Below are 115,343 nucleotides of genomic sequence, written 5' to 3'. Positions count from 1 at the left end.
AATGCCAAAGTTACCGACAATATGTCTGCGCAGGCTTCAAAACAGGCTAACGAAGGCGGGATTGCGGTTAAAGAAACTGTACAGGCAATGAAACAAATTGCTGCCAAAATCAGCATTATTGACGACATTGCCTACCAGACCAACTTACTGGCGTTAAACGCCGCGATTGAAGCAGCCCGTGCCGGTGAGCATGGTAAAGGTTTTGCCGTGGTAGCCGCTGAAGTACGTAAACTGGCTGAACGTAGTCAGGTTGCCGCACAGGAAATAGGCAAAGTGGCTGGCAGCAGTGTCGATTTAGCCGAGCGCGCCGGTAGTTTACTGGACGAAATGCTGCCTGCCATTAATAAAACCTCTGATCTGGTACAGGAAATTGCTGCAGCATCAAATGAGCAATCTACCGGCTTGTCGCAGGTAAATGTTGCCATGACACAAATGAACCAGATCACTCAGCAAAACGCGTCTGCTTCAGAAGAGCTGGCAGCGACTGCCGAAGAGATGAGCGGGCAGGCGGAGCAGCTGCAGCAACTGGTGGCGTTCTTCCGGGTTAATGCTGACAGTTTAACGGCGGCCAGACGGCCGAATAATGCCGCACCTGCTGCAGCGAAAAAATTATCAACTCATGCAAAGTCCGGTATAGCTGGCGCCAGTGAAGCTGAATTTGTCCGCTTCTGAGGGAGAGTGTTATGACTAATCTGGTAAAGGCAGAGCCGGCATCGGTAAAACATGCCCTGGTAAAACAGAAAGTTCGTGAGGAGGAAAGCCAGTACCTGACTTTCCTGCTGGACAAGGAAATGTTTGCCATAGGTATTTTAAGTATTAAAGAAATTATTGAATACGGTCAGGTAACCACAGTACCGATGATGCCCAACTTTGTCCGCGGGGTAATTAACCTGCGCGGCCAGGTTGTGCCGGTAATTGATTTGCAGGCCCGTTTTGGCCGCCCCAGTTCAGTGGTGGGCAAACGCAGTTGCGTGGTGATTATTGAAATTCAGCTATCGGCAGAGCAAGAGCAACATGTGATTGGCGTTATTGTTGACTCCGTTTCTGAAGTGCTGGCTATTCCACCGGCACAAATTGAACGGGCGCCGCAATTTGGCGCTAAAATACGGCCCGATTTTATTTCCGGTATGGGAAAAGTAGACGACAAGTTTGTCATTATTCTTAATGTCGACAAGGTGCTGTCGGTAGATGAATTATCAGCCCTGACCGAACGGGTTGACGAAGAGCGGCATGATTAACAGCTTAATTATGCCTGAGTAGCAAAAGGATTGTTTGTGAATGCTTCAGAGTTAAGTGATCGTGAATTTGCCCGGTTTCAGACAATGTTGTACGACATTGCCGGGATCAGCTTATCCGACACTAAAAAGCCGCTGGTGGCCGGGCGGTTATCAAAGCGCTTACGTGAGTACCAACTGAGCAATTTTGGCCAGTATCTTGCGCTGCTGGCGCAAAAAGAATACCGGCACGAAGTTCAGACTGCGATAGATTTACTGACGACAAATGAAACTTACTTTTTCCGTGAGCCGAATCATTTTTCGTTTTTAAAAAAACAGCTGGAGTCGCAAAGCCGCGGCTCCGGTAGTTTTCGGGTCTGGAGCGCAGCCTGCTCGTCTGGTCAGGAGCCATACAGTATTGCTATGGTAATGCAAGATTGCCTGGACGGGCGGAACTGGGAAGTACTGGCATCGGATATCAGCACCCGCGTGTTGGACAAAGCCAGAATCGGCCAGTACCCGATTGCACAGGCAGACAATATCGCCCGGCCTTATTTAACCCGTTATTGTCTCAAAGGCATTGGTAGCCAGGCGGGTACCTTTATGGTGGATAAAGTGCTGCGTGATAAAGTGCAGTTTTTTCACAGCAACCTCAATGCCAAACTACCTGACGTTGGCCTGTTTGATATTATTTTTTTGCGCAACGTAATGATTTACTTTGACATAGATACCAAACGGCAAGTGGTAAACCGGCTGCAGGCTGCGCTTAAGCCGGGAGGGTTCTTATTTATTGGCCACAGCGAAAGCCTGCAGGGCATTAACAGTGAACTGAAAATGATTGTACCGGCCGTATTTCAGAAACCGAAAACGTGACAACAGTGAGCAATAGCATTCCGGTAAAGGTGTTGATGCCCGGTGAATATCAATTCTCTGCAAAGCCGTTACGTATTCAAACCTTGCTGGGCTCTTGCGTGGCAATGGTGTTCTGGCATCCGAAAAAGCGTATTGGTGGCATGTGCCACTACGTGCTGCCAACCCGAAAGAGCAATATTGATAATGATGCCCGTTATGCTGATGAATTTATGCGTATATTGCTAAAAGAAATAGACAAACATGGTACCAAACCACGCGAGTATCAGGTGCGTTTGTTTGGTGCAGCCAATATGTTCAGACAGTTAAAAACTACCTGTGCAGATACTGTACCTGAGCACAGCCATAACACAGAGTTGTGCCATAACTGCGTGAATGTGTCTTGCCGTAATCGTATGGCTGCAATTAATGAGTCGCGCAAATACGGTTTTACCGTGGTCGAAACTGATTTAGGCGGTACGGTATACCGTTACGTTGATTTTATGGTGGGTACCGGCACCACTGTGGTTCGAAAAGCGCAATTGGCTGCGTTGTTATGAGAGCCTTACCATGAAAAAAATTAATGTGCTTATTGTTGATGACTCTGCTGTTGTGCGCCAGGTGTTAAGTGCAAAGCTGGCTGAAAATGCCAGAATAAATGTGCTTGATGTGGCGGCAGATCCTATTTATGCACTGGAAAAAATGCAGAAGCACTGGCCGGATGTTATTGTACTGGATGTAGAAATGCCACGGATGGACGGCATTAGTTTTTTGCGCAAGATTATGGCAGAACGGCCAACACCGGTAGTAATTTGCTCTACGCTGACCGAAAAAGGCGCTGAAACCTCTTTGCAGGCACTGGCCGCCGGCGCCGTAAGTATTGTTACCAAACCTAAGATGGGTTTAAAAAAGTTTTTAGAAGACTCAGGCTCTGACATTGTCTCCGCGGTTATTGGCGCTTCACAGGCGCGTTTAAGCCGGCTTACTACCGCAGGAGCCGCACCGGTAAAAGCCAAACCAAAACATACTGCAGATGCGGTGTTGACAGCCTCGGGTAGCGCTATGACGCAAACTACCGAGCAACTGGTAGCAATGGGCACGTCTACCGGTGGTACTCAGGCACTGGAGGCGGTGTTATCGCAATTGCCAAGAGTTTGCCCTGGCATTGTGATTGTGCAGCATATGCCGGAGAAATTCACCGCAGCCTTTGCCCAGCGGCTGAATAATATTTGTGAAATAGAAGTGCTGGAAGCTACGCATGGTATGCGGGTAATACCGGGGCGGGCATTAATTGCTCCGGGCGGCAAACATATGCTGCTAAAACGCAGCGGCGCACAGTATTACGTGGAGGTGATTGCCGGGCCTTTGGTTAACCGGCATATACCGTCGGTAGACGTATTGTTTCGCTCGGTAGCTAAAACCGCCGGAAAAAATGCTCTGGGTATCATTATGACCGGTATGGGAGATGACGGTGCTGCCGGTTTGCTGGAAATGCGCCAGGCCAATGCTTATACCATTGCTCAGGACGAAGCCTCCTGCGTAGTATTTGGTATGCCCAAAGAAGCGATAAAACGCGATGCTGTTGAACAGGTAATGCCGTTATCAGAGATAGCAAAAGCCATAATGAAGTGGTGATAAAACAACATGGGGCTGCTATGAGTTTGTCGGGAATATCGCAATTTAAGTTGCCGTTACTGGAAAAAGCCTTTGCGGTTAGCCCCAGTGCGATTTTGATCACCAACATAGATGACGCCATTTTGGCGGTTAACCCGGCGTTTTGTCATTTAACCGGTTATCAGCAAAGTGAAGTGGTTGGTAAGTCGTCGCAGCTGCTGCGCTCAGATAAACATGAACCGGCATTTTTCAGTGCAATTAAGCGCCAGTTAACCGAGTCAGGCTGCTGGAGTGGCGAGGTATGGAACCGCGTTAAAGACGCCAATGTTATTCCGATGACAGAGACTATTTATACCTTTTGTGAACATGGGAACCAGATCTCTCATTTTATTACCACCCTGGTTGATAAATCAGAAGCGCATGATGCCCAGGTGCTGATTAACTATCTGGCCAGCCGCGACAGCCTGACCGGCCTGGCAAACAGATTATCGGCCCAAAGTTATTTTCACGCTGTAACCTGTGAGCAAGAGCAGACACTCCAGAAAATTGCCGTGATATGTCTGGGTTTAGATCGGTTTAAAGACGTAAACGATGCATTGGGGCGGGGCGCTGGCGATCAACTGCTGATAAGCGTTGCCGGTTATCTTACACAGATGGTGGCTGACAATGGTATTGTTTCACGCAGCAGTGGCGATGAGTTTTTAGTTATTTTGCGTAATATCAGTGATTGCATGCAGTTATTGGCACTAATGCAGCAGATGGTAGCGGGTATTAATGCTGTGCAAATGGTTGAGCATAATAATGTATCTGTTACTACCAGCATTGGGGCTGCGCTATCGCCAGACGATGCAGTTAACTTCGATACGCTGCTTAAATACGCTGATATCGCACTACACACCAGTAAAAATGCAGGGGGAAATCAGTATTGTGTGTTTAGCCCTGAGCTGGAAACTAAAGTGCAGCAACGGTTACAAATGGAATCCTGTTTACGCACAGCAGTGCAACAGGAAGAGTTTGCTTTGGTTTACCAGCCCAAACTGTGTTTACAAACAGGGAAAATTACCGGTTTGGAAGCGCTGGTACGTTGGCATAGCCCGGTACTGGGCCTGGTGTCTCCGGCAGATTTTATTCCTTTGGCCGAGCGCAGTGGCTTAATCTTGCTGGTAGACGAATGGGTGGTAACCAATGTTGGCCGGCAGATCCGCCAGTGGCTGGATAACGGCCTGACTGTACCTGCGGTGTCGGTTAATTTATCCACCCTGCAGTTTCATCGTGGCGACTTGCAAAGCCTGATCCTGAATGTGCTATCAGAAAATAATATTGCTGCATCTTATCTGGATCTGGAAATTACAGAAGGTGTGCTGATGGAAACCATGCACAGCGCCGTAGCTATTTTGCAGGGCTTACGCGATATAGGCGTGTCAGTATCGTTAGACGACTTTGGTACCGGCTATTCCAGCTTAAGTTATTTAAAGAACCTGCCTATTAATACGCTGAAAATTGATAAATCTTTTATTGATGATATTTACCAGACTACAGGCGAAGCAGTTATTGTGCAGGCGATTATCTCGCTTGGGCAGAGTATGGGGCTCAAGCTGGTAGCTGAAGGCGTTGAGTATCAGCGGCAGGTAGATTACCTGAAGAAAAATGGCTGCGACGAAATGCAGGGATACTTTTTCAGTAAACCTTTACCTGCTACTGAACTGGAGAAAATGCTGGCTGATTATACCCTGGCAGCAGAGTGTTAGAGCGTCACCTTTATATTGTTCCTGCCCGGTTCTTACGGAAAAAATGTGAAGCAAACATCAGGGTTAGTTTTTTCCGCAGTGAAAAACCCGGTGTTAACCACAATTGTTTAAGCAGTGTTCTGGACTGGAGTTCTAAGGCTACTGGCAGGGCTTTAACTGCCGGGTTGTTAAGTTGTAAGCTGTAAAACAAATAAGCCAGATTTAACAGTAAAATATTACGCCAAGGTGTTGGTATGGCCGGGTAAAAGCTGCCTTGCTGCAAGCCGGTAAAAAACTGCTGCAGTTGCTGTTGTTGCTCTGGTTTAACATTAAAGGATGCGCTTGAGCTGTGTTCACGGTAGCCATAAAGCGGTAAACGTAAATGATACAGTTGAAACGCTTGTTGATACAACGTGGGTATTGCCATAACGTCTTCGCAAAATGCGATGCCGGAGGGGAAGTTAAAACCCGGCGCTATAGCTTTCCGGTATATTCTTAGCCAGGGAAACCAGCGGTTTGACTGAAATACAGCGGTAGCAACACTGCTAACCTTGTGCTTACCGGCTTTGTGGCGCATGTAGTGCGGCCTGGCAGATGGCAGGGCTGATATATCGCTAAAACGCTTATAGCCTATTTCAATCAAATCAGGCTGATGTTGCGCGATAACGTGCAGTAACTGAGGCATATAGCCGGGTAAGATCACATCATCAGCATCAAGAAAGCCAATATAGCAACCTGTACTATGGGCAATACCCAGATTTCTGGCCGCGCTCACACCACTATTGGCTTGTGTCAGCAGCAGATAACAGCCGGGCTTAGCCGATGCTGCAATATGTTGTTGCGCTAACGTCAGGCTGTTATCTGTTGCCCCGTCACACACTAATACTATCTGTACCGCATCTGTCAGTTGTGTTTCGACCGACGCTAATAATTGCCCAAAATAATCTGCAGCATTGTAAAAAGGTACAACAAGAGACAACAAAACCTGCGATTGCATATATACCACCTGGCAACTTAGCGCGAAACAGCTAGTTTATCAGGGGCTATAACAGATAAAGTAGATATTTTACAGTTAGTTACCAATAATCACAAAGTGGTTTTTTTAGTTTAAACGTTATACGGTATGGCATCCGGGGCATCTTTTTTACCAAATTCACTGCAGCCTGGCAGATCTGGTTAATACTGTTAGTTGTATTGCTAAGCTAAACCGCAACCTTGCAGGAGAGAATATGATTAACGCTTACGCCGCACTTGAGGCCAACAGTAAACTGGTACCCTGGCAATATGAACCTGGTACGCTTGGCCGCGATGATGTAGAAATTGAGGTAGATTACTGTGGGATCTGCCATTCTGATGTGTCGATGTTAAATAATGAATGGGGTATGTCGGCTTATCCGCTGGTTGCCGGCCATGAAGTAGTGGGTCGCATCAGTGCTGTGGGTGAAGCGGTAGACCATCTTAAAACTGGGCAAGTTGTGGGGCTGGGCTGGCATTCCGATTACTGTAAAGTATGCAGCAGCTGCGGTAGCGGCGACCATAACCTGTGCAATAAGGCACAAGGTACCATAGTGGGCCGCCATGGCGGTTTTGCTGACAAAGTACGTGCTAACGCCGCCAGCGTGGTACCGCTGCCAAAAGGTATGGATGCGAAAACAGCCGGCCCGCTATTTTGTGGTGGCATTACCGTATTTAACCCATTGGTACAGTTTGATATAAAACCCACTGATAAAGTGGCGGTAATAGGTATTGGCGGCCTGGGCCATATTGCGCTGCAGTTTTTACGGGCCTGGGGCTGTGAAGTAACGGCTTTCACCTCCAGTGACAGCAAAGCAGAAGAAGCCAAAACACTCGGCGCACATCAGTGTATTAATTCACGCAATCATATTGAAATAGAGCAGGCGGCAGGACGCTTTGATTTGATTATCTCTACCGTGAATGTAGCGCTGGACTGGAATTTATACCTGACAACATTAAAGCCAAAAGGCCGGCTGCACTTTGTTGGTGCTACGCTGGAGCCTCTGAATATTGGCGTATTTAGCCTGATTATGGCGCAACGTTCTGTGTCTGGCTCGCCGGTAGGCAGCCCGGCAACGATTGCCAAGATGTTGCAGTTTGCCGTGCAACACAAGATTGAGCCGGTCGTGGAAATATTTAAGTTTGCTCAGATAAATGAAGCGCTGGCACATTTAAAAAGCGGCAAAGCCCGTTATCGTATTGTGTTGGAACGCTAAGCTTCGCAGATATAAACGCCGGGTTTAATGCCCGGCGTTTTACACTACGCGTTAAACTTTATACGGCATGGCACCCAGATAATCTTTTTTACCTACATCGACACCATTGTGACGCAAAATGGCGTAGGCGGTGGTGATATGGAAGTACAAATTAGGGATGACATGCTGGATCAAGAATTCGTAACCCGTTAGATATTTACCTTCCCAGCGTGGCTGAGTGATTTTTTGCGTGGCGGACTGGCTGAAATCAGCCTCGGTAAAGCTGGCCAGATAGGCTACCGTATCACTGATGCGCTGCTGTAATTGCGCTAAGGTGGTTTCGTCATCGGCATGCTTGGGGGCACTGTCAGTTTTACCGGTTAGGCGTGCTACGCCTAATTTGGCTGTGTCGCAGGCAATTTGCACCTGGCGGATAAGATGAAACTGATCCGGCGCTAAACGCGCATTCAGTAAAACGGCAACATCCACTTTTTTTGTTTCGGCAAAACTGGCGCCTTTGTTAAGGATGGCGCTTAAATTTTGCAGCATTTTGCTAAATTGCACTACGGTAATATCGTAAAACATAGTCTGTCCTCCGGGGTAATAAAACGCATACAAACACAGATTTGGGGGGCAGCTGCTATTTTCGCAATGGCGGCACCAAAAAATATAGCGCTGCCATGGCAAAATATTAATGCTGCTTGTTGTGTGCCAACGTGTACAGAACGGGCAGTAACTGCCCGTTTGGTATGATTACCGCTATTATGCCGCCTGTAATTATTTTTTGGGGATGATATTTATGCTTCTGGCGCTATATTTTTGGCTGGAGTATAAGCCAGCAGGCGTAGGGCATTAAACACGACAATCAGTGTTGAACCTTCATGTACCGCCACCGCCGCACCAATGCCAAGCCCCATTATGGTTGCAGGCACCAGCAATGCAACGACACCCAAGCTGACAAACACATTTTGTAAAATAATTCTGCGGGTTCGGCGGCTTAAATCAACGGCAAAGGGCAGATGGCTTAAGTCGTCTGCCATCAGGGCAACATCTGCGGTTTCCAGTGCTACATCAGAGCCTGCTGCGCCCATGGCAATGCCGACACTGGCATTCGCCATAGCCGGTGCATCATTAACACCATCACCAACCATGGCAACCTGGGTTGTTTCGCGTAATTTACGGATAGCAGTGACTTTATCCTGTGGCATTAAGTCACCCCAAGCTTCATCCAGGCCAACTTCTTTTGCCACGGCTGCTGCAACCTGCTGGTTATCACCGGAGATCATAATCATTCTTGAGATGCCCAACTGCCGTAAGGTCGCTAACGCAGCTTTAGCGGCAGGGCGGGGAGTATCCATCAGGCCGATAGCGCCTAAATCGCGATCTCCGTGACGTATTGCCATAACTGTACGCCCATTGTTACGCAAAGTGCTGATGGCTTCTGTTGTCTGCGGGTTTAGTGGCGCGATAGGTTTACCGGTTTCTTCATTGCCAAACATCTTGGCTTTGCCAATCCAGACGGTTTTTCCATCCAATTGGGCGCTGACCCCCAAACCGGCATAGCTTTGCAGGTTTTCTGCCTGGGCTGGTTCTTTACCGGCCAGCCGTTTGCGACCATCACGGGTGATTGCTGCGGCCAGCGGGTGGTCACTCAGTGCTTCTACTGCAACGGCTACACGCAGCAGCTCTTCTTCTGATACACCTTGTGCCACAACAAGAGCGGTAATATGCGGGCGGCCTTCAGTCAGCGTGCCGGTTTTATCAAATGCTATTGCAGTAAGCGAACCAAGCTCCTCCAATGGTGCGCCGCCTTTAATTAATACGCCGCCACGGGCTGCTCTGGCAATACCGGATAATACGGCACTGGGGGTGGCAATGGCCAGTGCACAGGGGCTGGCGGCAACCAGTACCGCCATGGCACGGTAAAAACTATCGCGAAAAGGCTCGTCAATAACGACCCAGGCAAACAGCAATATCACGACCAGTCCCAGTACGGCGGGCACAAAAATACGCTCGAATTTATCGGTAAAGCGTTGAGTAGGGGACTTGCGGATTTCCGCTTCGCTCACCATCTTGACCACACGGGCCAGAGCGGAATCGCTGGAGCGGCTGGTCACTTCTATCTCAATGGCTCCGCCACCATTTATGGTACCGGCGAACACTTTGCTGGCAGCGTCTACAGAATCCGGGCGCTTGCGGGCAAACTCCGGATCATCAACCGGGTGTTTATCAACCGGAATACTTTCCCCGGTAACAGGCGCTTGGTTAACGCTGCTGGTGCCTTTAATCAAAAAGCCGTCGGCCGGCAGGCGTTCATTAGGGCGAACCACCACAATATCGCCCACTTCCAGTGCTTCTACCGGAATTTCCAGTAGTTGCTCATTACGGCGAACCATCGCTGTTTTAGGGGCCAGCTCCGCCAGTGCTTCTATAGCCCGTTTGGCTCTGCCCATGGCGTAGTGTTCCAGCGCATGTCCCAGACTAAACAAGAACAATAACAAGGCACCTTCAGCCCAGGCACCTAAAGCAGCCGCACCAGCCGCCGCAACCAGCATCAGTGTGTCAATTTCAAAACGCTTGTGGCGAAGGTTTTCAATGGCTTCACGCAGGGTAAAAAAGCCACCGAAAAAATAGGCGCTAAGGTAACAGATAAAGGGTAGCCAGGCAGGCGCACTTGCTGACACTTTACCGATAATAAAACCAGCCGCCAGCATAAAACCACTGGCAAGTGCGAACAAAAGCTCTGTATTAGCGCCTAAAAAACCGGCATGTGAATGGGGTTCTGTTTCAGAATGGGAGTGATCTTTATGTTTATCGCTCATATCGGCTCCTTACATCTCACCTTTATACTATACCCCAGTATAGTAGTTGCTGTTTTGAGCTGGATCAATTGCTGAGCAAATTTTATTTATACTCTGATAGAGCATTCTGGCAGAGCCTTAACAAACTCTCGCTTCTTACACCTATAGTAGAAAGCCCTTCAAGGGCTTTCACAAGGCATATCATCGTTGTACTTACGTTCACGATACAGGTAAGAAGGAAGTTGTACTTGTGCTAAAGCCTGCTGTTGTTGCAAGGGGCTTACCGCTTCTGCAGAAAGCGTTAATTGCTGGTGTTCACGGTTATAGTTGGCACTAACCGCCTTACCATCGGGTTTCAGAATGGTAAGTTTATCCTCTGTCATCAGTGCAAACAGATTGTCAAACTGTATCAGGGCCCGCCCCGAGCTGGTACTGTCCAGCAGCAGATCACGCCCTGTCATCGGGTGACAAGACGATATCCCTGCCATGCTAAGTAGAGTGGGGGCCAGATCAATCTGGCTGCTTAAGGTTGTGAGTATTTCAGGCTGAGTGTCTGCGCCTAGAATTAAACCTGGAATGCGAAACTTTTCCACCGGGATCAGGTTACTGCCATAGACCCTGTTATCATGATCGGCTACCACCAGAAACAGCGTATCCTGCCAATAAGGGCTTTTCATTGCTTGCTCAAAAAAGCGGCCCATTGACCAGTCAGCATATTTCACTGCATTGTAAGCAGTGTTTTTAGGCTCTTGGTATAGTGAAATCCGGCCGTCCGGGAATTCGAAAGGTTCATGATTGCTAGAGGTGAAGATCAGGCTGAAAAACGGTTGCTGCTGTTGATGCAAAGCTAATAATTGTTGATGTGCTGTTCTGAACAAATCTTCATCGCTGGCTCCCCAGCTACCTACCAGCACAGGATTACTGATTTTAGGTAAATCAACAATCTCCTGAAAACCATTGCCGGTAAAAAAGCTACGCATATTATCAAAGTGCGCTTCGCCACCATAAATAAACTGAGTGTGGTAGCCCTGTTTTTTTAAGATGGATGCCAGAGTGGTAAAACCTTGCTGACTGTTTGACAGCTTTACCGTGCTTTGGGCCGGTGTCGGCATAAAGCCGGCAACAACCGCTTCAATACCGCGTACAGAACGGGTACCGGTAGCGTAGAGATTGTCAAACCAGATACCTTGCTGTTTCAGTTGTTCCAGCTCTGGAGTGACCGGTGCGCCGCCAAGTGATTCAACAAAGGTGGCGCCCTGGCTTTCCATCAATACTATTACTATGTTCAGCGGTTTATTACGCTGTTTTACGGCTTGTTGCCAGTGTAAGGTTGGGTATTCTGCATTATTAAAATTATATTGCTGCAGCCAGGGCCAGTTAAGGCTTAAATCCAGCATTTGTGTCTCTGGCAGTTTACCGTACATTTCGCTGGAGCGTGCTTCATGTTTGAGGTTATACAAGGCAAATAAAACTGAATAACCCGAGTTGATGACCAGAGAATTCACCATAGCATCAGAGGTAATTGCAAACAGCGCCGGGTTAGCTGGGCGGTGTGCTGTAGTGGAACGGATGCCAGCAAATACCATAAAAACCACCAGAGGCCACAGTAGTAAATGCTGACGCAGTGGCCATACCTGCAATGTGTGCTTCGGTAACCTTAGTACCCGGTGTAGCAGTAGAGCGGCTGCGACAGTTAACACGGTTCCTGCCACCAGTGGCAATCGGAAGCCATGCCATAAGGTAGAGAAAACTTCTTTCGGGTATTTCAGATACTCAATGTACAAGCGGTTTGGCCGTATATCGTACTGCTGAATAAAGGCGGGGGTGGATAGTTCGATAAATGCAATAAGGATTAAACCCGCCAGGCACCACCAATAGCTAAAACGAAACCAGCTGTGCTGTAATCCGGGACGCGCCCAGCACAGCGACAACAGAACGGGTATTACAGACCAGATACAAAGTAGAATCAGGTCGGCCCGGATCCCCTGCAGGAATATCATGCCCAATTGGACCGTAGGCGCTACCCTGTTATATAGCCATAGCACCAAACCGAGCCGGGCCACACTCAATAGCACCAGCCCAATCAACGTCATACGTATTAAGTAGGTATAGGGGCCGCATGTTACTTGCGGTAATACTGGGAATATTGTTACTGAACGTTTGGTCATTGCTCGTTGTACTGCCAAATAAAGTTGCACTGAGGCTAACGAACAATGCTTAAGGCTTTCTTAAGACTGGGCTATTATGCTGTCGCCAACAATACAGGGGGGCATATGAAATCAGAGGCTAAAGGGCTTAAACGGATCATGCTGGCTGGAGTCAATTCGTGGCAAGGGCTGGCCAGTAGCTGGAGATCAGAAGCGGCAATAAGGCAGGAAATTATCTTATTACTGGTATTGCTACCTGTAGCCTTGTGGGTTGATGTATCCGCTGCCGAGCGTGCGCTATTGTTATTGAGTGCATTACTGATTCTGATCGTGGAGCTATTAAATACCGGCATTGAAGTGGTGGTGGATCGAATTGGCAGTGAATATCACGAATTAAGTGGTAAAGCGAAAGATATCGGGTCGGCAGCTGTATTAATAACGCTTGTTGCCAGTGCAGCCGTCTGGTTATGTATTTTACTCTAAGCTAGCTGGAAAAAGCCTTTATGAGATTGTTGCTGGTTGAAGGTGACAGCCTGCTTGCGCAGGGGTTAATAACCGCATTACCTGCTCAAAGTGAGGTCAGTATCAATGCCCGTACAGAACAGCAAGCCGTAGTGATAAGTGTGAGTAATGCAATTAATGGCGATAAAATAAAAGACAGTTTTTCTTATCTCAAACTTGAGAATGGTTAAAACTATCTATACTATAGGGGAGTATAGCTTTGGAGTAACAAATGACCCATACCATAGCCAATAAACCCAAATTACTAACACGGGTGCGGCGGATTAAAGGCCAGGTAGACGGGCTGGAAAAACAGCTGCTGGCCGAAGGCGATTGCAGTAAAGTACTGCAACAAATCGCAGCTGTGCGCGGTGCTATTAATGGCCTAATGACCGAGGTATTAGAACATCATATCCGTGATCATCTGGCGGGCGATAACCTGGAGCCTTTGCAGCGCGACGCGGATGTAGAACAGGTTATTAGCGTGCTGCGCTCTTACCTTAAAAATTAACTGACGATAAGATACCCAAACTGTGATAAGCAACTATGCACTCGCTAAAACACCACTAAGTAGAATGCTGATGGCATTACTGCTGGTTGTGCAATTGCTATGTATAGTTTCCAGCGCTTTTGCCACTGAACACTCGGCTGATGATATTCACCATCAAATATTATGGTCGGATACCGCAGAGGCTGTAGCAGCAGAACAATCATCATTAACCGACGCTTCACTTCATGCCGGTTGCGATCATTGCAGTCATTGCCATGCCGCACATATTGGCCTGTTTAAGCCTGCCCCAGCTTTGCCGGTAATAGGTAACGAACTGGCTGTGTCTTATCTTAATCATGCTCCGTCATCCCCTAAACGAAGTATTTACCGCCCGCCTATCGCTTGATTCTGTTTTTCTGGTTTTTACATTACCAATAACAGGATTTTGCTATGTTTTTAAAATTAAACTATACGCGCTTTGCTGCGTTTGGTTTGCTGGCGGCTAGTAGCATTTTGCTGCATCAGGCGGTAGCAGCTGAACCTGCAACAGCAGATTTAACGCTGCAACAGGCAGCAAAACGGGTATTACAACAACATCCGCAATTACAGGTATTTGACTGGCGCTTGAAAGCGGCGTTGGGTCAGCAGCAATTGGCGGAGCTTACACCTGGTTATGAGCTGGGCGTGCAGGCTGATAATGCCTTTGGTACTGGTGATATGTCGGGAATTAAAAGCCTCGAAGTCACAGTGTCGTTGTCTTCCGTTATTGAGCTTGGCGATAAGCGCCAGGCCCGGATGGCGGTGTCCAGTGCTTCTCAAGCATTATTACTGGCAGAGCGCCAGGCCGCAAGCCTGGATTTACTGGGCGAGCTGACCCAGCGCTTTGTAACCGTGCTGACATTACAGCAAAAAGCGGCGCTGGCGGCACAAACCGTCAGTATGACTGAGCAGGCTTTAACGCTGGTGACGCAGCGGGTGCAGCGTGGTGCAGCACCGGAGGCCGAGCAACTAAGGGCGAAAGTGGCCTTTAAGCAAGCACAGTTGCAGCATGGCTTACTGCAAACCGAGCTGGATAGCAGCAAGTTGGCGCTGGTCAATTTGTGGGGGGCGGAACAAGCCGATTTTAATCAGGTTAGTGGTGATTTATTTCAGTTGGCGCAAAGCCCCTCCTTTCAAACACTTTATCAACAAGTGCTGGCAACCCCCACCATAGAGGTTTTTGCAGCCCGTCAACGCTTGCGTGATGCTGAGCTGACACTGGCGCAAAGTCAGTCGGCCGGTGATGTACGCTGGCAGATTGGCGCCATGCGCTCACAGGAAAGCCGTGATTTTGGCTTGGTTGCCGGCGTGTCGGTGCCCTTGTTTAGTAAACAGCGTAATCAGGGGGCGATAACTGCGGCGCAGGCAGAGTCTCAGGCGGAACAGTTTGAAAAAGAAACCGCCTTGCTGGATTTACGCGCCCGCTTATATCAGGCCTGGCAAACCCACCGTTACAGCAGTATGGCGGTAAAAGATATGCAGCGCGATATTCTGCCGGTGCTGGAGCAGGCACTACAACAAACTGAAGATGCATACCGCCGTGGCCGTTATGGCTATGCAGAGTGGATTTCTGCCCGTCAGGCACTACAGGATGCTCAGCTTGAGTTGGTTAATGCGGCCAGTACTGCACTGAGTAATCAGGTGCTGATTGAACAGCTTGCCGGTGTTGCGCTTGCAGCATCGCCGCTGGCGATAAAGGCACCCACTCAGCTTATTACTACTGAATCAGGATCTTCCAAATGAAATATTCCGCGTTATTCCTTGCATTACTGATCGCTCAGGGTATGGCTGTTGCACCTGCTCAGGCCGGGCCGGGCCACAGCCATGATGAAAAGCCGAAAACGGCGCAAACAAACAGTGCTCATGCCCACGATGATAGCGGGCACAATCATGGCAGCGATCATGATGATGATCACGATGAAGCTGCAACGATTGATGCCGACATGGCAAAAAGGGTAGGGATTGAGGTGGCGACTGCCGGTGCCGGTACCATTGAACGCCATATTCCGTTATACGGTGAGCTGGTAATTCCACCTAACCGGCAGGCACAGGTTCGTGCCCGTTTTCCCGGCATGATTACTCAGATAAAGCCTGCTGTTGGCGACACAGTGAAAAAGGGTGAGGTGCTGGCGCTGGTTGAATCCAATGACAGCCTGCGCACTTATCCGGTAACGGCACCGATAGCTGGGGTGTTATTACAGCAATATGCCAGTCAGGGCGAATACACAGCCGGTGAAACGTTATTTTCACTGGCAGACAGCAGCATACTGTGGGCTGAGCTGAAAGTATTCCCGGCCGCAATGGATGAGATAAAAACCGGTTTGCCGGTGCATATCGAAGCTCGCGGCGGCAGGGTTGATAGTCAGATCACCCATATTTTGCCGGCCTCCGGTCAGCCTTATGTATTGGCGCGGGTTGAACTGGATAACAGCAACGGCCGTTTTTCTGCCGGAGAGCGGGTCAGTGCGCTGGTGGATGCTGAGATCATAGATGTTTCTCTGGTGATAGATAACAAAGCCTTACAGGATATGGAAGGTAAACAGGTGGTGTTTGTGCGCGAAGGCAACCGCTATGAACCGCGGCCACTGCAGCTAGGCCGCACCGATGGGCGCTTTACGGAAGTGCTGTCAGGTCTGCATGCGACTGAAGAGTATGTGGTGGTAAATAGTTATCTGATTAAGGCTGAGATCGAAAAGGCCGGTGCAGCTCACGAACACTAAAATCAGGAGATAAACATGATTGAAGCTATCGTTCGTTTCTCGATTGAGCGGCGGTATCTGATGCTGGGCCTGATCTTGTTACTGATTGGCGCCGGGCTGTGGAGTTACCAGCGATTACCTATCGATGCAGTACCTGATATTACCAACGTACAGGTACAAATTAACACTGAAGCGCCTGGTTATTCACCTCTAGAGGCCGAACAACGGATTACCTTTGTGGTAGAAACGGCGCTTTATGGTTTGCCAAAACTAAAATATACCCGTTCGTTGTCACGTTATGGTTTGTCACAGGTAACGGTGGTGTTTGAAGAGGGCACCGACATTTACTTTGCCCGCAACCTGCTTAATGAGCGGCTTGGCAGTATCAAGAATGCGCTGCCTGCCGGGCTAGAACCGCAAATGGGGCCCATTGCTACTGGCCTGGGTGAAATATTTGTTTATACCGTCGATGTTAAACCCGGCGCTACCGATGCAAATGGCAAACCGCTGGATGCTATGTATTTGCGTGAAGTGCAGGACTGGATTATCAAACCGCAACTGGCGCAAGTGCCCGGTGTGGTTGAGGTTAATACCATCGGTGGTTATGACAAACAGTACCATGTGATGCCTGATCCGGCAAAAATGCTGGCTATGGGTATTACGTTGCCGCAACTGTCAGAGGCGTTGCTTAGCAATAATGCTAACCGTGGAGCAGGTTATATTGAGCGTAATGGCCAGCAATTACTGGTACGTTCGCCCAGCCAGCTCAGTACTATCAGCAGTATTGAAAATGTCGTGGTGGCGCTAACTGGCTCAGTACCTATCCGGGTAAAAGATGTGGCAGAAGTTGGGCTTGGCAAAGAGTTACGTACCGGTGCCGCCACCCGTGACGGCCACGAAACCGTAATGGGTACGGTGATGATGCTGCTGGGGGAAAACTCGCGGACCGTTGCCCGTGATGCTGCTCAAAAGCTGGAAGAGATAAAAGCTTCACTGCCGGAAGATGTGATTGTTGAAGCGGTATATGACCGTACCACGCTGGTAGATAAAACCATTGCGACCGTGCAAAAAAATCTGCTGGAAGGCGCATTACTGGTAATTGTGGTGCTGTTTGTGCTGCTGGGTAATATCCGGGCGGCACTGATTACTGCCGCCGTAATCCCGCTGACAATGTTGGCGACCATTACCGGTATGGTACAGCAAGGCGTATCAGCTAACTTGATGAGCCTGGGAGCGCTGGATTTTGGCCTGATTGTCGATGGTGCGGTGATTATTGTCGAAAACTGTATCCGGCGCTTAGGAATGGCACAACACCAAAATGGCGGCTTGCTGGCACTGCGTGAACGCTTAAACGTGGTGTTTGCTGCAACGACCGAAGTGATTAAACCCAGTTTGTTTGGGGTAGCGATTATCACGGTAGTGTATATCCCAATTTTTGCTCTGACCGGCGTTGAAGGCAAAATGTTTCACCCAATGGCCGCTACGGTAGTAATGGCATTACTGGCCGCTATGGTGCTGTCACTGACTGTGGTTCCTGCCGCCGTTGCCGTGTTTATGAATGGTAAAATCAACGAACAGGAAAGCCGGGTTATTGTTGCTGCAAAATCACTGTATCGTCCGGTTTTGCATGCCGTAATCAAGCTGCGTTTGCTGGTTGCTGGTTTGGCAACGTTGCTGGTTGCGGTTTGTTTATGGCTTGCCACCACGCTGGGATCGGAATTTATCCCGCAATTGGATGAAGGAGATATTGCCCTGCACGCGATGCGGGTAACCGGTACCGGGCTGGAACAATCTGTGGCAATGCAGGAAGTACTGGAGCAGCGGATTAAACAATTTCCGGAAGTTGATAAGGTTTTCGCCAAAATTGGTACGCCGGAGGTAGCAACTGATCCGATGCCACCGAACGTTGCAGACAACTTTGTTATTTTAAAACCGCGCAGCGAATGGCCGGATCCGCGTAAAACCAAAGCGGCGCTGGTAGCTGAAATGGAGCAAGCGTTGGAACAACTGCCTGGCAATAACTACGAGTTTACCCAGCCGATTCAGATGCGTTTTAACGAGCTGATTTCTGGTGTGCGTTCGGATGTGGGCATTAAAGTTTTTGGTGATGATCTGGATGTGCTGTTAAGCGTAGCAAACAGCATCGAGCAGGTTGCCAACAGTATTACCGGCGCGGCAGATGTGAAAACAGAACAGGTATCCGGTTTACCGGTACTGTCGGTAATACCAAAGCTAACGGCTTTATCCCGTTACGGACTAACAGTCAGCCAGTTTCAGGATATCATCGCCATGTCGATTGGCGGCGAAGAGGCAGGGCTAATCTACGAAGGTGATCGCCGGTTTCAGTTAATAGTACGTTTACCGGAGCAAATCCGCAGTGATATTGATAACCTGTTATGGCTACCTATTCCAACGCCGGATGGGGGTTATGTACCGCTAAATGAAATTGCTACGCTGGATATTCAACCGGCACCGGCACAAATCAGCCGCGAAAACGGTAAGCGCCGTATTGTGGTATCGGCTAATGTGCGCGAGCGCGATCTGGGTAGCTTTGTTGCCGAGCTGAAACAGCGGATTAGTACCGACGTCAGCTTGCCAGCCGGTTACTGGCTGGATTATGGCGGTACTTTTGAGCAATTGGAGTCGGCCAGTAAACGGCTGGCAATCGTAGTGCCGGTGACCTTATTGCTGATTATCGCCTTGTTGGTGATGGCGTTTAATTCGCTCAAAGATGCGTTAATTATCTTTACCGGTGTGCCACTGGCACTGACGGGGGGCGTACTGGCACTGTGGTTACGTGATATGCCGTTGTCTATTTCAGCCGGCGTCGGCTTTATTGCCTTGTCTGGTGTCGCGGTTCTGAACGGTTTGGTAATGGTATCGTTTATGCGCCAGCTATGGCAGGAAAAAGGCGATTTACTCTATGCCGTAGTAGAAGGTGCATTGATCCGGTTACGCCCTGTATTAATGACAGCACTGGTGGCCAGCCTGGGGTTTGTGCCAATGGCACTGAACACCGGCACCGGGGCAGAAGTACAGCGGCCTCTTGCGACCGTGGTGATTGGCGGTATTATCTCGGCGACTATACTGACGTTGCTGGTATTGCCTGCGTTGTACCATTGGTGGCATCGCAATGATAAAGCGTTAACTGATTAATCCGTTGTAATACGTAATCAAGCCCCTGTTATCAGGGGCTTGATGGGGTAATCACTCTCGCATAATGTGGTTTGTGGCCTTACATTCAGATATGAAATTTTTGCGCGATTGTTAAGCTAAGTGTTCGCCTTAGCATGTTGAGTAAGCCATGCTAAGGCAACTTTGTTTAGTGGATAATTTTATGCTTACTTTTGCAAAACGGCACCTTTGGTTGGCTAGTAGCGTATTAGGCCTTACCTTAGCGGCACCTGCTATCGGTAGTAACCCATTGGATTTTGGTTTACTGATTGACGGAAAACCCATTCGTACCGCAGATCCTTCAGCCCATGTTTGGCCTGACGGACGCTTGTATCTTTATACCTCGCATGATGAAGAATGTCAGGCCGATTTTCATATGAAAGACTGGCATGTGTTTTCTACTAATGATTTAGTTAACTGGACGGCGCATGGTGCGGCGTTATCGGTAGACGATTTAAGTTGGGCAGATGACTATGCTTGGGCACCTGATGCCGCTTATAAAAACGGTAAATACTATCTGGTATTTCCGGCCGGTACCGGCGTAAAAGATCGACAAAATCCAGAAAAAAGTACCAAATGGATGGGCATAGGTATTGCCGAAAGTGACTCACCAACAGGCCCTTTTACGGATGTTATTGACGCACCGCTGTGGCGTGAACCTTATGCTAATGATCCCGCGCTTTTTATTGATGATGATGGCAAAGCTTATTTATATTTTCATGGTATTGATTTTGATTATTACGTGGTTGAAATGGCTGATGATATGCGCAGCATTCGTGGCGATTTCAAAAAAATGGATATGGGCGGGTATGAGCCTAAAATGGAAGGTCCTTGGGTTTTTAAACGTAACAACCTGTATTACTTTACCATGCCAGAACGCAACCGCGTTTTAACTTACTATACTGCAACCTCGCCAACCGGCCCTTGGACTTATCAAGGGGAATTTATGGCGCAAGAGCATCAAAGTAATAATCATCACTCTATTGTTGAGTATCAAGGGCAATGGTTGTTGTTCTATCATCGTTGGCTGGATAGCAACAATACCGCATGCAGTAAACGCCAGCGTCATACTGCTGCAGAGTATTTATATTTTAATGACGATGGCACTATTAAACCGGTGGTTCGAACATCGCAAGGTTTAAGTAAATCTACATCAGAATAACGATTAGCCTAAAGCGTTATTCGATATTATGGATTAAACGCGCCAAAAAATAGGTTTGGCGTCAGTATCAAAGTATTGCTGGTTTTACGTGTGTATTGGCGTTCAACTAATCATTGAAAATACCGCTAAGTTGTTTATCGGTATTTTTTTTGGGCTTTGCGTTTACGCTCAGCTTCACGTTCGGCTTTTTCTTTCGCTTTAGCACCTTCTTCAGCTTTGGCGTCTATCTGTTCCTGGCTTACCATTTCCGGTGTTTCCAGTGTTATCTGGCCTAGATTACCGGCGCGTAGCTCGGTAATTAAGATGCTGCCGGCTTTTTCCAGATCAACAATACCACCTTTACGCATGGCACCGCGTTTAAGGCCAATAGCATCCATCAGTGCTAAATCGTTTTCTGGCAGTTCGGTTAAGCCAAAGCGTTGCATAACTGCCTGCGGGTAGGCTCTTAACAGATAGTCGGCTGCAAACATGGCAATATCGGCATAGTCAAACACGGTATCTTTTATTGCGCCGGTAACCGCCAGCCGGTAGCCGCAGGTAGGCGGGCTGAGTTTGGGCCACAAAAAGCCCGGTGTGTCGGTTAAAATCACGTTATTTTCCAGCTTAATACGCTGCTGCATTTTTGTGACGCCCGCTTCGTTGCCGGTTTTGGCAATAGTACGCCCGGCAAGGGTATTAATTAATGTTGATTTACCAACGTTAGGAATGCCCATTATCATGGCCCGCGCCGCACGGATATCCAGATTACGCTCTGGCAGCATGTCGTTACACAGTTGCAGCAAGGCGCGGATTTGCTCCGGATTTTGCTGGCTGATAGGAATAGCTTTTACGCCAGCCTGTTGTTCAAAATGTTCAACCCAGCGCCGGGTTAGCACAGGATCGGCTAAGTCGGCTTTATTCAGCACTTTAATACAGGGCGTGTTGCCACGCAGCTGCGGCACTAAAGGGTTTTCGCTGGAGAAGGGGATACGGGCATCAAGCATTTCGATAATAATATCGACCTGCGGCATCACTTCAGCGATTTCTTTACGGGCTTTGTGCATATGGCCCGGGAACCAGTTAATAGACATTCGTGCAACCTTAAAATCAGCAAATGGCAGACTGTGGCAGCCATATAGCAAAAGCACCCACTGTTTTAGTGGGCGCTGCTATGATAGCGCAAAATGAATAGCTCAAAAATGGTAAAAACTATGAAAGCTATGTTAGTGCAGTACGAATTGATAAAAGCTCAGCATAGAAAGCGGTGCCAGCAGGGCCGAATAACAGGCAACACCGGGTAATTTAACAATACCAAGGTTGCGAAATAACAATAATAGCTGATACAGGCCCAGTAGGGGGGGTACCAGTGTTATCCATACAGTACCGGCCAGAGAAGGAAACAACCAGCTTAATGCTGGCGCGCAACTGCTGGCAACAAGCAGTAACGCCACTAACAGTAAGTAGTGCTTGGCACTAAATTCCGGTAAAGGGCTTAGATTTTCCATGTTGCTCTGTAATATTTCAGGTTGGTATATCTACTATAGAAAAACAATTTGTTATATACCCGCACTGTTTTGTTTAAATATGTAATACGGGCGCAAGCTTAGGCATTTCTGCTTGCTTTGGCAATACATTTATAGCAATTTTTTTACTGCAGTTGCCCCTTTGCCTGAGATTATTCTGCCGCAGGAGGATCAAACCGGCGGATCTGCAGAATAATGCCCAGGTGAGGGTGGTCCAGATAATGTATCTCGCCGCTGATCACCCGCCGGCTTTGCCGTACATAAACGGTATTTAGCTTATCTGCCGACGGAATACGCAGGTTAAATTCGGTGTTAACAAATAAATAGTGGTCCAGATGCAGTTTAAATAAACCATCAAGCTGCCATACCTGATCCGGTAAGCTACTAAGGTTTTCTTGCTCTGGTGCTATGGCTGCCAGTTGCTCGCCCTGCGGCGCCGGTAACTGGCTGTTAGCGCTGAGTTGTTGTAGCAATGAGTCAATCTGGCTAAGCAGTTGGGTATCGCTGTTGTTGTCGGTTAGGGTGTAGGTTGCTGTGTTACTGGTTAGCGCGGGATCAGCAGTTGCTACAAGCAAGTTGCGTGGTTGGCTCCAGTAGTCGAATTGTTGTGAGAAGTTCTTTCCGGCAAACCAGCGGGTGGCTATTGCACGCCGCTCTGTTACCGGTGCCTGGCGCCAACTGGTATGCAGTAGCAGTGACATACCGGCCTGACGGTTAATGCGCTGAGCAATATCACGCAGCTGCAGTGCGCTGTCATCCGCCAGATAAGGGGTATTCTGATGTTCACCACGGCCGGTAATCACGATTGGCAGTTGTGACGGGTAGGCTACTTTATTAATGGTATTACGTGGCTGAAACAGGTTGTGCTGCTGCCATGGTTTTACCTGTGGTTCGAAAATGCACATGGTGTTTGAGCGCAGTGGCATCAGTTCAAACTCACTGGCAAAGTCGATGTCTTGCGAACACAGCGGTAGTTCAGACAGCAAAGCGACGATATCTGGCTGATAGCGCGGGGTTAACAAATCATAAGCCCGGCCTGGTTTAATGGCTTTAATGCTGTCGCCAAAGGTTTCCTGGATTGCTGCACCGGGCGTTTGGCTGAACACCAGCATTTCCACTTCAAACCAGCGTTGTTGCTGGGCGCTTAGCGGGCTGGTTAGTAAAACACTGCTTAACAGGCAATACTTCAGGGTTTTAATCATTTGTTTACCTTATGTCTGGCAAAATCAGACAGCATGTTTTCTATCAGGCTTAAACGCGCTTTGCTGTCATCTGTATTAATACTAAACCGCAGTTTTTGGCCGCCTTCAAGCTTGAAGATACGCGACTGCTTTTGTATCAGTTCGATAATATAGCCGGGTGATACGGCGGTTCTGTCGCTGAATTCTATCACACCGCCTTTATTACTGGCTTCAATGCGGCGAATGCCGAGTTGCTCTGCCTGCAGTTTAAACTCAGACAATGCTACCAGATTTTTTGCCGCATCGGGCAGTAACCCGAAACGGTCGATCAGTTCTACCTGTACTTCATCCAACTCGTCGGTGCTGCGGGCCGATGCCAGCTTTTTATAGCAGGATAGCCGCAGGTTTACATCGGGTATATAGCTATCCGGCAGCAAAGCAGGGATGCGCAATTCAATCTCTGCCTGCTGGCTTAACATGGCATCCAGACTGGGCTCACGGCCATTCTTCAGGGCGTTAACGGCTTGTTCCAGCATATCCATATACAGGCTGAAACCTACTGATTCAATCTGGCCGCTTTGCTCATCACCTAACAGTTCACCGGCACCACGAATTTCCAGATCATGCGTTGCCAGGGCAAAACCTGCGCCTAAATCTTCCAGGCTGGCGATGGCCTCCAGCCGCTTTTCGGCGTCTTTGGTTAAACGCTTTGGCGGTGGCGTGAGTAAATAGGCATAAGCCTGGTGGTGTGAGCGGCCAACCCGGCCACGCAACTGGTGCAATTGTGCCAGGCCGAAATTATCCGCCCGGTTAATAATAATGGTATTCGCTGTGGGTACGTCGATACCGGTTTCAATAATGGTTGAACATAGCAGGACATTAAAGCGCTGGTGGTAAAAATCTGACATGATTTGTTCAAGTTCGCGCTCGCGCATCTGGCCGTGCGCTATACCAATTATTGCCTCTGGCAGCAGTTCGGCTAAATCGGTAGCGGCTTTTTCAATGCTGGCCACATCGTTGTGCAGAAAATACACCTGGCCGCCGCGCAGAATTTCGCGCATAACTGCTTCGCGGATCAAGCCACTTTCGTATTGGCGCACGAAGGTTTTTACAGCCAGACGCCGCGCCGGTGGCGTAGCAATAATAGATAAATCCCGCATACCCGACATAGACATATTCAGCGTACGCGGAATAGGTGTGGCCGTTAGTGTAAGAATGTCGATATTAGCCCGCAGGGCTTTGATTTTTTCTTTCTGGCGCACGCCAAAGCGGTGTTCTTCATCTACGATAAGCAAGCCCAGATCATGCAGCCTGATGTCATCCTGCAGCAGTTTGTGTGTGCCAATCAGAATATCCACTTTGCCGTTTTCTACATCGGCCAGAATAGCTTTTTGCTCTTTAGCGCTGACAAAGCGCGACAATACTTCTACCCGTACCGGCCAGTTAGCAAAGCGGTCTTTAAAGTTTTCAAAGTGTTGTTGTGCCAGCAATGTCGTGGGCACCAGTATGGCTACCTGTTTACCGTCATTAACTGCAACAAAGGCACCGCGCATGGCCACTTCGGTTTTACCAAAACCGACATCGCCACACACCAGCCGGTCCATGGGTTGCGGGCTTTGCATATCACGCAGCACGGCATCGATGGCATCTTGCTGATCGGCGGTTTCTTCAAACGGAAAGCTGTCAGCAAAGGACAGATATTGCTGTTCATCTAAAGCAAAGGCGTAACCTTTATGTGCAGCACGCTGAGCGTAAACGTCGAGTAACTCTGCGGCGACATCACGTACTTTTTCTGCGGCTTTGCGGCGGGATTTTTCCCAGCTGTCGTTACCCAGCTTATGCAGTGGCGCATGTTCGGCGTCGCTGCCGCTGTAACGGCTAAGTAAGTGGAGTGAAGTAACCGGTACATACAGTTTGCTGCTGCCGGCATATTCAATAGTAACAAATTCGGCACTGATACCTGCTGCATCCAATAATTGCAGCCCCTGATAACGGCCAATACCGTGTTGTAAATGCACTACCGGTTGGCCAATGCTCAGCTCAGCCAGATTACGGATAACGGTATCACTGGATACCTGCTGGCTGCGTTTGCGCCGCCGGCGCTGGCTAATTTTTTGGCCAAACAGCTCGTTTTCGCTTACCAGTGCCAGTGGCGTTGCCCGGCGTAGCAAAACGCCTTGCTCTAATGCGCCTACCACTATGCCTAAATCGTCGCTGCTGCGGTTAAACGCATCAAGATTATCAAATTGTGAAACATGCACTCCGGCTTTATGTAGCAACTGCAGCAAGCTTTCGCGCCGGCCTTCGCTTTCTACAAAAAACAGCAGCCGGCCCTGTTGCTGTTTTAGCTGCAGAATAAAATCCTGCAAGGCTTGCAGCGGATTTTTCAACTGATGATTTACGCTTAAATCGGGCAGGGTTTCTGCTTCGGCATTGGCGTAACCGGCTTTGGCAGGTAGCGGTGCGATGCTTAAACGAACCCGGCCATAGTTCTTTAAACTGGCAAATAGTTGGTCGGTACTCAGGTATAGCTGCGCCGGAGGCAGTATCGGCCGCAATAAATCAATCGCGCGGTCGTCAAAGCGGCGCTTTAGTTCCAGCCAGAATTTGTCGGCACTGTGTTCAGTATCGCCCAGCAGCAGACAGCGGCTGTTTGGTGGTAAATAATCAAATAAGGTGGCTGTTTTTTCGGTAAACAGCGGCAGATAGTATTCAATACCGGCTGGTAATACGCCCTGGCTAACTTGCTGATAAAGTGATTCTTTCTCGTTTCTGGCATTAAAACGTTCACGGTACGCCATGCGAAAACGTTCGATCGCGGCCTGGTCGGTTGGAAACTCGTGCGCGGGTAACAGCTCTATTGCCTCTACCGCTTGCAGGCTACGCTGATTGTCCGGATCAAAGGTGCGGATGCCATCTACGTCGTTGTCAAAGAAGTCGATACGATAAGGAACGTTGGCTCCCATTGGATATAAATCTAATATTGAACCGCGGGCTGAGAATTCGCCGTGTTCCATGACCTGCTCAACACTACGGTAACCAACAGCTGTCAACTGGCGTTTTAATGCGGCTAAATCTGCTTGCTGGCCTTTTTTAATCAGAAAACTATTTTGCTCCAGATAGTCGCGGTGGCAAATACGCAAAAGCAGCGTGCTAACCGGCACAATCACCAGCCCCTGTGTCAGGCGTGGCAACTGGTACAGGGTTTTCAGCCGTTGCGATACGATATCCTGATGTGGCGAAAACACATCGTAAGGCAGGGTTTCCCAATCGGGTAGTGTAAGCAGCGGGCAGCTTTGTTGCTGATAAAATACACCCAGTTCCTGCTCCAGCTTCAGGGCTGTCGGCGTATCGGGCACAATAAGCAAATATAACGCCGGTTGTTGTGTAATAAGTTGTGCCAGTGCCAGTGGCAGTGCTGCGCCTTGTAAATTGCCCCAGTGCAACTGATCCTGGGCATGTTTAAGCTGTGGCAGAGAAGTGATCAGATCCATTAAAACGACGAAGCCTTACAAATAATAAAATTGAGTTATTGTGCGCTTAGCTATTTTTTTGCTGCCTTTGCTCAGCTTTTTGTTTTAGCAAACGCGACTGCTGATGCAGGCTGGCACGCACAATGAGTTCGCGATCTTCATCCCGAATGCGGTTAAACACTACTTTTATCTGCCACTGGCCGTCAGCGGCAGGCTGACAACTCAGCACCTGGCCGTAGCAAAATACTGCGCCATCGTTATTATCCAGAAAAATTTTCAGCTCAAGCACCTGTAAAGGCTCCATGGCTGTGTCGGCTAAAAAACAGCAGCCGCTACCACCGTAGCTCAGGGTGTAGTAACGCTGGCTGTTATTGTCTTGTTGTTGCAACACATAGTGCAGCAGTAAATCTATTTTACGGGCTTGTTGTTGCAAATAAAGTGCTAACTCTTCGGCCAGTTCGCCTAAGCGGTTTAATGCGCGCAGCGCCGAGTTGTTCAGACTGCTGGCTTCAGAGGCCATTAAAAACGGCGCCGGGATGGCATTTTGTAATGCCTCTGCATCAGGTAAGGCGATATCCAGTGGCCGGGCATTGAGGCTAATGGCATGCTCAATGCTGAAGTAATCCTGATAGGCATCATCTAACTGCTGTAATGTGAAATCACTCATGGCAATACCTTTGCAAGCTGCTTGTCACGACAGGCAATAATCTCTATGATCGACGCCACTTTACCATCTAACGCAGGTCTTGTCCTGAATATTAGGATGCCGTTGCCAGTCAGTCTATTAATCGGTTTGCGCTATAGCCAAAGCCGAAAGGGTAATGCCTTTATCTCTTTCATTACGCTGTTTTCCGTGGCCGGGATCTTTTTGGGTGTCATGGCGTTAACTATTGTCAGCTCGGTAATGAACGGTTTTGAAGGCGAGCTGAAAAAGCGTATTCTCGGGGTGATTCCGCATTTGGTCGTAACCACTCCCGCCAATAGTCTGCAACATTGGCAGCAACCTTTGCTGACAGATGCCGCAGTGCTGCAAATTACGCCGTTTTTACAAGCTGAAGCGCTGGTGCAATCGCCACGGCAGTTAACGGCTGTGTTATTGCAAGGCGTAACGGCAGATGCACTACCAGCGTTTATGCAGCAGTCGTTGTTGGTTGGTAACTGGCAGGATTTTGCCTCGCAGCGCTACAGTGTAGTGCTTGGGCGCGCTCTGGCAGAGCAATTGGAAGTGTCAGTGGGCGATCCGGTACGCTTTATGTTGCCTCAGGCTGGCAGTTATACGCCTATGGGCTGGGTGCCGCGCCAGCGCTTGTTTACCGTAAGTGGCATTCTGGAAACCGGCTCTGATGTCGATAAACTGATTGCTGTAACCGCACTGGATGATTTAACCCGGCTGTTAAATGCTGGCGGAAAGGAGCAGCAATGGCGGGTTACGCTGAAAGAGCCGTTTAGCGCACCGGCCCTGGGCGCAAAGTTGGCAACTGATCCCGGCTTAAAAGTACAGGACTGGCGGCAAAGCCATGGCAAATTATTTGCTGCCGTGGCGATGGAGAAAGCCATGATGTGGTTGATGTTGCTGCTAATTGTTGCAGTAGCGGCATTTAATATTGTCTCGGCTCTGGTAATGATGGTAACCGACAAACAAGCTGAAATTGCTATTTTAAAAACGCTGGGTATGACAGACAGACAGCTGTTTACCGTATTTGCCGTGCAAGGTATCAGTAACGGCCTGGCCGGAGCGGTAAGCGGTGCTGTTGCCGGAGTATTGTTATGCTGGCAGTTAAACCCCTTATTACACCTGTTTGGTTTGTCAGTGGCGCCGGGAGTAGAACTGCCGGTGGATATTCAGCTAGAACAAATTTTATTAATTTTGCTAAGTGCGCTGGCTTTAACGCTGATGGCTGTGTGGTATCCGGCAAAACGTGCTGTGGCAATAAATCCGGCGGACATTTTACGCGATGAGTAATGTATTAACGGCAACACAACTGTGCAAAAGTTACCGGGACGGCCAGCAGGTTACAGAAGTACTGCACGGTATAGATTTAACCATTAAACGCGCCGACATGCTGGCTATTGTTGGTAGCTCAGGCTCGGGTAAAAGTACTTTACTGCATATTTTAGGTACGCTGGACCAGGCCGACAGTGGTAGTTTAAACGTCTTGGGCCAGGATGTTGCCCGGATGACATCGCAGCAAAAAGCGGCTTTGCGTAATGGCCAGTTGGGGTTTATTTACCAGTTTCATCATTTGCTGATGGACTTTACCGCCTTAGAGAACGTTGCTATGCCGCTGCTGATCCGCGGTTTATCGGCCACCGCGGCCAGGCAGCGCGCCAGCGTAATGCTTGAACGTGTAGCGCTGGCACACCGCAGCCACCATAAACCGGCAGAGCTTAGTGGTGGTGAGCGCCAGCGCGTTGCTATTGCCCGGGCGTTGGTAGGCGAGCCCGCATTAGTATTGGCTGATGAGCCGACCGGTAATCTGGATCAGCACACTGCCGAGAGTATTTATCAGTTACTGCGCACATTAAACCGGGAGCTTGGTACCAGTTTTATTGTGGTAACCCATGATTTGGCACTGGCGGCACGGTTAGACCGCCATGTATCTATGCGCGACGGCCGCCTGGAGCTTGCCCATGGCTAGCCTGGCCTGGCAGTTGGCCCGGCGTTACCGTTCTACCCGTCATAGCAGTGGTTTTATCCGCTTTATTTCTGCCAGCTCTACTTTAGGTATAGCGCTGGGGGTGGCTATTCTGATCCTGGCGTTGTCCGTAATGAATGGCTTTGAACTGGCACTGAAACAGCGCTTGTTATCGGTGATCCCGCATGTTGAATTGGAAGCTGTACAGCATAATTTGCACGACTGGCAGCGTAAGCAACAGCTGTTTGCTGAGGTTGCCGGTGTTGAAGCGGTAGCACCTTATATTAAAAGTAACGGTATGTTAAGGGTCGGTGCAGAAGTAAAAGCAGCCGAAGTGCGTGGCATTGATATTACCTCAGAGCGGCGCATCAGCGATTTTGCCGGTTATATCAGCGCCGGGCAGCTTGACACCCTGCAACAGAGCGACATTGTACTGGGACAGGGTATTGCCGATGCGCTGAACGTTAAAGTAGGCGAGCAGGTACAACTATTATTACCCCGTTTAACAGAAGATGGCCGCCTGGCGAGCCACAGCACTGCCAGCCTGACAGTTAGCGCCATAGTTGCCGTGGGCGGCCAGCTTGATTACAGCCATATCTGGCTTGATATTGCCACGCTGGCCAGCTTACTGGCTTTTGAACCCGACACAGTGCAGGGCTTTGCCTTCCGGCTGGATGATGTTTTTCAGGCACCGCAAATGGCGCGGGAGCTGGGCCGGGTATCGGAAGATTATGTCTATCTGCTGGATTGGTTTCGTAGCCAGGGTCATGTTTATCAGGATATCCAGATGGTACGCAGCATTTTATATCTGGTACTGGCGTTAGTAATTGCCGTTGCCAGTTTTAATATTGTTGCCACATTGGTGATGGCCGTGCGGGAAAAAGAAGGTGATATTGCTATTTTACTTACTATGGGCGTTTCGCCTGCGGTAATTATACGTACCTTTATGTGGCTGGGCTGGCTTAATGGTTTAATCGGAGCGGTAGCGGGTTTAGTTGTTGGTATATTGCTGGCCAGTTATATTGAGCCGGTGTTTGCCTTTGTGACAACTGTACTGGGCAAGTCGTTGCTGGACCCGAGCATCTATTTTATTAACTTTGTGCCGTCATTATTGCAGTGGCAGGATGTGCTGCTGACCTTTGGTGTGGCATTAGTAATGAGTTTGCTGGCAACGCTCTATCCGGCGTGGCGTGCCAGCAAGGTACAACCTGCACGGGTGCTTGGCCAGCGGTAATAATGTTAAAGCGGAGGTTGGTTTTTCCGCTTTAATTTTTTACCCAGCTGGGCCTTTCTTACTGATAAACGCCACAGCCAGTCGATAACAAAATAACCAATAATAGCCGAGCAAATGCCCATCAACAGGCAGCCAGCCAGAAAAGGTTTACCAATAGTGTAAATACTATGTGCCAGCCAATCCCAGCTTGCTTCGAAAGCAAAAGGCTCCAGCGGCGTTCTTAGCACCACACAGCCCACCAGATAAGCAATATAAAATAAAACCGGCATGGTTATCGGGTTGGTTAACCACACCAACGCTACTGATATCGGTAAGTTTACCCGCATAGGTATTGCTACTGCTGCAGACACTACCATTTGAAATGGAATAGGCATCCAGGCAAAAAACAACCCCACTGCAAAAGCACCGCGTGCCGAGCGGCGGTTCAGGTGCCACAAATTACCATCGTGCAACAGGGAGCCAAATATTTTTAGCAGCTTTTGCTGCTTGATTTTTTCTGGCGATGGTAGATATTTCTTAATAAAGTTCTTTGGCATTACAACCTATTCACAAAAAACGAACATGAAATCTTTTTGTATCGGTGTACTTACTGGCAGCCTATTGTCATTATTTTTGCCAATAGTACCACCTTTTTTCACAGTATTTTTGCTGCTGCCACTCACTGTATTGTTGCTTGCGGTTCGCTACCGGTTTTGTGCCGGGCTGGCCGCCTTTATTTGTTGTTGGATAATTCAGTTTGCCGGTTATCAAACCGAACAGCAGCATATTCTGAATTACAGCGAACCACTGCAAGGTACTATTGTTGGCATACCAAAACAGTACGCTGAGTATAGCCAATTTACATTGCAACTGGAAAACAATCGCGCTACAGGGTATCAGATCCAGTTGAACTGGTCACAACCGCCGGTGCTATTGCAAGAAGGTCAGCGCTGGCGGCTGAGTGCCAGGTTAAGGCCGGTGGCTGGTAGTGCTAACCCGGCTGGTGTCAACCGTGAGGCTCAGGCGTTGCTACAAGGTGTACTGGCGCAGGGGGCAGTGCTTAGCGGATCTGATACACAATTATTGCCGCATAAGGTGACAGTGCGCCAACGGTTGATAGCGCAACTGCAACAGGCAACAGAAAACTTAGACAGCGCGCCGCTGTTACTGGCACTGACGGTGGGGCAGCGCCAGTTCTCACCGGCGCTATGGCAGGGGCTGCAGCAATCTGGTTTAGCGCATTTACTGGCTATTTCCGGTTTGCATATTGGCCTGGTATTTGGCTGGAGCTTTTGTTTACTGCGCATTATGCCCTGGCCGCTGCGCTACTTGGCCTGGCGCCAGGGCATGGCATTAACAGGGGCATTGCTGACAGCTTTTGCGTATGCCTGGCTGGCCGGTTTTGCTATTCCAACGATCAGAGCTGCCTTTGCTTTACTATTGATGGTGTTGGCCTGGTTACAATACCGGCGGCTAAGCTACAGCCATTATTGGTTACTGCTTACGGCAGTGTTGTTGCTGGCCCAACCTTTTTTTGTGCTAAGCAAAAGTTTCTGGCTATCGGTACTGGCCGTGGCAGTTATTTTTACTGTGTTATGGCTACAGCCGCGCTACAGCAAGCACTGGCGCAGTAAATTCTATCTGTTTTTGCGCTTTCACTTTTATCTGGCGTTACTAATGTCGTTACTCAGCGTATTGCTATTTGATGGCAGTTCAGTGCTGGCGTTGGTGTCAAATGTATTATGGGTGCCCTGGTGCAGCTTGCTGGCTATTCCGTTGCTGTTTATCAGCCTGGTGGTTGAATTGCTTCAGCTACCCGGTAGCAGTGTGCTGTGGCAGTTAACTGATATCGTGTTTCAACCACTGTTGTGGTGGCTAAATTGGGCTGCTGTGCAAAGTAACAGCTGGTGGGCCTTGCCGGATCAGCACTGGTTACTGATTGGCAGCCTGTTGATTGTCTGTCTGCTGTTTTTGGTGTCATACCGGCGCATATTTCTTTACCTTGGCGTTGTGCTGATGCTGCCGTTAATACTGGCATTTACCCGGCCGGTGCAGTGGCAGTTGCATCTGATTGATGTCGGGCAGGGGTTAGCGGTGCTACTGCAATATGGCCAACGCGGTTTGTTATACGATGCCGGGCCGCGTTATGGCCAACATAGTGCTACCGCATCCCAGGTATTACCTTATTTGCGCCAGCGTGGTGTACGTCAACTGGACTATTTAATTTTAAGCCATGACGACAGTGACCATACCGGCGACTGGCAGTTGCTGACAACGTTTTATCCGCAGGTGCAGATATACACTGATATTAATAATATAAACAAAGCGCAGCCCTGCAGTACTATACCGCAGCAATATTTAGCTGCCCGGCTGCAAATGCTGGATACCGGCGGCGATTTTGGCAATAAAAATGACAGCTCCTGTGTGCTGCTAATTCAGCTATATGGCTGGCAGATCCTGTTGCCCGGCGATATTGGCGCCAGGGTGGAGCAGCAGCTTATTGCGCGCTACCCGCAGTTAAGCGCTAATGTGCTGGTGTTGTCTCATCATGGCAGTAACAGCTCCAGCCACTTTAGTTTTTTACACCAGTTAGCGCCACAACTGGCATTGAACAGCGCCAGTTTGTACAACCGTCATCGGCATCCGGCTGGTGCTGTGCAACAACGGCTGCAGATGCTGGATATTCCGCTGTATAACACTGCGCATGGTGGCGCCATCAGGCTGGATATCAGTGAGCAGGCGCTGCATGTTCACGAATACCGGACGCAAAGAATACCCTTTTGGCTGCAAAAGCCGGTGGGAAATGCTGAAACCTTATTAACAACACGCTAGAATAGCGGCTGATTTATGAAGCAGGGCTTTATTTTGGTAGAAAATATTACAGATCCCGTCGTTATTTATAAGCGTTTACTGCGCTACGCCAAACCTTACCGGGCCGGATTTATCGCAGCGATATTGGGCATGATTGGTTATGCTCTGGTGGATGCTACTTTTATTTCATTGATCCAGCCGTTTATTGACCATGGTATTCAGGATAAAGACACCGAGTTTCTTAAATACGCGCCTTTAGTGGTGATCCTGATGTTTATTCTGCGCGGCACCTGCCATTTTATTGCCACTTACTGCATCAGTTGGGTAGGTGGGCATATCGTAAAAGATATTCGTCAGCATTTGTTCAGCCATATCATGCGGTTACCGGTTAGCTTTCATGACAAGCATTCTACCGGTGAGCTGATTTCGAAAATCACCTACGATGCTGAGCAGGTTAAACAATCTCTGACTAAAGCCTTGATCGTACTGGTGCGTGAAGGCGCTTTTATCATTGGTCTTATCGCTGTAATGTTTTACCACAGCTGGCAGTTGTCATTGATTTTCTTTCTGGTTGCTCCTCTGATCGCTGTCATTGTCCGTTTTGTCTCAAAACGTTTTCGCCAGTTAAGTAAACATATTCAGCATGCAATGGGGGGGGTAACCACATCATCAGAGCAAATGCTGAATGGCCACAAGGTTATTTTGTCTTTTGGCGGGCAGGAGCTGGAGGACAAACGTTTTGCAGATGTTAATAATAATACCCGTACCCAGGGTATTAAGATGGACTCGGCCCAGGCTATCAGTTCGGGTATAATCCAGTTAATTGCTTCTTTTGCGCTCGCTTTTGTCATTTATATGTCCAGCTCTCCCGAGATGCTCAGCCAATTAAGTGCCGGCAGCTTTTCTGCGATTGTCACCTCTATGGTGGTATTACTTAAACCACTAAAACAACTGACCACAGTGAACAGCGACTTTCAGCGCGGTATTGCAGCTGCTGCCAGTATATTCAGTATACTGGACCAGCTACCTGAGCAGGATAGCGGCACGCAGGAGCTGACACAGGTTAAAGGCGAAATCCGCTTTGAGCAGGTAAGTTTTCAGTATCCCGGCCATCAGCAACAAGTGCTGGATCACATCAGCTTTGTGGTTCATCCGGGGCAAACGGTAGCACTGGTAGGGCGCTCCGGCAGTGGTAAAACAACTATTTCCAGTTTATTGCCGCGTTTTTATCAGGCTGAGCATGGGCAAATCCTGCTTGATGGCCAGGATATCCGGCAGTATAAACTGGCATCGTTACGGGCCCAGATTGCGGTAGTATCCCAGCACGTGACTCTGTTTAATGAAAGCATTGCCAATAATATTTGTTACGGCATGACGCAGCCGGTTAGTGAGGCGCACTTACTGGATGTTGCCGAAAAAGCCCATGTGCTGGAGTTTGCTACTAAGTTACCCGACGGCCTTAATACCATTGTCGGCGAAAATGGTGTCAGTTTATCCGGCGGACAACGCCAGCGTATTGCCATCGCCAGAGCACTGTTGCGCCAGGCACCGATTTTAATTCTGGATGAAGCTACTTCAGCGCTGGATACAGAATCTGAACGTAAAATTCAGTCAGCACTTAATGAGCTGTTAAAAGGCCGTACCAGCATCGTTATTGCGCACCGGTTATCCACCATTGAAAACGCTGACATCATTATCGTGATGGACCAGGGCCGTATTGTAGAGCAGGGCGATCATCATACTTTGCTGGCACAAAACGGCGCTTATGCACAGCTGTATAAGCTACAGTTTGGCGAGCAGCAGTGAGTTTTACTACGCGGCTTTGGTATCAGGGCCATAAAGCTTACTGGTTGTTATTGCCTCTAGCCTGGCTGTATGGCGTTGTCACTGCATTACGCCGTATGCTGTTTCGCTCAGGTATAACGCCGCAGCTAAAAGTTAAAGCGCCGGTTATTGTGGTAGGCAATATCAGTATTGGCGGAACCGGTAAAACGCCTTTTACATTATTGCTATGCGATACGCTACGTAAACAAGGCTGGAAGCCGGGCATTGTCAGCCGGGGTTATGGCGCTGATATTAAAGCCCCTATACTGGTGCGGCCTGAAGTGGCAACGTCAGCCGAGGTCGGCGATGAGCCGTTACTGCTGGCACAGCGTAGTGGTTGCCCGGTAGTGGTATGCCCGGATCGCGTAGCGGCAGCGCATTTTTTGCTGCAGCACACCCACTGCAATATTATTGTCAGCGATGATGGCTTACAGCATTATCGTTTGGCACGTGATGTGGAAATTGTGCTGATTGACGGCAGCCGGGGCCTAGGCAATGGCCAGTTGTTACCCGCCGGCCCGCTGCGTGAGGGCGCCTGGCGTTTAAAGCAGGTTGATTTGGTGGTAGCAAACAGCCAACCTTATGCACAGGCAGACGGCGTGATGCAGCTAAAGGCCGCCACAGCAAAAGCGCTGTGTAGCGAAGCAAGGTTAACGCCTGGCCCGGTAACCCTGGTAGCCGGGATCGGTAACCCGCAGCGCTTTGAGCGTACGGCGCTGGCAGCTGGTTTTACAGTAACTGCACGGCACTATTTTGCTGATCATCATAAGTTCAGCGCGGCAGATTTTGCTGGTATTCACGGCCCGGTGCTGATGACAGAAAAAGATGCAGTGAAATGCCGCGCTTTTGCCCGTGCTGACTGGTTCAGCCTTGGGGTAGATGCGGTGCTGGATAGCCCATTACAACAAAAACTAAATACCATTTTGACTAATTTGCGGAGCAGTTATGGCACTTAAAGTCGCATTAACCGAGATTCTGGCCTGTCCGTTATGTAAAGGCAAACTAAAATATGATCAGGCTTCAGAGCAGCTGATATGTACCTTTGACCGTTTGGCTTATCCGGTGCGTGATAATATACCGGTGTTGCTGGCCGATGAAGCCCGTGAGCTGACACTGGAAGAGGCTGAACAATGGCGTTCATAGTGGTTATTCCGGCGCGTTACGCCAGCAGCCGTTTGCCGGGCAAGCCGCTGGCTGATATCGCCGGTAAAACGATGATAGAACGGGTTTATCAGCAGGCGCTGCAAAGTGGTGCCCAGCGTGTTGTGGTTGCAACCGATGACGGCCGGGTAGCTGCTGAGGTAGCACGCTTTGGCGGCGAAGTTTGTATGACCCGTGCAGATCATCAGTCCGGCACTGAACGGCTGGCTGAAGTGGTTAGCAAGTTACAGCTTGCTGCGGATACGGTAGTGGTAAATGTGCAGGGCGATGAGCCTTTTATTCCGCCGTTGATTATTCGCCAGGTTGCGCAGAATCTGGCTGCTCAGCAAAAAGCACAGATGGCAACATTAGCGGTACCGCTGATGGATGCGGCTGAAATTGCCAACCCGAATATTGTTAAAGTGGTTAGTGATAAACACGGCTATGCCCTGTATTTTAGCCGCAGTGTTATTCCGTTTGACCGCGATGGTACTTTTCAGGCTGAGTTAGCCAGTCATTATCGCCGTCATATTGGCATTTATGCTTACCGGGCGGCGTTTATCCAGCGCTACATCGACTGGCCTGCTTCGGCGCTGGAGCAGATTGAAAACCTGGAGCAACTGCGCGTACTATGGCATGGTGAATCAATTCATGTTGATACCGCGCTGCAAACACCGGCGATGGGGGTAGATACACCTGCTGATCTGGAGCATGCCCGTATTTATGCCGCCAGCCTTAACTAATGACCCCGGCATTTACCCTGATAGCTGAAACTGCAGATTTCGTGCTGCTGAATAAAGCCGCCGGTATTAGTTTTCATTCAGACGATGGCCCGGGCTTAGTGGTTTTAGCGCAGCAGCAACTGGGCTATAAACTGTACCCGGTACACCGGCTGGATAAAGTGACCTCAGGCTTAATTGTACTGGCCCGCAGCAGTGATATAGCCGCACAGTTAACACAGCTGTTTAGTACGCATCAGGTAGAGAAATATTATCTGGCGCTAAGCCTGGCCAAACCGGCAAAAAAGCAGGGCTGGGTGAAAGGTGATATGACATCAGCACGGCGTGGCGCCTGGAAATTGCTTAACAGCCAGCAAAACCCCGCAGTAACCTATTTTATGAGTCAGGGTTTTGAAAACCTGCCGTTTCGGGCATTTCTGGTGAAGCCCTACAGCGGTAAAACGCATCAAATCAGAGTTGCACTGAAAAGTGTTGGTGCGGCTATTGCCGGCGATGCATTGTATCAGGGCGCTGTGGCAGATCGGGTGTATCTGCATGCTTATGCGCTGCGTTTTCGTTTACATAATACCGAATACCAGTATGTACAGGCGCCAACAGAAGGCGCTTTATATCAGCAACTTGGCCAAAGCGGGGCGTTGTCAAACTGGGCACTGCCCTGGCAACTGAGCTGGCCACACTACACTTTACCTACACAGGTTAGCAAATAACGATGTCCGATTATCAATTACGTTTTGCCGGTATTGCCCGGTTATATGGTGTGGCTGCGCTGGAGACTTTTCGCAACTCGCATGTTTGTGTTGTGGGTATTGGCGGCGTGGGCAGCTGGGCTGCTGAAGCGTTGGCACGTTCCGGTATAGGTGAAATTACTCTGATTGATCTGGATGATGTCTGTATTAGTAATATTAACCGCCAATTACATGCCCTGAGCGATACCGTAGGCCAGGACAAAGTAGCAGTGATGGCACAGCGTATTAAAGCCATTAACCCGCAATGTGTTGTACACCAGATCGAAGATTTTGTGACGACCGACAACCTGCATGAACTTATCCGCAATGATATGGATTATGTGGTTGATGCCATTGACTCAATTAAAGCCAAAGTGGCGCTGCTGGCGCATTGTAAGCGTAATAAGATCAAGATAATAAGTACAGGTGGAGCAGGCGGACAAACAGATCCGACACAAATCCAGATTGCTGATCTAAGCCAGACAATTAATGACCCCTTGTTAGCCAAAGTACGCAATACTTTGCGGCGTGATTATAACTACAGCCGTAATCCCAAACGCCGCTTTGGCATTGAATGTGTTTACTCAACTGAACAACTGGTATATCCGCAGCCTGATGGCAGTGTTTGCCAGCAAAAAACGCCTCAGACGACCACCGACGGTGAAGGAACTAGCATGCGGCTGGACTGCAGCGGCGGTTTTGGCGCAGTTACCGTGGTAACAGCCAGCTTTGGGCTGGCTGCGGTAGCAAAGGTGTTAGTCAAACTGATCGGCAAGCATAAAGGCCATAACGACAGACAGTAATATTAGTGATAAAGGTGAGCGGCGCGGGCTATTGAAGCGGCGTAATTGTCTCAGTGCCAGAAAAGCCTGCCGGCCATCTTTACCCAATACTGTCCGTAACGTTAGCAGGCATGGGTAGGCCAACCACATTTTCTCTGCAATCTGTAAGGCTTCACGCCAGACTCGCCCCGGTGCCAGCCGTTGATATTCGCTTATGGTTAACAAAATCGCCGGATCGTTAGCGGGTAAATAACGGTATAAGCCGTGCACAAAAATCAGCACATCACGTGCCATACACTGGTCAATGCTCAGATGCTGGTGCGGATCTTCTTCAAAATCAATAAAGCCAATGTGTTCACCGTCCCAGCAGATATCGCGTAGCGCCGGGCGGCCATGCCAGCGATTTTGCTGATGTAACTGTGCCAGAGCAGCGGCTGCAGCCATCAGAATATGCTGCTTTTCCAGCATACTGATATTAGCATCCGTCAGGAAAAACTTAACGGATGGCCCCAAATCAGTTAATACCAGATAGTTGTCATGACTTAATACCACCTGAGGCACCCGTACACCTCTGGACTTCAATAAGGTCAACCGGGTGGCTTCACGTTTGAGACAGTGCTTTGGTTCGGCAGATGGGTAATACAGTGGGTTACTGCTCAGTTTTTTCAGTAGCCTGGTGAGCAGAGGCAAAAATGTGGCACTTTTGGCTTCATGTTGCTTAATCCAAAGCTTTTGATTTTGCCACACTGTGGAGAACGAACGGGCTTTGTGCCGGGACAGAAGCTCTTCAACATGCTGTTGCAATGCATAACTATCCATACTGCTGTAACCTGACTTTACCAGTTCAGGTTTCCTGTAGTTGATATATTCAGGCGCAGTAGTCTATCGGGAGTAGCTGAATTTTAGCTGAACAAGCTTATTTGCAGCATTGCTTTATCCGGCTGACCATTGCCGTTAAACCATTGCCACGTGACTGACTTAAATAAGGTTTTAAGTTTAGCTGGTCAAACTTATGGCATAAATCAAACTGGCAGAGTTCAGTGGTTGTCATGCCATTAACCAGACACAGCATAATGGCCATCAGGCCTTTTACAATACGCGCTTCGCTGTCGAGTACAAAGTAGTGCTTATCTGTGGCCTTGTCGTGGTAATGCATCAGCCAGGCCCGGCTTTCACAACCTTTTACCAGCAGTTCCGGCTGCTTCATTTTTTCCGGAATAGCGGGCAGTTTTTTACCCAGTTGCATCAGCACCCGGTACTTTGCCTGCCAATCTCTGGCTTGTTCTATTTCTGCTAAATTGCGTTGCTGAATATCCAGCAACACAGGTTTGGTGTCTGCTAATAGTTGTTCTAGTGTCATGCAGTTAAAATCTCCACGGTTTGCTCCAATGCGAGCAAACACCGGTTCACATCATCCAGCGTATTATAAGCGGCAAAGGAACACCTTATGGCGCCTGGCCGCGCTAAGCAGCTAAATAATGGCATAGCACAGTGCTGCCCCGACCGGACTGCTATCTGCTGCTGGTTAAGTAACTCAGCTACGTCAGCAGGGTGCTCACTGTCAACATTTAATGCCACTATACCGGCATTATGCACATGCGAAGATAAAATATCTATGCCTTTTATGAATGTTAAACCGTTATAGAATTCTTTTAATAACAGAGATTTATGCTGTATTATTTGCTTATTGTTATATTTTTGTAGCCATTCGATGGCGGCAGATAGCCCGATAGCGCCCGCGATATTTGGCGTACCGGCTTCCAGCCGGAAAGGCAACTTGTTAAAGCTGGTGTTAATAAAACTGACACTATCAATCATTTCGCCGCCGGCAAAAATGGGCGTTAAATGTTCAAGTTGTTCCGTTTTTCCATACAGCACGCCAATGCCGGTAGGGCCGTATAGCTTATGACCGGAAAAAACATAAAAATCGCAGTCCAACTGCTGCATATCCGGCTGCTGATACACTATGCCCTGAGCGCCATCTATTACCGTTACAGCCCCCGCTGCTTTTGCCAGCCTAACCATTTCTGCTACCGGCTGAATATGGCCCAGAACGTTGGAAATATGACTGAAGCTAACCACTTTAGGGCCAAGTGCTAACAGTTGTTCGTAAGCAACAAGGTCTATGCGGTGCTCGGCGGTTAACGGCACTACATCTATGATTACGCCGTGGCGCTGACAATGCAGTTGCCAGGGCACAATGTTGGCGTGGTGCTCCAACTGCGTAAGTAAAATGCGGTCGCCGGGTTGTAGTACCGTATGCATTAAGCCAAAAGCAATTTGATTCAGTGCCGCTGTCGCACCACTGCAAAAAATGATTTCATGTAAATGCTGAGCATTAATGTAACTGGCTACGGTGCTGCGCGCCTGCTCAAAAAGTATCGTAGCCTGCTGGCTTAGCTGATGGGCACCGCGATGGACATTGCTGTTATAGTGCTGGTAAAACTGCGTAATGGCATCTATGACCGCCTGAGGTTTATGCATAGTGGCGGCATTATCCAGATACACCCATTCTGGTTGTTGCTGAAAAAAAGCAAATTGCTGGCGAAACTGCTGAACATCAAAAGCGGGCATAAGGGCAGGGGGATCCACTGGCTAAGATAGCGCGATTTTGCCTGTTTTCTTAGCCTGGCGCAAATGTCAGGCAACAAAAAAGCGGCCAAAGCCGCTTTTGCAAACCAGTGAGATTAACGCTTATTCAGCGGCTTAAAATCACGGGTGTTGTAGCCGGTATATAACTGGCGCGGACGGCCGATTTTGTGGCCTTTTTCGCCCAGCATTTCGTCCCAGTGCGAAATCCAGCCGACAGTACGTGACATAGCAAAAATCACTGTGAACATGCTGGTTGGGATGCCGATGGCTTTTAAGATAATGCCACTGTAGAAATCCACGTTCGGGTACAGTTTTTTCTCAATAAAGTACGGGTCTGACAGCGCGATACGCTCTAATTCCATTGCTACGTCTAACAGTGGATCTTTAACGTTCAGCTCTTTTAATACTTCATGGCAGGTATCGCGCATAACCTTGGCACGAGGGTCAAAGTTTTTGTATACGCGATGGCCAAAGCCCATTAAACGGAAGCTGTCGTTTTTATCTTTTGCCCGTGCTACGAACTCAGGGATACGGTCAACTGAACCAATTTGCTGTAACATTTTCAGACAAGCTTCGTTAGCACCGCCATGTGCCGGGCCCCAGAGTGAAGCAACACCAGCAGCGATACAGGCATAAGGGTTAGCGCCTGACGAACCGGCTAAACGTACAGTAGAAGTTGAAGCATTTTGCTCGTGGTCAGCATGCAACATAAAAATGCGATCCATGGCTTTAGCCAGGATAGGGCTGACTTTGTAATCTTCGGCCGGTACAGAGAACATCATGTGCAGGAAGTTTTCTGAGTAGCTCAAATCGTTACGTGGGTACACAAACGGTTGACCAACAGTGTATTTGTACGCCATAGCTGAAATGGTTGGCAGCTTGGCAATTAAGCGGTGTGCGCTGCGTTTGCGCTGCTCAGGGTCGTTAATGTCCAGGTCGGAGTGGTAAAAAGACGACAGGGCGCCAACTACACCACACAGCATCGCCATTGGGTGGGCATCAACACGAAAACCCTGGAAGAACGAAGCGATTTTTTCATGCACCATAGTGTGGCGCGTAATAGTGTTTTTAAATTGGTTGTATTGCTCAGCCTGGGGTAATTCACCTTCTAATAACAGGTAGCACAGTTCAAGGTAATCTGAGTGCTCGGCCAACTGCTCAATAGGATAACCACGGTGCAACAGCACGCCTTCGTCGCCATCAATGTAGGTGATTTTGGATTCACATGAGCCGGTAGACATAAAACCCGGGTCAAAAGTGAAGTAGCCATGCTGACCCAAGGCGCGAACATCAATTACGTCAGTGCCGGCGGTGCCAGAGTATATTGGCAACTCGAACGATTTCCCATCGACCTGCACGACGGCCTTTTTATCTGCCATTGGATTTCTCCTGTTGTTGTAGTATCGGGTTAAAGGAATTTTGCAAATTGGTCGCTATTCTACCTGCAAACGACCCCTTAAAGTCAATTTTAATGCGTTTCTGCTTAATAAGTATTCGACTCTAGTATTATTGCTCTAGTCTGTAAAATGTGTAATGTTCCAAATACGGATTTTTTCGAGTAAAACCAAACAAAAATTGTAATACCGAGTCGCGAAATATATACTATTGCGGTTTTTAAACAGTTCACTCAGCAAGCACTTTTTGCTGATCTGGCAGGACTGATCCAGCTTGAGCAAAAGGGTGTATTGGTTTTGGGTGTTGACTGTTTATACAGCAATGACAACGACAATGACAACAAGAGCTCGATAATGGGCATCGATGGGCAAGCACTGTGAAAAAACAAAGACCAGTAAATCTCGACCTCTCTACCATATCGTTTCCGGCACCTGCCATAGCGTCAATTCTGCACCGTGTTACCGGCGTGGCATTGTTTTTTGCATTGGTATTCGTTATCTGGGCCTGGGCTTACTCGCTTCAGGATCAGCAGAGCTTTGATTACGTTAAAGCACTGATGACGTCTCATCTGGCTAAATTCATTGCCTGGGGCACTATCACTGTTCTTATCTATCATCTGGTTGGCGGTATTCGCCATCTGATTATGGACATGGGGCATTGGGAAGAGCTGAAATCCGGCAACTTAAGTGCAAAAGTGACGATAGTGCTGTGGGTAGTATTAGCAGTATTAGCAGGAGTATGGTTATGGTTTTAAACCAGGCAAGCCTGAAACGCGATGGCGTACAGGATTATGTATCGCTGCGGGCAACAGCTATCGTGCTGGCGCTGTACAGTGTATTTATTCTCGGTTTCTTCCTTATTACACCGGAAGTAACCTTTGATGTTTGGCAAGCCTTGTTTGCCAACACTCTGGTAAAAGTGTTTACCTTGTTAGCTTTAGTGTCTATTGCCGTGCACACCCGCATTGGTTTGTGGCAGGTGCTGACTGATTACATCAAATCAGCTGCTCTGCGCGCAGTATTGCAATTCTTCCTTTATGCGCTGGCTTTCGCTTATGTTGCGGTTGGCCTGTTTGTTTTGTGGGGTGCTTAAGTGAATATTCCAGTAAGAGAGTTTGACGCCATTGTAATTGGCGCCGGTGGTGCAGGTATGCGTGCTGCATTACAAATTACGCAGTCTGGTTTGAGCTGCGCATTGTTGTCTAAAGTGTTCCCAACCCGTTCGCATACGGTGTCTGCCCAGGGCGGTATTACCGTAGCGCTGGGCAACAGCCACCCGGATAACTGGGAATGGCACATGTTTGATACCGTTAAGGGCTCTGATTATATTGGTGATCAGGACGCTATTGAATATATGTGTAAAACCGGCCCGGAAGCGATTACCGAGCTGGAAAACATGGGCTTGCCGTTCTCACGCTTTGAAAATGGCCGGGTCTATCAGCGCCCGTTTGGTGGTCAGTCTAAGAATTTTGGTGGCGAGCAAGCTGCTCGTACTGCTGCAGCTGCAGACCGTACCGGCCATGCCTTGTTGCACTTGCTGTATCAGCAAAACGTAAAAAATAAAACTCAGGTCTTTTCTGAGTGGTATGCACTTGATTTGGTGAAAAACCAGGATGGCGCTGTAGTAGGTTGTACCGCTATTGATATTGAAACCGGCGAAATTGTTTATTTCAAAGCCCGTGCTACTGTGCTGGCAACCGGCGGTGCCGGCCGTATTTACGCCTCTACCACCAATGCGCATATCAATACCGGTGACGGTGTCGGCATGGCACTACGAGCCGGTGTACCGCTGCAGGATATGGAAATGTGGCAATTCCACCCAACGGGTATTGCCGGTGCCGGAACTCTGGTTACTGAAGGTTGTCGTGGTGAAGGCGGTTATCTGCTGAACAAAGATGGCGAGCGCTTTATGGAGCGTTATGCGCCAAATGCTAAAGACCTTGCCGGCCGCGATGTGGTTGCCCGTTCAATGATGACGGAAATCCGTGAAGGCCGTGGTTGTGATGGCCCATGGGGCGTACACATTAAACTTAAGCTGGATCACTTAGGTGCTGAAGTATTAGAAAGCCGTTTACCTGGCGTGTGTGAACTGTCAAAAACCTTTGCTCACGTTGACCCGGTAAAAGAGCCTATTCCGGTAATACCAACCTGCCACTACATGATGGGCGGTATTCCAACTAACGTACATGGCCAGGTTATTAAACCTACTGCTGATGGCGGCGAAACTATTGTTGCGGGTTTATTTGCCTGTGGTGAAATCGCTTGTGTGTCGGTACATGGTGCCAACCGTCTTGGTGGTAACTCACTGCTGGACTTAGTGGTATTTGGCCGCGCAACTGGCCTGCACTTAGGCGAAGCGTTGGCAGCTGCCTCCGAAGCCCGCGTTGCATCGCAATCTGATCTGGACGCCGCTTTAGCCCGCACTCAGCGCTGGGAAGATACCAAACCTGGCCAGGGCGAAGACCCGGTGCAAATTAAGAAAGATCTGCAAAAATGTATGCAACTGAACTTCTCGGTATTCCGTGAAGGTGCAGCTATGGCTGAAGGTTTAGCAGAGTTAAAAGAAATCCGCGAACGGTTAAAATTTGCCCGTCTGGATGATAAGAGCTCAGATTTTAATACCCAGCGTATTGAATGTTTAGAGCTGGATAACCTGATGGAAACGGCATTTTCAACTGCGGTAGCAGCTAATTTCCGTACTGAAAGCCGTGGCGCTCATGCCCGCTTTGACTTCCCGGAGCGTGACGATGAAAACTGGTTATGCCACAGTGTTTACACACCGGAAACTGAATCTATGTTTAAGCGTAAAGTGAATCTGGAACCTAAGTTCCGCGAAGCATTTGCGCCTAAAGCACGTACGTACTAAGAGGGCACAGCGATGAAGAAGTTAGTTTTCTCAGTCTATCGTTACAACCCTGATGTCGACAAAGCGCCGCGCATGCAGGAATATACGCTGGACAACCCGGAAGGCCGGGACATGATGGTGCTGGATGCGCTGATAAAATTAAAAGAGCAAGACCCAAGTTTATCGTTTCGCCGTAGCTGCCGTGAAGGTGTGTGTGGCTCTGATGGTCTTAACATCAATGGTAAAAATGGTCTGGCTTGTATTACGCCTTTATCAGCCGCAGGCTTAAAAGGCGGTAAAATTGTTATTCGTCCACTGCCGGGCTTACCGGTAGTGCGTGACCTGGTTGTCGATATGAGCCAGTTTTACACCCAGTACGAAAAAGTGAAGCCGTACTTAATCAATGACAGCAAGTTACCACCTGCAGGTGAGTATCTGCAGTCACCGGAAGAACGTGCTAAACTTGATGGCCTGTATGAGTGTATTCTGTGTGCATGTTGTTCAACCTCTTGCCCATCGTTTTGGTGGAATCCGGACAAGTTTATCGGCCCGGCCGGTTTACTGCATGCTTACCGTTTCCTGGCAGACAGCCGTGATACGGCAACAGAGCAACGCTTAAACGACTTGGATGATGCTTTCAGCGTATTCCGCTGCCATGGCATTATGAACTGCGTTAATGTTTGTCCGAAAGGTTTAAACCCAACCAAAGCAATTGGTGAAATTAAATCTATGTTATTAAACCGGGCGCTGTAATGCGCCCTTTTTTGGTATGTGCGTGAAAGACAGCCAGGCTTGCATGCAGGCAGGCTGTTTTTTTGCTACTTTTTCCAGGTGCGCGGAAATTAAGGGAAACTAAATGCACGAAGGTGTAATGAAGGCGTGGTTAGAGTCTTCTCATCTTGGCGGCGGCAATATGGCCTACGTTGATGAGCTCTATGAATCCTACTTAGCTGAACCTACCAGCGTTGGTGACGAATGGCGTGAGTTTTTTGCCAAGTTGCCAAAACTTGACGGTGTTGATCTTGAAACCCGTCACTCTGATGTCAGGCAGCAATTTGCCGATTTGGCCCGTAATAAACACCGCGAAGTGGTGGTGGTCAATTCTGGTACAGCTGCTGACAGTCGCCAGGTTAAGGTACTGCAACTGATTAACTCTTACCGCTTTCGCGGCCATCAGCAAGCAAACCTTGATCCGCTGGGCCTGTGGAAGCAATCACGTGTGCGTGATTTAGAGCTGTCTTACCACGACTTATCAGAAAGTGATTACGATACCGAGTTCAATGTTGGTTCCTTTGCCATTGGCAAGGAAACTATGAAGCTGGGTGAATTACATAAAGCACTGGAAAAAACCTACTGCGGTTCTATCGGTGCTGAGTATATGCACATTGTCTCTACTGATGAGAAACGCTGGATCCAGCAGCGTTTAGAATCAATTCAGTCAGCGCCTTCCTATGATAAAGCTGCCAAAACCCGCATTCTGAATGGCCTGGTTGCTGCTGATGGTTTAGAGAAATACCTGGCATCGAAATTCCCCGGCGCCAAACGTTTTGGTCTGGAAGGTGGCGATGCCATGATCCCGATGCTCAAAGCCATGATTCACCGTGCTGGTGAACAAGGGGCTAAAGACTGCGTTGTCGGTATGGCACACCGTGGCCGTTTAAATACACTAATTAACGTGCTGGGTAAAAACCCGTCAAAGTTGTTTGATGAGTTTGCCGGTAAGTATGAAGTAGTGGGTGCCGGTGATGTGAAATACCATATGGGTTTCTCATCCGATTTTGAAACTAAAGGCGGCAATGTGCATTTGGCGCTGGCGTTTAACCCGTCGCATCTGGAAATTGTAAATCCGGTGGTAATGGGGTCTGTACGTGCACGGTTAGATCGCCGTGGTTGTACCGACGGCTCGCTGGCATTGCCCATTACCATTCATGGTGACTCAGCTTTTGCCGGCCAGGGCGTGGTAGCTGAAACCTTTAATATTTCTCAAACCCGTGCTTTTAAAGTGGGTGGCACTATCCGCCTGGTTATTAACAACCAGGTTGGCTTTACTACCTCGAAGCAGGAAGATACCCGCTCGACAGAATACTGTACTGATATTGCAAAAATGGTACAGGCGCCTATTTTCCACGTAAATGGTGATGATCCTGAAGCAGTAGTGTTTGTTGCACAACTGGCAGTAGATTACCGCAACACCTTTAAGCGTGACGTAGTGATTGATCTGGTGTGTTACCGTCGTAATGGCCACAACGAAGCGGACGAGCCAAATGCTACTCAGCCGCTGATGTACCAGAAAATTAAAAAGCACCCAACACCACGTGAAATTTACGCGCAAAAACTGGTAGCTGAGGGCTTGTTCAGCACTGAGCAAATCAGTGAAATGACTGAGCAATACCGTAATGCACTGGATAAAGGCGATTGCGTGGTAGAAGAGTGGCGGCCAATGACTGAAACGTCAGTTGACTGGACACCGTTTTTAGGCCACGACTGGGATGCGACTTATGACGCAAGCGTATCGGTAGAAAAACTGGTAGAGCTGGGTAAAAAGGCAACCAGCATTCCACAATCGCATACATTGCAACGTCAGGTTGGCCGTGTATACGAAGACCGTGCCTTAATGCTGGCAGGCGAGAAGAAAATTGACTGGGGTTTTGCTGAAATTCTGGCCTATGCCTCAACTGTTGCTGAGGGTAGCCGCATCCGTATTGTTGGTCAGGACTCAGGCCGTGGTACGTTCTTCCATCGCCATGCGGTATTGCACAACCAAACAGATGGCAGCACTTATACACCACTTGAATATATCAGCGAGCAGCAAGGCCCGTTCCAGGTATATGACTCTGCCTTGTCAGAAGAAGCAGTGTTGGCCTTTGAATACGGCTATGCTACCGCAGAGCCTCGCGCTATGGTGATTTGGGAAGGCCAGTTTGGTGATTTTGCCAACGGCGCTCAGGTAGTGATTGACCAGTTTTTAAGCTCTGGCGAGCAAAAGTGGGGCCGTTTGTGCGGTTTAACACTACTGTTGCCGCATGGTTACGAAGGCCAGGGGCCGGAGCATTCTTCTGCACGTCTGGAGCGCTTCCTGCAATTATGTGCTGATCACAATATGCAGGTTTGTATCCCTACCACTCCGGCGCAGGTATTTAATATGTTGCGCCGCCAGATGGTACGGCCGATGCGTCGTCCGTTAATTGTTATGTCGCCTAAATCATTGCTGCGCCATCCGCTGGCTACCTCTACTCTGGAAGAGCTGGCAGCAGGCAAGTTCCACAATGTTATTGGTGAGATAGACGATATTAAACCTGCTGACGTTAAGCGTGTGGTGTTCTGTAGCGGTAAGGTTTACTACGAGCTGCTGGAAGAGCGCCGTAAGCGCGAGCAAAAAGATGTGGCTATTGTTCGTGTAGAGCAGTTGTATCCGTTCCCGCATGACGAAATGGCAGAAGTATTAAGCCAGTACCAGCATGTGACTGACTTTGTCTGGTGCCAGGAAGAGCCGCAAAACCAGGGCGCCTGGTATTGCAGCCAGCATCATTTCCGTGCTGCTATTCCTAAAAACGGCCAGCTTGTTTATACCGGCCGTGATGCTTCGTCATCGCCGGCAGTAGGTTATCTGTCAGTGCATAACAAACAGCAACAGGCACTGGTTAACGACGCTCTGACCATTAAATAATTGATTGTCCGGCCCGTATAACGGGCCGGTTAAACGAAATAAGACCAACCGGTAAAAGGTGAAAAAGTGGAAATTAAAGTACCCGTACTTCCAGAATCTGTTGCAGATGCAACCATCGCCACCTGGCACGTTAAAGCAGGCGAAGCCGTTACACGTGATCAGGTATTAGTTGATATTGAAACCGACAAAGTGGTACTTGAAGTTGTTGCTCAGGCCGACGGCGTAATGGGTGAAATCATTCATGACACCGGTGCTACCGTAACTGCTGAAGAAGTTATTGGTAAAATGGAAGCCGGTGGCGCACCAGCGGCGAAAAAAGACGACGCGCCAGCGAAGAAAGAAGATGCCAAAGCTGATGCTGCGCCTGCTGCAGGTTCAGACGATAGCAATGATGATGCGCTAAGCCCGTCAGTGCGCCGTATGATTGCTGAAAAAGGCTTAGACGCCAGTAAAATTAAAGGCACAGGCAAAAATGGCCGTGTGACTAAAGAAGATGTAGAGAAGTTTGTTGCTGCTGCTCCTGCGAAAGCTGCAGCGCCGGCGGCCTCTGCACCGACAGCAGTAGCGGGTGATCGTAGCCAGAAACGTGTGCCTATGACACGCTTACGCAAAACCATCGCTAACCGTCTGCTGGAAGCAAAAAATTCAACCGCCATGTTAACGACGTTTAACGAAGTAAACATGAAGCCAATTATGGATCTGCGTAAGCAGTATCAGGACGTGTTCGAGAAAAAACACGGCATACGTTTAGGCTTTATGTCTTTCTACGTGAAAGCAGTAACAGAAGCGCTGAAGCGGTTCCCTGAAGTTAACGCTGCCATTGACGGCGACGATATTGTGTATCACAACTATTTTGACGTTAGCATTGCTGTGTCTACACCTCGCGGCCTGGTAACGCCGGTACTGCGTGACTGCGACAAAATGAACCTGGCTGAAATTGAAAAAGCCATTAAAGATTTAGCCATCAAAGGCCGTGACGGTAAGTTGTCGATGGACGACTTAACCGGTGGTAACTTCACTATCACTAACGGTGGTGTATTTGGTTCATTAATGTCTACGCCAATTATCAACCCGCCGCAATCTGCTATTCTGGGTATGCATAAAATCCAGGACCGCGTAATGGTAGTCGATGGCAAGATGGAAATTTTGCCAATGATGTATCTGGCGCTGTCTTACGATCACCGTATTATCGATGGTAAAGAGTCAGTAGGTTTCCTGGTAACCATTAAAGAGTTACTGGAAGATCCGACACGTATCCTGCTGGATATCTAAATATCCGCAAAAAGTAGCTAAAAATGCTGTTGTTTTACGACAACAGCATTTTTTATCGAACCGGTTGGCACTATAATATGCGCCGATCAAAAGTCAGGCTGCACCACAAGGGCAGCCTCCATATTCAAATGAACGGAAAATAGCCATGAATTTGCACGAGTATCAGGGTAAGCAACTGTTTGCCCAATATGGTTTGCCTGTATCTAAAGGCATTGCCGCAGCTACAGTTGAAGAAGCGGTAGCAGCTGCAGATAAAATCGGCGGCGATATGTTTGTTGTTAAAGCTCAGGTTCACGCTGGCGGCCGCGGTAAAGCGGGCGGCGTAAAGCTGGTTAAAAGCAAAGAAGATATCAAAGCTTTCGCAGAAAAATGGCTTGGCAAGAACCTGGTTACTTACCAAACTGACGAAAAAGGTCAGCCGGTTAGCCGTATCCTGGTTGAACCTTGTACAGATATCGCTAAAGAACTGTATTTAGGCGCAGTAGTAGACCGCTCTTCACGCCGTATCGTGTTTATGGCATCTACTGAAGGTGGCGTGGAAATCGAAACCGTAGCCCACGAAACACCAGAAAAAATTCTGAAAGCTGCAATTGATCCTTTGGTAGGCGCACAGCCATTCCAGGGCCGCGAGTTAGCATTCAAATTAGGCCTTGAAGGCAAGCAAGTTAACCAGTTCGTAAAAATCTTTATGGGCCTGGCTAAACTGTTCCAGGAAAAAGATCTGGCTCTGTTAGAAGTAAACCCACTGGTTATTACGCCAGCAGGTGATCTGCACTGCTTAGATGCCAAACTGGTTATTGATGGCAATGCACTGTACCGTCACCCTGATTTAAAAGCGATGCAAGACCCGTCACAGGAAGATCCACGTGAAGCACATGCTGCCTCATGGGAACTGAACTATGTAGCTTTAGGTGGTGACATCGGCTGTATGGTAAACGGTGCCGGTTTAGCGATGGGCACAATGGACATCGTTAAATTACACGGTGGCCAACCAGCTAACTTCCTCGATGTTGGCGGCGGTGCGACTAAAGAGCGCGTAGTTGAAGCATTCAAAATTATCCTGTCTGATGACGCTGTTAAAGCCGTATTTATCAATATCTTCGGTGGTATCGTGCGTTGTGACATGATCGCTGAAGGTGTAATCGGCGCAGTGAAAGAAGTTGGCGTTAAAGTACCTGTAGTTGTTCGTCTGCAAGGTAACAATGCAGAACTGGGTGCTAAAGTGCTGTCTGAAAGCGGCCTGAATATTATCGCTGACACAGACCTGACTAGTGCTGCCAAGCAAGTAGTTGCTGCAGCGGCTAAGGCATAAGGGGTTATCAATGAGCGTTTTAATTAATAAAGATACCAAAGTAATTTGTCAGGGTTTCACAGGTGCTCAGGGTACTTTCCACTCTGAACAAGCCATCGCTTACGGCACTAAAATGGTGGGTGGTGTGACTCCGGGTAAAGGTGGACAAACTCACTTAGGTTTACCGGTATTCAATACAGTAAAAGAAGCGGTAGAAGCGACTGGTGCAGAAGCATCAGTAATTTACGTACCAGCTGCTTTTTGTAAGGATTCTATCCTGGAAGCAGCTAACGGTGGTATCAAGCTGATCGTTTGTATCACTGAAGGCATTCCTACACTGGATATGCTGGATGCTAAAGTTAAATGTGACGAATTAGGCGTACGCTTAATTGGCCCTAACTGCCCGGGCGTAATTACGCCGGGTGAATGTAAAATTGGTATTATGCCAGGCCACATTCACAAGCCAGGTAAAGTAGGTATCGTTTCACGTTCAGGTACTCTGACCTATGAAGCAGTAAAACAAACTACGGATTACGGTTTTGGCCAGTCTACCTGTGTTGGTATCGGTGGTGACCCAATCCCAGGTTCTAACTTCATCGATATTCTGAAGTTGTTCCAAGACGATCCGCAAACTGAAGCCATCGTAATGATCGGTGAAATCGGTGGTTCAGCTGAAGAAGAAGCGGCTGCTTATATCAAGCAGCACGTGACTAAACCAGTTGTGTCTTACATTGCCGGTGTTACTGCACCAGCTGGTAAGCGCATGGGCCACGCCGGCGCTATCATCTCTGGTGGTAAAGGTACAGCTGACGAGAAGTTTGCTGCACTGGAAGATGCCGGTGTTAAGACCGTTAAGAGCTTAGCTGACATCGGTAAAGCACTGAAAGAGCTGACAGGCTGGTAACAGGCTGTTGATTTAGCTTATAAAAACCCGCTTATTTAGCGGGTTTTTTGCTTTAAGGGCTATTATGGCGTTTTATTACAATTCAGTGTACGGTGCAGTGATTAATAACACATGTGGACTAAACAGATGAAAGTGGGCGTGTTTCCCGGCAAATTTCTACCGCCGCACCGTGGCCATATTACCGCGATACTCAGAGCGCATGCCTTGTGTGACAAGCTGTATGTCGTAATAAGTGAACGCACACAGGAAGACGGGCAACTGTGCGGTAGTGCCGGTATTGCTTATATCAGTGGTGTGTTGCGCCAGCGCTGGTTATCGCAGGAGCTACAGGGGCTGGGTATTGAGGTGCTGTTACAAAATGAAGATACGATGGCACCTTTTCCACAAGGCTGGGGCGCTTATGCCGCGCAGCTTAAGCAAACTGTGCCGGAGCCTTTTAGTGTGATTTATGGCGGCGAAGAAAGTTACCGCGACGGGCACAATCGATATTTTCCTGACGTTGAGTATAAAGTGCTGGACCCACAGCGCACCCAGTGGCCAATTAGCGGTACTGAGATCCGCAATCATCCTTACTTACACTGGGATTATATTGCTGGTTCTGCCCGGCCGTTTTTTGCCCGTAAGGTGCTGATCACCGGGCCGGAGTCCTGTGGTAAAACCACACTAACGCGCAAACTTGCCAAAGTGTATTGTACGTCTTGGTCAGAAGAGCTAGGCCGTGATTATCAGCATGATGTTGTTGGTGGCAATGGCGACTTATTTGACCTGGAAGATTTTAACCGTATCGCACATTTGCAATACGAGCAGGATTTAACCGCCTTGCGTAGTGCCAATAAAGTGTGTTTTTTTGATACTGATGCCGTGGTTACGGCGTTTTTCAGTCAGGTATTTTTAGGCCGGGTGGCAAGCAGGGTAGAAAGTTTTATTGACCCTGCCAAGTACGATCTGGTTATTGCGCTTAAACCTACCGTGCCCTGGGTGGCTGATGGTATGCGTGAGCTTGGTGATCAGACTACCCGCGAGTCAAGCTTTGATCAGCTGATGGCACTGTATCTGAGCTATGGTTTTGATGTCAGCCGCTTTTGTGTGATAGATGCGCCGGACTACTATCAACGGTTGGAGGGCTGTATCGCCGCGGTTGAAAAGTCGCTTTATGGTACCGCTCAATCTACGATATAAAATAAATTTCCTGCCTGCGTTTGCCTTAAGACTACTTTAAGTATTCTCTTCCAAACTGGTTACAACGGTAAAACAGGAGCCCGTTATGACCAGTCTTATGCACAGCACCAAACTCAGCGCCAGCTCAAGCGTCAACAGCGTTGCAATAGAGTCTGGCGAAAGTTGTTTACAGTTAGTGTTACCTGATCAGCCACAACGTAGCTCTTTGCAGCAATTTATTCAGCAAGGATTTGCCACGCATTATCAGGCTAACGTAGAGCATTTTATGCCTAATTTATTAGGGGTAAGCCGAAACGGCCAGTGGCAGGCAGTAATAGGGCTGCGCAGCGCGGCCAAAACACCATTGTTTATTGAGCAATACCTGCCTGTTGCAGTAGAGCAAATACTTGCCACTCATGGCTTGTATGCTGAACGCCCTCAACTTATCGAAATTGGCCATTTGTATGCGTCCAACCGGCAAAGCTTATTACAGCTATTTGTACTGATGGCTTATGCGCTGAACCAGTTAAATTACCGCTACCTGTTATGCGCCGCTACAACACAGGTGCGCAGCATTTTAAGCCGTCATGGTATTGAGCTTACCGAATTAGGTGAGGCAAAGGCAGATGCTTTGGGTAAACAGGCTGCCAGTTGGGGCAGCTACTATAATACGGATCCAAAAGTGTGTGTGATGGATTTAGCCGCTGTTACCCAATTAATCCATCGTGAAGAGAAACTCACTGCTTTAGCGCATCAGCACTGGCCACAGCTACACCAATTAGTTGCCCGTTTGCCGGAAGGAGATTGCTAATGCGAATTGAATTACCAGTGACAGCTATGCTGCGCGATCTGGCAACGGGTATCAGTTATTCGCGGGCCTGGATCGAAAAGCAGATGCGTTTATGGCAGGAACTATTATCAGGTTATGGTGCACGGCGTATTGCGTTGGCAGCCAATAGCTCAGCGCAGTGGGCGCTACTGGACTTAGCCTGTCTGGATGCTGATTTGATATTGGTGCCACTGCCAACTTATTTGTCCGACAGCCAATTAGCGCACGTGATGTCACAGTTGCAGCCAGATATTTATATTTCAGATACAGAACAACAGGCAGCCGAATTTACCTTGTTGGAACAAGTCGGCGATCTACTGCTGTATCGCCGTGAATTATCAGTCGCTGGTGCGGTTATCGCACCGGCTTGTCAAAAAATTACGTTTACTTCAGGTTCAACCGGGCAACCCAAAGGAGTGTGTTTATCGGCGCAAAGCCAACTTGATGTGGCGTATAGTCTGATTGAACGTATTGAACAAAATGTACCTAAGCATCTGTGTTTATTACCTTTAAGTACTCTGTTAGAAAACATCGCAGGTATTTATGCCCCTTTATTAGCCGGTGGCGAGGTGCTGATAGCACCAGATGAAGTGCGCGGTTTTAATGGTAGTCAGTTGGTTAATCCACAGGCTTTACTACAGCTAATTAGTAAGGTAGCGCCAAAAAGCCTGATTTTAGTACCTGAATTACTGCAACTGCTGGTGATGGCAAGATCTCAGGGCTGGCAAGCGCCGCAGTCACTGGAGTTTATAGCTGTAGGCGGTGCTCATGTTTCTGTTGCGTTACTGCAACAGGCATCGCGGCTTGGATTACCCGTGTTTCAGGGATATGGCTTAAGTGAATGTGCTTCTGTGGTCGCGCTATCAGGTTTTAATGCGCAGCAAAGTTCGGCTACTGAACTGGAATTAGTGGGGCTGCCATTAGCGCATCGCGAGATCGAAATTGTTGCTGGTGAAATTGTAGTAAAACAACCATTTTTGGGTTATCTGGGCGACGCTGACTCTGCCTGCGATAAAGTATTTACCGGAGATTTAGGCGAGCTGGATACCCAGGGCCGGTTACGTATTCTTGGACGCCGTAAGAATTTACTGATCTCAAGCCTGGGGCGCAACATTTCACCTGAGTGGCCGGAAGCATTACTGACACAAAGCGGTTTAATCCGCCAGGCGGTGTTGGTTGGAGATGCTAAACCTTACTGTGCTGCACTTTTATATCTTGCTGATCCCAAGTCGGCAGCATTGTTACCTGCCTACCTGCAACAAGTGAACCAGCAATTACCAGACTACGCGCAAATAAAAGCTTATCAGTTATTAAATCAGCCCTTGTCTGTAGCAGATGGCACGTTAACGGCTAATGGCCGGCCACGGCGCACCGAGGTTGTTAAGAAATACCAAAGCCTGATTGCCGATTTATTTTCATCCAAAGATATAGCAGGAGAGTCCTATGAGTTTTTATCAAACGCTGGTTAACGCAACAGAAACAGAGCGTGCTTACTTACTGGATGCGCCGATGATACGCCGCACTTTTGCCGGTGATTTTACGCTGGACCATTATGTGGCTTTTTTAACCCAGGCCTATCACCACGTTAAACATACAGTACCGCTGTTAATGTCGGTAGGGGCCTTGCTGCCAGAGTCGAAAGAATGGTTACGCGAAGCGGTGGCGGAATACATCGAAGAAGAGCTGGGGCATCAGGAATGGGTGCTAAATGACATAGCCGCCTGTGGCTATGATAAAGAGCAGGCCCGCAGTACAACGCCCGCTTTTGCCACTGAGCTGATGGTGTCTTATGCCTATGATTCAGTACGCCGTGTTAACCCGATATGTTTTTTTGGTATGGTGCTGGTGCTTGAGGGCACCTCTATTGCCTTAGCAGAGCAGGCAGCCAGCAGAATTGCCACTACTTTACAGTTGCCACGTAAAGCTTTTACCTATTTAAACTCGCACGGTGCTTTAGATCAGGACCATATCAAATTCTTTGAAAGCCTGATGAACAAAATTACCGATCCGGCTGAACAAGCGCAAATTATTCACAGTGCCAGGCGTTTCTTCCATTTATACGGTGATGTATTCCGTAGTTTGGAACAACCTCACGGCCTGAGCAAAAAAGTGCAGGCAGAGGAGTAGATGGTATGAGCTTTTTAACACGAAAAACGGTATTGCTAACAGGGGCGACCGGTGGTATCGGCTCTGAAGTCGCCAGGCAGTTAAGTGCGGCAGGTGCCAGACTTATTCTGACCGGGCGCTCTGCAACCAAACTAAAGGCATTACAACGCCAACTGGCAGTTGAAACCCTGGTGTACTGTTGCGACTTAATGGTTACGGCAGAGCAGCAAGGCTTGCTACAGTTTTGCCAGCAACAGGGCGGCATAGACATATTGATCAACAATGCCGGTATCAGCCAGTTTGGTTTATGCCAGCAGCAGCAGTTCAGCGAGTTGATCAGCATTAATTTATTGGTGCCCATGCAACTGTGTCAGCTATTTTTACCAGTTTTACGTCAGCGTAAGGGCCAGATAGTTAATGTTGGCTCTGCCTTTGGCAGCATCGGCCACCCCGGATTTACCGGTTATTGTGCCACTAAATTTGGTTTACGTGGTTTTACTGAAGCTTTGCAACGTGAACTGGCTGGCAGCGGTATTCAGGTGAAGTACTTTGCGCCAAGAGCAACAGAAACCAGTATCAATTCCAGCGATGTGATGCAACTGAATGAACAGCTTGGCAACAGTGTGGATAGCCCGGTTTGGGTAGCAGAGCAGTTAATTAAACAGCTTAAGTCTAATGAACTGCGGCGTTTTCTCGGCTGGCCTGAGCGTATTTTTGTCCGGTTGAATGCACTTTTCCCGGCGCTGGTAGATATGGCGTTAAAAAGTAAATTAACACTAATTGAGTTATTTGCAGTGGGTAAAAACCATTAACGAGGTCAATATGAACAACTTAACGAAATCATTCCGGTTAGTCGTTTTGGTGCCAGCTTTATTTTTAACCTCAGCACTGATCGCAGGCCCGGTTTATGCCGATGTATTTGAAGACATTAAACCTTTGCAGGATCGCTGGGCAGAAGTTAACTACGGCTTAAGTGACGCGCAAAAAGAAGTAGCATTTGCAACGTTGCTGGAACAAGCAGACGCTGTTGTAGCGGCGAACCCGGACAAAGCTGAAGCACTGATCTGGCGAGGCATTATCAAGTCCAGCTATGCCGGTGCTAAGGGTGGCTTGGCCGCTATGTCGTTGGCTGAAAGCTCAAAAGCCGATCTGGAAGCAGCATTGCAACTCGATAGCCAGGCACTGCAAGGCTCGGCTTACACCAGTTTAGGGGTGTTGTATTACAAGGTGCCTGGCTGGCCTATTGGCTTTGGCAGCGATAAAACAGCAAAAATGATGCTGGAAAAAGCGCTGAGTATTAACCCACAAGGTATTGATCCTAATTATTTTTATGCAGAATTTTTAACGCAAAGGCGCGACTATAAAGCAGCCATGAGCTACATTGAAAAAGCCAGGCTGGCAGAGCCACGGCCACAGCGTGAAACTGCAGATAAAGGCCGTTTGCAGGAGCTGGCTGAGCTGGAAGCAAAAGTGGTAAAAAAACTAAAACGCTAAACCGCAGCGTCGGGCATCAATGCTGGAGAAGCAATGAGACTGTTACTGGTAGAAGATGATTTAGATTTAGCCAAAGGCTTACTGTTGGCATTATCTGCCCAGGGGTTTGTGGTTAATCATGTCAGTACGGGTAAACATGCTTTAAGCAGTATTAAAGCTAAAGATTGCGACGCAGTGATCCTCGATCTGGGCCTGCCGGATATGGATGGCCTGGATCTGCTCAAACAAAGCCGGCAAAGAGAAGGTCATCTGCCGGTTTTGGTACTTACTGCCCGTGATGGCATCGATGATCGTATTCGCGGCCTGGATTTAGGTGCAGATGATTATCTGGTAAAACCTTTTGCCATGCCGGAGCTTTTCGCCCGTTTACGGGTGATAGAGCGCCGTCTTGGCACCGCAGCCACGCATTTGATTAAACTGCAGCAGGTAGAGCTGGATACCAGCGCGCATAAAGTCCGGGTAGAAGGCGAAGTTATTAGTTTGTCGCGCCGCGAATTTATGTTGCTCAAAGAATTGATGGAATCAGCTGGCCGGATAAAAACCCGCGAACAACTGGAGGCAAGCCTTTACGCCTGGGGAGAGGAGGTGGCCAGTAATGCTCTGGAAGTGCATATTTCCAATTTACGAAAAAAGCTGCCGAAAGATTTTATTAAAACCCTACGTGGTGTGGGCTACAGTGTGAGTATGGTATGACCACACTATGAGATCACTTCGCCGCTATTTAGTCACAGTCCTTATTGCACTTTTTACTTTAATCAGTTTTTTAGCTGCTTTGCAAAGTTACCGGCAAAGTGCCGGTAGGGCAGAAGCATTGTTTGATCAGGATTTACAAGTGTTGGCGTCGAGCCTGGCGCAGCAGTATGGCGCCAGCCCACAACAGGAACTTGGACTGGCGCTGCAGGTTTGGCAAAACAATCAGTTGGTGTATCGCAGCCCCTTAGCTCCTGAAACACCTATGACAGAAACTACGGGTTTTACCGAGCAGAATTTTGCGGGAAAAAGATGGCGGGTGTTTCACCAGACCCCCGCCGCCTTACTGACTGTGATAGTGGCTCAGCCACTGCAGCAACGCCAGCAACTGGCCGATGAAGTGATTACTGCATCGATTTACCCTGTGGTACTTAGCTTACCGCTGCAGGCATTGTTGATTTGGCTGGTGGTGAGTAAAGCTTTGTCGCCTATTAAGCGTTTTTCTGCCCAGCTTGCGTCAAAAAAAGCTAATGACTTAACGCCGGTAAAACTGGAGCAGGTACCTGCTGAGTTAGACCAGATGCTGAAAACCACTAATCTGTTATTTGCCCGGCTGGCAGATGCTTTTGAACGGGAAAAACGCTTTGCTTCTGATGTTGCGCATGAGCTGCGCACACCGTTGAGCGTATTGCAGGTGAATTTACATAATGCCTCACAGCAATGGCAGCAGTCGGGCATTGCTGATCCGCAGGATTCTATGCTGGCGTTACAGGCCGGAGTGGAGCGTATGAGCGCCCTGATTGAACAAATTATGCTGTTAAACCGGACGAACCCGGAGCATTTTCAGGCCCGTACAGAACAACTGGATTTAGCCGGTTTATGCCGTCAGGTGGTTGCTGAATGGTATCCACAAATTGAAAAAAAGCAGCAACAGATTGAGCTTCTGGGGCTGGAGCATTTATCGCTGAAAGGGGATGCTTTTGCGTTACGGTTGTTAGTCAGTAACCTGGTGGGTAACGCCAGTAAATATACCCAGAGCGGTGGTGTCATCCAGTTAGAGTTAATGACACAGGCCGGTAAAGCCTTACTGGTGGTACAGGATAATGGCCCGGGTATCGCCCCGCAAGAGTACAGCAGAGTATTTGATCGCTTCTACCGGGTGGGCGGTGACAGGCATCAGTCAGGAACTTTGGGATCTGGCTTGGGTTTGGCCATAGTGCGCGATATCGTTAATTTACATCAGGGCCAGGTAAGCCTTGATGCTTCAGATTATTCCAGCGGCTTAAAAGTGACAGTGGAACTGCCTTTGTGAAAATAAACCGGATAAAGGGAATGCCCTGGCAACATATTACATTGATGAGTCTGGCTTTGCCTGTGCTGGCGGAGCCTATGCTGTTTGAATTGCAGATTAAAGATCACTTGTTTCACCCGTCGGTGCTTTATGTACCGGCCGGAGAAAAAATAAAACTGTTGGTGTTAAATCAGGATCCCTCACCTGAGGAATTTGAAAGCTTTAGCCTAAACCGGGAAAAGGTCATTTTAGGCAATAGCAAAGCAACCTTGTTTATAGGGCCGCTGCAACCTGGGCGCTACCAATTTTTTGGCGAATATAACCCCGACAGTGCTCAGGGCGTGTTGATAGCACTACCTGAAGCGCAGTGGCAACAGCACAGGGCAGACAATGCTAATTAATACCGTACTAATGTTTTTACGCGAGTTGTTGCCGCTATTTTTACTGCTGGCCACCTTATTGGCGTGGCACAGTAACCAGTGGCGACGTTTTACTTTGCTACTTACTTTGCCTGCCATCCTTATGCTGGCACTTTTTAGCAGCAATATGCTTTGGATCTCTGAGCAACTTGATGGTTTTGGGCTGGAGTTATTGTACAGCCTGCTATACGCCGGTTGCTTTGTGCTGTTGTGTATGGCAGCCGCTAAGGGGGTTGTTGCATTGCCATTTTCAGCCTTGGCCTGTGCCTGTTTACTCAGTATCAATGGCAGCAACTTACTGTTGTATATCTGGTTGCCTGGTCAGGGCAACGCCGATCCGTCAGCTTTACTCTTGGGTATGGCCTTAGGTGTAGGTATTGGCAGCAGCATTGCTGTGCTTTGGTACTACCTGCTAACAGAGTTAAAACAATTGCATATTCTCAGTTACAGGTTGCTGCTGTCGCTACTGGGTGTTCGTCAGATCATGATGGCATCAGCTTTACTTATTCAATCTGACTGGCTGCCGGCAGGCCCGCAACTATGGCAAACCGAGCAATGGCTGCCAGAGCAGTCTGAATTAGGCTTCTTTTTGCAGGCTTTGCTTGGGTATGAAGCCACCCCGGTTTTATCGCAAGGCGTGGCATATCTTGGTGGGCTGGTGTTATTACTCTGGTGTAGCCGCAACCTGAAAAATAACAGAAGGAGTGCGCAATGAGGCTTTTCCCGTCGCTGCTTTATATCGTTTCTGGCGCGCTGACATTGCTGGTAAGTGGGCATAGCCTTGCCGATGGTCGGGTAGTAGACAAGGTATATCATCCTTATGTGCAGGCGCTGGAACGTAGTATTGAATACCGCTATTTTTATCAGCGTCAGGCTGATCACCCAGACAACAATACTATGGGGCAAAAGCTGGGCTATGGCTTTTCCGTGGCAGAACGAGCAGCACTGGAAATTTATCTGATAGCTGACAGAGTCAGCCCTGAAGATTATAAGCTGTCTGGCTATGAGCTGGAACTGCGCTGGATGCTGACAGAGCAAGGCCAGTATAGTGCCGACTGGGGTATGCTGTTTGAGCTGGAGCGGCAAAACAATCAGGATAATTATGAGTTTACTACCGGGCTTTTAATGGAAAAAGAGTTTGGCCCAACCAGCCTGACACTCAATGCGCTGGCAGTATACGAATGGGGTAAAACGCTCAATTCAGAATGGGAAGCGGAATTCAGGGCGCAGTACCGTTACCGTTGGCGGCCTGCTATACAACCGGCTATTGAACTGTATGTCGGTGAAAATTACAAAGGCGCTGGCCCAAGCTTAATGGGCGTACATAAGTTTGATAAGCAAAAACAGCTAAAGTGGGAGTTGGCAGTCATTATGGCGATTGATAACGATACGGTTGACCGCACTTTACGCTTTGCACTGGAGTATGAGTTTTAAGAGCGGTTTATCTCTGGAATGCCGGAAGTTGTAGCATTGTTCCGGTATTTTAATTCAGCCAGAATAATTAGCCCCGCCAGGCGGTAGTCAGAAGCATTTCTGCTGTTATAATGCCGCCATATTTCAGTAATTTTAACCGGTGTAGCCGCACTGGTTTTGCAGATAGGGATTTGAATTCTATGGCGGACGTTGAACATCGCCCAACTAATTTTATTCGTCAGATCATTGATACTGATTTAGCATCCGGTAAACACAGTGCCGTGCAAACCCGGTTTCCACCAGAGCCGAATGGTTACTTACACATAGGTCATGCTAAATCTATCTGCCTGAACTTTGGTATTGCCCAGGATTATCAGGGTAAATGTAACCTGCGCTTTGATGATACCAACCCGGAAAAAGAAAACGTCGAATTTGTGAACTCTATTTCGCACGACGTAAACTGGCTGGGTTTTCAATGGGATGGCGCAGTACGCTACTCTTCTGATTACTTTGATGCCCTTTATGGTTATGCGGTTGAGTTAATTAATAAAGGCCTGGCTTACGTTTGCTTTTTAAATGGTGAGCAAATGCGTGAGTACCGTGGCAATTTAACCCAGCCGGGCAAAAACAGCCCAACAAGGGATACCAGCCCGGAGGAAAACCTGGCGCTGTTTGAAAAAATGCGTGCCGGTGGTTTTAAAGAAGGCGAGTGTTCGCTGCGCGCCAAAATTGATATGACATCCAGCTTTATGGTTATGCGCGACCCGGTTATTTACCGTGTTAAGTTTGCCCATCACCACCAAACCGGCGATAAATGGTGCATTTACCCGATGTACGATTTTACCCACTGTATTTCCGATGCACTGGAAGGCATTACGCACTCGCTGTGTACGCTGGAGTTTCAGGATAACCGTCGTTTGTATGACTGGATCCTGGACAATATAACCATTGCCTGCCACCCGCAACAGATTGAGTTTTCGCGCTTAAATCTTGAATTTGCAGTGATGAGCAAGCGTAAATTACAAACGCTGGTAGAAAAACAAGTTGTATCCGGTTGGGACGACCCACGTATGCCAACCATTGCCGGTTTACGCCGTCGTGGTTACACGCCAGCGGCTATCCGTGAGTTTGCTAAGCGCATTGGGGTGACCAAACAAGACAATGTTATTGAAATGTCTGCACTGGAAGCCTGTATCCGCGAAGATTTAGATACCACGGCACCGCGTGCGATGGCTGTGTTGGAGCCACTTAAAGTTACCATAACCAATTATCCTGCCGATGGCACTGAGTGGCTGGACTCGCCAAACCATCCGAAAGACGAGACTATGGGTAGCCGTAAATTGCCGTTTGGGCCGGTAGTTTATATTGACCGTGCTGATTTTCGCGAAGAAGCTAACAAAAAGTATAAACGTCTGGTATTAAACGGCGATGTACGTTTGCGTAATGCTTATGTTATTCACGCCGATGAAGTGGTAAAAGACAGCGAAGGTAACATTGTTGAATTAAAATGCAGCTATTTGCCGGAAACTCTGGGGGAAAACCCGGCAGATGGCCGCAAAGTGCGTGGCGTAATTCATTGGGTTGAAGCTAAACACGCTGTGCCTGCTGAGTTTCGCGTTTACGATCGTTTATTCAGTGTGGCTAACCCGGCAGCAGAAGAAGACTTTTTGCAGGTTATTAATGCGCAGTCACTGGTGATTAAACAAGGGTTGGTTGAGCCATCACTACAAACAGCTAAAGCTGAACAGGCCTATCAGTTTGAGCGTGAAGGCTATTACTGTGCGGACAATAAAGACAGCAGTGCCGACAAGCTGGTATTTAACCGTACCGTAGGGCTGCGGGACAGCTGGGGTAAAGAAGAGGAATAAACCCTCTTTTGTTCAACAAATAAAGGCCGCATGCAGTGCGGCCTTTATGTTATGTGGACTATTTTTTCAGTAATACACCCAAACCAACAATTGCTGCGATAGCACCACCAATCAAGAACCAGATAGCGTTGTCAGTAGGACTGCCTGTTACTACCTCAGTAACCTGAGATGCAGCTGAATTATATTCATTGTAACCAAAATATAACAAAATAATGCCAGCGACCAAAATTGCCAAACCCAGAATTTTATTCATGTTTATCTCCTGTCTTTTCTCTTTATCACGCTGTTATGTTGTATTTTCAGGTAAATATCAGCGTTATGCTGACTATTACCAGCAAAGTAGATAATACTTCAGTAATAACATGGCACAGTTATCCGGTGAAACATAGTGATACGCATCATTTTACTTTATTTTTTTCTGCCAACGTTTGCCGCAGCTGCAGAGTTAGTGCGTTACCCGGCAATTGCCCATGTTGAAGATCCGCGATCTGTTTACCCGTTAGCGTTGCTGGAACTGGCATTGGCTCAGGCTGATCGTCCGTATCAGTTACAAAGCTCGTCTGAGCGGATGTCTAAATCACGCAGTATAGTGTTTTTAAAAGAGCAGGCCGAACTGGACGTTCTGTGGACAATGACTTCGGTAGAGCGTGAGCTGGATCTGCGGCCTATCCGCATTCCTATTTTTAAAGGTTTAAGCGGTTACCGTATTTTGTTGATCCGTAAAGATCAGCAGGCTAAATTTACTGCTAACGCTAAACCGGAGCAAATCCGCCGTTTGGTGTATGCGCAGGGGCATGACTGGGTAGACGCTAAAGTACTGCAGCTTAACGGTTTTTCGGTAATTGGTGCAGCGGGTTACGACAACTTGTTCTCTATGCTGGAAAAGGGCCGGGTAGATGCTGTGCCACGTAATGCGCTGGAAATTGCAGATGAAGCTGCTCTGCTAACAGAGCGTAATATAGTGACAGAGCAAAACTGGGTACTTTATTACCCTACTGCCAGCTACTTTTTTGTTAATTATGCTAATGAGCAATTGGCAAAGGATATTGAAACCGGGCTGCAAAAAATTATTGCTGATGGCACTTTTGACCAGCTTTTTTATCAGTTTTTCGCTAACCATCTGGCAGAGCTGCAACTGAAAAAGCGGCAAATGATAAAGTTGGACAATCCGCTTTTGCCTGCACAAACGCCTATTAAAGATCGCCGACTCTGGTATTATCCGCTATAGGTATCACATTCTGCGCGAACCCTGGATATACGATGGAGCTATTTTTAGCGGTGCTGTTTTTTGCTTTTTCTACCACTATTACACCTGGCCCTAATAACGTGATGATCATGTCATCAGGCGTAAACTATGGCATTAAAGCCAGTGTGCCGCACTGGCTGGGAATATGCCTGGGCTTTCCACTGATGGTGCTGCTGGTGGGGTTGGGGTTTGGCGTGGTGTTTGAGCGTTATCCGCACCTGCATCAACTGATTAAAGTGGTGGGGGTTGTTTATCTTATCTGGCTGGCCTGGCATATTGCCAGCGCTGAACCTAAAGCAATAGAGAAAGGCAAAAGTAAGCCATTTAGCTTTATACAGGCTGCGCTATTTCAGTGGGTTAACGGCAAAGCCTGGGTAATGGCCAGTGGCGCTGTTGCCGCCTTTACCACTGTAGGCGGTGTATATTGGCTGGAAGTAAGTGTCATTACCGGTGCTTTTTTACTGGTTGCATTTCCTTGTGTCGGGGCCTGGTTGGTATTTGGTGCAGCGCTCAGAGCGGTGCTAACAAAGCCGTTGCTACAGCGTATATTTAATATTTGTATGGCTGTTATTTTGCTGTTATCCGTGGTGCCGGTAGTGATAGAAATTTGGCATTACTATTTTATGCCGGCACCATATTGAGTTTGGTTGCCCGGGTTTTGTACAGATGAATGGCAGTGAAGAAAAGATAAAACTGGAGCATGAAGCGGCCAGGCTGTTTATGCGGTTGTATGAGCAGCGCTTTGGCATTGCTATGCGTCATATCTGGCATAACGAACCTGCCCGGCCTGATGTATCCTGTTACTATGACGAGCAAAAGCTGGATTTAGAAATTGCCCATCTTTATGGCAGCGAAGCCGAAGCCATGCATATTCTGGGGCGTGAGCTTAGCACTAACACCCACAAAGAGCTCATGGCATTATTACGTACACCGGTGCAGCATCGGTTACTAACTGCACTTAACCGGCTGATTAGCAACAAAGCAGATAAAAACTATCACACTGAACGGGTTTGGCTGGTGATCCGCAATGCTAACCCGTTGTGGACAAGACGTGATATTTTGCAGCATTACAAACAACTGCATATGCCAAAGTTACACCCGTTTGAACAAATCTGGTTAATTGGCGATATGCAGGGGCAAAGCGGCATAATGGCGTTGTATCCTGCAAACCTGACTGCAATGGAGCTTGGCTGATGCTGGCATTTTATCAGCGTTGGGCTCGGCGTATGTACCCGGCAAAAGCCGTGTTTATTGCGTTGTTTATATTGTCGCTAAGCGCATTTGGCTGGTTGTTGTTTAGTGCAACACCCGAGTTAGCCCAGCGCTGGCAGCTTACGGCGGTATTATGTGTTGTTAGCAGTTTACTGCTCTGGCTGTGGGCTGTGCTGTTTTACCCTGAACTGCCCACGGCAGATAACAACGCCACCTGGTTATATAGGGCTAAAATACGCCTGCAACGACTGACTTATTACTTGCTGGCAGTGCTGGTAACCGTGCTACTGCTGGCAACAACATACCTTGGCCTGCGTGTACTTAAAGGTATAATAGCTGCCTTATTTTTTAGCTGACGATATATTTGATGCCTACCACTGCCCGCCGCTGGGATATTTTCTGCGCTGTTATAGATAATTTTGGTGATATCGGTATTTGCTGGCGCCTAAGCCGGCAGCTTGCTGCTGAGCATGGTATTGCGGTGCGGTTGTGGGTCGATGATTTAGCCAGCTTTAATAAAATTTGCCCACAGGTAGATATTAGCCAGGTTCAGCAGAATATTGCCGGTGTTACTATCAGGCTGTGGTCTGCCTCTACCGACTGGCAGGCAAGTGGTGTTGCCAGCGTTGTAATAGAGGCGTTGGCCTGTAATGTTCCAATACCCTATCAGCAGTTGATGGCGCAGCAAGATGAAAAGCCGCTGTGGCTTAATCTGGAATATTTATCGGCAGAAGCCTGGGTAGAAAGCTGTCATGCGTTGCCTTCACCACAACCACATTTAGCGCTGGACAAATATTTCTTTTTCCCCGGTTTTACTGCCGGCACCGGTGGTTTACTGCAAGAGGCTAATTTGCAGCAACTTGGCGTACAGTTTTTGGCCGACGCCTCAGCACAACACCAGTTCTGGCAGCAACTGGGGGTTAATAATCATGGGTACTATCAGCAAAAAATTTCGCTGTTTGCCTATGATCATCCGCAAATTCAAAGTTTACTGGCCTGCTGGCAACAACCAGACATTAATACCTTGTGTCTGGTGCCTGAGGGCGCGCTTGCCAATCAACTAATGCAATATTACCCGCAGTTAAAGCAGTATGGTGAGCAGGTAATAAATAGCCTGACATTAAAGGTATTACCTTTTATGCCACAAAACGATTACGACAAATTGCTCTTGGCCTGTGATATTAATTTTGTTCGCGGAGAGGATTCTGTTATCCGGGCGCACTGGGCCGAGAAGCCGTTTATCTGGCAAATATACCGCCAGGCAGAGCAGGTGCATCTGGACAAGCTTAACGCTTTTATGCAGCGTTATTGTGCGCAAATGCCTGAAGACGTTGCTGATAGCGTGCAACATTTCTGGCAGGCCTGGAACACCGACAGCCAGCTTGAGCATAGCTGGCAAAAATTTAGTGCGATGTTGCCAAAAATTGCTGAATATAACCCCATATGGCGCGCAGCGTTAATGGCAAATGGAGATCTTGCCAGCAATCTCGTGCACTTTGTTGAAAAAAAATTTATAATGCGACGCAATTTTTCCTAACGAGAAGATATTTCAGTCATGATGAAGACAGCTCAAGAACTGCGTGCTGGCCAGGTGATTATGGTTGGCACTGAAGCGATGGTAATTTTAAAGGCCGAGTTTAACAAATCAGGCCGCAACGCTGCCGTTGTAAAAATGAAAATGAAAAACCTGTTAAATGGTCAGGGTATGGAAACGGTATACCGTGCCGATGACAAATTTGAACAGGTTCTGCTGGAAACCAAAGAAGTAACCTATTCTTACTTTGCTGATCCTATGTATGTATTTATGGATCAGGAATACAACCAGTTTGAAGTTGAAGCAGAAAACATGACCGAAGCACTGAAGTACTTGGTAGATGGTATGGAGTGTTCCGTAGTGTTTTACGGTGAACGGCCAATTTCTGTTGACCTGCCAACAGTTGTAGTTCGCACAGTAACCTATACTGAACCGGCAGCCCGTGGTGATACCTCTGGTAAAGTAATGAAGCCAGCGAAAATTGAAACCGGTTTTGAGTTGATGGTACCGGCATTCGTGGAAGAAGGCGACAAAATCGAAATCGATACCCGTACCGACGAATACCGCAGCCGCGCCAAGTAATACTGGCAGGCTGGATCAGAAAAAGGCGCTTCGGCGCCTTTTTTAATACAGAGGAATAAGCAATGCCAACTGAAAAACACAAAATGCTATCCGGAGACTGGTATAACCCGCTGGACAAAGAGCTTAGCGCTGAGCGTTTGGCTGCGCGTAAGTTACAACATCAGTTTAACCACAGCACACCGGATGATGGGGCATTGCGTAAACAATTGGTAAAGCAGTGGCTGCCGAATACCGGCAAACACTTTTATGCTGAGCCGCCGTTTTACTGCGATTATGGCTATAACATTAAAACCGGCGCTAAGGTGTTTTTTAACTTTAACTGCGTCGTGCTGGATGTTGCACCGGTAAACATTGGTAATAATGTGTTTTTTGGCCCCGCAGTACAAATTTATACCGTGAACCACCCGCTAAATGCCGCACAGCGGCGCACTCTGATAGAGCAGGCGTTGCCGGTAACAATAGAAGATGATGTCTGGATTGGCGGCGGGGCGATACTGTTACCCGGCGTAACGATTGGTAAGGGCAGTGTGGTGGCAGCTGGTAGTGTGGTAACAAAAGATGTGCCTGCAGGGGTAGTCGCAGGTGGTAACCCGTGCCGGGTTATTAAAGCGGTATCTGCTGAGTAAGCTACAACGGTGAGTTAAGTAGTATTTAATAAGTAAGCAGTAGAAAGTATGTCGATACATATCCGTTTAATTAATGAGGCAGATCTTGACGCTATAGTAGCGATACAGGATAGCTGTTACGCCGCTGAGTTGTTTGAAGATGCAGGTCTTATCCGTAAGCGTTTGGCATCACAACCGCAAAGCTGCTGGCTGGCAGAAAATGATACCGGCGAGGTGCTGGCATATTTGTTCAGCTATCCATCGCGCAATAAGCAGATAGCACCGCTTGGTAGTGACTTTGGTAGTTACGCTGATGCCGAATTGTTGTATCTGCATGATATGGCGGTAAGTTTTAATGGCAGAGGAATGCGCCTGGCGCCACAGCTGTTGGCGCACGCTGAGCAGTACGCAGCTGATTTGGGGTTTAACACTCTGGCACTGGTTGCGGTACAGGGCTCTGTGCCTTACTGGCAAAAGCAGGGGTTTGAAGTATTACCACTTACCCAGCCTGCCGCTTTACAGGCTTTGGCAAGCTATACCGGCCAGAATGCAGTGTATATGCAAAAGTTACTGCAGGTATAAAATCATCAGCACAGTGTCCGGTGTTGCTTACACTTAGAGACGGTAAAGTAACTGCAATAAACTCCATAAAATTTAATTGTATTTAAATTGTTACGTTATTTCTCTTTGTATGCCTAAAGGTAAATATTGCGTACTTGTATTGTTGGTGAAGTTGGTTTAGAAAGAATGCCTAACTTTTTATAAGGTATGGTTATGCGTGCTCTTTTTTTAAACAGTACCAGCGTTGGGTTACTTTTTTCTTTACTCACTGCTTGCGGTAGCGGTGGCAATACGACAAATGAACAGGGAGGGGTAGTTACGCCACCACCTGTTGTTATCTCTCCTCCACCGGTAAATGAAATGCTGCCTATACCGGATAACCGCTATGCAGACCAATATCAGATACTGCTTGTCGGCAATAGCCATGTTCGTTCAAATAATCTGTCATCAGTGCTAAGTGCATTACTGGAGCAGGGTACCGGTAAAACCACCATTACTACTATCGCTCCGGGAGGGGCATATCTTGATGAGCGGTTAAGCGACGGTGTTACATTGGCAGCGCTGCAATCCCATAATTGGAGCCATGTAATATGGCAAGCACAGAAATATTCAACTACCGGTCAGTATTCTTATTCTACAGCTGCGTCAGAGTACTGGGTTGGTCTCACTAAACAATTAGCGGCTACTCCTATCATGTTTCCGGAACATCCGCGACGCGGTAATGCTGAAGAGGGGATGCGGGTATATCTGTTGCATTTGGGAATTGCAGAGCGGGAGGCGAGTTGTGTAGCTCCTGTTGGGCCGGCCTGGGACAACGCGATAGCCATGCTACCGCAAACATCTTTTCACAGTGACGGCAATCATGCATCACTGGCCGGAACTTTACTAACAGCACTGGTGTTTTACGAGATCATTAGTGGAGAATCAGCGGATGAGCTACCTTATATGCCAGAGATTGCATTAGCAGAGCAACTGCAAGCTCAGTTAAGGCAAGTGGCATCAGCTACTTTGCAGCAATACTCGGGTTGTACTTATTAGCTGGTTATCGGTAAAAAGGGTTTAACGCGACAGTAAATATAGGTCGCTCAGCGTCATCGTTTTACCACCCAGTTTTAACTGGCTAAGCAACAGTAAAGCGCTGCTGTAAGCATCTTCTAAAGCATGGTGATTGGCCATGTCCGGCAGGCCGTGCCGCTTAAGACAGTTGGGTAATTTAAGGGCATCATGTTTTACCACTTTGCCCTGGCGCAGCAGGCGTTGCCATTCCATTTGCATGGTGTCGATAAAACGAAAACGCGGCGCTTTGCCAAAACAACGCTGACAGGCATAGCGCAGACATTGCTCGTCCAGAGCACTATTGTGGGCAACAAATACGTAACCGGCATATTGCGTTAACAGCTCTGTAAGTATGTCTGCCAGATCATGAGCATTTTTTAGCTGATGGTCGTGCAGACCGTGATATACCGCACTCTGGCCAACACTTACCGGGCTGTTAATCAGATAATGCTTGGCTTCAGCCAGTACAATTTCCTGGCCTCTGATAGGCACCCAACCAATACTGACAATATGATCTTTACGTGGATTAAGCCCGGTAAGTTCAAGATCCAATGCCAGGAAATTGGCCTGATCTACCGGCGTTGAAGATGCAGGAAAGGGCATACTAATAAAACGTTTCACTATTTCACTTATTGCAGTGTTTTTACGCAGTAACCAGCCTAACACCTTACAACTCCCGGCAAAAACGCTGTTTTACCCGGCTTTGTGCCTCATTTATTACGGCAAAACTGTCTTTTAACTGGTGCCTTGCCAGGCCGGAAACTTCTGCCGGGTTTAGCAGGTTAGTAACATCGTGGCTGTTTTGCAGGTCATGCTGATGTTTTTCCCAGCGCAGTTGTGCCAACAAATCAAAGGCATCATTTAAGTTCTGGCTATCTTTACTATCAATAATACCTTGTGCAGCAAGTTGCTGCAGGCGGCTGCGGGTATTGACTTCGTGAATTCCGGCGTAAAGAGCATATACTCTTACCAGATCGGTGATCAGGCTAATCCCCCGTTTTTTTAAATCCAGGCCTTTTTTATGTTTACCGTCTTGTTCCAGAATAAAATTTTTAAACAAGCCCAGCGGGGCAGTGCGCTGCAAGGCTGTTTGGGCCAGATGATATAAAAACAATGGTGCCTCGGTTGTACGCTGCAAAATATCTTCTTGTAGCGCATTAAACAGGCCTTTACTGCCATCAATAACTCGTAAGTCAAAGAAAATACTGGCTTTGAGCAGGGCGTCCGGCGTTGGGGTGGCAATCCAGCGGGCAAAGCGGCCAGACCAGCCTTTTAAACTTAACCGCAGTTCCGGGTTGGTGGCCATAATATTGCCAGGGCACAGCGTAATGCCGCATTGTGCTAAACCCTGGCAAACAAATTCGGCCAGCGCACTGAAGTATTCACCCACCGCACCAACGGGTTCTTTTTCCAGTAACAGGGCATTGTCCTGATCGGCATTCAGGCTTTGGTCCATCCGTGCCTGAGAGCCAAACGCCAGCCAGCTGAATACGCAGGGGGGCTCGCCCAGTTTTTGTTGTGCCAGGTAAATCAGCCGTTGGGTAAGGGCGTCGGTAATAGTAGTAATAATGTGCCCGGCTTCATAGGCTGGCACTTGCTGCTTGCTAAGTGTCATGGCCAGTGCCGCTATTTGCTGGCTACAACGTTCTAGGCCATCGGTAGATAGCTGGCGGTGTATTTCGCCAATCAGATATACCGGGTGGTCCTGCTGGCTGCGGATAATATCTGTGGCTGTCAGCATGCCACAGCAAACGCCCTGATCAGTTACCGGCAAATGGTGAATATTGTGCTGGCTCATCTGTTGTACGGCTTCATACAAATAAGCATGGCGGTCGATGCTTTGTGGCTGGCGTGTCATGATCTGGCTTACCTGGGTACTGGCGGGTAAGGCGTGAGCTAACACTCTGCTGCGCAAATCGCGATCGGTGAGAATGCCGACCAGTTTATTATTCTCTTCCACCAATAACGAGGATACCCGGCTGTCAGACATCAGTTTTGCTGCTTCCTGTGCGGTTTGTTCCGGCCGGATAGCAATTTTACGTTGTTGTACAACATCACTGATTTTTAAAGTAAAGCGCGACGCCTGCTGTTGCTCCCGGTATTGGTGTAACCGGCGGCTAAACAGGCGCTGAAAAAAAATGTCGATATTTTTGTATTGATAGCGGCATTGGTGGAAAGCCTCGGCTGCCAGCCAGTACACCAGGCCATCTTCTTCACATATCAGAGTGTCGCTGTCGGTCAGGCCAGTAAGCAACTGCTGGTAACCGTAGAAGTCGCCGCTTTGCAGTTTAGTCAGTAATTGTTGCTGATCGCTATACAACGTAAAAATGCCGGTGCGTACTATCATCAAGCGGTCAGTGTTAATTTTTACACTGTCCTGTGCCTGATAATAGTACACGTTGATATGAGCTGACAACTGACCAAGTGCTGCGGCATCGAGTTGATCGAATGGCGTAGTGTCGGCAAGAAATTTTGTAACGTCAGCAACTTCCATTTTTTCTCCGGTTAAACCGAATCAGGGAATTAATATTGTCCTCAGCTGCGACAAAGCGCACGAATCAGCGGATCATCACTACTGAGTTTTTTCCAGTTGGCATCTACAGCTGTGCTGCCTTCGGGGATCTGCAACTGAGCGCTAAAGTCGGCCTGAGCGTATTGAAGACAATGTACCACCTGGGGTACACGCCGGGCCTGGGCCCGCCGCTCAAAAAAATACAAATCAACCAGTTTTACCTGTGGGTTGAGATTATTTGCCGAAGCATTTGCTACGTCTGCAGCTATAAAGCGCAGCGTCTGCGGATACAGATAGCTCCATGGCCGCCATGCGGTTTGTTGCTCTATCTTTTTTATCACTACCACCCCTGCAGGTAAACGGCTGGCGGTATGTTGATACCAGGTGTACTCACTCTGGATCTGAAATCCTAACATTGCCGTTCCGGCAAATACGGGTATTAGCCAGCGCGGAGCGCGATTTTTAGTTAGTTTACGCAGTAACAGTGCAATACCTGCAGCGCCAAGCCCTGCGAATACCGTTGCAATCAGTTCCCATAACATAGTGTTATCCCTGAAAAAGACGGGCTTTCACCATGAAAGCCCGCTTTATTATTTTTGCCTTGCTCTGACTTTTAAAGCAAGTTTACTGCGTTATTTAGTGGTCGGTAGCTGCACCTGCACCTTTTGGATAACGTACGCTTTCAACTAATTCCTGAATGCGTGCAGGTGGTGCTTCTGTGGCAGACGATACCGCAAAGGCAACGATGAAGTTAATCATTGCACCTACAGCACCGAACGACAGCGGCGATATGCCAAGCAGCCAATTGTCCGGCGTGTTAGCCAGCATTGCAGTGCCAGGAATAAAGAACCAGCCCAGGAAAAGGAAGATGTAGATCACAGTTGACAGCAAACCTGCCAGCATACCTGCGATAGCACCTTTGTTATTTACCCGTTTGGAGAAGATACCCATCATCAGCGCAGGGAAGATAGACGCCGCGGCAATACCAAATGCCAGTGCCACTACCTGCGCTGCGAAACCAGGCGGATTCATCCCCAGCCAGGTGGCAACAACAATAGCTACAGCCATTGAGATCCTCGCAGCCAGCAGTTCGCCTTTTTCACTGATATTCGGATTTATCGAGCCTTTAATTAAGTCATGGCTGATAGCCGACGAAATGGCCAGTAACAAGCCTGCAGCGGTCGATAATGCTGCAGCTAAACCACCGGCTGCAATTAAGCCGACAACCCAGCCTGGTAAATTAGCAATTTCAGGGTTGGCCAATACCAGAATATCGTTGTTAACGGTCAGTTCGTTACCATTCCAGCCACGCTCGTCAGCCGTTGCTTTAAAGGCAGCACTGTCGTTATACAGCTGAATACGGCCATCGCCATTTTTATCTTCAAACTTAATTAAACCAGTTTGTTCCCAGTTTTTAATCCAGTCCGGGCGCTCTGCGTACTGTATAGCGTCAGCAGTAGGGCCGGCAGGGTAAATCGTGGTTAACAGGTTTAGCCGTGCCATAGAAGCTACAGCAGGTGCAGTTAAGTACAGAATAGCGATAAACACCAGCGCCCAACCGGCAGACCAGCGTGCATCAGATACTTTAGGCACGGTAAAGAAGCGGATAATAACGTGCGGTAAACCGGCTGTACCAATCATCAGCGACAGGGTAAATAACACCATATTCAGTTTATTTGAAACATCAGCGGTGTAATCAACAAAACCCAGATCACGGACAACCATATCCAGTTTTTGCAATAACGGTATGCCAGATTCAACATGGTTAGAGAACAAACCTAACGGCGGCAGGAAATTACCTGTCAGCTGCAGTGAAATAAACACGGCAGGAATGGTATAAGCAACAATCAGCACAACATACTGTGCAACCTGAGTGTAGGTAATCCCTTTCATGCCACCTAAAACTGCATAGAAGAATACTACGACACCGGCAATGATCAGGCCGGTATTATTTTCAACTTCCAGGAAGCGCGAAAATGCCACACCGGCACCGGTCATCTGGCCGATAACGTAAGTTACCGAAGCAATAATCAAACAGGCTACTGCAACAAAGCGGGCATGTTTGCTGTAAAAGCGATCCCCGATAAATTCCGGCACGGTAAACTTGCCAAACTTACGCAGGTAGGGTGCCAGTAACATAGCCAGCAGTACATAACCGCCTGTCCAGCCCATCAGATAAGTAGAGTTAGCATAACCACCGGCAGCAATTAAGCCTGCCATGGAAATAAAAGATGCAGCAGACATCCAGTCGGCTGCCGTTGCCATACCGTTCATTACCGGGTGTACACCGCCACCGGCTACATAGAACTCTTTGGTTGAACCTGCCCTGGCCCAGATCGCGATGGCGATATAGAGAGCGAACGAACCGCCAACAAAAATTAAGTTAATTGCAAATTGACTCATGACGGGTTTACTCCTCGCTTAAGCCAAATTCTTTATCAAGCTTATTCATTCTCCAGGCATAGAAGAAGATTAATGCGATAAAGGTTAAAATAGACCCCTGTTGTGCAAACCAGAAACCAATGTCGGTACCACCTACTGTGATGCCTGATAGCATGGGCCTTAACAGGATCCCAAAACCATATGACACCAAAGCCCAGATTATGAGGCTGCCGATGATCAAGCGAAGGTTCGCTGACCAGTAAGCCGCCGCGTTGCGATCGTGCTCAGTCATAATTACACTCCTTTCCTTTGTTATTTTTATCTCGCAAAGTTAATCTAGCAGCAGTTAACACAAGTGAAAGCCCGACTTTAGTCGAAGCCGTAGCGCAGATAGTTGACTTGTGGCCCGCGCTGAGCCAAAAGTAAATCAGAATAAGAACAGGAGAATACAGTGGCTGCGTGGGTAGTTGCCTTACTGGCGTTGTTGTATGTAGGTGGTTTGTTCCTTATCGCTAACTGGGGCGAACGCCATGCTGATGACAAACTAATACGAAAGTATGGGGGGCTGATTTATAGCCTGGCGTTAGCCGTGTATTGTACTTCCTGGACATATTATGGTGCTGTAGGTACTGCTGTTACCCAGGGGTGGGATTATATTCCGATATATCTTGGGCCCATCTTGTTGTTTATATTTGCCCAGCCATTTTTGTTTAAACTGCTGTATGTGGCAAAAAAGCAGAATGTGACCTCCGTTGCCGATTTTATTTCTGCCCGTTATGGTAAACGTAAAAATATTGCTCTGCTGGCATCGTTAATCTGCCTGGTGGTGGTAGTGCCTTATATCGCATTACAATTAAAAGCGGTGGCAAGTTCTTATCATGTGCTGCTTGGCGGTGATTTTAGTGACGAAGCCGTGAACTGGTGGCAGGACAGTGCGTTTTTAAGTGCCGTGGCGATGGCATTTTTTGCTATTTTGTTTGGTACCCGTAAGTTACACCTGACCGAACAAAGCCGTGGCGTGATGGTGGCTATTGCTTTTGAGTCAGTCGTAAAGTTATTTGCTTTGCTGATGCTGGGGCTGGCGGTGTATGTGTTTGTGCTGGCAGACGATACCAGTGTGTTTGAGCGCTTTGCCGAACATGCCATGACCCAGCAGCAAAACAGCAATGGCCATGGTGTGGTAGAGTTTATAACCAAAACCATTTTGGCTATGGCCGCAGTGTTTTTACTCCCACGGCAGTTTCATGTCGCCTTTGTTGAAAACGTCTCGCATCACTATTTACGCCATGCCCGGCGCTGGTTTTCGTTATACTTATTCTTAGTCACCATTGTTGTTATTCCTATTGCTATCGGCGGTATGCAGCTGTTTCCAACTGCGCTTAACTCGGCGGATAGCTTCGTATTGCTTATTCCGGCCCAATCTGGCTGGAGCACGCTAAGTGTGCTGGTATTTATCGGTGGTTTTTCTGCCGCAACATCAATGATTATTATCGCTACGCTGGCACTGTCGACAATGATCAGCAACGATGTAATTATGCCCGGTTTATTGCGCAGCAGTAAAAAACAGGGCTTGCCGCATGATTACAGCCTGTTAATTCTGCTGGTCCGGCGCAGTATGATCATTCTGGTGATGGCGCTGTCTTATTTGTATTACCGTGTATTTGCCCGTAATTATGAGCTCGCTGAAACCGGTTTGCTGGCGTTTGCACTGGTGATCCAGCTGGCACCTGCAGTGATAGGTGGCTTGTACTGGCGCCGTGGTAACGCCTGGGGTGTATATCTGGGCCTGGCGGTAGGGTTTTCATTATGGTTTTTCACCTTGATGTTGCCGCAGCTAGTCAGTACCGGAGCGATAGACAGCAACATTATGCAAACCGGCTTATTTGGCTGGCCCTGGCTGGTGCCGACAGCGCTATTTGGCACACAACTGGATAGTTTAAGCCATGGTGTACTGTTTTCGTTGGGCTTTAACCTGCTGTTTTATATTTTGGGCTCGTTATTAATGCAGGTTAACCTGCAAGACAGGCTACAGGCTGTTGCCTTTGTTAAGCCTAATTTGCCGGTAAATCATCAGGATACACCTGCACGGCGCATCCGCATTCGTAATAAAGATTTAAAAATTCTGCTGGAGCGTTTTGTTGGTGCCAGCCGGGCTAACGAATGTTTGCTCGAATACGGCCGCCGCCAGCATACGGCGTTGCAACTGGACGATTTACCCAGTGTCGGCCTGGTAGAGCACGTCGAGCGCGAATTGGCGGGCGTGATTGGTGCCTCTTCTGCATCGGCAATGGTTAATGCCGTACTTGAAGGCCGTCAGCTAGGCTTTGAAGATGTGGTTACCTTATTTGATGATACAACACAGGCAATCCAGTTCTCGCGCAAAATTCTGTTTTCTACATTAGAGCATTTAAGTCAGGGTGTTAGCGTAGTAGACAGAGAACTAAAACTGGTTGCCTGGAACCGCGCTTATCTGGATATGTTTGATTACCCTGAAGCCATGGTTCGGGTAGGCCGGCCAATAGCCGACATTGTGCGCTTTAATGCCGAGCGTGGCCTGTGCGGGCCGGGTTCTGCCGATGAACATGTAGAAAAACGTATCGGCCATATGCAAAACGGTACGGCACATGTATTTCAGCGGGTACGCCCGGACGGCAAGGTAATAGAAATGCGCGGCAACCCGATACCGGGTGGTGGCTTTGTTACCAGTTTTACCGATATTTCAGACCATGTTAAAGCAGTGCAGGGGCTGGCTGAAGCTAAACAGCACCTGGAGGACAGGGTACATGAACGCACACAGACCATTTCTGAAATTAACCATGAATTGCTGGGCGAAGTGCGGCGGCGGCGGGAAACAGAGCTGCAGCTGTTGCAGGCGAAAGCTGAAGCTGAAGCCGCTAATGCCTCTAAAACCCGCTTTCTGGCATTGGCCAGCCACGATATATTGCAGCCGCTGAATGCGGCAAGGCTGTTTACCGCGGCGCTGGCTGGCAGCAAAGATACCGGCCAGCAGCAACATATTATCGGCCAGTTGGACAACTCACTAAAAGCATCTGAAGAGCTGATCTCCACCTTGCTGGAAATAGCTAAACTGGATGATGGTAAGCTGTCTCCAGACGTACAAACAGTATCGTTAAAAGAGCTGCTGTCGCAGTTGTCAGATGAATTTAGTTTACTGGCGCGGCAAAAAGGCCTGCAACTGGCAGTAAAAGCAGCCGATTATCAGGTGCAAACTGATCCGACGTACTTAAGGCGTATTTTGCAGAATATGCTGTCAAATGCGATAAAATACACAAAAAAAGGCCGTATTGTGCTTGGCTGCAGAAAGCGGAAACATCAGCTGCTGATCCAGGTATGGGACACCGGCCCCGGTATTGGAGAGGCCGATTTACAGCATATTTTTGAAGATTTCTACCGTATTGATGCAACGGCTAAAGGTGAGCAGGGGGTTGGCTTGGGGCTTGGTGTGGTTAACCGTATGGCAAAATTACTTGGCCATGCGCTGGCAGTGGCTTCCTGGCCTGGTAAAGGCAGTGTATTCAGTATTAGTTTACCCTTGGTACAAGTGGAACACCGGGTAGAACTGCCATTACCGGTGGTTACAATGCAGCGGCCGGTGCTGGGCTTATCTGTGGTATGTGTTGATGATGATGCCGCAAACCTGGCAGCGTTAAAAGTGTTGCTGGAGCAATGGCAGATACTTGATGTGCAGTGTTTTTATGACGAGCAGAGTTTGCTTGACTATGCACAGCAGCACAGTGCACCTGATGCGTTATTAATAGATTATCAGCTTGGGCAAAATTTAGATGGCTTGCAGCTGTATGACAAAATTAAACCGGTATGGGGGCAGGTGAACGGTATTTTAGTGTCAGCGTCGCCGGAAACCGGCCTGGCGCTTAAAGCCAGGCAGCACGGGTTGATGTTTCTGGCTAAACCCATTAAGCCTGCGGCACTACGTGCCAGCCTTAATCATCTCAGAATGCTAAAGCGTGCTCAGGAACAAAATAACTCTGTGTCTTAATGGGTTTTAATTTAGTTGTTATTGCTGTTGCGCCATGGCTCTGTCAACCGGAGGCTCCAGCGTCAGGCGCTGGGCCTGAATAACCACCTGAGTGCGGTTAGTCACGCCAAGCTTACGAAAAATAGCAGTAATATGCGCTTTTACCGTAGCTTCTGAAATATGTAAATCGTACGCGATTTGCTTATTAAGCCAGCCTTCGGTCAGATAATACAATACCTTGTATTGCTGCTGGGTTAGCTGAGCTACACGTGCCGCCAGATCCAGATCGTCTTCTGCTTCAAGGCTATGGATATCCAGCACCTGGTTTTTCAGCCGCAATGGCACCCATAATTCTCCGGCCATTACCGCGTTCAGAGCTGCGCTAATATCCAGTGGGTTAGCAGACTTAGGCACATAAGCAGAAGCACCAAACGCGATAACGCGGCGAATAACGTCCAGATCTTCACTGGCCGAGATAACCACTATTGGCAGGGCAGGATAGTTTTTGCGTAACTGTATCAGCCCCAGAAAACCGCAGTTTCCCGGCATGTGCAAATCCAGCAACAGCAGATCAGTATCAGGGTGTTGTTCCAGTGCCACGCAGGTGCTGTCAAAACTATCGGTTTCAATTGTAGCTTTAGTGGCAAAGGTGCTGCTGATGGCGTTTATCAGCGCATTACGAAACAACGGGTGGTCGTCTGCGACGATCAGTTTTGCCATCTTGTCCTCCAGCGAAGGGAATTATAATTATTATGTCATTTATATAAAAAAGGCCGCGAATGCGGCCTTTATACTGAGGTTAGCAGCGCGCTGTGTCAAGCGCGTACTGACCGGATAGCTTATTTACGGTTTAACCGGTTGTTAACAAGCGTTTCAACAACAGACGGGTCAGCCAGAGTAGAAATATCGCCTAACTGGTCATGCTCATTGGCGGCAATTTTACGCAGAATACGTCGCATAATTTTACCTGAACGCGTTTTGGGTAAGCCTGTTGGCGCCCACTGAATTAAATCTGGTGTGGCAATAGGGGATATTTCTTCCCGTACCCAGTCACGCAACGCTTTGGTTAGGTCGCTGCTTGGTTCAATACCCACCCGTGGTGTAACATAAACATAAATACCCTGGCCTTTAATATCATGCGGATAACCCACCACCGCTGCTTCTGCTACTGCATCATGCGCCACCAGGCAGCTTTCAATTTCTGCCGTGCCTAAACGGTGGCCGGAAATATTCAGTACGTCATCCACTCGGCCGGTTAACCAGTAATAACCATCGGCATCACGTTTGGCACCATCGCCGGTAAAATATAAGCCCGGGTAAGTGCTGAAATAAGTTTGCTCAAAGCGCTCGTGATCGCCGTATACCGTGCGCATTTGCCCCGGCCAGCTGTCTTTAATAACCAGATTGCCTTCACATTCGCCGTTTAATTCGTTGCCTTCGTTATCAACAATTGCCGGTTTAACACCAAAAAATGGCCTGGTGGCAGAGCCGGGTTTAAGTTCAGTACAACCTGGTAGTGGCGTAATCAGGATGCCGCCGGTTTCGGTTTGCCACCAGGTATCCACAATAGGGCAGTTACCGTTACCGAATTTTTCGTGATACCAGTTCCAGGCTTCCGGGTTAATAGGTTCACCCACGCTGCCCAGTGTTTGCAAAGAACTCAGGCTGGCGCCTTCAACCGGCGCATTGCCGTGAGCCATTAATGCACGAATAGCAGTAGGGGCGGTATAAAGGATATTCACTTTATACTTATCGACAATTTGCGCCATGCGTTTAACGCTGGGGTAGTTTGGTACGCCTTCAAACAACACACTGGTGGCCCCGTTGGCCAGCGGGCCGTAAACAATATAGGTATGTCCGGTTACCCAGCCTATATCTGCAGCACACCAGTAGATATCGCCGTCATGATAGTCAAATACATATTGGTGCGTCATCGACGCCCACACCATATAACCACCAGTAGTGTGCAATACGCCTTTAGGTTTACCGGTAGAGCCTGAGGTATATAAAATAAACAGTGGATCTTCAGCATTCATTGGTTCTGCAGGGCAGTCGGCACTTTGCTTGCTCAGTAAATCATGATACCAAACATCACGGCCGTCTTGCCCGGCTTGCATATCAACATTTTTACCCACATGTTTAACTACCAGCACATGCTTAACCGGTGAATTTGCACCTAAATGAGCCAGCGCCATATCGGTGTTATCTTTTAAGTTAGTAACCCGGCTGCCGCGCAGTGCCTGATCAGCAGTAATAACCAACTTAGAGTCACAGTCGATAATACGGCTGCCCAGCGCATCTGGCGAGAAACCAGCAAACACTACAGAATGCACCGCGCCAATACGGGCGCAGGCAAGCAGTGCCACTGTGGCTTCCGGGATCATCGGCAGGTATATTGTTACCCGATCACCTTTTTTAACGCCCAGCTCTTTCATACCATTAGCCAGTTTACAAACTTGCTGATGTAACTGTGCATAGGTAACGGATTTTTGTACGTCTGGTGAGTCGCCTTCCCAATAATAAGCAACCTGATTAGCGCGCTCAGGTAAATGCCGGTCCAGACAGTTGTAACTGGCATTAAGGACACCATCGCTAAACCAGTTAATATTCACTTTGCCGCTGTCAAAACTGGTGTTCTTAACTTTGGTAAATGGGGTAAACCAGTGCAGACGTTTACCGTGCTCCGCCCAGAATGTATCCGCAGAGCTAACAGACTGCTGATACATCTGCATATATTGCTCATTGGTTAAAAGTGAGCGCTTTGCTGCGCTGGCGGGTACCGGATAAACTGTTGGATGTGACATAAATTCCCCTGTGAGAGCTTCTTAAATTTACTGTTATCTTTCTATCGAAGCCGCGCCGTATTTGGAATTAGACCTTAGTCTAGCCAATATTTTTCCGTGCAGCTAACGTGATAAACAGCACTTATTATAGTGCTTACTATAGCGTTTATCTGCGACTAAAGGCTAATTGCAGTAAGCGTCAGTCTGAACCACAGTTGAACCGAAAAATTATCATTACAAGAACGAAGATGGAGAGACGGCAAATGAAAAAAATAACAACAGTATCTTACCTTGCTGCTTGTGTTGCACTTGGCGCTGGCAGTGTACAGGCTGCTGGTTTTGATATCGGCGGTACCAACGTTACTTTTGGTGGTTACGTTAAGCTTGATGCGATGGTAAGTGATGCAGACGGTGAAATTGCAGCACTTGGGCGGGAATTTTATGTGCCTTCATTAACTCCGATTGGAGGAGACAGCACTACACGTTTTGATATGCACGCCCGTCAATCGCGCTTCTTCTTCGCAACAGCAACAGAGTTGGAAGATGGCAGCAAAATTACCGGTATGCTTGAGTTTGATTTTATGACCAGCAATAACGGCAATGACGAGCGCACCACTAATGGTTACAGCCCGGTTATGCGCCATGCTTTTATTAAGTATAAAAACTGGACCTTAGGCCAAACCTGGTCAAACTTTATGGATCTGGCGTCACTGCCTGATACATTAGATTTTGTTGGTAACCCTGATGCGGCTATCTTTATCCGCCAGGCGCAGGTGCGGTATACCCATGGCAACTTTGCTTTTGCCATTGAAAACCCGGAAAGCACTATTACACCGTTCGGCGGTGGTGCCCGTATTACCACTGATGCAAATGCGACTCCGGATTTTACTGCCAGTTACAACCTGAAAACAAACTGGGGTGTAGTTAAAGTGGCCGGTTTACTACGCCAGATTGCTATTGATGGTACCCACAATGGCGTGCGCTATGACGACGAAGTGATGTCTTATGGCCTGTCAGTAAGCACAAAAATTGATTTAGCCAATAAAGATGACATTCGTATTACGTTAAACACCGGTAAAGGTCTTGGCCGTTATGTTGGTTTAAATACGGTAAATGGTGCGGTGCTGGATGCCAATGGCAATCTGGAAACTATCGATGTAACAGCATTCTCAGTAGCATATCGTCACCTGTGGAATGATCAATGGCGTTCTACCTTCCTGTATTCAACGTTGATGGCCGATAACGATACAGCGTTAACCGGCGCTGGCGTAACTAAAACCACTCAGAGCTATAGTGCTAACCTGTTGTATCAGGCTACTAAAAAGCTGATGGTAGGTGTTGAGTATAAGTTTGCCAACCGTGAGGTAGAATCAGGCCTGGATGGCGATATGAACCGTATTCAGTTCAGTGCCAAATATGATTTCTAACTGATTGATAACAAATAAAAAAGCCAGACATTGTCTGGCTTTTTTTGTGTCTGACATTTATAGGTCAGCTGATAAGATTACTCATCAGTTTTAGGCTTAGTCATTGGCGCACTAACCGCCTGACGGGCAAACGCTGAACCGGCAGGGCGCTCAGAGCTGGCTACAACAGGCCGTTCTTGAGCTGGCATTACAGCAGGAGCAGCTATTTCAGCATTGCTATCCTGTGCAGTGATTTCCGGCTTCGTCATGGTAGCAACCACCATCTGCGCATAGCGCCCACCTGTTGGTTTCGAAGCTGCAGGCTTAGCGGCCTCGGCCTTTACAGCTGCAGCTTTAGGTGCTGCCACTGTCGGTGCGGCTTCAGCTTTAACAACCTCAGCTTCAACTGCTTTTGTTTTAGGGGCAGCAGGCTCTGGCGTTTCAGCTTTTTCTGCTGTAACACTAACCGCTGCTTTCTCAGTGGTTGGTGCAACGTCGCTTACGCTGGTTGTATCAGTAGCTTCTTTATCCACTTTTTTTGCTGCAGGTTTGCGGCGGCTGCGGGTTTTCGGTTTTTCTGCTGCAGGCTCGGCTTGCTCACTGTTGTCAGCATTAGTATCAGTATCAACTATTGCTACTGTATCTGCCTGGGCTGTCTCTGGTTGTTCAACCTGTACCTGCGCTGCTTTTGGCTCTTCAGTTACAGCAACAGTCTCTGTGGCTATAGTGTCCGTTTCTACGGCTATAACCTCAGCTTCTACTGTGTCGGCATCTGCATCGGTCTGTTCCTGCTCTTTTTTACGCTTTTGGCCTGCGGCCCGTAAATGGCGTGGTGAACGGCGGTTACGGCTACGTGGCTCTGCAGTTTCCTGTTCGGTTGCCTCAGTTACAGTGTTTTCAGTTGTGTCAGCTGCCGCCTCTGCTACTTCAGCAGGCGCAGTGGTTGCAACGTCATCTTTGGGCTCAGCTACCGGCTGCGCTACAACTGCCGCTTCAGTATCTTCAGCTTTAACCACAGGCGCGGTGGTGGTAACAGGTTCAGCATTTATCACTTGAACCGGTGTTGCCGGCAACGCCTGAGCGCTGGTTTCGTCAGCCACTGTGGCAGCCGTTACCAGTTGAGCCGTTTCTGCTGCAGGTGCTTTATCCATGCGCACAGATCTGCGTGTATTGCGGCGCTGACGGCGTTCAACCAGACGTTGCGGCGCATTGTCATCTTCAGTCTCTTTATTCACAACAGGCGCTTTATCAACAGGTTTTCTGGCTTCCTGCTGTGGGCGTGGTGTGCGTGCTTCTTGTGATGGACGTTGCTGACGTTCAGGCTTTTGAGTCGCCTCATCTTTTAGCGGTGATGCTACTGCTTTATCGTCACCTTCATTACGGCGGCGTGGTTTATTGCGGCGGCGGTTGTTGTCGCGGTTGTTTTCACGATTGTTTTCACGGCTGGCATCACGGCCATTTTCACGGTTACCAGCACGCTGATTATTGCGCTCATTTGATTTGGTTGCCGGTTTCGCATCGGCTTTGGTTTCTGCCGGTGCAAACAATTTACCAAACCAGCTACTGATTGCCTGTAACAGGCCTGTGCTTTGTTGTGGAGTTTTGTCAGCAACTGGCGCTGTCACCGGACGTGCTGCAGTACTGTCGGCAATGTTAATAGCCGAAATAGCAGGCTTTTCTTTAACGGCATCAGAAGCCGGGTGATACAGTGTTGAGGTAGCCTCTGGCACTTTCACCATGTTGTAGCTGGCATCGTCGATTTCTTCATCAATACGGATGCGGATAACTTCATGGTTTGGCGTTTCCATGTGCTCGTTAGGAATAACAAACACGCGGATACCATGACGTTTTTCGATACGGCGTATCGCATCGCGCTTTTCATTCATCAGATAGGTAGCAACCGATACTGGCACCTGAGCATGAATTTGACTGGTATTATCTTTAATTGACTCTTCTTCAATTAAACGCAGGATAGACAGCGCAGATGACTCAGTGCTACGAATAGTACCGCGGCCATGACAACGTGGGCACACATGGGTAGCCGATTCACCCAGTGACGGGCGCAGGCGCTGGCGTGACATTTCCAGCAAACCAAAGCGGGAAATACGGCCAATTTGCACGCGGGCACGGTCATGTTTTACCGCGTCTTTTAAGCGGTTTTCCACTTCGCGCTGGTGGCGTACCGGCGTCATGTCGATAAAGTCGATTACGATTAAACCGCCTAAGTCACGTAAACGTAACTGACGGGCAATTTCATCGGCAGCTTCCAAGTTGGTATTGAACGCCGTTTCTTCAATATCTCCACCTTTAGTCGCTTTAGATGAGTTGATATCAATCGCGGTTAAGGCTTCAGTGCTGTCGATAACGATAGAGCCGCCTGATGGCAGGCGCACTTCGCGGCGAAACGCTGATTCGATCTGGGTTTCAATCTGAAAATGCATAAACAGCGGCACTTCACCCTGGTACAGTTTAACGCGGTGGGCAAAGTCGGGCCGGAATTGCTGAATATAAACTTTGGCTTCTTCGAAAATACGCGGGTTGTCGATCAGGATTTCGCCTACATCGCGGCGCAGATAATCGCGGATAGCGCGAAACACTACGTTACTTTCCTGATGAATTAAAAACGGTGAAGGGCGCTTTTGCGCTTCTTCAGTAATAGCAGACCAGTGCTTTAACAGCGCTTTTAAATCGTAGTCTAACTCTTCAAAGGATTTACCCACGCCAGCAGTGCGGACAATTAACCCCATGCCGTCGGGCATTTGTAACTGACCCAAAGAGTCTTTTAGCTCCTGCCGCTCGTCGCCTTCAATACGGCGTGAAATACCACCAGCACGCGGATTATTCGGCATTAAAACTAAGTAAGAACCGGCAAGGCTGATAAAGGTGGTTAACGCAGCGCCTTTTTGGCCACGCTCTTCTTTATCAATCTGAATAATAACTTCCTGGCCTTCTTTTACCACTTCTTTGATATTGGGGCGGCCATCAAAACTGTAACCAGAAGGGAAGTATTCGCGGGAGATTTCTTTCAGGGGTAAAAAGCCGTGACGATCAGCACCGTAGTCAACAAATGCAGCCTCTAGGCTTGGTTCTACACGGGTGATTTTACCTTTGTAAATATTAGCTTTTTTTTGTTCATGGCCTGGGCTTTCAATATCCAGGTCATACAGTTTCTGGCCATCGACCAGCGCAACGCGGATTTCTTCTTCCTGCGTGGCGTTAATTAACATTCTTTTCATCGTTAGTGACTCGCATTTTGCAGCCACAACGCAGCCCAAAGGGCACCTGCGTGTTCAGACGTTATCAAACACTAATGGGTGCAGTCTCACGACTGGAATGTCTGAAGAAACCAAATTGTCACTGCGTGGGCTTTTGTGATGGCTTCGCAGTTTATGCTGTTTTCGTTTTTGGATCTGAAACACACCGCCTTGCGGCGCTGCGTTATAGCAATATCTTTTATGCTCTGGTTGACCGGAACTCATGTTTTGCCGCTATTGATAACAGATTACGCAACATTATCTCAGGCAAATGGCGTTTGGTTTACGCCGGGGGTATAAAAAACGTTGGTTTTCACCACGATTTCGGTATGATCACTCCCCCAAGCGCTGCCGCACAAATTCTCTTACGTCACTTTGAGCGCCCTAATTGCCAGTTTTTGGCAGAATTAGCGGGGGGATTATCCCACTAATGCGCAGCCGATAGCAACTGAAATCTAATATTAGCAGAGTATTCAAAACCCATGAGCGATGAAATCAAGTTACCTGTGCAATTGATTGAAATAGAACCTGATTTTATTGGTCAGCGCATAGACAATTTTTTATTGGCACGGCTCAAAGGCATACCAAAAAGTGTTATTTATCGGGTTTTGCGAAAAGGAGAGGTGCGAGTCAACAAAAAACGCATCAAACCTGAATATAAACTGCAACAGGATGACGTGGTGCGCATTCCGCCATTAACGGTTGCTGCTGAAGGCGAGCCGGTGTCAGTAAAGCTGTCGATGGTGAAAAACCTTGAGCAGCATATTTTATTTGAAGATAACGATCTGATTGTACTTAATAAACCTTCTGGTATGGCGGTGCATGGTGGCAGCGGTTTGCAATATGGTGTTATTGAAGCTTTGCGGGCACTACGCCCACTGGCTAAACACCTGGAACTGGTACACCGGCTCGATCGCGATACTTCAGGTTGTTTGCTGATTGCTAAAAAGCGCTCTGTGCTAACCCATTTGCACGAACAGCTGCGTAATAAAACCGTAGAGAAAAAATACTGGGCACTGGTGGCCGGTGATTGGGACAATAAAGTGCGTAAAGTTACCGAGCCACTGAAAAAAAATACACTGCAATCCGGTGAGCGGGTAGTGCGGGTAGATGAAGCTGAAGGCAAGCCGTCAGAAACACGGTTTCGTATTCTGCAGCGTTATCAGCAGGGCACTCTGGTGGAAGCTTTTCCGGTAACCGGCCGTACACACCAGATTCGAGTGCACACCGCCTGCAAGGGCCACCCAATCGCTTGTGATGATAAATACGGCGACAACACCTTTACTTCACAGATGCAACAGGTTGGCTTAAACCGCTTGTTTTTGCATGCTAAAACGCTGAGCTTTATCCACCCGATGAGTGAAACAACCATGCGGGTAGAAGCCCCGCTGGATCCCAGCCTGGAACAGGCGCTGGCAAAACTGACGAGAAAATAACGTAATGCAAAATGCTGTAACAGATAAGGTATCTCTGGTGGTGTTCGATTGGGACGGCACCGTAATGGATTCCATCGGCCGTATTGTGTCCTCCATGCAGGCTGCCGCAAGGCATTCAGATTTATTAGTACCCAGTGACTTTGCCGTAAAACAAATTATCGGTTTAAGCCTGGACCCGGCTTTAGATATGTTATTTCCAGGTGTAACGGCTGACAAACGCCAGCAGCTATTTGAACACTACCGCGATCATTACGTGATTCACGATACCACCCCAACGCCGTTATTTGACGGGGTAGAGCAGGTGTTACAACAGTTAAAGGCACAAAATGTGCTGTTAGCTGTTGCTACCGGGAAAGCGCGTAGGGGTTTACAGCGCATGTTTGATGAAACCGGGCTGGCAAAATATTTTGATACCAGCCGCTGTGCTGATGAAGCGCAATCTAAGCCGCACCCGGATATGTTGCAGCAAATTTTGCTGGAATTGGATATAAAAGCTGAGCATGCCATCATGGTAGGTGATACCAGTCATGATATGAAAATGGCTCAGGCGATAGCAATGCCGCGAATTGGTGTAACCCATGGCGTGCATGGCCGTGATGTATTAAGCCAGTTTGCCCCCAAAGCGATTATCGATACGATACCGGAATTACTGCATGTATTGTAAAATCAGATAATGTCAGGTTAGTTCGGCTTGCTCTAAGGCAACCGTTGCAGGCCAGGATGGCCGAATCGAGCCCCCATGGATGGGTTCACGGCGTGTTGCTGTGGGCAAACCGAACTAACCTTTACACTGAACTTGTCAGCTAAGCAGCACATTAACGCCTTCATTTAACAGCATCTGGTTTAGCCTTATCAGCGGCAGCCCAATCAGGCTATTAGGGTCGTCACCGCTGAGTTTACTAAACAAACTAATGCCAAGACCTTCGCTTTTAAAGCTGCCGGCACAGTCCAGAGGCTGCTCTTTATCGATATAGGCGATAATTTCTGCATCGGTCAAAGTGCGAAAGCTAACATTAAACGGTTCAACAATAACCTGTACATTGCCGCTTTGCGCATTAACCAGTGCCAGCCCGGTAAGAAACGTGACGCAGTTGCCGCTAAAGCGGCGCAATTGTGTTAGCGCGTTTTCTGCAGTGAGCGGTTTACCGATAATGTCATTATCAAAAACTGCTACCTGGTCAGAGCCAATCACCAAACCTGAGTTTAAAGCCGTGGCAATGGTCTGAGCTTTGGCAATGGCTAAACGCTGCACCAATTGTTCTGCACTTTCGTTTGCTAGTGGCGTTTCGTCAACGTCCGGTTTAGCGGTATGAAACTGCGCTGCTAACTTGCTTAGCAGTTGGCGGCGGTAGGTTGAGGTAGAAGCCAGATACAGCGCTGGCAAAGTGGGCTCAGTCATTGATAAATAGCCTTTTTATACAGAATGTGCGGCACTACAAACATGTTGTAAGGCGCACTATAAACAGAATGATAAAAATGCGCGAGAAAAACCACAAATATCTGCCAGAACCCTTTGACAGCAAAGGGGCGCTTCTATATGATGCGCGCCTTATGCAAAAAGTAAAAATACCCGTTACTATAGATCCGGTTAAAGCAGCGCAAAAGCGCTCTGATTACGAAGGCTTCGTGCCATTGGTAAATTTAACCCGGTTAACACAAAGCTTGCTTAATTCGCACGGCGATGTAACGGTACGAATTGAATGCGGTACTGACCAACAAGGCCTGACTGTAATACAGGGTAGCGCTTCTTGTGAAGTGAGTGTAACCTGCGAACGTTGTAGCGAAAGCATGACTGTATCGCTGGACTGCAATTTTGCATACACTCCGGTTAAGCCGGGTGATGACGCTGCGTTGGAGTTAATTCCTGAGCGTTACGACGTGATCGAAAAAGACGAGCACGGCGAAATAAATTTACGACAGTTAGTAGAAGATGAGTTGATTCTGGCTTTACCACTGTTCCCGATGCACGACGAAGCGGTTTGCGCCGTTAGTGCGGCAGCGATGAGCTTTGGCGATATAGGCCCGGAACCGGAAAAACCCAATCCTTTTGCTGTACTGGCAGAATTAAAGAAAAAGTGAGTTTAGGAGAAATACCATGGCTGTTCAGCAAAACAAAAAATCACGTGCACGTCGCGATATGCGTCGCTCACACGATGCATTAACTGGCCCAACGCTGTCAGTTGATTCTACTACCGGTGAAACGCATCGTCGTCACCACATTACTGCCGATGGTTACTACAAAGGCCGTAAAGTAAAATAAGTCTGGATGCACCTGGTGCAGCCAATTAAGCTGACACTTGCATTAGACATGATGGGGGGCGATCACGGCCCCCATTCTACTATTCCTGCCGCACTGGCAGCGATTTGTGAGTTTCCGGAGCTAAACCTTATTTTATGTGGCGATGAAGCCATACTCACTGAGCAGCTAAAGTTGCACGGTGTATTTCCTCATCCTCAGCTTCACATTCGTCACAGTACACAAATTGTTTCCATGGCTGACAAGCCTTCAGTTGCGCTGCGTTCAAAACGCGACTCGTCTATGCGGGTGGCGCTTGATTTGGTTGATAAAGGCGAGGTTCAGGCCTGTGTTAGTGCGGGTAATACCGGCGCACTCATTGCTATGGCACATTTTGTCTTAAAGATGTTAAACGGAGTTGACCGTCCGGCACTGATCAGTGCTTTACCAGCAGTGGAAGGCAATCCGGTATATATGCTGGATTTAGGTGCTACCGTAAACTGCGATGCTGATACATTATTCCAGTTTGCTGTAATGGGCGCGGTTATGGCCGAAGAAGTGATCGGCATCAGCCAGCCTAAAGTTGCTTTGCTTAATATGGGTGAAGAAGAAATTAAAGGTTCAGATCAGATAAAGCGGGCATCTATGCTGCTGTCTGACTGTAACGATATTAATTATATCGGCTACATTGAGGGTAATGACATTTTTACCGGTAAAGCAGACGTTATTGTTTGCGATGGTTTTGTCGGTAATGTTGCGCTTAAAACCTGTGAAGGTGTAGCTAAACTCATTTTGCGGCGCTTTGAATCGAGCATTAAAGACAAAGTAACTGCGCAATTATTCGGCTGGCTAATCAAACCGTTTATAAAAAACCTTTATCAGGGCGTGAACCCCGACCACTATAATGGTGCAAGTCTGATAGGATTGCGCGGAATTGTAGTGAAAAGTCATGGAAATGCGACTAAAGATGCATTTCTCAGTGCCATCCGGCAAGCGGTGCGTGAGGTTGAACGCCAGGTGCCCGCAAAAATTAAAGACCGGTTGGAACACGTATTAATTGATAAAGCGTAGGTCCTCATGTATTCACGCATTATAGGTACCGGGAGTTATTTCCCGTCGCAGGTTCGCAGTAACGCTGATCTGGAGTCAATGGTGGAAACCACCGACGAATGGATTATCGAACGCACAGGGATCAGAGAGCGCCGTATCATCGGTGACAACGAAACCGTAGCAACGATGGGCGCGCAGGCGGCATTAAAAGCTATCGAAGCGGCTGATATTGATAAAAACAGTATAGATATGATTATCTGTGCTACCACCAGCGCATCACGCGCTTTGCCCAGCTCAGCCTGCGAAATTCAGCGTGAGCTGGAAATTCCTGCCATTCCTGCCTTTGATATTGCCGCTGCCTGTGCCGGCTTCTGTTATGGCCTGAGCGTAGCAGATCAGTATATTAAAAGCGGTATTGCCAAACGTATTCTGGTAATCGGCTCGGATTGCTTATCCCGTTTAGTATCACCGGAAGACAGAAGCATGGTTATCCTGTTTGGTGATGCAGCCGGTGCGGTAATATTGGAAGCATCAGAGCAGCCGGGTATTTTATCTACCCATATCCATGCCGACGGCAAATATTCAGAATTATTGTATGTCGATAACCCGATCCGTGGCGACGAGCAATCTGTGCATCAGTCATGGGGAGCGATGAAAGGCAACGACGTGTTTAAAGTTGCTGTAACCAAACTCTCTGAAGTAGTAGAACAAACACTGGCGGCAAACAAGCTGGATAAATCGCAAATTGACTGGCTGGTGCCGCATCAGGCTAATCTGCGTATTATTGCTGCAGTGGCACGTAAATTAGATATGTCAATGGACCAGGTAGTTATTAACCTGGACCGTTACGGCAATACCTCTGCTGCTACTGTGCCAACAGCACTGGACGAAGCTATCCGTGATGGCCGTATTCAGCGTGGTCAAACGTTATTACTGGAAGCCTTTGGTGGCGGTTTTGCCTGGGCTTCGGCGCTGGTACGTTACTAATTCAGCGCCTCGTTAATTGACTTATTCGCAGGACTTAAGATGACAACAAAACTTGCAATCGTATTCCCGGGGCAGGGCTCGCAGAGTGTGGGCATGCTGGCTGATTTACATCAGCAGTTTGATGTGGTGAAAGACACCTTTACTGAAGCTTCAAATGCACTGGGCTATGACCTATGGGCACTGGTGGCCAACGGCCCGGAAGCCGATCTGAACGAAACTCAGCGCACCCAACCAGCCCTGTTAACCGCCTCGGTTGCCGTATGGCGCTTATGGCAGCAGCAAGATGGTGCGCAACCGGCTTATTTTGCCGGCCACTCGCTGGGTGAGTACTCGGCACTGGTATGTGCCGGCGTATTGTCGCTGGCCGACGCAGTAAAACTGGTAGAAAAACGCGGTAACTATATGCAACAGGCAGTACCGGCCGGAGTAGGGGCTATGTCAGCTATTATCGGCCTGGACGATGCTGCTATTGCCACTGCATGTGAACAGGCGGCGCAAGGTGAAGTTGTGTCGCCGGTTAATTATAATTCTCCTGGCCAGGTGGTTATTGCCGGCCATAAAGCGGCTGTTGAGCGTGCTGGCGAATTATGTAAAGCCGCAGGTGCCAAACGGGCGTTACCGTTACCGGTAAGCGTGCCGTCGCACTGTGCATTAATGCGCCCGGCAGCAGAAAAATTAGCTGCAGATTTAACGGCACTTAATTTTAATGATGCTGTCATACCGGTGGTGAATAATGTCGACGTTGCTGTTGCAGACAATGCCGCCACGGTGAAAGACGCGCTGGTTCGGCAGTTATACAGCCCTGTGCGCTGGACTGAAACTATCGAATGGTTATCTGGCCAGGGTGTTACCGATGTGCTGGAGCTGGGGGCAGGCAAAGTATTAAGTGGCCTGATTAAACGTATTGACAAGAATTTAGCTGTAGCGTCGGTTGGCGATGTAGCCTCATTACAGGCCGCACTGGCAGCAGAGTAAGGATTGAGCATGACAAGTTTTATTTCACTGGAAGGTAAAGTTGCATTGGTTACCGGCGCCAGCCGTGGTATTGGCCGTGCTATTGCAGAGCAATTAGCGGTATTGGGTGCCAAGGTTGTGGGTACTGCCACCTCAGAAAAAGGTGCGGCAGATATCAGCAGTTATTTAGGTGACAAAGGCTGCGGACTGGTGTTAAATGTGGCCGACACCGCATCAATTGAACAATGTTTAGAGCAAATAAAAAACCAGTTTGGAGATATTGATATTCTGGTTAATAATGCCGGTATTACGCGCGACAACCTGTTAATGCGCATGAAAGATGAAGAGTGGTTTGACATTATACAAACCAACCTGACATCGGTGTACCGCTTAAGTAAAGCTGTTATGCGCACTATGATGAAAAAACGCTTTGGCCGTATTATCAGCATAGGGTCAGTAGTGGGTTCTATGGGGAACGCAGGCCAGACCAATTATGCTGCTGCCAAAGCAGGGGTGCTAGGTTTTACCAAATCACTGGCGCGCGAAGTAGCATCACGCGGTATTACTGTTAATGCTATTGCGCCGGGTTTTATTGATACCGATATGACCAAAGAGCTGTCGGACGAGCAAAAAGACGCTATTTTTGCTCAGGTACCGGCTAATCGTTTAGGCCAGCCGGAAGAAATTGCTGCCACCGTAGCATTTTTGGCATCAAGTCAGGCTGCCTACATTACCGGTGAAACAATTCACGTTAACGGCGGTATGTATATGGTGTAAGCCGAGGTGTGAAAGCAGGTTTGACCAGCGTAAAATGCTGATCGCATCACTTGCAACCCACTAAGCTTACGCATAAACTAGCGCCACACAAAATTGCACGAACTGTTGCGATTTATATGAGAAAAAGGAAGAAAAGATGAGCAACATCGAAGAACGCGTTAAGAAAATCATTATTGAACAACTGGGCGTTAAAGAAGACGAAGTGAAACACGAAGCGTCTTTTGTTGACGATCTGGGCGCCGATTCACTGGACACTGTTGAGCTGGTTATGGCGCTGGAAGAAGAGTTCGATACTGAGATTCCAGACGAAGAAGCTGAGAAAATCACGACTGTTCAGTCTGCTATTGATTATATCAAAGCACACGCTGAGTAAGTTATCAGCTTACAGAACGGGTAGCTAAGCTACCCGTTTTCGTTTTAAGATCGATGAAAATTTCCATGGCGGAGGGTTTTGTGGCAAAACGTCGTGTGGTTGTTACCGGTTTAGGCATGCTTACGCCGCTGGGTAATGATGTTGCCTCAAGCTGGCAAGGCTTACAGCAGGGTAAAAGTGGCATATCGCTGATCGAGCATTTCGATACCAGCGCCTATACCACTAAATTTGCTGGTTTGGTAAAGAACTTTGATGTAGAACCGTTTTTTTCCGCAAAAGATGCGAAAAAAATGGATCTGTTTATTCAGTATGGTGTGGCTGCCGGTATTCAGGCATTTCGTGACTCGGGCATCGAAATTACTGAGCAAAATGCGCCGCGTATTGGGGCTGCAATTGGCTCAGGTATTGGTGGTTTGGGGTTAATTGAAGAAAACCACACTAAACTGCTCAATAGCGGGCCTAAAAGGTTATCACCGTTTTTTGTGCCATCTACCATTATTAATATGATTGCAGGCCAGCTCTCCATTCTGCTTGGCTTGCAGGGGCCAAATATCAGTATTGTGACTGCCTGTACTACAGGGGTACATAACATTGGCCATGCTGCACGGATGATCGTGTACGGGGATGCTGATGTAATGATAGCCGGTGGTGCTGAAAAAGCCTCTACGCCTTTGGGCATGGGTGGCTTTGGTGCAGCACGGGCTTTATCTACCCGTAACGAGGCACCTGAGCAAGCCAGCCGCCCGTGGGATAAAGGCCGCGATGGTTTTGTGCTGGGTGATGGTGCCGGTGTAATGGTGCTGGAAGAATATGAGCATGCTAAAGCGCGTGGCGCTAAAATCTATGCTGAGCTGGTAGGTTTTGGCATGAGCGGTGATGCTTATCATATGACGTCACCACCTGAAAACGGCGCCGGTGCAGCCTTAGCGATGAAAAATGCGCTAAAAGATGCACAGGTAAACTCAGAGCAGGTTGCCTACATTAATGCGCATGGTACCTCAACACCAGCCGGTGATATTGCTGAAACTATGGCGATTAAATCAGTATTTGCCAATAATCTGGATAAATTGATGGTTAGCTCATCCAAGTCGATGATTGGCCATCTGTTGGGTGCTGCAGGCTCGGTAGAATCTATTATTACCGTGCTGTCGTTACAGGATCAACTGGTTACGCCAACTATCAACCTGGACAACCCGGATGAGGGGTGTGATCTGGATTATGTGCCGCATGAAGCGCGCCAGGTATCAATGGAATATGCCTTGTGTAACTCCTTTGGTTTTGGTGGTACTAACGGCTCTATACTGTTTAAACGTGTATAATCTGCTGTTTTAACACACATAATCTGCCGTGTTAATGATGAAGGCTGCCATAGTGCAGCCTTTGTTTTATCTGCATTTTAAGGCATACTGCCGCTAGTTTGACTTTTCCGGTAGCGGCTATGCCAACCTTTATCAGTGCCAGAGATCGCAGTTTTAATTACGGCGATGGTATTTTTACTACTATGCAGGTGCGCAATGGCAGCATACAGCTGTGGCCTTTGCATTTGCAACGCTTACAGCGTTCTGCAGAGCAGTTAGGGTTTGGTACAGTTGACTGGCACAGGGTGCAGCAACAAGTTCAGGCCGCAATAACAGCGCCTGAGCAAGTGATTAAGTTACTGGTGTCGCGTGGCGAAGGCGGCCGCGGTTATGCACCGGCAGAAGCCGGAGCGCCGGGTATTTACATTTCGGCCAGCCCGATGCCGGATTACCGGCTTGCACAACAGCAAGGTATCAGTTTAGCTATTGCAACTTTACAGCTGGCAGTACAGCCGCTGTTGGCTGGCCTTAAGCACAATAACCGGCTGGAGCAGGTGCTGTTAAAGCAAGAGCTGGCAAGCACGGATGCAGATGATTTACTGGTGCTGGATCAACAGGGTTTTATTACTGAAGTCAGTGCCGCCAATGTTTTTTTACACCGTGATGGCAACTGGCATACGCCCGAGTTGCAACGTGCCGGAGTGGCAGGTGTCATGCGCCAGCATATTTTACAGCAGGCAAATATTGCCCAGGTTAATTGGGGTATTACTGAACTTGCGTCGGTTGACGCTATTTTTATTTGTAATGCTTTAATGGGTATAGTGCCGGTACGCAGTATAGCAGGCAGAACCTTATCTGTTAGTACGGTACAACAGTTTTCAAAGCAGGTACTATGTTAAAAACACTAAAAATTATTCTGTTGCTGGGGGGATTGCTTGGCCTGAGTTACTACTTTGGTGTACGTTATGTACAACAAATTCCGCTTAATTTACCTGATGGTATTCACACTGTGCCCCCCGGCAGCTCAGCTGCCAGGCTCTGCCGGCAATGGCAGCAACAGGCGCTGTTAAGTGATAGCCAATGCCTGATGCTGCGGCTTTACCTGAAATTACACCCTGAAGAAGCCAGAGTGCAACAAGGCGTTTACCGCTTATCTGCCGAGCAGACTTTACTGTTACAGGTGCTTGCACTGTTTCGCAGCGGTAAAGAAGCACAGTTTGCTGTAACACTGATTGAAGGTGAAACGCTGCAGCAAAGCCTGAACCGGATAAACAAAGCCGAGTATTTACTGCAGGATGTCACCACAGCAGAGCAGGTATTACAGGATCTGGCGTGGCCGGAGGAATGGGGCGGGCAACCGCAGAGCGCTGAAGCATTATTGTACCCTGATACTTACTACTATACGGCAAACAGTAAGGCCAGTGCATTGATTAAACGCGCGCAGCAGGCTTTGCTGACCGAGCTGGACAATGCCTGGCAGCAGCGCCAGCCTGATCTGCCGCTGCAGAATCCATATCAGTTGCTGATACTGGCTTCCATTATTGAGAAAGAAAGCAGCCATCCACCGGAGAAAACGCTGGTAGCCTCAGTGTTTATTAACAGATTACGCAAGAATATGCGGCTGCAAACCGATCCTACTGTTATTTACGGGCTGGATGATTTTAACGGCAATATCACCCGGGCAGATTTAAATAATCCGCATCCTTATAATACTTACCGCCATCATGGCCTGCCGCCCGGACCAATCAGTCTGGTTGGCCGTGCCTCTATGCTGGCCGCAGTACAGCCAGCGGAAACTGATCTGTATTACTTTGTCAGCAAAGGTGATGGTACCCATCAGTTTTCGTCAACGTTAGAGCAACACAATGCCGCAGTGCAAAAATATATTCTGGGAATAAAGCCATGACGGCAACAGCTAAATTTATTGTGGTAGAAGGCCTGGAAGGCGCAGGCAAGAGCACCGCTATCAGCCATATTCAGCATTATTTACAACAACGCGGCAAGGACGTGATCTGTACCCGTGAGCCCGGCGGTACGCCGTTGGCAGAAAGTTTACGCAGCCTGGTAAAGCAGGTGCAAACCTCAGAAACTGTGGCGCCGCAAACAGAGTTATTACTGATGTACGCCGCGCGGATGCAGTTGGTAACTAATGTGATTAAACCGGCATTAGCACAGGGCAAGTGGGTATTAGCTGACCGGCATGATATGTCGTCGCGGGCATATCAGGGCGGCGGGCGTCAACTGGACGAAACCTTTATTAATCAGTTACGCCAGGCTGTACTGGGCGACTTACGCCCTGATTTAACCCTGTATCTGGATATTGATCCTGCTATCGGCCTGGAGCGTGCCCGCCAGCGTGGTGAGTTGGATCGTATAGAGCAGGAGCAACTGGCGTTTTTTCAGCGTACCCGGCAGAAGTATCTGCAAATCGCAGCCAGTGAAACTAATATTGTCGTGATTGATGCCAGCCAGCCGGTTGCCAGCGTACAGCAGCAACTCAGTGCTGCACTTGACACTGCTTTGGGGCAGTAATGCAACCCTGGCTTATTCCTTATCAGCAGCAGTTAGCAGCATTGCTGCATAATAATCAACTGGCGCATGGCTTGTTAATATCAGGCCCGGCAGGTATAGGTAAAAGTGTACTGGCAAATTGGCTGGCAGCATCGTTGCTGTGTACAGAGCAGGAAAAACCCTGTGGTAAATGTAAAAGCTGCTTGTTGCGCATTGCTGGCAGCCATTCAGATCTGCTGATTATTGACAGCTCAGGCAGCAGTATTGGCGTAGACAGTGTGCGCCAGCTTAGCCAGTTTATGTATGGCCGGGCCCAGCAGCAGTTAAATAAAGTTGTGCTGTTGGTTGATGCGGAAAAATTAACTGAGGCTGCGGCCAATGCGCTGCTAAAAACACTGGAAGAACCGCCACAAAACAGCTTTTTATTGCTGCAAACCCGTGCCGGTAATACGTTAGCGGCAACGTTGCTAAGCCGTTGCCAGCACTGGACCTTAGCTGCTGAATTTGGTGCTGATACACAAGACTGGCTTACCCGGCACAGTAACAGAGCTGTACCGGAATTTTTACTGGCCTACTGTGCCGGCGGGCCGTTAAAAGCGCTGAGTATGCTTGAATCCGGTGAAGCTGATCAACTGCAACTGACGTTACATAACCTGAGCCAGTTTCTGACAGATAAACTGGCCTTACAGGACATAGTTAAACAACTCGATGCTGTAAGCGAGCTGCGCCAGTTGCTTGGCTGGTTTTTAACGCAACAGTTACTCCCTGCCATGACAGGCCAGGATCCGCAGCGGTTATTAGCCATTCATCAGCTATACAGCCGCTGGTGCCGTGACGAAATGCAGATTTTAGGGCAGAATAAAGTGCTTGCGCTGAGTGCATTTCTTACAGAATTAAAACGGTTGCAAGGCTAGCCGGAGGACATATGGAAGAGCTGTCGTTAGGATTCACAGATATTAAAGAGTTGTACCGCTGCTATATGCCATTTCTGAAGAACGGCGGGCTCTTTGTGCGCACATCCAGCCAGTATAAAATGGGCCAGTCACTGGCATTAAATGTTACCTTACCTGATGCTCTGGAAAGCATTGTGGTGTCGGGTAAGGTAGCCTGGATCACGCCACCAGGCTCGCAAAGCTCCAGCCCGGCAGGTATTGGTGTTGCCTTTATTGATGATAAAGCGCAACTGGGCCCACGGATTGAAAAACTATTAGGCGGCATGCAAAGTTCTGCCGAAGCCACTTATACTATTTAGCAGGTAATCAGCACTGTGTTTGTAGATTCTCATTGTCATTTAGACCGCCTCGAGCTGGAAAAGCTCGGCCTTAGCTTACATCAGGTTATTACTGCCGCTCAGGCTCAACAGGTGCAGCATATGTTATGTGTTTGCGTCAGCCTGGCTGAGTTTGAGCAAATGTCATCTTTGGTCGCTGAATTTCCGATGGTGTCAGTCTCTTGTGGCGAACACCCCTTACACCAGCAGGAGCAGGTTGATAGCAGATTATTGCTGCAAAAATGCAGCCTGGAACATGTGGTTGCAGTAGGGGAAACCGGGTTGGATTATTTTTACTCGCCAGACTCCAAACTAAGCCAGCAAGCGGCCTTTGTCAGCCATATACAGGTGGCTAATCAGGTTAATAAACCGCTGATTATTCATACGCGCGATGCGCGTGAAGATACCTTAGCCTTAATGCGCAGCCATAATGCAGAGCAGGCCGGTGGGGTATTGCACTGCTTCACCGAGAATTGGGAAATGGCCAAAGCCGCGCTGGATATGGGCTTTTATATCTCTATTTCCGGCATTATGACCTTTCGTAACGCAGTGGAACTGCGTGATGTTGTTAAAAAACTGCCGCTGGAGCGCTTATTAATAGAAACCGACTCACCTTACCTTGCGCCGGTGCCGTTTCGTGGCAAAACTAATCAGCCGGCTTACGTTACTGCTGTGGCCGAGGCCATCGCTCAGGTAAAGGGTATCAGCCTGGAGCAACTGGCACAGAGCACCACAGAAAACTTTTACACGTTGTTTAACCGGGTAAAAAAAGCCGCCTGATTTCAACAACCTGATATGGCCAATGGATTTCAACATGCACGTAGGCGACAAGTGAGTGAATCCCCGTGAGCATAGGAGTACTATGTGATTGGGGTGAGCGAGCGCAGCCAACAACCGTGCATTTTGAAATAAGGGCATAAAAGAAGCCCGGAACCAATCCGCATTGTTCCGGGCTTAGGGGAATGGCTCATAGGGAATGAGCCGTGCGCTATCGTTGCAACTGCTAATATTCATCAGGTAAGTTCCAGTTTAGTTAATACGCAGATTTTTGCTTGTCAGTGCATTTGAAACAAAGCTGCTGATAGCTATCATTTTTTGCTTCTTTATGCCCAGTTTATCTGCAAGTTATCCCCAGCTTATACAGCGGAGCAGGCAAGCTGACTGTGTTGCCCCTGTTTTCGGTGCAGTATTAGCCATAGCCATTTTTAGTACTTCATTGTATTAACATTGGTTACTTTATAAATAAAAAATCTAAAAAATCATTTTCAGCTGTATATCAATGTTAAACAGCCGGTTTTCTCCGCTACGTAAACTGATACAGACAAAATATCTTGCATTGTCGACAATGTTGGTGCTTTAAGGCTTGACTTAGTTATATAAAGCCTATAAAACGGTGCTAATTTATATTTATGTCGACAATTTGCAGTATGCAACATCCATCATTACGTGCCCCTATTACTGCTGCTGACCGGGTTTTACTGGAAATTCAGCGTGCTATTGTTGAAGGCGAAATTGCCGCTGGCAGCAAAATCAGTGAGCCGGAGTTGGCCAGACGCTTTGATTTAAGCCGTGCACCACTGCGCGAAGCTTTAGCGCGGTTAGAGCGTTGCCATTTGATCGAGCGCATTCCTAACGCCGGTGCCCGCGTAGTGAAATTGTCGACACAAGGGCTGTTATCCTTATATCAGTTACGTGAAACCTTAGAAGGTTTAGCCTGTCGGTTAGCCGCCGAACATATGGCCGACAGTGAAATTGCCGAGTTACGCGCCTTGTTGGATCAACACCTGAGTACACAAAGGGTACGCGAAGGTGAAAGTTATTATCAGGAAGCCGGCGATCTGGACTTTCATTACCGTGTCATTCTTGGCAGCAAAAATGACTATCTGATTAATATTCTCTGCGATGAGCTGTACTACCTGGTGCGCATGTATCGCGTGCAACTGGGCATGAACGGGCCGCGCGTATCGCGGGCATTTGACGAACATAAAGCTATTCTTAATGCCATTGCCAACCGCGATGGTGAACTGGCCGATTTACTGATGCGCCGCCATATTGCCGCATCAAGGCGCAATATTGAAAAACAACTGGAACAAACGGGGACTTAATATGAGCACACTTACTGCCGGACAAAAATTCCGCGCGGCAATTAAAGCGAACCAGCCGCTGCAAATTGTCGGCACTATTAACGCGTACACCGCAATGATGGCAGAGCGTACCGGCCATCAGGCGTTGTATTTGTCGGGTGCTGGTGTGGCCAATGCTTCTTTTGGTTTACCGGACCTGGGCATAACCTCACTTAACGATGTTTGCGAGGACATCCGCCGTATTACTGCTGCAACCAGCTTACCCCTGTTGGTTGATGCTGACACCGGCTGGGGCGGTGCTTTTAATATTGCCCGTACCGTAAAAGACATGACCCGTGCCGGAGCTGCCGGTTTTCATATTGAAGATCAGATAGCACAAAAGCGCTGCGGCCACCGGCCTAATAAAGAAATTGTCAGCTTAGATGAAATGGTGGATCGGGTTAAAGCCAGTGTAGATGCGCGCACGGACGAAAGCTTTTTTATTATGGCGCGCACCGATGCCTTAGCACAGCAAGGGCTGGATGCTGCCATTGAACGGGCGCTGGCCTGTGAAGCAGCCGGTGCCGATGCCATTTTTGCCGAAGCAGTGTATACGCTGGAGCAATATCAGGCGTTTACTAAAGCATTAAAAGTACCGGTGCTGGCCAATATTACTGAGTTTGGTCAAACGCCACTGTTTAATAAAGCCGCACTGGCAGCGGTGGGCGTGGCTATGGTGCTGTATCCGCTTAGTGCGTTTCGGGCAATGAACAAGGCAGCACTTAATGTGTACCAGTCTATTTTAGCCAATGGCGATCAAAAAGCCGTGGTTGACAGCATGCAAACCCGTGCTGAGTTGTATGACTTTTTAAATTATCACAGTTTTGAAGAAAAACTCGATCAGCTGTTTAGCAGCAAAAAATCTTAATTGTTAGTTTTGAATATTGAGCTTTTAATTTAAAGACAACGGGGAGAACACCATGTCAACAGGTAAAGTACTTACAGGCGCCGGGTTACGCGGCCAGGTAGCGGGTAAAACGGCACTGTCTACCGTAGGTAAAACCGGCTCAGGCTTAACCTACCGTGGTTATGATGTAAAAGATTTAGCCGCCAATTGCAGCTTTGAAGAAGTAGCGCATTTAATTTTAAAAGGTGAGCTGCCAACACAGGCTGAGCTAACAGTCTATAAAGCCAAACTAAAAAGCCTGCGTAGCTTACCGCAGGCATTAAAAGATGTATTAGAGCGTATTCCGGCCAGTGCCCACCCGATGGATGTTATGCGCACCGGCTGCTCTATGCTGGGTAACCTGGAAACCGAACAAAACTTTGGCCAGCAACAGGATGCCAGTGATCGCTTGCTGGCAATTTTTCCGGGTCTGGTTAATTACTGGTATAACTACAGCCATCATGGCAAACGTATAGAAGTGGAAACCGGTGCTGATTCTGTTGCTGAGCAATTTTTATGGACTTTACACGGTAAAAAGCCAAGTGCCCTGCATGTTGAAGTGATGCAAGCTTCGCTGATTTTATATGCCGAGCATGAGTTCAATGCCTCTACCTTTACTGCCCGCGTTTGTGCCTCAACCTTAAGCGATATGCATTCCTGTATTACCGGTGCTATCGGTTCGCTGCGCGGCCCCTTACACGGCGGTGCTAATGAAGCGGCGATGGAGCTGATTGAAAAAATGGCCAACCCGGACGATGCCGAGCAAAAGCTGCTGGGCATGCTGGAGCGTAAAGAAAAAATTATGGGCTTTGGCCATGCGGTGTACTCCGATTCTGATCCACGCAATGCGGTAATTAAAGAGTGGTCGGAAAAGCTTGCCAAAGCTAACGGTGATACCAAACTGTACGATGTATCTGTGCGCTGTGAAACGGTGATGTGGCGCGAGAAAAAGCTGTTTTGTAATGCTGATTTCTTCCACGCTTCTGCCTACAACTATATGGGTATTCCAACTAAGTTGTTTACACCTATTTTTGTTTGCAGCCGTTTAACCGGTTGGGCCGCCCATGTAATGGAGCAGCGCGCTGATAACCGTATTATCCGGCCAAGTGCTGATTATGTTGGCGTAGAGCCGCGTAACGTGAAGCCGATAGCTGAGCGTGGCTGATAAAAAAACTGAGGTTGGAACCCGTTGGCGCAGCCACAGAGTGTCTGAGCCCTGCCGTAGGCAGTAGGGCGAGTTGCTGTGGCGAGCACGGCGGGCTTGCAACCGTTAAGTTCCGCCTGACTATAAGAACACTTTAAAGAGGGCATTGCCCTCTTTTTGCCAGACAAGACAGAGTAAACACTATGAACAGCCAATACCGTAAAAAACTGCCCGGCACAGCGCTGGATTACTTCGACACCCGGGCCGCTGTCGATGCTATAGAACCGGGCGCTTATGCCAAACTGCCTTATACCTCGCGCGTGCATGCAGAAAACTTAGTGCGCCGCTGCGACCCGGCAATGTTAACCGATGCCTTAAAGCAGCTGATTTACCGCAAGCGTGATTTAGACTTTCCGTGGTTTCCGGCCAGGGTGGTGTGCCACGATATTTTAGGCCAAACCGCACTGGTCGATTTAGCCGGGCTGCGTGATGCCATCGCCGAACAAGGCGGCGACCCTGCCAAAGTAAACCCTGTGGTACCCACCCAGTTAATTGTTGATCACTCGCTGGCAGTAGAGCATGGCGGCTTTGAAAAAGATGCTTTTGCCAAAAACCGCGCTATTGAAGACAGGCGCAACGATGATCGCTTTCACTTTATTAACTGGACAAAAAAAGCCTTTAAAAATGTAGATGTTATACCGCCCGGCAACGGCATTATGCACCAGATTAACTTAGAGCGGATGTCGCCGGTAATACATGCCATAGACGGTGTAGCTTTTCCGGATACGTTGGTTGGTACCGACAGCCACACACCGCATGTTGATGCGCTGGGCGTTGTTGCCATTGGTGTCGGCGGTTTAGAAGCTGAAAGCGTGATGCTAGGCCGTGCCAGCTGGATGCGCCTGCCGGATATTATCGGCGTAGAGCTAACCGGCAAAGCGCAGCCCGGCATAATGGCCACCGACATCGTACTGGCACTAACCGAATTTTTACGCAAAGAAAAAGTGGTATCCAGCTACCTGGAGTTTTTTGGCGAAGGAGCGAGCAGCTTAAGCCTGGGCGACAGGGCCACTATCTCCAATATGACGCCGGAATACGGTGCCACAGCGGCGATGTTTAGTATTGATCAGCAAACGCTGGACTATTTAACCTTAACCGGGCGCGAGCCAGAGCAGGTAAAACTGGTTGAAATCTATGCTAAGCAAGCCGGGTTATGGAGCGACAGCTTAAAAACTGCCGAGTACGAGCGGGTACTGAAGTTTGATTTATCAAGCGTTGGCCGCACTATGGCCGGGCCGTCTAATCCGCATGCCAGGTTGTCTACCCGCGATTTAACGGCCAAAGGCATTGCCGGTAACTACATATTGGAAGAGGGTAAAATGCCCGATGGCGCGGTAATTATCGCTGCCATTACCAGCTGTACCAATACCTCTAACCCGCGCAATGTTATTGCCGCCGGTTTATTAGCCCGTAACGCCAATAAACTGGGCTTAACCCGTAAGCCCTGGGTAAAAACGTCATTAGCGCCCGGATCTAAAGCGGTTCAGCTGTATCTGGAAGAGGGCGCTTTACTGCCTGAGTTAGAACAACTGGGCTTTGGTATCGTTGGTTTTGCCTGCACCACCTGTAATGGTATGAGTGGTGCACTGGACCCGGTGATCCAGCAGGAAGTGATCGAGCATGATTTATACGCCACAGCGGTACTATCCGGTAACCGTAACTTTGACGGCCGTATTCACCCGTACGCCAAACAGGCATTTTTAGCCTCTCCGGCTCTGGTAGTGGCTTATGCTATCGCGGGTACTATTCGTTTTGATATCGAAAAAGATGCACTTGGCTATGATTCAACTGGTAACGCAATCACCTTGAAAGATATCTGGCCAAACGATGCAGAAATTGATGCGGTAGTGGCCAAAAGTGTAAAACCGGAGCAGTTCCGTAAAGTGTACGAGCCAATGTTTGCGCTCAGTGTCGATTACGGCGAAAAAGTATCGCCGTTGTATGACTGGCGGCCACAAAGCACTTATATCCGCCGCCCGCCGTACTGGCAAAAAGAGGGCGAAGGCGCTATTGCCGGTGAGCGTACGTTAACAGGTATGCGGCCGCTGGCGCTGTTGCCGGATAATATTACTACCGACCATTTATCACCGTCGAACGCTATTATGTTAGACAGCGCCGCCGGTGAATACCTGCACAAAATGGGCCTGCCGGAGGAAGATTTTAACTCTTACGCGACCCACCGCGGCGATCATTTAACTGCGCAGCGCGCTACCTTTGCCAACCCCAAGTTGATTAATGAAATGGCTGTGGTAGATGGCAAGGTAAAGCAGGGCTCGCTGGCGCGCATTGAGCCGGAAGGCAAAGTAACACGGATGTGGGAAGCAATAGAAACCTATATGCAGCGTAAGCAGCCGCTGATTATTATAGCCGGTGCTGATTACGGCCAGGGTTCGTCGCGTGACTGGGCGGCCAAAGGTGTAAGGCTGGCCGGTGTCGAAGCGATTGCCGCAGAAGGCTTTGAGCGTATTCACCGCACCAACTTAATTGGTATGGGGGTGTTACCGCTGGAGTTTAAACCGGGTACTACCCGTATTACGCTGGCGCTGGATGGTACTGAAACCTACGATGTAGTGGGCGAGCGTAAACCGCGTACTACACTAACGCTGGTTATTCATCGTACTAACGGCGAAACACTGAATGTGCCGGTAACCTGCCGCTTAGATACCGCTGAAGAGGTGTCAATTTACGAAGCTGGCGGTGTGCTGCAGCGTTTTGCGCAGGACTTTTTGCAGGGTACCGTTTAACGGATAGCAAGAAGCCTTTTGGGCTTCGGTTGCAACTCCCCGAAAAGCTCGCCACAGCAATTACGCTGGTCAATCCTGCCCATCGCCGGAGGCCAGCCAGAGGCTGTTCAAATTCGTTCCAGACGAATTTGTCACTTCGCTGCTGGCGCGCTCACTCAGACACTCTGTGTCGACTTTTCCGGGATTCCAACCTGCGCTATCAAGTAAGCTGACATCGACGAGGGAGGGCCGATGCCTCTTTATGTCATCACAGAGTGTCTGAGCCCTGCCGTAGGCATTAGGGTGAGTTGCTGTGATGAGCAGAAAGAGGTTGTCGGCCCGGACTAAACAAGTATCGTATTAGAAGAGACCAGTACTTATGTCTGCACCACAAATAAAAATCCCCGCGACTTACATACGTGGCGGTACCAGCAAAGGCGTATTTTTCAAACTGGACGACTTACCCCAGGCCACCCAGGTACCGGGTAAGGCCCGTGACAACCTGCTGCTTAGGGTTATCGGCAGCCCGGATCCGTATGGCAAACACACCGACGGTATGGGCGGCGCTACCTCCAGCACCAGCAAAACCGTGATCTTAAGCCAAAGCAGTAAAGCTGATCATGATGTTGACTACCTGTTTGGCCAGGTCGCGATAGACAAGCCGTTTATCGACTGGAGCGGTAATTGCGGTAACTTAACGGCAGCGGTGGGCTCTTTTGCCATTAGCAACGGTCTGGTAGCTGCCGATCGCATCCCGCAAAATGGTATCTGTACCGTGCGCATCTGGCAGGCGAATATTAACAAAACCATTATTGCTCATGTACCGGTAACCAACAGCGAAGTGCAGGAAACCGGCGACTTCGAACTGGACGGTGTAACCTTTGCGGCAGCGGAAGTGCAAATTGAGTTTTTAGACCCGGCCGCCGATGAAGGCGAGGGCGGCGGCGCTATGTTCCCCACCGGTAACCTGGTTGATGAGTTAGAAGTGCCCGGTATCGGCAGCTTTAAAGCAACGTTAATTAACGCCGGTATTCCAACCATTTTTGTCAACGCTGCCGATATCGGTTATAGCGGTACTGAATTGCAGGACGCGATAAACAGCGATACCAAAGCACTGGCCATGTTTGAAACTATCCGTGCTTACGGCGCAGTAAAAATGGGCCTGATTAAAGATATCAGCGAGGCCGCAGCGCGGGCGCACACGCCGAAAATTGCCTTTGTCGCCCCGCCGGCAAGCTATGTGTCATCCAGCGGCAAGCAGGTAAATACCACTGATATTGACTTGCTGGTACGGGCACTGTCGATGGGTAAGCTGCATCATGCCATGATGGGCACCGCTGCGGTAGCCATTGGCACTGCAGCAGCGATACCCGGCACCTTGGTAAACCTGGCAGCAGGTGGAACCGCGCGCGAAGCCGTGCGCTTTGGTCACCCGTCCGGCACATTAAGAGTAGGTGCAGCGGCAACTCAGGTAAACGGTGAGTGGACAGTAACCAAAGCCATAATGAGCCGCAGTGCGCGGGTGCTGATGGAAGGTTATGTGCGTGTGCCAGGTGATTGTTTTTAATGATTCCCCTTCATCCTTGAAGCTGCAGCGGTGTTGGCTGCAATCACGAACCCCAATCACATAGGTAACTATGCTCATGGGGATTCGTTCTTTTGCCGCCTACCTGCAGCATCAATGCTTTTGGGTATCTTACCTTTTGTGAAGGGCGCTTCGGCGCCTTTGTTACAACAGCTGTGGCAGTATCATCTTTTAATTGTGCCGGATGTTGCTTTTTATGGTACAAAATATACATTTTTATCCAGTATAAATACCCGTCAACGGTTCTTTTGGCATAACGGCGTGCATACATAAATTCAGCGATATATTGTAAAAATGGTGAAGCCATAACCAGCCCCCTGAGATAAATTTATATGGATAAATAAACAGTAGTTGGTGAATTTATTGTTAGCAAGTAAATCGCAAGCTTAAACCGCGCTTTCGCCAGGCAAATGTATTGTGTTCAACCAAAAATCTGTTGATTTACTTAGTGTTATTGGCTAGTGTGATTTCATTTACAAAAGATAGAAGGGAGTTTACACGGCGTGAAAGCGTGTACGCTCCAAACTATAAAGCTGTTAGCTACTTAGGATGGTTATGAGATTTTATCTGGCAGTTTTCCTTTTAGTCGTGTCCGGCTCAGCCTTAGGATGCTCATGCTCTGAATTGCCTTTAGATCGCGCTTTCAAAAGAGCGGACTATGTTTACGTTGGTCGTGTAATGTCTGCAGCAGTCACACCTGATGAAGTCATTGAAAGCCAACTAAATGTCCAGGAAGTTCTCAAAGGCGAACCTGATCAATACGTGTTTGTTTCGGCTGCCACCCACGAAGCAAGATGTGAAGCCGAGGTGGTGGTTGGTGAAAACTATATAGTGTTTGGAAATTACGGAAAGAAACCAGTTTTACATAGTTGTAGCGATACGAAACTGCTGCAATACCCAGAACAAATTGAAGAGTTTAGAGATGGTAGCTAACAATGCGCGTCATTTGCAGCCTTCGGCTGCTGCGACGCTCACAAGCTCGCGCGCATGCGCGTGGCGTTATAGCTTTTATCATCATCGAGTAAGGAGTTAACGATGCGTGAATTCACAGAAGAAATGAGATTCCTGCCTGTGGCAGAAGGGAATCACCTTGTCGCTATTGATTTAAAAAATACTCAAAGAAAGGGTATGGATAATGACGATGATTATTTCAATGAAGTCGACCCTGAAGGTAATGTCGTTGCCAAGTATTACACTTGGCATCATATGAGTATCTACCCGCCGCAAACTGTGCATAGTGAAGGTTGGATAAAGTACGATCTAGAGGGTAAAAAAATAGCATCTGGCTCTCGAAAGTCGTAGTTCAAGTGGGCAGCTATAACAAGGCCAATCACGGCGACAGCTTTTCCGTTGCGGCTTCGCCTCCACTACAAAGCTGCGCGTGTCGGCGGCGTTAGCTTTCATGGCGCGACCAAGCGAAAACTAGTCTAAATTCTTAGTGGCACATGGTATGCACTAAGCTTTATTTCTATCTAATTCAGTTAGATAACAAATAGGTGTTGGTTTTGATATGACTGAAGTTCAAAAATTTGATTTTGTTAAGCATGGAAGAAATGCAAGAGAAGAGTTTTCTAAAATTCGCAATCAGTATGAAGGTCTAGCAACTGCAATCAAATTGATCATTGAAAATGCTCTTGAGCATGAAAAATTACTAATTCACTCAATCGAAAGCAGAGCCAAAGATCTTGATAGCTTTGAAAAGAAGTGTCTGAAACCGAGCAAAACTGATCCAGAAAAGCCGAAATATGATAACCCATTAGAACAAATTACAGATTTGTCAGGTGTGCGAATTATTACCTTTTTCTTGAAAACTGTTGAAGATATTCAAGTAGTACTCGAACGAGAGTTTGACATAATTGAACGGATTGATAAGTCGAGCATTTTACAGGAAGAGGAAAAGTTTGGTTATCAAAGTGTACATTTTTTGGTTAAGTTGAAGTCAAATAGAGCCAACTTGCCAGAATATCGACTTTGTAATGACTTGGTATGTGAAATTCAAATTCGAACAATCTTACAACACTCATGGGCTGAAATAGAACACGATATCCAATATAAGTCAGTAGCAACGATTCCTTCATCAATTAAGCGAAGATTTATGGCATTAGCCGGCATGCTAGAAGTCGCCGATAGGGAGTTCCAAGCTATACAAAAAGAAGACTCGAAACTAAGAGAATCCGCAAGAAAGTCATTGAAGAAAGGTGAGGTAAAAGGTATTGAAATTACCCCTGATGCCTTAAAAGCATACTTGGACAAGAATTTTGGTCGTGATAGCCGAATAAGCCCTTATGGCTATGAATTTACGGCTAACATGCTAAAAAGGCTCGGATTTAGTTCTTTCGAACAACTTCAAGAGTGCTTTATTGGTTATGATGCAGATGAAATAAATCGTGCCATCTATGGAACGAGACAGGGGCAGCTAACGCGATTTGAAATGATTCTCTTGGCTAGTATGGGACAGTATTACATAGATAACCACCCATGGGTTTCAAGTGATTGGCACACAGATATGTGTAATCGACATATTAAAATTTTGACTAAAGAAGGTATTGATGTCGGTAGCTATATTCCCAAACAGATGTCTTAAAGAAAGCTAACAAACTGTTTAAGAGTGATTCGCAACGCGTGGCATTTTTACTATGCGTTGTGTTTGGTGTTTAAGGTGGTATGCAGTGGCTTTGGTATTGCGTTGCTCACACCTTAACAGGGCGTTAGCTCTTAGGAGTGAAATTGGACTACATATTTTTTATTAGTTTTGCTGTCGTCTTGATTTTAGTGTTAAGCGCCGTATCCAAAGCCGAAGAATTGAAAAATGAAATTATGTATGAGGGCAGCACGATGAGCTTGTACTATTTGGTTCAAAACTCACTTCTGCCTCATAACGTTTTTCCAATAAACTTAAAAAGTATTTATGCAAAAAAACTATACGGTAATTGTATAAGCCGGATAAAACTGGGTGTAGTGATAATCGTCATCAACACTTTGCTTGTGCTCATCTTTGAATAATAGAGCTAACAAGTTACTTAATTTCGTTCCGGTCACAAACAGTGTGGCCTCCACGGGGACTGCCTACGCTGCGCTGCGGCAGCCCATTAGTAATGCGTTAGATGCCCGAGTTATCCATAAAAAAATAGACACTTGACATATGCCAAATATTTACCGTGTTGTTAAAAATTATCCGCTTCCATTTTCTGCGATAAACACAGTTGGTGAGACTACACTAGGATGTAGAAAGCTTGACTTGTACCGCAGCATTATCACCGTTGGGAATCCATCGTTTTTTTCCCTTCAAAATATTCGCGATCATGGATTTGCACGAGCACTTTATGATTCAATATTGAAAAAGGTGGCCATTGTTGCAAGTAACATCCAATCAGACTTATCTGGGATGAGACGTCACCAGATATTTGATACCTATGTTTCTGATGAAAAAAGAATTGTCAGTTACAACTTGGGGATGGCTTTTGCTAAGCTGTATTCTGAAAAGCTACTAGATATCCCAAACTTAGTTCACATTGAGTTTCTTAAGAAGCAGAATGCGGTAACGTTTGTTAATCAAGCAGGCAATGTTCGCCCGAAGGAGCCGGACTTAGTTGGGCAAACCGCCGATGGTAATTGGCATATCTTTGAGGCGAAGGGTGTTTCATCATCTGCATCTCAGCTTAACAATAAAATCTCTGAGGCAAAGAAACAGATTCAACAAGTTGCTACTATTCATGGCGTCGCGCCTTCAACAGGCAGTGCTTGTGCCACATATATTGGGCGCGACCGAATACTTACATACTTAGAAGACCCGCCAAGCGATGAAGGCAAGAGAGTCGAAATCAACAGAGAAAAATTCATTGACTCTTATTACTCCCCATTCTTGCTTTCCAATAAAATACTGGATGGCTCACTTCGGACAGAACGGATTGATGGTCTTGAGGTTGATTTCCTCGATTTAAAACAGGCCAGGAGGAAGCTAAGTATTGGACTTGATCGTGAAATTTCGGAATTAATCCGAAGCAAAGAATATGATTTTTCTGAAAGTATTTCCAAGCGGCTAAAAGAGTACTCCTCGATTGATAGAGGACAAGGTAAATATTCAGTTGGTCTTGACGGATTTGTCGTTGGCTACACAGAGTACTAGCATCTAACAAGGCCAAGCACAGCGACAGCTTTTCCGATGCAGCTGCGCCTGCACTACAAAGCTGCGCGTGTTGGCGGCGTTATATGGGATTAAATATCGGAGTCGGTTTGTAAAATGCTTACCTTTAAAGATGAAACACTCACCGCTGAGGATGCCTTTTGGGTTATGTGGTACTTCTTGAAAGAGCATTACGATTTATCTGGAGGCGCATTTGATCTAAGTGACATTCTTTCTGCATCTGAGCCTATTGGATTCTTAGAGAATGGACACATAAACTTTGCGGCCCCTGAAACAGGCAAAATGGCGCCGGCAGATAGCGGAATGATAGAATTTTGGAACAACGCTATCGCAAAGTACCGCACTGATGGTTTGCCAGAACCTAAGTCGTTTAAATAATGTGGCCATATAACAATCGCCATCAAAAACGCGCCCATTGGGCGCTCGACTCGCAACAAGTTGCTCGCGTTTGTGGCGGGCGTTATAGGGCCAAGGAGATTTAGGCGATGGATTTGGATTACGTAAAAATAATCGTCACGATCGCGTTGGCGGTGGTTGGCTGGCTCATCGGTCATTACTTTATGGCTCGTAGAGACATTGCCAATAAAAGGCGTGAATTGGTTATTAGCCATTTAATTGAAACTTATAGGGTTTTAGCTAATGACATTTCTCATCGGCAACAAACGGAAGCAACAAATTTAAAACTCGAAAATATGCTTTCGGATATCCAGCTCTTTGGCTCGTTAAAGCAGATAGAGTTGGCTAAGCAGTTAGCTGATGAAGTAGCAAACGGTGGTAGTTTTGAGTTGAGCCCAATTCTCGTTGCTCTTCGGGACAATCTTAGAGAAGAGCTTAACTTGTCTCCGGTAAAAGGGAATGTCAAATGGCTCCGATTTAAGGGGCGTACGGTATGAGTATTCGGCCCTATAACAAGGCGCATCACTCGCGGCCTGCGGCCGCTGGGACGCCAACCCGCTGCGCGGCTCGTCGCCCGTGTGCTTTGCGTTAGCTGTCAGGTATTCCATGAAAAGTACATTTGTAATTTTGGCCTATATCACTTGCGTCCTCTCGTTTGCGGGGTGCGCCAAGACAGATCCGATTGAAATTGCATCACAAAACGATATTGAAGCAGTAAAAGCTTATGTAGATGAAGGATTTGATATAAACATTATCAACTCCAATGGCACAACGATGCTATTAGCAGCAACCATAGAAAGACACTCAGATTTAGTTGAGTATTTGCTTAAAAGTGGTGCAGACCCAAACTTGAGCAATGTTCAAGGCACGAGCCCACTTTTTGGCGCTTCTCTTTTAGGGTTTAATGAAATTGTTGCCAACTTGCTTGCGAATGGTGCCAACCCTAATATTCGGTTGGACGGTATTTACGTAACACCATTGATGATTGCGATAGCAAATAATAGAACAGAAGTGGTTGCTACTTTGCTTCAACATGGAGTTGATCTCACTATAGAAAACTCCGAAGGAAAAACTGCTGCTGAGCTAGTCGAAAACGAGGAAATCCGTGAGCTTTTTAATAAATTTGCAAGTGGCAGCTAACAAGGCAAGTCAACATCGCACCTGCGGTGCTGGACTCGCTAACGCTCGCCGCTGCTTGCGGCGTTAGCTACTTAGGATGGTTATGAGATTTTATCTGGCAGTTTTCCTTTTAGTCGTGTCCGGCTCAGCCTTAGGATGCTCATGCTCTGAATTGCCTTTAGATCGCGCTTTCAAAAGAGCGGACTATGTTTACGTTGGTCGTGTAATGTCTGCAGCAGTCACACCTGATGAAGTCATTGAAAGCCAACTAAATGTCCAGGAAGTTCTCAAAGGCGAACCTGATCAATACGTGTTTGTTTCGGCTGCCACCCACGAAGCAAGATGTGAAGCCGAGGTGGTGGTTGGTGAAAACTATATAGTGTTTGGAAATTACGGAAAGAAACCAGTTTTACATAGTTGTAGCGATACGAAACTGCTGCAATACCCAGAACAAATTGAAGAGTTTAGAGATGGTAGCTAACAATGCGCGTCATTTGCAGCCTTCGGCTGCTGCGACGCTCACAAGCTCGCGCGCATGCGCGTGGCGTTATGCAACCAGTGAGCACTGATGAAATATTGCAGTTTAGATAAACATGACAAATTTTCTTTGAACTTGGACTCTAGCAAGTTTATAGGTATTTATTGTTGTTTCTTCATTTCACTGGCTTTCACTATTGACTCTCCAAGTGCCGAGCGCTGGATTTTTACAGCAGTTTTTGCCGCTTCATCGCTTTTAATGTTTTCTTGGGCAAATGAAGTGAAATTGATGATAAAGCACTTAGAGGGTTACCGCTTTTACACGCTTACAACATTTGCATTAGTTCCAATGGTTGCAGTACCTTGGTTTTTTGACGTTCCATTCGGTATCACAATGACGCTAACGCTTCTTGTAGGCATCAATTGTTTGATATGGCCTTTTGTTACCGTCAGTGAGTATGAAAAAAATTACACAGCTATATTCGGTTTAATGGATGCATAACAATCGCCATCAAAAACGCGCACTTTGGGCGCTCGACTCGCAACAAGTTGCTCGCGTTTGTGGCGGGCGTTACGTTTATTAGATAGATTACGAGACAAAGATGGATTGGGAAATAATAAATGGGATCACAGGTTTGATAAGTGCAGTATGCGCTACTCTGAGTATTATTTACCTCAGCTCCTGAGGGATCCCCACGAATTTAGCCTTCGCATTCAATGTTGTAACTCGCCGTATCCAACAAGTGTTTACAGTGGCGCAAGGTATTGCGCCACTGT

112 protein-coding genes (1 of these 112 running past the window's edge) are annotated in these 115,343 nt (G+C 48.1%); 87 read left to right on the top strand and 25 right to left on the bottom strand.

Translation table 11 applies throughout. The features are described 5' to 3' along the window. The 6 genes in view from M2404_RS07720 to M2404_RS07695 are tightly spaced (at most 36 nt apart) and all read left to right on the top strand, a layout consistent with a single transcriptional unit that may run on beyond the window. Positions 1–672: the end of a methyl-accepting chemotaxis protein gene (locus M2404_RS07720; protein ID WP_259239149.1), read on the top strand. It extends 996 nt beyond the left edge of the window; only the last 672 of its 1,668 coding nucleotides appear in the window; its start codon lies beyond the left edge, outside the window; its stop codon occupies positions 670–672. An 11-nt stretch (positions 673–683) separates the two neighbouring features. After that, positions 684–1,238 carry a chemotaxis protein CheW gene (locus M2404_RS07715; RefSeq protein ID WP_259239148.1) on the top strand — a complete coding sequence of 185 codons (555 nt, stop codon included), beginning with the start codon at positions 684–686 and terminating at the stop codon, positions 1,236–1,238. Between the two features lie 36 nt (positions 1,239–1,274). Further along, a complete protein-coding gene (locus M2404_RS07710; protein ID WP_259239147.1) occupies positions 1,275–2,087 on the top strand; it encodes a CheR family methyltransferase in 813 nt (270 codons plus the stop codon). Beyond that, on the top strand, positions 2,084–2,623 hold the full coding sequence (locus M2404_RS07705; protein WP_259239146.1) for a chemotaxis protein CheD: 540 nt from the start codon (positions 2,084–2,086) through the stop codon (positions 2,621–2,623). Before M2404_RS07710 ends, M2404_RS07705 begins: the two co-directional genes overlap by 4 nt. A gap of 10 nt (positions 2,624–2,633) precedes the next feature. Next, positions 2,634–3,698, top strand: coding sequence for a protein-glutamate methylesterase/protein-glutamine glutaminase (locus M2404_RS07700; protein ID WP_259239145.1), 1,065 nt, complete (start codon positions 2,634–2,636; stop codon positions 3,696–3,698). A 20-nt stretch (positions 3,699–3,718) separates the two neighbouring features. Further along, complete coding sequence (locus M2404_RS07695) at positions 3,719–5,425, top strand: putative bifunctional diguanylate cyclase/phosphodiesterase (protein ID WP_259239144.1); 1,707 nt, start codon at positions 3,719–3,721, stop codon at positions 5,423–5,425. Positions 5,426–5,435: 10 nt separating this feature from the next. Here the strand turns inward: M2404_RS07695 and M2404_RS07690 are convergent, their stop codons facing one another. After that, positions 5,436–6,401, bottom strand: coding sequence for a glycosyltransferase family 2 protein (locus tag M2404_RS07690; protein WP_259239143.1), 966 nt, complete (start codon positions 6,399–6,401; stop codon positions 5,436–5,438). A gap of 232 nt (positions 6,402–6,633) precedes the next feature. Here M2404_RS07690 and ahr point away from each other — a divergent pair, with 232 nt between their 5' ends. Next, positions 6,634–7,635 (top strand): NADPH-dependent aldehyde reductase Ahr, encoded by a 1,002-nt coding sequence (ahr, locus tag M2404_RS07685; RefSeq protein ID WP_259239142.1) that lies wholly within the window; start codon positions 6,634–6,636, stop codon positions 7,633–7,635. 51 nt (positions 7,636–7,686) lie between these two features. On the opposite strand, the gene M2404_RS07680 is transcribed toward ahr, so the two are convergent. From M2404_RS07680 to M2404_RS07670, 3 genes are all read right to left on the bottom strand, one after another. Beyond that, positions 7,687–8,199: a DUF1993 domain-containing protein gene (locus tag M2404_RS07680; RefSeq protein WP_134054404.1), complete on the bottom strand. Its 513-nt coding sequence runs from the start codon at positions 8,197–8,199 to the stop codon at positions 7,687–7,689. A gap of 212 nt (positions 8,200–8,411) precedes the next feature. Next, complete coding sequence (locus tag M2404_RS07675) at positions 8,412–10,436, bottom strand: heavy metal translocating P-type ATPase (RefSeq protein ID WP_259239141.1); 2,025 nt, start codon at positions 10,434–10,436, stop codon at positions 8,412–8,414. Between the two features lie 158 nt (positions 10,437–10,594). Next, positions 10,595–12,415 (bottom strand): LTA synthase family protein, encoded by a 1,821-nt coding sequence (locus M2404_RS07670; protein WP_259239140.1) that lies wholly within the window; start codon positions 12,413–12,415, stop codon positions 10,595–10,597. Between the two features lie 273 nt (positions 12,416–12,688). Between M2404_RS07670 and M2404_RS07665 the strand changes: the two genes are divergently transcribed. The 8 genes from M2404_RS07665 to M2404_RS07630 all read left to right on the top strand — a co-directional run bounded on the left by M2404_RS07665 (position 12,689) and on the right by M2404_RS07630 (position 20,627). Beyond that, entirely contained in the window at positions 12,689–13,045 is a 357-nt protein-coding gene (locus tag M2404_RS07665; protein ID WP_259239318.1) for a diacylglycerol kinase, read from the top strand. 20 nt (positions 13,046–13,065) lie between these two features. After that, positions 13,066–13,254 (top strand): hypothetical protein, encoded by a 189-nt coding sequence (locus M2404_RS07660; protein WP_259239139.1) that lies wholly within the window; start codon positions 13,066–13,068, stop codon positions 13,252–13,254. Positions 13,255–13,295: 41 nt separating this feature from the next. After that, complete coding sequence (locus M2404_RS07655; protein WP_259239138.1) at positions 13,296–13,574, top strand: metal/formaldehyde-sensitive transcriptional repressor; 279 nt, start codon at positions 13,296–13,298, stop codon at positions 13,572–13,574. Between the two features lie 70 nt (positions 13,575–13,644). Further along, complete coding sequence (locus M2404_RS07650; RefSeq protein WP_259239137.1) at positions 13,645–13,959, top strand: hypothetical protein; 315 nt, start codon at positions 13,645–13,647, stop codon at positions 13,957–13,959. A gap of 44 nt (positions 13,960–14,003) precedes the next feature. After that, positions 14,004–15,335, top strand: coding sequence for a TolC family protein (locus tag M2404_RS07645; protein ID WP_259239136.1), 1,332 nt, complete (start codon positions 14,004–14,006; stop codon positions 15,333–15,335). Continuing rightward, complete coding sequence (locus M2404_RS07640; protein ID WP_259239135.1) at positions 15,332–16,312, top strand: efflux RND transporter periplasmic adaptor subunit; 981 nt, start codon at positions 15,332–15,334, stop codon at positions 16,310–16,312. Before M2404_RS07645 ends, M2404_RS07640 begins: the two co-directional genes overlap by 4 nt. 15 nt (positions 16,313–16,327) lie before the next feature. Next, on the top strand, positions 16,328–19,447 hold the full coding sequence (locus M2404_RS07635; protein ID WP_259239134.1) for an efflux RND transporter permease subunit: 3,120 nt from the start codon (positions 16,328–16,330) through the stop codon (positions 19,445–19,447). 181 nt (positions 19,448–19,628) lie between these two features. Then, positions 19,629–20,627, top strand: coding sequence for a family 43 glycosylhydrolase (locus M2404_RS07630; protein ID WP_259239133.1), 999 nt, complete (start codon positions 19,629–19,631; stop codon positions 20,625–20,627). 134 nt (positions 20,628–20,761) lie between these two features. Here M2404_RS07630 and ylqF read toward each other — a convergent pair whose 3' ends face one another. The 5 genes from ylqF to M2404_RS07605 all read right to left on the bottom strand — a co-directional run bounded on the left by ylqF (position 20,762) and on the right by M2404_RS07605 (position 27,450). Continuing rightward, positions 20,762–21,697, bottom strand: coding sequence for a ribosome biogenesis GTPase YlqF (gene ylqF, locus M2404_RS07625; protein WP_259239132.1), 936 nt, complete (start codon positions 21,695–21,697; stop codon positions 20,762–20,764). Between the two features lie 132 nt (positions 21,698–21,829). After that, on the bottom strand, positions 21,830–22,111 hold the full coding sequence (locus M2404_RS07620; RefSeq protein WP_259239131.1) for a hypothetical protein: 282 nt from the start codon (positions 22,109–22,111) through the stop codon (positions 21,830–21,832). 170 nt (positions 22,112–22,281) lie between these two features. Beyond that, the gene (locus M2404_RS07615) at positions 22,282–23,331 is read right to left on the bottom strand and encodes a peptidoglycan binding protein CsiV (protein ID WP_259239130.1); all 1,050 of its coding nucleotides are present in this window, start codon (positions 23,329–23,331) and stop codon (positions 22,282–22,284) included. After that, positions 23,328–26,804, bottom strand: a complete 3,477-nt coding sequence (gene mfd, locus M2404_RS07610; RefSeq protein ID WP_259239129.1) for a transcription-repair coupling factor — start codon at positions 26,802–26,804, stop codon at positions 23,328–23,330. The genes M2404_RS07615 and mfd overlap by 4 nt, the downstream gene beginning before the upstream one ends. A gap of 46 nt (positions 26,805–26,850) precedes the next feature. Then, positions 26,851–27,450, bottom strand: a complete 600-nt coding sequence (locus M2404_RS07605) for a PilZ domain-containing protein (protein ID WP_259239128.1) — start codon at positions 27,448–27,450, stop codon at positions 26,851–26,853. Positions 27,451–27,495: 45 nt separating this feature from the next. Here M2404_RS07605 and M2404_RS07600 point away from each other — a divergent pair, with 45 nt between their 5' ends. From M2404_RS07600 to M2404_RS07590, 3 genes are read left to right on the top strand one after another with little or no spacing between them, the layout of a single operon-like run. Continuing rightward, complete coding sequence (locus tag M2404_RS07600) at positions 27,496–28,746, top strand: lipoprotein-releasing ABC transporter permease subunit (protein ID WP_310503074.1); 1,251 nt, start codon at positions 27,496–27,498, stop codon at positions 28,744–28,746. Continuing rightward, the gene (gene lolD, locus M2404_RS07595) at positions 28,739–29,422 is read left to right on the top strand and encodes a lipoprotein-releasing ABC transporter ATP-binding protein LolD (RefSeq protein WP_259239127.1); all 684 of its coding nucleotides are present in this window, start codon (positions 28,739–28,741) and stop codon (positions 29,420–29,422) included. Before M2404_RS07600 ends, lolD begins: the two co-directional genes overlap by 8 nt. Next, entirely contained in the window at positions 29,415–30,653 is a 1,239-nt protein-coding gene (locus tag M2404_RS07590) for a lipoprotein-releasing ABC transporter permease subunit (RefSeq protein WP_259239126.1), read from the top strand. Before lolD ends, M2404_RS07590 begins: the two co-directional genes overlap by 8 nt. Positions 30,654–30,658: 5 nt before the next feature. Here M2404_RS07590 and M2404_RS07585 read toward each other — a convergent pair whose 3' ends face one another. After that, a complete protein-coding gene (locus tag M2404_RS07585; RefSeq protein WP_259239125.1) occupies positions 30,659–31,189 on the bottom strand; it encodes a DUF2062 domain-containing protein in 531 nt (176 codons plus the stop codon). A gap of 25 nt (positions 31,190–31,214) precedes the next feature. On the opposite strand from M2404_RS07585, the gene M2404_RS07580 reads away from it, so the two are divergent. From M2404_RS07580 to tcdA, 7 genes are read left to right on the top strand one after another with little or no spacing between them, the layout of a single operon-like run. Beyond that, positions 31,215–33,464 (top strand): DNA internalization-related competence protein ComEC/Rec2, encoded by a 2,250-nt coding sequence (locus M2404_RS07580; RefSeq protein WP_259239124.1) that lies wholly within the window; start codon positions 31,215–31,217, stop codon positions 33,462–33,464. A gap of 15 nt (positions 33,465–33,479) precedes the next feature. Then, a complete protein-coding gene (gene msbA, locus M2404_RS07575) occupies positions 33,480–35,249 on the top strand; it encodes a lipid A export permease/ATP-binding protein MsbA (RefSeq protein ID WP_259239123.1) in 1,770 nt (589 codons plus the stop codon). Next, positions 35,246–36,223, top strand: a complete 978-nt coding sequence (lpxK, locus tag M2404_RS07570; RefSeq protein ID WP_259239122.1) for a tetraacyldisaccharide 4'-kinase — start codon at positions 35,246–35,248, stop codon at positions 36,221–36,223. Before msbA ends, lpxK begins: the two co-directional genes overlap by 4 nt. Next, complete coding sequence (locus tag M2404_RS07565; RefSeq protein ID WP_259239121.1) at positions 36,213–36,410, top strand: Trm112 family protein; 198 nt, start codon at positions 36,213–36,215, stop codon at positions 36,408–36,410. The genes lpxK and M2404_RS07565 overlap by 11 nt, the downstream gene beginning before the upstream one ends. Continuing rightward, positions 36,398–37,150, top strand: coding sequence for a 3-deoxy-manno-octulosonate cytidylyltransferase (gene kdsB / locus M2404_RS07560; protein WP_259239120.1), 753 nt, complete (start codon positions 36,398–36,400; stop codon positions 37,148–37,150). The genes M2404_RS07565 and kdsB overlap by 13 nt, the downstream gene beginning before the upstream one ends. Beyond that, entirely contained in the window at positions 37,150–37,854 is a 705-nt protein-coding gene (locus M2404_RS07555) for a TIGR01621 family pseudouridine synthase (RefSeq protein WP_259239119.1), read from the top strand. The genes kdsB and M2404_RS07555 overlap by 1 nt, the downstream gene beginning before the upstream one ends. A 2-nt stretch (positions 37,855–37,856) precedes the next feature. After that, positions 37,857–38,675, top strand: coding sequence for a tRNA cyclic N6-threonylcarbamoyladenosine(37) synthase TcdA (gene tcdA, locus M2404_RS07550; RefSeq protein WP_473091809.1), 819 nt, complete (start codon positions 37,857–37,859; stop codon positions 38,673–38,675). On the opposite strand, the gene M2404_RS07545 is transcribed toward tcdA, so the two are convergent. The 4 genes from M2404_RS07545 to M2404_RS07530 all read right to left on the bottom strand — a co-directional run bounded on the left by M2404_RS07545 (position 38,628) and on the right by M2404_RS07530 (position 42,625). After that, on the bottom strand, positions 38,628–39,473 hold the full coding sequence (locus tag M2404_RS07545; protein ID WP_259239118.1) for a BUD32 family EKC/KEOPS complex subunit: 846 nt from the start codon (positions 39,471–39,473) through the stop codon (positions 38,628–38,630). The two genes, tcdA and M2404_RS07545, sit on opposite strands and share 48 nt — an antisense overlap. 97 nt (positions 39,474–39,570) lie before the next feature. Then, on the bottom strand, positions 39,571–40,014 hold the full coding sequence (locus M2404_RS07540) for a SufE family protein (protein ID WP_259239117.1): 444 nt from the start codon (positions 40,012–40,014) through the stop codon (positions 39,571–39,573). After that, positions 40,011–41,228 carry an aminotransferase class V-fold PLP-dependent enzyme gene (locus tag M2404_RS07535; protein WP_259239116.1) on the bottom strand — a complete coding sequence of 406 codons (1,218 nt, stop codon included), beginning with the start codon at positions 41,226–41,228 and terminating at the stop codon, positions 40,011–40,013. Before M2404_RS07535 ends, M2404_RS07540 begins: the two co-directional genes overlap by 4 nt. A 113-nt stretch (positions 41,229–41,341) precedes the next feature. Further along, entirely contained in the window at positions 41,342–42,625 is a 1,284-nt protein-coding gene (locus tag M2404_RS07530) for a citrate synthase (RefSeq protein WP_215399149.1), read from the bottom strand. A gap of 392 nt (positions 42,626–43,017) precedes the next feature. Between M2404_RS07530 and sdhC the strand changes: the two genes are divergently transcribed. The 20 genes from sdhC to glnS all read left to right on the top strand — a co-directional run bounded on the left by sdhC (position 43,018) and on the right by glnS (position 63,887). Next, positions 43,018–43,395: a succinate dehydrogenase, cytochrome b556 subunit gene (gene sdhC, locus M2404_RS07525; protein ID WP_082694707.1), complete on the top strand. Its 378-nt coding sequence runs from the start codon at positions 43,018–43,020 to the stop codon at positions 43,393–43,395. Beyond that, a complete protein-coding gene (gene sdhD, locus M2404_RS07520) occupies positions 43,386–43,733 on the top strand; it encodes a succinate dehydrogenase, hydrophobic membrane anchor protein (protein ID WP_215399148.1) in 348 nt (115 codons plus the stop codon). Before sdhC ends, sdhD begins: the two co-directional genes overlap by 10 nt. Then, a complete protein-coding gene (sdhA, locus tag M2404_RS07515; protein ID WP_259239115.1) occupies positions 43,734–45,506 on the top strand; it encodes a succinate dehydrogenase flavoprotein subunit in 1,773 nt (590 codons plus the stop codon). It begins immediately after the preceding gene. Positions 45,507–45,518: 12 nt separating this feature from the next. Next, positions 45,519–46,238 carry a succinate dehydrogenase iron-sulfur subunit gene (locus M2404_RS07510; protein ID WP_092793490.1) on the top strand — a complete coding sequence of 240 codons (720 nt, stop codon included), beginning with the start codon at positions 45,519–45,521 and terminating at the stop codon, positions 46,236–46,238. 103 nt (positions 46,239–46,341) lie between these two features. Continuing rightward, positions 46,342–49,152, top strand: a complete 2,811-nt coding sequence (locus M2404_RS07505; RefSeq protein ID WP_259239114.1) for a 2-oxoglutarate dehydrogenase E1 component — start codon at positions 46,342–46,344, stop codon at positions 49,150–49,152. 66 nt (positions 49,153–49,218) lie between these two features. Further along, a complete protein-coding gene (gene odhB / locus M2404_RS07500) occupies positions 49,219–50,424 on the top strand; it encodes a 2-oxoglutarate dehydrogenase complex dihydrolipoyllysine-residue succinyltransferase (RefSeq protein ID WP_259239113.1) in 1,206 nt (401 codons plus the stop codon). A 145-nt stretch (positions 50,425–50,569) separates the two neighbouring features. Beyond that, positions 50,570–51,736, top strand: coding sequence for an ADP-forming succinate--CoA ligase subunit beta (gene sucC, locus M2404_RS07495; protein WP_215399144.1), 1,167 nt, complete (start codon positions 50,570–50,572; stop codon positions 51,734–51,736). 10 nt (positions 51,737–51,746) lie between these two features. Beyond that, positions 51,747–52,619, top strand: coding sequence for a succinate--CoA ligase subunit alpha (gene sucD / locus M2404_RS07490; protein WP_259239112.1), 873 nt, complete (start codon positions 51,747–51,749; stop codon positions 52,617–52,619). A gap of 126 nt (positions 52,620–52,745) precedes the next feature. Further along, complete coding sequence (nadR, locus tag M2404_RS07485) at positions 52,746–53,798, top strand: multifunctional transcriptional regulator/nicotinamide-nucleotide adenylyltransferase/ribosylnicotinamide kinase NadR (RefSeq protein ID WP_259239111.1); 1,053 nt, start codon at positions 52,746–52,748, stop codon at positions 53,796–53,798. An 85-nt stretch (positions 53,799–53,883) separates the two neighbouring features. Further along, complete coding sequence (locus M2404_RS07480; protein ID WP_259239110.1) at positions 53,884–54,588, top strand: thermostable hemolysin; 705 nt, start codon at positions 53,884–53,886, stop codon at positions 54,586–54,588. Further along, positions 54,588–56,075, top strand: coding sequence for an AMP-binding protein (locus tag M2404_RS07475; protein WP_259239109.1), 1,488 nt, complete (start codon positions 54,588–54,590; stop codon positions 56,073–56,075). Before M2404_RS07480 ends, M2404_RS07475 begins: the two co-directional genes overlap by 1 nt. Then, the gene (locus tag M2404_RS07470; RefSeq protein ID WP_259239108.1) at positions 56,050–56,733 is read left to right on the top strand and encodes an iron-containing redox enzyme family protein; all 684 of its coding nucleotides are present in this window, start codon (positions 56,050–56,052) and stop codon (positions 56,731–56,733) included. Before M2404_RS07475 ends, M2404_RS07470 begins: the two co-directional genes overlap by 26 nt. A 5-nt stretch (positions 56,734–56,738) precedes the next feature. Next, positions 56,739–57,524: an SDR family oxidoreductase gene (locus M2404_RS07465; RefSeq protein WP_259239107.1), complete on the top strand. Its 786-nt coding sequence runs from the start codon at positions 56,739–56,741 to the stop codon at positions 57,522–57,524. A gap of 10 nt (positions 57,525–57,534) precedes the next feature. Then, a complete protein-coding gene (locus M2404_RS07460; protein WP_259239106.1) occupies positions 57,535–58,206 on the top strand; it encodes a tetratricopeptide repeat protein in 672 nt (223 codons plus the stop codon). A 33-nt stretch (positions 58,207–58,239) separates the two neighbouring features. Continuing rightward, on the top strand, positions 58,240–58,899 hold the full coding sequence (locus tag M2404_RS07455) for a response regulator (RefSeq protein WP_259239105.1): 660 nt from the start codon (positions 58,240–58,242) through the stop codon (positions 58,897–58,899). Positions 58,900–58,906: 7 nt separating this feature from the next. Further along, on the top strand, positions 58,907–60,208 hold the full coding sequence (locus M2404_RS07450) for a sensor histidine kinase (protein WP_259239104.1): 1,302 nt from the start codon (positions 58,907–58,909) through the stop codon (positions 60,206–60,208). Between the two features lie 20 nt (positions 60,209–60,228). Next, entirely contained in the window at positions 60,229–60,588 is a 360-nt protein-coding gene (locus tag M2404_RS07445) for a cupredoxin domain-containing protein (RefSeq protein ID WP_259239103.1), read from the top strand. Beyond that, positions 60,578–61,321: a hypothetical protein gene (locus tag M2404_RS07440; RefSeq protein ID WP_259239102.1), complete on the top strand. Its 744-nt coding sequence runs from the start codon at positions 60,578–60,580 to the stop codon at positions 61,319–61,321. Before M2404_RS07445 ends, M2404_RS07440 begins: the two co-directional genes overlap by 11 nt. Beyond that, positions 61,318–62,040: a hypothetical protein gene (locus tag M2404_RS07435; RefSeq protein WP_259239101.1), complete on the top strand. Its 723-nt coding sequence runs from the start codon at positions 61,318–61,320 to the stop codon at positions 62,038–62,040. Before M2404_RS07440 ends, M2404_RS07435 begins: the two co-directional genes overlap by 4 nt. A gap of 179 nt (positions 62,041–62,219) precedes the next feature. Further along, positions 62,220–63,887, top strand: a complete 1,668-nt coding sequence (gene glnS / locus M2404_RS07430; RefSeq protein ID WP_259239100.1) for a glutamine--tRNA ligase — start codon at positions 62,220–62,222, stop codon at positions 63,885–63,887. 58 nt (positions 63,888–63,945) lie between these two features. On the opposite strand, the gene M2404_RS07425 is transcribed toward glnS, so the two are convergent. Next, entirely contained in the window at positions 63,946–64,140 is a 195-nt protein-coding gene (locus tag M2404_RS07425) for a DUF3185 family protein (protein WP_259239099.1), read from the bottom strand. A 135-nt stretch (positions 64,141–64,275) separates the two neighbouring features. On the opposite strand from M2404_RS07425, the gene M2404_RS07420 reads away from it, so the two are divergent. The 9 genes from M2404_RS07420 to M2404_RS07380 all read left to right on the top strand — a co-directional run bounded on the left by M2404_RS07420 (position 64,276) and on the right by M2404_RS07380 (position 70,665). After that, positions 64,276–65,115: a transporter substrate-binding domain-containing protein gene (locus M2404_RS07420; RefSeq protein WP_259239097.1), complete on the top strand. Its 840-nt coding sequence runs from the start codon at positions 64,276–64,278 to the stop codon at positions 65,113–65,115. A gap of 32 nt (positions 65,116–65,147) precedes the next feature. Beyond that, positions 65,148–65,774, top strand: coding sequence for a LysE family translocator (locus M2404_RS07415; protein ID WP_259239096.1), 627 nt, complete (start codon positions 65,148–65,150; stop codon positions 65,772–65,774). A gap of 25 nt (positions 65,775–65,799) precedes the next feature. After that, a complete protein-coding gene (locus M2404_RS07410; RefSeq protein WP_259239095.1) occupies positions 65,800–66,327 on the top strand; it encodes a hypothetical protein in 528 nt (175 codons plus the stop codon). Continuing rightward, complete coding sequence (locus tag M2404_RS07405) at positions 66,327–66,701, top strand: hypothetical protein (RefSeq protein ID WP_259239094.1); 375 nt, start codon at positions 66,327–66,329, stop codon at positions 66,699–66,701. The genes M2404_RS07410 and M2404_RS07405 overlap by 1 nt, the downstream gene beginning before the upstream one ends. Before the next feature lie 11 nt (positions 66,702–66,712). Next, positions 66,713–67,882: an elongation factor P maturation arginine rhamnosyltransferase EarP gene (gene earP / locus M2404_RS07400; protein WP_259239093.1), complete on the top strand. Its 1,170-nt coding sequence runs from the start codon at positions 66,713–66,715 to the stop codon at positions 67,880–67,882. A gap of 18 nt (positions 67,883–67,900) precedes the next feature. Next, positions 67,901–68,461: an elongation factor P gene (gene efp, locus M2404_RS07395; RefSeq protein WP_215399119.1), complete on the top strand. Its 561-nt coding sequence runs from the start codon at positions 67,901–67,903 to the stop codon at positions 68,459–68,461. A gap of 62 nt (positions 68,462–68,523) precedes the next feature. Next, positions 68,524–69,087: a sugar O-acetyltransferase gene (locus M2404_RS07390; protein ID WP_259239092.1), complete on the top strand. Its 564-nt coding sequence runs from the start codon at positions 68,524–68,526 to the stop codon at positions 69,085–69,087. 48 nt (positions 69,088–69,135) lie between these two features. After that, positions 69,136–69,648, top strand: a complete 513-nt coding sequence (locus M2404_RS07385) for a GNAT family N-acetyltransferase (RefSeq protein ID WP_259239091.1) — start codon at positions 69,136–69,138, stop codon at positions 69,646–69,648. A gap of 192 nt (positions 69,649–69,840) precedes the next feature. Continuing rightward, a complete protein-coding gene (locus M2404_RS07380; protein ID WP_259239090.1) occupies positions 69,841–70,665 on the top strand; it encodes a hypothetical protein in 825 nt (274 codons plus the stop codon). Positions 70,666–70,686: 21 nt separating this feature from the next. On the opposite strand, the gene M2404_RS07375 is transcribed toward M2404_RS07380, so the two are convergent. From M2404_RS07375 to M2404_RS07355, 5 genes are all read right to left on the bottom strand, one after another. Beyond that, complete coding sequence (locus M2404_RS07375; RefSeq protein WP_259239089.1) at positions 70,687–71,349, bottom strand: exonuclease domain-containing protein; 663 nt, start codon at positions 71,347–71,349, stop codon at positions 70,687–70,689. Between the two features lies 1 nt (position 71,350). After that, positions 71,351–73,177: a DUF294 nucleotidyltransferase-like domain-containing protein gene (locus M2404_RS07370; RefSeq protein WP_259239088.1), complete on the bottom strand. Its 1,827-nt coding sequence runs from the start codon at positions 73,175–73,177 to the stop codon at positions 71,351–71,353. Between the two features lie 41 nt (positions 73,178–73,218). Beyond that, entirely contained in the window at positions 73,219–73,737 is a 519-nt protein-coding gene (locus M2404_RS07365; RefSeq protein ID WP_259239087.1) for a hypothetical protein, read from the bottom strand. A 94-nt stretch (positions 73,738–73,831) separates the two neighbouring features. After that, positions 73,832–75,598, bottom strand: a complete 1,767-nt coding sequence (locus M2404_RS07360) for a sodium:solute symporter family protein (RefSeq protein WP_259239085.1) — start codon at positions 75,596–75,598, stop codon at positions 73,832–73,834. Positions 75,599–75,605: 7 nt separating this feature from the next. Further along, the gene (locus M2404_RS07355; RefSeq protein WP_215399110.1) at positions 75,606–75,869 is read right to left on the bottom strand and encodes a DUF4212 domain-containing protein; all 264 of its coding nucleotides are present in this window, start codon (positions 75,867–75,869) and stop codon (positions 75,606–75,608) included. Positions 75,870–76,028: 159 nt separating this feature from the next. Between M2404_RS07355 and M2404_RS07350 the strand changes: the two genes are divergently transcribed. Then, positions 76,029–79,595 carry a PAS domain-containing hybrid sensor histidine kinase/response regulator gene (locus tag M2404_RS07350; RefSeq protein WP_259239084.1) on the top strand — a complete coding sequence of 1,189 codons (3,567 nt, stop codon included), beginning with the start codon at positions 76,029–76,031 and terminating at the stop codon, positions 79,593–79,595. An 18-nt stretch (positions 79,596–79,613) separates the two neighbouring features. On the opposite strand, the gene M2404_RS07345 is transcribed toward M2404_RS07350, so the two are convergent. Both M2404_RS07345 and acs read right to left on the bottom strand, forming a co-directional pair. Then, positions 79,614–80,294, bottom strand: a complete 681-nt coding sequence (locus M2404_RS07345) for a response regulator transcription factor (protein ID WP_215399108.1) — start codon at positions 80,292–80,294, stop codon at positions 79,614–79,616. A gap of 119 nt (positions 80,295–80,413) precedes the next feature. Next, entirely contained in the window at positions 80,414–82,378 is a 1,965-nt protein-coding gene (acs, locus tag M2404_RS07340; RefSeq protein WP_259239083.1) for an acetate--CoA ligase, read from the bottom strand. 242 nt (positions 82,379–82,620) lie between these two features. Here acs and M2404_RS07335 point away from each other — a divergent pair, with 242 nt between their 5' ends. Continuing rightward, complete coding sequence (locus M2404_RS07335) at positions 82,621–83,784, top strand: DcaP family trimeric outer membrane transporter (protein WP_259239082.1); 1,164 nt, start codon at positions 82,621–82,623, stop codon at positions 83,782–83,784. Positions 83,785–83,861: 77 nt separating this feature from the next. Here the strand turns inward: M2404_RS07335 and rne are convergent, their stop codons facing one another. Then, positions 83,862–86,999 (bottom strand): ribonuclease E, encoded by a 3,138-nt coding sequence (rne, locus tag M2404_RS07330; protein ID WP_259239081.1) that lies wholly within the window; start codon positions 86,997–86,999, stop codon positions 83,862–83,864. 50 nt (positions 87,000–87,049) lie between these two features. On the opposite strand from rne, the gene M2404_RS07325 reads away from it, so the two are divergent. Genes M2404_RS07325 through M2404_RS07315 form a run of 3 tightly spaced genes read left to right on the top strand, consistent with a single transcriptional unit; the run spans position 87,050 to position 89,117 of the window. Further along, complete coding sequence (locus M2404_RS07325) at positions 87,050–87,448, top strand: hypothetical protein (protein ID WP_259239079.1); 399 nt, start codon at positions 87,050–87,052, stop codon at positions 87,446–87,448. A 51-nt stretch (positions 87,449–87,499) separates the two neighbouring features. Then, the gene (gene rluC / locus M2404_RS07320; protein WP_259239078.1) at positions 87,500–88,453 is read left to right on the top strand and encodes a 23S rRNA pseudouridine(955/2504/2580) synthase RluC; all 954 of its coding nucleotides are present in this window, start codon (positions 87,500–87,502) and stop codon (positions 88,451–88,453) included. 4 nt (positions 88,454–88,457) lie between these two features. Beyond that, on the top strand, positions 88,458–89,117 hold the full coding sequence (locus M2404_RS07315; protein ID WP_259239077.1) for an HAD-IA family hydrolase: 660 nt from the start codon (positions 88,458–88,460) through the stop codon (positions 89,115–89,117). A gap of 135 nt (positions 89,118–89,252) precedes the next feature. On the opposite strand, the gene M2404_RS07310 is transcribed toward M2404_RS07315, so the two are convergent. Beyond that, a complete protein-coding gene (locus M2404_RS07310; RefSeq protein WP_310503073.1) occupies positions 89,253–89,852 on the bottom strand; it encodes a Maf family protein in 600 nt (199 codons plus the stop codon). Positions 89,853–90,004: 152 nt separating this feature from the next. Between M2404_RS07310 and yceD the strand changes: the two genes are divergently transcribed. The 19 genes from yceD to prpF all read left to right on the top strand — a co-directional run bounded on the left by yceD (position 90,005) and on the right by prpF (position 108,412). Continuing rightward, positions 90,005–90,532, top strand: coding sequence for a 23S rRNA accumulation protein YceD (gene yceD / locus M2404_RS07305; protein WP_259239076.1), 528 nt, complete (start codon positions 90,005–90,007; stop codon positions 90,530–90,532). Positions 90,533–90,548: 16 nt separating this feature from the next. Further along, positions 90,549–90,713 carry a 50S ribosomal protein L32 gene (gene rpmF, locus M2404_RS07300; protein WP_008223049.1) on the top strand — a complete coding sequence of 55 codons (165 nt, stop codon included), beginning with the start codon at positions 90,549–90,551 and terminating at the stop codon, positions 90,711–90,713. Positions 90,714–90,719: 6 nt separating this feature from the next. Continuing rightward, on the top strand, positions 90,720–91,760 hold the full coding sequence (plsX, locus tag M2404_RS07295) for a phosphate acyltransferase PlsX (protein WP_259239075.1): 1,041 nt from the start codon (positions 90,720–90,722) through the stop codon (positions 91,758–91,760). A 6-nt stretch (positions 91,761–91,766) separates the two neighbouring features. Next, the gene (locus tag M2404_RS07290; protein WP_259239074.1) at positions 91,767–92,726 is read left to right on the top strand and encodes a beta-ketoacyl-ACP synthase III; all 960 of its coding nucleotides are present in this window, start codon (positions 91,767–91,769) and stop codon (positions 92,724–92,726) included. A gap of 39 nt (positions 92,727–92,765) precedes the next feature. Next, the gene (gene fabD, locus M2404_RS07285; protein ID WP_259239073.1) at positions 92,766–93,701 is read left to right on the top strand and encodes an ACP S-malonyltransferase; all 936 of its coding nucleotides are present in this window, start codon (positions 92,766–92,768) and stop codon (positions 93,699–93,701) included. A 9-nt stretch (positions 93,702–93,710) separates the two neighbouring features. After that, positions 93,711–94,457, top strand: a complete 747-nt coding sequence (fabG, locus tag M2404_RS07280) for a 3-oxoacyl-ACP reductase FabG (RefSeq protein WP_259239072.1) — start codon at positions 93,711–93,713, stop codon at positions 94,455–94,457. A 136-nt stretch (positions 94,458–94,593) separates the two neighbouring features. Beyond that, on the top strand, positions 94,594–94,830 hold the full coding sequence (gene acpP / locus M2404_RS07275; RefSeq protein ID WP_068231583.1) for an acyl carrier protein: 237 nt from the start codon (positions 94,594–94,596) through the stop codon (positions 94,828–94,830). 80 nt (positions 94,831–94,910) lie between these two features. Next, positions 94,911–96,149 (top strand): beta-ketoacyl-ACP synthase II, encoded by a 1,239-nt coding sequence (fabF, locus tag M2404_RS07270; protein ID WP_259239070.1) that lies wholly within the window; start codon positions 94,911–94,913, stop codon positions 96,147–96,149. A 119-nt stretch (positions 96,150–96,268) separates the two neighbouring features. Next, positions 96,269–97,027 (top strand): aminodeoxychorismate lyase, encoded by a 759-nt coding sequence (gene pabC / locus M2404_RS07265; RefSeq protein WP_259239069.1) that lies wholly within the window; start codon positions 96,269–96,271, stop codon positions 97,025–97,027. After that, positions 97,021–98,034 (top strand): endolytic transglycosylase MltG, encoded by a 1,014-nt coding sequence (mltG, locus tag M2404_RS07260; protein ID WP_259239068.1) that lies wholly within the window; start codon positions 97,021–97,023, stop codon positions 98,032–98,034. Before pabC ends, mltG begins: the two co-directional genes overlap by 7 nt. Continuing rightward, the gene (tmk, locus tag M2404_RS07255; protein ID WP_259239067.1) at positions 98,031–98,660 is read left to right on the top strand and encodes a dTMP kinase; all 630 of its coding nucleotides are present in this window, start codon (positions 98,031–98,033) and stop codon (positions 98,658–98,660) included. The genes mltG and tmk overlap by 4 nt, the downstream gene beginning before the upstream one ends. Beyond that, positions 98,660–99,553 (top strand): DNA polymerase III subunit delta', encoded by an 894-nt coding sequence (holB, locus tag M2404_RS07250; RefSeq protein ID WP_259239066.1) that lies wholly within the window; start codon positions 98,660–98,662, stop codon positions 99,551–99,553. Before tmk ends, holB begins: the two co-directional genes overlap by 1 nt. An 11-nt stretch (positions 99,554–99,564) precedes the next feature. Further along, positions 99,565–99,891: a PilZ domain-containing protein gene (locus M2404_RS07245; RefSeq protein WP_259239065.1), complete on the top strand. Its 327-nt coding sequence runs from the start codon at positions 99,565–99,567 to the stop codon at positions 99,889–99,891. A 15-nt stretch (positions 99,892–99,906) separates the two neighbouring features. After that, the gene (locus M2404_RS07240) at positions 99,907–100,689 is read left to right on the top strand and encodes a TatD family hydrolase (RefSeq protein WP_259239064.1); all 783 of its coding nucleotides are present in this window, start codon (positions 99,907–99,909) and stop codon (positions 100,687–100,689) included. A gap of 629 nt (positions 100,690–101,318) precedes the next feature. Beyond that, entirely contained in the window at positions 101,319–102,014 is a 696-nt protein-coding gene (locus M2404_RS07235; RefSeq protein WP_259239063.1) for a GntR family transcriptional regulator, read from the top strand. A gap of 1 nt (position 102,015) precedes the next feature. Continuing rightward, entirely contained in the window at positions 102,016–102,900 is an 885-nt protein-coding gene (gene prpB, locus M2404_RS07230) for a methylisocitrate lyase (RefSeq protein WP_259239062.1), read from the top strand. Between the two features lie 52 nt (positions 102,901–102,952). Then, entirely contained in the window at positions 102,953–104,083 is a 1,131-nt protein-coding gene (prpC, locus tag M2404_RS07225; RefSeq protein WP_259239061.1) for a bifunctional 2-methylcitrate synthase/citrate synthase, read from the top strand. 182 nt (positions 104,084–104,265) lie between these two features. After that, a complete protein-coding gene (gene acnD, locus M2404_RS07220; protein ID WP_259239060.1) occupies positions 104,266–106,866 on the top strand; it encodes a Fe/S-dependent 2-methylisocitrate dehydratase AcnD in 2,601 nt (866 codons plus the stop codon). A 358-nt stretch (positions 106,867–107,224) separates the two neighbouring features. Continuing rightward, complete coding sequence (gene prpF / locus M2404_RS07215) at positions 107,225–108,412, top strand: 2-methylaconitate cis-trans isomerase PrpF (protein ID WP_259239058.1); 1,188 nt, start codon at positions 107,225–107,227, stop codon at positions 108,410–108,412. A gap of 43 nt (positions 108,413–108,455) precedes the next feature. On the opposite strand, the gene M2404_RS07210 is transcribed toward prpF, so the two are convergent. Further along, positions 108,456–108,737, bottom strand: coding sequence for a phage integrase N-terminal SAM-like domain-containing protein (locus M2404_RS07210; protein ID WP_259239057.1), 282 nt, complete (start codon positions 108,735–108,737; stop codon positions 108,456–108,458). Between the two features lie 248 nt (positions 108,738–108,985). On the opposite strand from M2404_RS07210, the gene M2404_RS07205 reads away from it, so the two are divergent. The 9 genes from M2404_RS07205 (at position 108,986) to M2404_RS07160 (ending at position 115,068) form a co-directional block, all read left to right on the top strand. After that, a complete protein-coding gene (locus tag M2404_RS07205) occupies positions 108,986–109,363 on the top strand; it encodes a hypothetical protein (RefSeq protein WP_259239050.1) in 378 nt (125 codons plus the stop codon). Positions 109,364–109,465: 102 nt separating this feature from the next. Then, the gene (locus M2404_RS07200) at positions 109,466–109,732 is read left to right on the top strand and encodes a hypothetical protein (protein WP_259239056.1); all 267 of its coding nucleotides are present in this window, start codon (positions 109,466–109,468) and stop codon (positions 109,730–109,732) included. A 208-nt stretch (positions 109,733–109,940) separates the two neighbouring features. Further along, the gene (locus tag M2404_RS07195) at positions 109,941–111,014 is read left to right on the top strand and encodes a GTP pyrophosphokinase (RefSeq protein ID WP_259239055.1); all 1,074 of its coding nucleotides are present in this window, start codon (positions 109,941–109,943) and stop codon (positions 111,012–111,014) included. Between the two features lie 558 nt (positions 111,015–111,572). Continuing rightward, positions 111,573–112,556, top strand: coding sequence for a hypothetical protein (locus M2404_RS07185; RefSeq protein ID WP_259239054.1), 984 nt, complete (start codon positions 111,573–111,575; stop codon positions 112,554–112,556). A 114-nt stretch (positions 112,557–112,670) separates the two neighbouring features. Then, a complete protein-coding gene (locus tag M2404_RS07180; RefSeq protein ID WP_259239053.1) occupies positions 112,671–112,952 on the top strand; it encodes a hypothetical protein in 282 nt (93 codons plus the stop codon). Positions 112,953–113,059: 107 nt separating this feature from the next. After that, a complete protein-coding gene (locus tag M2404_RS07175; protein ID WP_259239052.1) occupies positions 113,060–113,467 on the top strand; it encodes a hypothetical protein in 408 nt (135 codons plus the stop codon). Positions 113,468–113,576: 109 nt separating this feature from the next. Then, positions 113,577–114,110, top strand: coding sequence for an ankyrin repeat domain-containing protein (locus M2404_RS07170; protein ID WP_259239051.1), 534 nt, complete (start codon positions 113,577–113,579; stop codon positions 114,108–114,110). Between the two features lie 82 nt (positions 114,111–114,192). Then, complete coding sequence (locus tag M2404_RS07165; RefSeq protein WP_259239050.1) at positions 114,193–114,570, top strand: hypothetical protein; 378 nt, start codon at positions 114,193–114,195, stop codon at positions 114,568–114,570. A gap of 87 nt (positions 114,571–114,657) precedes the next feature. Continuing rightward, positions 114,658–115,068: a hypothetical protein gene (locus M2404_RS07160; RefSeq protein ID WP_259239049.1), complete on the top strand. Its 411-nt coding sequence runs from the start codon at positions 114,658–114,660 to the stop codon at positions 115,066–115,068. Positions 115,069–115,343: the final 275 nt, after the last annotated feature.

It is taken from the genome of Rheinheimera pacifica, from assembly GCF_024809855.1.
GTDB classification, from domain to species: Bacteria; Pseudomonadota; Gammaproteobacteria; order Enterobacterales; family Alteromonadaceae; genus Alishewanella; species Alishewanella pacifica_A.
Note: the sequence above shows the minus strand (reverse complement) of the source record. Positions and strands in the feature narration are given on the sequence as shown.

What these genes read in the sequence shown, in the direction of transcription:
- rne (WP_259239081.1), bottom strand. Translation starts at nt 86,999, where the DNA reads ATGAAAAGAATGTTAATTAACGCCACGCAGGAAGAAGAAATCCGCGTT.
- M2404_RS07535 (WP_259239116.1), bottom strand. Translation starts at nt 41,228, where the DNA reads ATGCCCGCTTTTGATGTTCAGCAGTTTCGCCAGCAATTTGCTTTTTTT.
- M2404_RS07170 (WP_259239051.1), top strand. Translation starts at nt 113,577, where the DNA reads ATGAAAAGTACATTTGTAATTTTGGCCTATATCACTTGCGTCCTCTCG.
- M2404_RS07245 (WP_259239065.1), top strand. Translation starts at nt 99,565, where the DNA reads ATGGAAGAGCTGTCGTTAGGATTCACAGATATTAAAGAGTTGTACCGC.
- earP (WP_259239093.1), top strand. Translation starts at nt 66,713, where the DNA reads ATGCCTACCACTGCCCGCCGCTGGGATATTTTCTGCGCTGTTATAGAT.
- M2404_RS07160 (WP_259239049.1), top strand. Translation starts at nt 114,658, where the DNA reads ATGAAATATTGCAGTTTAGATAAACATGACAAATTTTCTTTGAACTTG.
- M2404_RS07545 (WP_259239118.1), bottom strand. Translation starts at nt 39,473, where the DNA reads ATGGATAGTTATGCATTGCAACAGCATGTTGAAGAGCTTCTGTCCCGG.
- M2404_RS07505 (WP_259239114.1), top strand. Translation starts at nt 46,342, where the DNA reads ATGCACGAAGGTGTAATGAAGGCGTGGTTAGAGTCTTCTCATCTTGGC.
- M2404_RS07345 (WP_215399108.1), bottom strand. Translation starts at nt 80,294, where the DNA reads ATGGCAAAACTGATCGTCGCAGACGACCACCCGTTGTTTCGTAATGCG.
- pabC (WP_259239069.1), top strand. Translation starts at nt 96,269, where the DNA reads ATGCCAACCTTTATCAGTGCCAGAGATCGCAGTTTTAATTACGGCGAT.
- M2404_RS07290 (WP_259239074.1), top strand. Translation starts at nt 91,767, where the DNA reads ATGTATTCACGCATTATAGGTACCGGGAGTTATTTCCCGTCGCAGGTT.
- lolD (WP_259239127.1), top strand. Translation starts at nt 28,739, where the DNA reads ATGAGTAATGTATTAACGGCAACACAACTGTGCAAAAGTTACCGGGAC.
- M2404_RS07175 (WP_259239052.1), top strand. Translation starts at nt 113,060, where the DNA reads ATGGATTTGGATTACGTAAAAATAATCGTCACGATCGCGTTGGCGGTG.
- M2404_RS07660 (WP_259239139.1), top strand. Translation starts at nt 13,066, where the DNA reads ATGAGATTGTTGCTGGTTGAAGGTGACAGCCTGCTTGCGCAGGGGTTA.
- M2404_RS07195 (WP_259239055.1), top strand. Translation starts at nt 109,941, where the DNA reads ATGACTGAAGTTCAAAAATTTGATTTTGTTAAGCATGGAAGAAATGCA.
- M2404_RS07615 (WP_259239130.1), bottom strand. Translation starts at nt 23,331, where the DNA reads ATGATTAAAACCCTGAAGTATTGCCTGTTAAGCAGTGTTTTACTAACC.
- M2404_RS07680 (WP_134054404.1), bottom strand. Translation starts at nt 8,199, where the DNA reads ATGTTTTACGATATTACCGTAGTGCAATTTAGCAAAATGCTGCAAAAT.
- M2404_RS07360 (WP_259239085.1), bottom strand. Translation starts at nt 75,598, where the DNA reads ATGAGTCAATTTGCAATTAACTTAATTTTTGTTGGCGGTTCGTTCGCT.
- M2404_RS07635 (WP_259239134.1), top strand. Translation starts at nt 16,328, where the DNA reads ATGATTGAAGCTATCGTTCGTTTCTCGATTGAGCGGCGGTATCTGATG.
- M2404_RS07355 (WP_215399110.1), bottom strand. Translation starts at nt 75,869, where the DNA reads ATGACTGAGCACGATCGCAACGCGGCGGCTTACTGGTCAGCGAACCTT.
- mfd (WP_259239129.1), bottom strand. Translation starts at nt 26,804, where the DNA reads ATGGATCTGATCACTTCTCTGCCACAGCTTAAACATGCCCAGGATCAG.
- M2404_RS07200 (WP_259239056.1), top strand. Translation starts at nt 109,466, where the DNA reads ATGCGTGAATTCACAGAAGAAATGAGATTCCTGCCTGTGGCAGAAGGG.
- M2404_RS07440 (WP_259239102.1), top strand. Translation starts at nt 60,578, where the DNA reads ATGCTAATTAATACCGTACTAATGTTTTTACGCGAGTTGTTGCCGCTA.
- M2404_RS07380 (WP_259239090.1), top strand. Translation starts at nt 69,841, where the DNA reads ATGCGTGCTCTTTTTTTAAACAGTACCAGCGTTGGGTTACTTTTTTCT.
- M2404_RS07620 (WP_259239131.1), bottom strand. Translation starts at nt 22,111, where the DNA reads ATGGAAAATCTAAGCCCTTTACCGGAATTTAGTGCCAAGCACTACTTA.
- plsX (WP_259239075.1), top strand. Translation starts at nt 90,720, where the DNA reads ATGCACCTGGTGCAGCCAATTAAGCTGACACTTGCATTAGACATGATG.
- M2404_RS07365 (WP_259239087.1), bottom strand. Translation starts at nt 73,737, where the DNA reads ATGTTATGGGAACTGATTGCAACGGTATTCGCAGGGCTTGGCGCTGCA.
- glnS (WP_259239100.1), top strand. Translation starts at nt 62,220, where the DNA reads ATGGCGGACGTTGAACATCGCCCAACTAATTTTATTCGTCAGATCATT.
- M2404_RS07455 (WP_259239105.1), top strand. Translation starts at nt 58,240, where the DNA reads ATGAGACTGTTACTGGTAGAAGATGATTTAGATTTAGCCAAAGGCTTA.
- M2404_RS07370 (WP_259239088.1), bottom strand. Translation starts at nt 73,177, where the DNA reads ATGGAAGTTGCTGACGTTACAAAATTTCTTGCCGACACTACGCCATTC.
- M2404_RS07410 (WP_259239095.1), top strand. Translation starts at nt 65,800, where the DNA reads ATGAATGGCAGTGAAGAAAAGATAAAACTGGAGCATGAAGCGGCCAGG.
- M2404_RS07385 (WP_259239091.1), top strand. Translation starts at nt 69,136, where the DNA reads ATGTCGATACATATCCGTTTAATTAATGAGGCAGATCTTGACGCTATA.
- M2404_RS07235 (WP_259239063.1), top strand. Translation starts at nt 101,319, where the DNA reads ATGTCGACAATTTGCAGTATGCAACATCCATCATTACGTGCCCCTATT.
- tcdA (WP_473091809.1), top strand. Translation starts at nt 37,857, where the DNA reads ATGTCCGATTATCAATTACGTTTTGCCGGTATTGCCCGGTTATATGGT.
- acpP (WP_068231583.1), top strand. Translation starts at nt 94,594, where the DNA reads ATGAGCAACATCGAAGAACGCGTTAAGAAAATCATTATTGAACAACTG.
- M2404_RS07460 (WP_259239106.1), top strand. Translation starts at nt 57,535, where the DNA reads ATGAACAACTTAACGAAATCATTCCGGTTAGTCGTTTTGGTGCCAGCT.
- M2404_RS07695 (WP_259239144.1), top strand. Translation starts at nt 3,719, where the DNA reads ATGAGTTTGTCGGGAATATCGCAATTTAAGTTGCCGTTACTGGAAAAA.
- M2404_RS07675 (WP_259239141.1), bottom strand. Translation starts at nt 10,436, where the DNA reads ATGAGCGATAAACATAAAGATCACTCCCATTCTGAAACAGAACCCCAT.
- M2404_RS07415 (WP_259239096.1), top strand. Translation starts at nt 65,148, where the DNA reads ATGGAGCTATTTTTAGCGGTGCTGTTTTTTGCTTTTTCTACCACTATT.
- M2404_RS07655 (WP_259239138.1), top strand. Translation starts at nt 13,296, where the DNA reads ATGACCCATACCATAGCCAATAAACCCAAATTACTAACACGGGTGCGG.
- holB (WP_259239066.1), top strand. Translation starts at nt 98,660, where the DNA reads ATGCAACCCTGGCTTATTCCTTATCAGCAGCAGTTAGCAGCATTGCTG.
- fabG (WP_259239072.1), top strand. Translation starts at nt 93,711, where the DNA reads ATGACAAGTTTTATTTCACTGGAAGGTAAAGTTGCATTGGTTACCGGC.
- M2404_RS07310 (WP_310503073.1), bottom strand. Translation starts at nt 89,852, where the DNA reads ATGACTGAGCCCACTTTGCCAGCGCTGTATCTGGCTTCTACCTCAACC.
- M2404_RS07335 (WP_259239082.1), top strand. Translation starts at nt 82,621, where the DNA reads ATGAAAAAAATAACAACAGTATCTTACCTTGCTGCTTGTGTTGCACTT.
- tmk (WP_259239067.1), top strand. Translation starts at nt 98,031, where the DNA reads ATGACGGCAACAGCTAAATTTATTGTGGTAGAAGGCCTGGAAGGCGCA.
- M2404_RS07445 (WP_259239103.1), top strand. Translation starts at nt 60,229, where the DNA reads ATGCCCTGGCAACATATTACATTGATGAGTCTGGCTTTGCCTGTGCTG.
- M2404_RS07315 (WP_259239077.1), top strand. Translation starts at nt 88,458, where the DNA reads ATGCAAAATGCTGTAACAGATAAGGTATCTCTGGTGGTGTTCGATTGG.
- M2404_RS07165 (WP_259239050.1), top strand. Translation starts at nt 114,193, where the DNA reads ATGAGATTTTATCTGGCAGTTTTCCTTTTAGTCGTGTCCGGCTCAGCC.
- prpF (WP_259239058.1), top strand. Translation starts at nt 107,225, where the DNA reads ATGTCTGCACCACAAATAAAAATCCCCGCGACTTACATACGTGGCGGT.
- M2404_RS07555 (WP_259239119.1), top strand. Translation starts at nt 37,150, where the DNA reads ATGACCCCGGCATTTACCCTGATAGCTGAAACTGCAGATTTCGTGCTG.
- M2404_RS07670 (WP_259239140.1), bottom strand. Translation starts at nt 12,415, where the DNA reads ATGATATTCCTGCAGGGGATCCGGGCCGACCTGATTCTACTTTGTATC.
- M2404_RS07470 (WP_259239108.1), top strand. Translation starts at nt 56,050, where the DNA reads ATGAGTTTTTATCAAACGCTGGTTAACGCAACAGAAACAGAGCGTGCT.
- M2404_RS07530 (WP_215399149.1), bottom strand. Translation starts at nt 42,625, where the DNA reads ATGGCAGATAAAAAGGCCGTCGTGCAGGTCGATGGGAAATCGTTCGAG.
- M2404_RS07390 (WP_259239092.1), top strand. Translation starts at nt 68,524, where the DNA reads ATGCCAACTGAAAAACACAAAATGCTATCCGGAGACTGGTATAACCCG.
- M2404_RS07690 (WP_259239143.1), bottom strand. Translation starts at nt 6,401, where the DNA reads ATGCAATCGCAGGTTTTGTTGTCTCTTGTTGTACCTTTTTACAATGCT.
- prpB (WP_259239062.1), top strand. Translation starts at nt 102,016, where the DNA reads ATGAGCACACTTACTGCCGGACAAAAATTCCGCGCGGCAATTAAAGCG.
- sucD (WP_259239112.1), top strand. Translation starts at nt 51,747, where the DNA reads ATGAGCGTTTTAATTAATAAAGATACCAAAGTAATTTGTCAGGGTTTC.
- efp (WP_215399119.1), top strand. Translation starts at nt 67,901, where the DNA reads ATGATGAAGACAGCTCAAGAACTGCGTGCTGGCCAGGTGATTATGGTT.
- fabD (WP_259239073.1), top strand. Translation starts at nt 92,766, where the DNA reads ATGACAACAAAACTTGCAATCGTATTCCCGGGGCAGGGCTCGCAGAGT.
- rluC (WP_259239078.1), top strand. Translation starts at nt 87,500, where the DNA reads ATGAGCGATGAAATCAAGTTACCTGTGCAATTGATTGAAATAGAACCT.
- sucC (WP_215399144.1), top strand. Translation starts at nt 50,570, where the DNA reads ATGAATTTGCACGAGTATCAGGGTAAGCAACTGTTTGCCCAATATGGT.
- M2404_RS07540 (WP_259239117.1), bottom strand. Translation starts at nt 40,014, where the DNA reads ATGACACTAGAACAACTATTAGCAGACACCAAACCTGTGTTGCTGGAT.
- nadR (WP_259239111.1), top strand. Translation starts at nt 52,746, where the DNA reads ATGAAAGTGGGCGTGTTTCCCGGCAAATTTCTACCGCCGCACCGTGGC.
- M2404_RS07510 (WP_092793490.1), top strand. Translation starts at nt 45,519, where the DNA reads ATGAAGAAGTTAGTTTTCTCAGTCTATCGTTACAACCCTGATGTCGAC.
- M2404_RS07600 (WP_310503074.1), top strand. Translation starts at nt 27,496, where the DNA reads ATGATCGACGCCACTTTACCATCTAACGCAGGTCTTGTCCTGAATATT.
- M2404_RS07565 (WP_259239121.1), top strand. Translation starts at nt 36,213, where the DNA reads ATGGCACTTAAAGTCGCATTAACCGAGATTCTGGCCTGTCCGTTATGT.
- M2404_RS07475 (WP_259239109.1), top strand. Translation starts at nt 54,588, where the DNA reads ATGCGAATTGAATTACCAGTGACAGCTATGCTGCGCGATCTGGCAACG.
- M2404_RS07210 (WP_259239057.1), bottom strand. Translation starts at nt 108,737, where the DNA reads ATGGCTTCACCATTTTTACAATATATCGCTGAATTTATGTATGCACGC.
- M2404_RS07715 (WP_259239148.1), top strand. Translation starts at nt 684, where the DNA reads ATGACTAATCTGGTAAAGGCAGAGCCGGCATCGGTAAAACATGCCCTG.
- M2404_RS07605 (WP_259239128.1), bottom strand. Translation starts at nt 27,450, where the DNA reads ATGAGTGATTTCACATTACAGCAGTTAGATGATGCCTATCAGGATTAC.
- M2404_RS07450 (WP_259239104.1), top strand. Translation starts at nt 58,907, where the DNA reads ATGAGATCACTTCGCCGCTATTTAGTCACAGTCCTTATTGCACTTTTT.
- M2404_RS07185 (WP_259239054.1), top strand. Translation starts at nt 111,573, where the DNA reads ATGCCAAATATTTACCGTGTTGTTAAAAATTATCCGCTTCCATTTTCT.
- M2404_RS07480 (WP_259239110.1), top strand. Translation starts at nt 53,884, where the DNA reads ATGACCAGTCTTATGCACAGCACCAAACTCAGCGCCAGCTCAAGCGTC.
- kdsB (WP_259239120.1), top strand. Translation starts at nt 36,398, where the DNA reads ATGGCGTTCATAGTGGTTATTCCGGCGCGTTACGCCAGCAGCCGTTTG.
- M2404_RS07640 (WP_259239135.1), top strand. Translation starts at nt 15,332, where the DNA reads ATGAAATATTCCGCGTTATTCCTTGCATTACTGATCGCTCAGGGTATG.
- rpmF (WP_008223049.1), top strand. Translation starts at nt 90,549, where the DNA reads ATGGCTGTTCAGCAAAACAAAAAATCACGTGCACGTCGCGATATGCGT.
- M2404_RS07405 (WP_259239094.1), top strand. Translation starts at nt 66,327, where the DNA reads ATGCTGGCATTTTATCAGCGTTGGGCTCGGCGTATGTACCCGGCAAAA.
- msbA (WP_259239123.1), top strand. Translation starts at nt 33,480, where the DNA reads ATGAAGCAGGGCTTTATTTTGGTAGAAAATATTACAGATCCCGTCGTT.
- sdhD (WP_215399148.1), top strand. Translation starts at nt 43,386, where the DNA reads ATGGTTTTAAACCAGGCAAGCCTGAAACGCGATGGCGTACAGGATTAT.
- M2404_RS07590 (WP_259239126.1), top strand. Translation starts at nt 29,415, where the DNA reads ATGGCTAGCCTGGCCTGGCAGTTGGCCCGGCGTTACCGTTCTACCCGT.
- M2404_RS07180 (WP_259239053.1), top strand. Translation starts at nt 112,671, where the DNA reads ATGCTTACCTTTAAAGATGAAACACTCACCGCTGAGGATGCCTTTTGG.
- M2404_RS07425 (WP_259239099.1), bottom strand. Translation starts at nt 64,140, where the DNA reads ATGAATAAAATTCTGGGTTTGGCAATTTTGGTCGCTGGCATTATTTTG.
- M2404_RS07205 (WP_259239050.1), top strand. Translation starts at nt 108,986, where the DNA reads ATGAGATTTTATCTGGCAGTTTTCCTTTTAGTCGTGTCCGGCTCAGCC.
- mltG (WP_259239068.1), top strand. Translation starts at nt 97,021, where the DNA reads ATGTTAAAAACACTAAAAATTATTCTGTTGCTGGGGGGATTGCTTGGC.
- acs (WP_259239083.1), bottom strand. Translation starts at nt 82,378, where the DNA reads ATGTCACATCCAACAGTTTATCCGGTACCCGCCAGCGCAGCAAAGCGC.
- M2404_RS07630 (WP_259239133.1), top strand. Translation starts at nt 19,629, where the DNA reads ATGCTTACTTTTGCAAAACGGCACCTTTGGTTGGCTAGTAGCGTATTA.
- ahr (WP_259239142.1), top strand. Translation starts at nt 6,634, where the DNA reads ATGATTAACGCTTACGCCGCACTTGAGGCCAACAGTAAACTGGTACCC.
- M2404_RS07645 (WP_259239136.1), top strand. Translation starts at nt 14,004, where the DNA reads ATGTTTTTAAAATTAAACTATACGCGCTTTGCTGCGTTTGGTTTGCTG.
- M2404_RS07580 (WP_259239124.1), top strand. Translation starts at nt 31,215, where the DNA reads ATGAAATCTTTTTGTATCGGTGTACTTACTGGCAGCCTATTGTCATTA.
- M2404_RS07650 (WP_259239137.1), top strand. Translation starts at nt 13,645, where the DNA reads ATGGCATTACTGCTGGTTGTGCAATTGCTATGTATAGTTTCCAGCGCT.
- M2404_RS07465 (WP_259239107.1), top strand. Translation starts at nt 56,739, where the DNA reads ATGAGCTTTTTAACACGAAAAACGGTATTGCTAACAGGGGCGACCGGT.
- yceD (WP_259239076.1), top strand. Translation starts at nt 90,005, where the DNA reads ATGCAAAAAGTAAAAATACCCGTTACTATAGATCCGGTTAAAGCAGCG.
- M2404_RS07700 (WP_259239145.1), top strand. Translation starts at nt 2,634, where the DNA reads ATGAAAAAAATTAATGTGCTTATTGTTGATGACTCTGCTGTTGTGCGC.
- M2404_RS07665 (WP_259239318.1), top strand. Translation starts at nt 12,689, where the DNA reads ATGAAATCAGAGGCTAAAGGGCTTAAACGGATCATGCTGGCTGGAGTC.
- M2404_RS07585 (WP_259239125.1), bottom strand. Translation starts at nt 31,189, where the DNA reads ATGCCAAAGAACTTTATTAAGAAATATCTACCATCGCCAGAAAAAATC.
- M2404_RS07435 (WP_259239101.1), top strand. Translation starts at nt 61,318, where the DNA reads ATGAGGCTTTTCCCGTCGCTGCTTTATATCGTTTCTGGCGCGCTGACA.
- ylqF (WP_259239132.1), bottom strand. Translation starts at nt 21,697, where the DNA reads ATGTCTATTAACTGGTTCCCGGGCCATATGCACAAAGCCCGTAAAGAA.
- acnD (WP_259239060.1), top strand. Translation starts at nt 104,266, where the DNA reads ATGAACAGCCAATACCGTAAAAAACTGCCCGGCACAGCGCTGGATTAC.
- prpC (WP_259239061.1), top strand. Translation starts at nt 102,953, where the DNA reads ATGTCAACAGGTAAAGTACTTACAGGCGCCGGGTTACGCGGCCAGGTA.